The following is a 115,343-nucleotide window of genomic DNA, read 5'->3' as shown; positions in this document are numbered from 1 at the left end:
AAGCTTCACGAGCACTTCTTTCGGTTTTCTCGGTGTAATAGGCTAAAGCGGCTTTATATACTTTACCCGTAATTTCCACTTCAGATAATTTATCAAATTCGGTTGCCGAAATTGGCGATGTAATCGAGAAGTAACGAATCAATTCAAATTCGAAGTTTTTGAAATCATTTCTGCCTTTGTTTTCGCCTACGATTAATTCGCAAGTATCATACATCATATTGGCGATATCCAGTTTCAAACGCTCTCCGTGCAAAGCATGACGACGACGTTTGTAAACCACTTCACGTTGTGCATTCATCACATCATCATATTCTAACAAACGCTTACGAGTACCAAAGTTATTTTCTTCTACTTTTTTCTGAGCGCGTTCAATCGATTTGGTCATCATGGAATGTTGGATGACTTCACCTTCTTTCAATCCCATTCTGTCCATGATTTTCGCTACTCTGTCGGAACCGAATAAACGCATCAAATTATCTTCCAAAGACACATAAAACTGTGAACTTCCCGGATCTCCTTGACGACCGGCACGACCACGCAACTGACGGTCAACACGACGTGAATCGTGACGTTCCGTACCAATGATGGCCAAACCTCCGGCCGCTTTTACTTCCGGTGTCAACTTGATATCCGTTCCACGTCCGGCCATGTTCGTTGCAATAGTTACAACGCCCGGTTTTCCGGCTTCTTCCACAATTTGTGCTTCTTGTTTGTGTAATTTCGCGTTCAATACGTTGTGAGGAACGTTTCTTATTTTCAACATTCGGCTCAATAATTCCGAAATTTCTACCGATGTGGTACCAATCAAAACCGGTCTTCCCGATTGAGATAACTGGGTTACATCTTCGATAACGGCATTGAATTTTTCACGAACCGAACGGTAAATCAAATCTTCTTTATCCTGACGTGCCATTCCTCTGTTGGTTGGAATTTCGACTACGTCTAATTTGTAAATCTGCCATAACTCACCGGCTTCGGTAACGGCTGTTCCCGTCATACCGGCTAATTTGCTGTACATACGGAAATAATTCTGTAAAGTAATCGTTGCAAAGGTTTGCGTAGCGGCTTCAATCGTTACATTTTCTTTGGCTTCAATGGCTTGGTGCAATCCGTCAGAATAACGACGACCATCCATGATACGACCGGTTTGCTCATCAACAATAAGGATTTTATTGTCCATGATCACGTATTCGGTGTCTTTTTCGAACAAAGTGTATGCTTTCAATAATTGTGTCAGCGTGTGAATTCTTTCTGATTTTACGCCAAAATCTTGGAATAACTTTTCTTTAGCTTCTGCTTCTTGGTCTTTTTCTAAGTTTTGTTTTTCGATGTTGGCAATTTCAGTTCCAATATCCGGTAAAACGAAGAAATCATCAGAAGTATCTTTGGATAAGAATTTGATTCCGTTATCGGTCAATTCAACCTGATTGTTTTTTTCTTCGATTACAAAATACATCGCTTCGTCTACTTCCGGCATTCTGCGGTTGTTGTCTTGCATGTATTCGTTTTCAGTTTTTTGCAAAAGGGCTTTCATACCTTCTTCACTCAAAAACTTGATTAAAGCTTTGTTTTTTGGTAACGAACGATACGCTCTTAACAATTGGAAACCACCTTCTTTAGTATTGCCTTCTTTGATTAAACGTTTGGCTTCAGTTAAGAATCCATTGGCCAATTGACGTTGTAAGCTATAAAGGTTTTCGATTTTTGGTTTCAATTCGTTGAACTCATGGCGATCTCCATCAGGAACCGGACCGGAGATAATCAATGGCGTACGAGCATCATCAATCAATACCGAATCGACCTCGTCGACAATCGCATAATTGTGTTTTCTTTGTACCAAATCTTCCGGCGAATGGGCCATGTTATCACGCAAGTAGTCGAAACCAAATTCGTTATTGGTTCCATAAGTAATATCGGCTTCGTAGGCTTTTCTTCTGGCATCTGAGTTTGGCGAGTGATTGTCAATACAATCTACAGTCAATCCGTGGAATTCAAATAGTGGTGCTTTCCAAGTACTGTCACGTTTCGCCAAATAGTCATTCACCGTTACAAGGTGAACGCCGTTTCCGGTCAAAGCGTTTAAGTAAAGTGGCAATGTTGCTACCAATGTTTTTCCTTCACCCGTTTGCATCTCGGCAATTTTACCTTCGTGTAATACGATACCACCAATCAACTGAACGTCGTAGTGCACCATATCCCAAGTAATTTCTTTTCCGGCAGCATTCCATGAGTTAGCCCAAATGGCTTGGTCACCCTCTAAAGTGATATAAGATTTTGCAGCAGAAAGCTCTCTGTCTTTTGGTGTAGCCGAAACGGTAATAGAAGTGTTTTCTTTGAAACGACGAGCGGTTTCTTTGATTACAGCAAAAGCATCGGGAAGGATGTCACTCAATACTTTTTCTGTGATTTCGTAAGCTTCTTTTTCTAAAGCATCAATAGCAATATAGATATCTTCTCTTTGGTCAATGTCTACGGTGTTTTCTGCTAATGTTTTTTTGGCTTCAATCTCGGCGTCTTGCTTGGCGCGGGCTTGTTTTATTTTTTCTTTAAAATCGGCTGTTTTGGCTCTCAATTCATCGTGAGACAAAGCGGCTAAAACAGGTTCTAAAGCTTTGATTTTATTGACATAAGGTTGCGTTGCTTTGACGTCTTTTTGCGATTTGTCGCCTACAAAAGCCTTAATAATGCTATTAATGAAACTCATAATGGGTTTGTATTTTTATGTTTTAGTTTTCCTGATGAAGGAGTGCAAATTTAAACAAAAAAAAAGCCCTCAATGGACTTTTTTCTGTTGTGATTGTATATTTTTTAATATTCATCCTCGTTCCAAAGGTAATCTTCGTCTGTTGGATAATCCGGCCAAATCTCTTCCATAGATTCGTAAATTTCACCTTCGTCTTCTATCGATTGTAAATTCTCTACTACTTCTAGTGGAGCTCCTGTTCGTATAGCATAGTCGATAAGTTCATCTTTGGTAGCTGGCCAAGGCGCATCACTTAAATAGGATGCCAATTCTAATGTCCAATACATCTTCTGTCGATTTTAGTTTATGCAAAAATAAATTTTATACTGAAAAAGTCAAGTTTTTTTTGATTTATTTTTTAGTAAGTTTAAGAACGTCTTGTTTTAGTGGTCAGTGGTCTCCCGAAGCTTCGGGATTAGTGGTCAGTTTTTCATAGATAAACGGCTGAATACTGTTTACGGATTACTGAACACTATTTCCTCGGAATCCACTTCACTTCATCCGCTTGAAGGTCAAAGGACAACTTCCGTGCCAAGACAAAAAGGTAGTCAGAAAGTCGGTTCAAGTACTTGATAACTTGTTCGTCGGTAGGTTCTAATTCATGTAAATGTACTGCTAAGCGTTCGGCTCTACGGCAGACACAGCGCGCAATGTGACAATATGACACTGTAGTATGACCGCCAGGCAAGACAAAGTGTGTCATTTGTGGTAAAGCGGTATCCATACTGTCGATTTCATTTTCTAAAAGCGCAATGTCTTCTTCGGAAATGCGGTTAATATTTAGCCGAGGTTGTCCGTTTTTCAAAACTTCTTTTTCAGGTGGTGTGGCTAAAATGGCGCCAACGGTGAAAAGTCGGTCCTGAACTTCAATCAAAACATTTTTATACAATTGATTGATGTCTTGATCACGAATCAAGCCGATGTGAGAGTTAAGTTCGTCAACAGTGCCGTAACTTTCGATACGGATATGGTGTTTTGGGACGCGGGTTCCGCCAAAAAGAGCGGTGGTTCCGGTGTCGCCGGTTTTGGTATAGACTTTCATCTCATTAGATTTTATTTGTTATTGGTATTCGATGTAACTCGCCATTAAGGCTTGTTTCATTTTTATGAGGTGCTAAGGTACTAAGGCGCTAAGGTACTAAGTTTTTGTATTGTTAACAAGAATACAAAAGGATTACTAGCTAGCCTCTCGTCATTCTGACGAGACAGGAACATGGATTGCTGATAAAGCCCTAAACTTTCGCTCCTGACTTTTACAAATGATCAACATTTAGCGTGTCACTTTCGATGATGCCATCGCGCAAACGGATGATTCTATGAGCATATTTAGCAATGTCTTCTTCGTGGGTTACCAAAATTACGGTGTTGCCGTTTTTGTGGATGTCGTTGAATAGATTCATAATTTCGACTGAGGTTTTACTGTCGAGATTTCCTGTTGGTTCATCGGCCAAAATGATGGAAGGTTTGTTGACCAAAGCTCTGGCAATGGCAACACGCTGGCGTTGTCCACCTGAAAGTTGGTTGGGTTGGTGATCCATTCTGTCCGATAGATTTACTTGTGTCAGCACTTCGGTAGCTCGTATGTTTCTTTCAGATTTAGAAAAACCGGCGTAAATCATAGGTAAGGCTACATTGTCTAATGCCGTAGTTCTTGGTAAAAGATTGAAGGTTTGGAATACGAATCCGATTTCTTTGTTACGGATTTCTGCCAAATCATCGTCGTGCATTTGGCTAACATCTTTTCCGTTTAAGATATAAGTTCCTGAAGTTGGGGTGTCTAAACAGCCTAAAAGGTTCATCAATGTAGATTTTCCGGAACCTGATGGTCCCATTAGCGCTACATATTCGCCTTTGTTGATTTGTAAATCGATGCCTTTTAAAACGTAGATGGTTTCGCTTCCTAATTGGAAATCACGTTTGAGGTTCTTTATGTTGATTAAAGGATTTGCCATTGCTTGCTGAAAATTGAATTTGTCAAATAAGTAGTAAATATAAAGATAATGTTACAAACAGCCGCACAATTTTGAATCAAGGAATTATACAACTATTGTAGATAATTGTGTAATGGATTAGAAGGTTATCCTGACTAATTTTACACTAACATTAAAACTTAAAATGATGAAAAACAGAATAATTAGATATGGAGTATTTTTTACTGCATTAGTAAGCTTTGTCTCTTGTAAAAACAATGACTCAGAAAAAGCTGCAGACGAAAGAATAGCGGCTTTAGAAAGCTATGTAGATTCGCTTGAAAATGTAAAAACAGAGGATGCTGAAGCCAATTGGGAACAAATTGCTGCTGATTATGACAGAAGAACAGCAGAATCAAATGAAGCTATAGCAATCTTAGGAGATGATATTAAGCCTAGAAATCAGGCCAGATTAGATTCTATCAATGCTAGGTATTTTGTAATCAGAACTTCTGTGGAAACTGCAAAAGTTCCGGTTAAAGTTAATCCTAATCAAAGACTTAGAGATACTTTCTTTGGTGCCGGTAAATTGGGAGAAGATATGAATTTTGGTTGGGTAAATAAAGACAACATTTTAGATACTTACCAAACTTTCTTTGATGCTTATAAAAACAATAAAGAAAATTTCACCAGAGAAGATTATGATGAAGTAAAATTGATTTATGAAGCACTAGACAGTAGAAAAAATACAGTAGAAAAAGAAGGCTTGTCTTCAGAAGACAACAATAAAATTGCCTCAATCAAATTCAAATTTGCACCCATGTTCAAAATGAACAGAATAGGAGCAAAGGCAAGAGAAAATGAAGAAGCGAAAGAATAATTTTTTTGAATTGGTTTATTAATTCGGAAAAAGGCAATCAGGGATGATTGCCTTTTTTTTTGTTGTAATTTTTTGAATTGTTTACTTTTCGAAATATTTTCTTATTTTTATAGAATAAATCTACTCGTTTCTTGAAGATGAAATATTCTGTTTTATTGTTGCTTTTGATTTGTTTTAAGATAAATGCTCAGTGTTGGAAAACTGTTTCTACAAGTTCCCTTACCACTTTAGCAATAAAAAATGATGGAACCTTATGGGGATGGGGTTACAATTTTAATGGACAATTGGGGGATGGCACTACAACCAATAGAGCCAGTCCTGTCCAAATTGGAAATTCCTCTGATTGGAAAATGGTTTCAGCCGGACAAGTATTTACTTTAGCCATTAAAGATAATGGAACATTATGGGCTTGGGGTTATAATCTTGAAGGTCAATTAGGTGATGGTACTTTTGTTAATAAAATTGTTCCAACTCAAATTGGAACAGCAACAGATTGGAAACAAATATCTACAGCCTACTGGACAGCTATGGCGATAAAAAATAACGGGACATTATGGGGTTGGGGTCAAAATTACATGTATGGGCAATTGGGAGATGGAACAATGATTAATAGAAATGTTCCCACGCAAATAGGAATTGCTACAGATTGGTTAAAAGTTTCTGTTGGTTCTACACATACAATGGCTGTAAAAAACAATCATACTTTATGGGTATGGGGAAATAATGCTTACGGACAGTTTGGTAATGGAAATAATACAAATTCACTTGTGCCAATTCAAAATGGAACGGCTGCAGATTGGGAAGATGTATCTGTCGGTGATTACCATTCAATAGCATTGAAAACTAATGGAACTGTCTATAGTACAGGATCAAATTATGACGGAAGACTTGGCGACGGAACCACAAACTCCAGAAACACCTTGGTCCAGATAGGAAATGATACTACTTGGCAAAGTATAAGCGCCGGTTCATTCAATACTATCTGCATAAAAAATAATGGGACTTTATGGGGTTGTGGTGATAATTACAATGGCTTACTAGGAGATGGCACTACTGATGATAAGCTAATTTTAACACAAATAGGAACTGAGACTAATTGGAAATTCAGCTCTTCCTGTCAATGGCATACAGTAGCCTTAAAAACAGATGATTCTCTTTCAATATGGGGAGATAATCTAGTTGCGATTCCGGATTCATTTTCTCTTTCTCCCATGGGAATTAACTGTACAAATTTATCCGAAGAAGAGTATAGTATTGCCACTTTTTCAATTTATCCTAATCCAACACAATCCGTTTTGAATATTCAGTTTTCAACAGCTACGGAAATCAAAAAGATTTCAATAGTGGATATAACCGGAAAAAAAGTTTTGGAACAAACCGGAAACTTCACACAGATAAATGTTCAGGATTTGGCACAAGGATTATATATCGTATCAGTCTTAACCAATGGTAAGATAATCAACCATAAGTTTGTCAAAAATTAGACTTAGACTCTAATCACAAAATGCTCCTTTTCCTGCTCGATTCGGAAGAAAACAATTCCCCATTGAAAAGTGTCAATTGTTACCGTAACTTTTGGGTGATTTTTTATTGTTTCCCAAGCTTCTTCCATGGCTGCCGACCAATGAATGTCATCGAAAATCCACACCGTTTCGTTGGTAATTGTTGGTAATAGAAGTTCGAAATAGGTTAAAGTAGCTTGTTTGGAATGGTTGCCGTCGAAGTAAATCAATTGATAATTGATAATTGACGATTGATAATTTTTTAGATGGCTTGAAAATTCAATATTTACACATTCAACATTATTGAACATTGTTCCGAAACTTCGGGATTGCAATTGATATTGGTTAAGGGTGTTTTTACAACCTTCCAAAGTGGTAATTTTGGCATTCGGGTTCCCTAATGATAATGCTGAAGTCGCTAATCCTAATGAAGTGCCAATTTCTAAGATACTTTGCTTCTCCGGTTCGTTATCGCTCGTGTCCGGTTGGAAATACTTTGTAATTCTAAACAATAATTCGGCTCTTTTTGGAGAAATTCCAGCGGTTTTGGCAATCTTTGAAATTTGTCTGGTATTGCTTTTAAAAATTCTGGAACCAACGCCAAAATCAGTTACATCAATTGTATTTGTATTTCCTAAAAGCGATTTTCTGTAGCTTTTTAAGATAGAGTATTCAGCGTATTTTTTTTTATCATAAAAACATTTGGTCACCAAGTCAAACACAAACGGTGAATGCACTCCGTGTTCGTTTTTGGAGTTCCAAAGGAATTTTAAATATGACTTAATTAGCTGTAACATTTATTTTTTGTTACACAGAGATTCACGGAGTTTAAGCAGGGATACACAGATTTTCTCTCTGTGAGACTCATTTTTCTCTGTGAATCTCTGTGAAATAATTTATTCCATTTTGCTCGAAAGTTCAAACCAACGCTCTTCTTTAGCTTCCAGTTTTTTAATAATTACTTCCAATTCGTTGGCTTTTTTCGTGATGTCAGCGTCAGCAACTTTGCCTTCAGCGAATTGGTTTTCGATTTGCTTTTTCTCGTATTCTAAATCTTTGATTTCGCGTTCGATTTTGCTGAATTCCTTTTGCTCGTTGAAATTCAAACCCGAAGTCGTTGGGTTATTTTGTTTCCAATTCGTTTTTTCAGTAGAAACGCTTGATAAATTTTTTGGCTCAGCCGAATCTTCATACGCCCTGAAATCAGAATAATTACCGGGAAAATCTTCAATTTGTCCTTCGCCTCTGAAAATGAACAAATGATCCACGATTTTATCCATAAAATATCTATCGTGAGAAACTACAAGCAAGCATCCGGGATAATCTAAAAGAAAACTTTCTAAGACATTTAGGGTCACGATATCCAAATCATTCGTTGGCTCATCGAGTATCAAAAAGTTCGGATTCTGAATTAAAACCGTACATAAATAAAGTCTCTTCAATTCGCCACCACTTAGTTTTTCTACAAAGTCGTATTGTTTTTTGGCATCAAACAAAAAGCGCTCTAACAATTGTGACGCCGAAATGATTTTTCCTTTCGTCAACGGAATGTATTCGCCGTATTCTTTGATGATGTCAATGACTTTTTGTCCCGGTTTTGGGTTGATACCGCTTTGGGTATAATAGCCAATTTTAATCGTGTCACCAATAATTACTTTACCCGAATCGGGAAGCATAGTTTTGGTCAGTATGTTTAAGAAAGTCGATTTTCCGGTACCGTTTTTACCAATAATTCCAATGCGTTCGCCACGTTGGAAATCATAAGTAAAGTTGTCTAATATGGTTTTCTCCTTGAATTTTTTATTCAGTTTGTACAGCTCGATAATCTTGCTGCCCATACGTTCCATGTTGATTTCGAGTTCAACTACGTTTTCCTTACGACGACTTTCTGCTTTTTCCTTAATTACGTAAAAATCATCTTGGCGTGATTTTGATTTGGTCGTTCTCGCTTTGGGTTGGCGTCGCATCCACGCCAATTCTTTGACGAAAAGGTTTTGCGCTTTGTCAATACTCGAGTTTTCCATGGCGATTCGCTCTTCTTTTTTCTGCAAATAATAAGAGTAATTGCCTTTGTATTGGTATAATTTTCCGTTATCGAGTTCGATGATTTCGTTGCAAACACGTTCCAAAAAGAAACGGTCGTGCGTCACCATGAATAACGTGATGTTTTCTTTGGCAAAATAACTTTCCAACCATTCAATCATTTCTAAATCCAAGTGATTCGTTGGCTCATCCAAAATCAATAAATCCGGACGATTGATTAGAATAATTGCAAGAGACAAACGCTTTTTTTGTCCACCGGAAAGACTTTTTACTTTCAGTTTTAAATCGTCTAACTTTAGTTTGGATAAAATTTGCTTGAATTGCGTTTCAAAATCCCAAGCGTTGTGGCGGTCCATTTCGTCGAAAGCCAATTGGTATTTTTCCTCGTCTTCCGGGTTTTCCAACGCTTTTTCGTATTGTTCAATCACATGCAAAATTTCGTTATCCGAAGCGAAAATACTTTCCTCAATCGTCAATTCGTCTTGCAGATTGTTGTTCTGAGAAAGAAATGCCATTTTGATTCCTTTGCGAATGATAATCTGACCGGTATCCGGCTCGTCATCGCCATTAATCATTTTCATAATCTGGGTTTTCCCCGAACCGTTTTTGGCAATAAAGGCGATTTTTTGGTCTTTGTTGATACCAAAGGAAAGGTTAGCAAACAACGTTCTTTCGCCAAAGGATTTCGATATATTTTCTACTGAAAGGTAATTCACTTTTGAGGTATGAGTTATAAATTAGGAGTTATGTTTTAAATGAAAACTATAACTTTTCGGCAAAAGTAACTCAAATTTCTAACAATCTAAAGGCGTAGCCGTATCTAATAATCTAACAATCTATTATATTTGCCCAATGCAACTATCCGTCATCATCCTTAATTATAATGTGCGCTACTTTTTAGAGCAATGTGTTTTGAGTGTGCAAAAAGCACTTGAAAATATTGACGGTGAAATTATAGTCATCGATAACCATTCTTCGGATGACAGTTGCGCCATGATGAAACAACGTTTTCCACATATAAAACTCATCGAAAACAAAGAAAACTCGGGCTTCCCAAAAGGAAACAACATTGCCGTTAGAGAAGCCAAAGGCGATTATTTGTGTATTTTGAATCCGGACACCGTTGTTGCAGAGGACACCTTTGAAAAGATACTTAATACTCAATACTGGCAACTGAACACTGGTATCATTGGTTGCAAATTAATCGACGGTACCGGAAACTTTTTAGCCGAAAGTAAACGCGGTATTCCAACACCTTGGGTTGCTTTTACCAAGATTTTCGGGTTGTATAAAATGTTTCCGAAATCGACTTTGTTCAATAAATATTACGCCCAACATTTAGCCGAAAACCAAACCGGAAAAGTGGACATTCTTGTGGGTGCTTTTATGATAATGAAGCGCGAATTGTACAACCAATTAGAAGGTTTTGACGAAAATTGCTTTATGTATGCCGACGATATTGATTTATCGTATCGTGCTTTGTTGTTGCAAAAACAGAACTACTATTTTCACGAAACGACAGTCATTCATTACAAAGGGGAAAGTACGGTGAAAGATGCAACTTATATGAAGCATTTCAGAGAGTTTATGAATTTCTTTTACCAAAAGCATTTCAAACGCTCGGTATTTTTCAATCTCATGGCGCGTTTCGGAGCCTTTTATTTTTCGATAGTAAAAGTTTTTAAAGGAAAATCGAAGCCTAAAGTCAAACCCGCTCAATACATTTTAGTTTCTGATAATGAAGCGTTAAAAGAAAAATTAGTCCTAAAATTGCAAAAAAGTGTTGAAAGAATACCATTAGAAAACGGGAAAATAGTAATTTCGCAAACGATTTCGAAGGCAAAAAATACAGAGGTGATTTTGGATACCAACTATTTAGGTTTTAAAAAAGCCATTGTCTTTTTGGAAGAAAACAAAATCAAGTCGCTTACTTTTAAATTGTTACCAGTCGAAAGTAGCTTTATTATCGGAAGTAATAGCAGCGACGATAGAGGAGAAGTGATTATAATTTGAGAATAAAACACAAATCGTTTTGTAGTAAAAAATTATAGAATTAAAGTTAAAACCTAATTTGTTTTATTAATTTTGCAAACGAAACAACAAAATACAACTTTAGATTATCAATATGGCAAAGTTTGAATTGAAATTACCCAAAATGGGAGAAAGCGTTGCAGAAGCAACCATTACCAATTGGTTGAAAAACGTAGGTGAAAAAATCGACGCTGATGAAGCCGTATTGGAAATCGCTACCGATAAAGTAGATAGCGAAGTGCCAAGCGAAGTTTCGGGTATTTTAACCGAAATTTTATTCCAGGTAAATGATGTGGTAAAAGTAGGGCAAACTATTGCTGTCATTGAAACCGAAGGTGGAAGCGTTGCCGTTACGCCGGTTGCTCAAGAAATGGTTTCACCTGTTGCTGAAGTTTCTAAAACTGTTGAAGTCGCTGTAGCCAATGCTGCTCCGGCCGATTTTAAATCGTCTGATAAATTTTTCTCGCCATTGGTGAAAAACATTGCGACAGCGGAAGGAATTTCTGTTGCCGAATTGGAAAACATTGCCGGTTCCGGAAAAGACGGACGCGTAACCAAAGAAGACATCTTAAAATATATAGGCAATAGGCAAAAGCCATTAGCCACTAGTCAAATAGTTCAGCCAACAATCAACAACCAACAACCGACAACTCAAGCCGTTCCGGTTTCTGTAAACGGCGGTGATGAAATTGTGGAAATGGACAGAATGCGCAAGCTGATTTCCGGTTATATGGTCGCTTCCGTGCAAACATCAGCGCACGTACAATCGTTTATCGAAGTGGATGTGACCAATATCGTAAAATGGAGAGACCGCATTAAAAATGCTTTCGAAAAACGTGAAGGAGAAAAGTTAACTTTTACGCCAATTTTCATGGAAGCAGTTGCGAAAGCCTTGAAAGATTTTCCGGGTATGAATATTTCAGTAGACGGTGATTTTATTATCAAAAGAAAAAACATCAATCTTGGTATGGCCGCTGCGTTGCCTAACGGAAACTTGATAGTTCCGGTAATTAAAAATGCTGACCAATTGAACTTGGTAGGCATGGCCAAAGCCGTAAACGATTTAGGAAACCGAGCTAAAGCCGGAAAACTAAAACCGGACGATACACAAGGCGGAACTTATACGGTAACGAATGTGGGAACTTTTGGTTCAGTATTTGGAACACCGATTATCAACCAACCACAAGTGGGAATCTTAGCTTTAGGCGCGATTAGAAAAGTACCAGCCGTTATCGAAACTCCGGAAGGTGATTTTATCGGCATTCGCCAAAAAATGTTTTTGTCGCACAGTTATGACCACAGAGTTGTAGATGGAGCGCTCGGCGGAAGTTTTGTAAAACGAGTAGCTGAATATCTTGAAGCATTTGATGCGAATAGAGAATATTAGAAATTTTAATGTGGTAATACAAAAACCTTTCAAGTGTTTATTTGAAAGGTTTTTTTAGTTAAAACTCAAACTGAATCGGACCACCTTAAATACTTAAATTAAAGTTATTATTAAACCTGTAAATGTGTAAATTTTAATAGAAGTTGTGTAATAATTATAAATGATAGCAATTGTACATTTGTTAGTAAAAAATTAATCTAAAATTATCATGAAAAAACTAACTAGCTGTGTACTTTGTTTATTTACATTTTGTATTTCATTGGCGCAAGAAGTAAAGACTACAATTGTGGTTGATTCTGCTCAAGTAAAAATCGAATCGAGTAAAGCTAACATCAACGAAAAAAAATCTCAACTTAAATCGGACATTCAAGATCAAAAGAAAATCAGTAGAGAACAGAAAAAAATTGATAATAGAGCCACCGACGAGCGAAGAGAATTAGCCAAAGCTCAAAAAAAACTTAAAAAAGAGCAAAAGCAAATTCAAAAAGAAAACAGAGCGATTTCCAAAAATAATGATAAACGAAACGACGCTAAAAAAAGAGAAATTAAGCTAAATCAAAGATTAGTTAATGCCAATAAAGATTTATTTAGACTTCAAGAAAAATTTGAACAGAAAAAAAATGAGGGGAATTTGTCAGCAGTAGAAAATAGCAAGTTTGAAGTAAAAATTACCAAAAAACAACTTGAAGTTAGAAAAATAGAAGAAGATATTTTCAATTTAAAAAAGTATTAATTTAATCGCACTTTTATTATATCAACCTAAATGTTAATCGTAAGAATTTAAATAAAAGATGGATTTACTGATTAATAAATTTGAGGCACAAAAATAGTTCTAAATTCAAATAATTATAAATCAACCCTTTCCTTTTTCGAAAGGGTTTTTTTATGGTCAAATCATAAATCTTTATTAAAATATCGATAAACGGTAACTTCAATATTTTATATTTGTGAGCATAAATTTTTATAATGGAATTAAAACTCAACAGACCTATTTGCTTCTTCGATCTTGAAACTACCGGAATTGACGTGGCTAGAGACAGAATCGTCGAAATTTCAATCTTCAAAGTTTTCCCAAACGGAAACAAAGAAAGCAAAACTTGGTTAGTGAATCCAACCATTCCAATTCCACCGCAATCTACCGCAATTCATGGTATTTCTAATGAGAAAGTAGCCAATGAACCAACGTTCAAAGAATTAGCCAATCAAGTTCACAACATGATTAAAGACTCTGATTTGGCCGGATTTAATTCGGATCGATTCGATATTCCGTTGTTGGCAGAAGAACTTCTGCGTGCCGAAGTTGATTTTGATATGAAAAACCGAGTGTCCGTTGATGTACAAACCATCTTTCACAAAAAAGAAGAAAGAACGTTGAGTGCAGCTTATAAGTTTTATTGCAACGGAAGTCTTGAAAATGCGCACAGTGCCGAAGCAGATACCATGGCAACTTACGAAATTCTAAAAGCACAATTAGATCGTTACGAAGATTTAGAAAACGATATGAAAACCCTTTCTGAATACACAACCCGTAAAAAATCAGTTGACTTTGCTGGTTTTATTGCGCTAAATGCTGAAGGTCAGGAGGTATTTACATTTGGCAAACACAAAGGTGCTTTAGTCGATGAGGTTTTGGATAAAGAACCGGGTTATTTCGGTTGGATACAAAACGCTGAATTTCCATTGTATACCAAAAAAGTATTGACCGGAATCAAATTAAGAAAGTTGAACACAAAATAGTTCTCCGTTGTCAGTTCTCGGTTAAAAGCAACAGAAAACAGACATCAGACAACAGATAACAAAGATGAAAATAATCTGCATCGGAAGAAATTACGCCAACCACATCGAGGAACTCAACAACGAGCGTCCCGATGAACCGGTGATATTTTTAAAACCTGATACGGCAGTTATACCCAATAAATCGCCCTTTGTGATACCGGAATTTAGTAATGAAATTCACCATGAAGTAGAGGTTTTAGTCAAAATCAATAAAGTAGGCAAATACATTGAGGCTAAGTTCGCTCACAAGTACTATGATGAGATTGGTTTAGGAATTGATTTTACTGCGCGAGATGTTCAGAACAAGCTGAAAGAGAAAGGTTTACCTTGGGAAAAAGCAAAAGGATTTGACGGTTCAGCGATGATTGGTGCCTTTTTACCGATAAATAATTTTAATTCGGTGGAAAATATTACTTTTGAGTTGACTAACAACGGAAAAACCGTTCAAAAAGGAAATACCAGCCACATGTTGTGGAAAATCGATGAAATTATTTCTCATATTTCACAGTATTTTACCTTGAAAAAAGGAGATATTATATTTACAGGAACTCCCGAAGGAGTGAGCAAAGTCGCTCCAAACGACGTTCTTGAAGGATTTATAGAAAACAAAAAACTACTAAGATTACACATAAAATAATGGCAATAAACTACAACCTAGCGAAAGTTTACGCACTTTCAGACAACGATCCGGAGTTTGTGATGCAAATCATTGACTTATTCGTTACCGAAGTACCGGAAGATATGAAGTATATCGAAACCGGCATCAAAGAAAAAGACCACAAACAAGCTTATGCTTACGCGCACAAGATAAAACCAACGCTTGATTTATTGGGAATGTCTGTAGCATTTGAAGAAATACTTCAAGTAGAAGCTTGGACTAAAAGAGAAGGAAAACGCAAAGAAATCAACGATACTTTTGCCAGTATTCAAAGTCAAGTGGACAAAGCAATCAAAGAAATTAAAAAAGATTTCGAACTTTAAAAATTAAAAGCGACTCGAGCGATAGTGAACTGGCGAAGCAATGGTTCGGGAATTATCGGCAATGGTAATTCCCGCTTTTCGTTTCAATCTTTTTAAAAGATTTGCCTTCGCTTTGCTTCGGCGAATCCTTTAAAAAGGATTTCCTCCACAATCGGGGCTAATGAGTTATCGGTTTGTATCTTTGTAAACTAAACATGCAACCTCACCTTAGTGCCTCAGAACCTTAGAACCTCAAAAGAATGATCGCATCCATAGTCACCATCGGCGACGAAATACTCATCGGGCAAATTGTCGACACCAATTCAGGTTACATAGCCAAAGCCTTAGATAAAATCGGAGTGCAAACCCATGAAATGCTTTCCATTTCTGATGACAAGCAGCACATCTTAGACACTTTTACAGCTTTGCAAGATAAAGTCGACTTGGTCATCATAACCGGAGGCTTAGGGCCAACCAAAGACGATATCACCAAACTGACTTTCTGTGAGTATTTCGAAGATACTTTTGTTAGAAATCAAGAAGTCGAAGACCATATTGTAGCGTTGTTTGCCAAATTGAATTTTAATCCGACACAAGTCAACAAAGACCAATCGTTATTGCCTTCCAAAGCGCAAGTTTTGAAAAATAATTACGGCACCGCTGCGGGAATGTGGATGCAAAAAGGCAAAACTGTTTTTGTCTCGATGCCCGGCGTTCCTTACGAAATGAAAGGTATTGTTGGCGAAGAATTAATTCCGAAAATAGTAGCCGAATTCAAAAGACCATACATTGTTCACAAAACGATTTTAACTTATGGTCAAGGCGAAAGTTTAGTCGCGGAACGCATTGAAAATTGGGAAAACAACTTGCCTGAATTTATCAAATTGGCTTATTTGCCCAATCCGGGAAGAGTGCGTTTGAGATTAACTGCTCGAGGAGAAAACAAAGCAATTTTAGAAAAAGCTGTTCAAGAAAATGTAAACGCTTTAACCAAAATCATCGGTGATATAATTGTCGGTTTTGATGATGATGAAACAATAGAAGTAATCATCGGTAGAATGCTTGCAGCACAAGGTAAAACCATTGCCACGGCTGAAAGTTGTACTGGTGGAAAAATAGCCCAAATGTTGTCTTCGGTAGCCGGAGCTTCGCATTATTTCCGAGGAAGCGTTGTCAGTTATTCCAAAGAAACCAAAATAAATGTCCTCGGTATTGATGCTGAGCTAATTAATCAACACGATGTTGTCAGTGCAGAAGTCGCTTCGGCGATGGCGTTGAATATTAAAAAAATGATGAAAACCGACTACGCTTTGGCCACAACAGGTAACGCGGGACCAACTTCTGAAGCGGGAAAAGCGGAAGTTGGTGTCGTTTTTATTGCTTTGGCCACACCAAAAGAAGTATTGGTTGCTGAATTTAATTTTGGTCAACCTCGTGAAAAAGTGATAGATAGAACGGCAAATAAAGCGCTGGAAATATTGCAGAAAGAAATTTTAAAAAATCTGCCATAATTTTTTTGTTACTACAATATATTTTGCGTAAGTTTGCACCCTGATTTTGAATAACGATAAAAGAAAAGCATAATGTCAAGAGTTTGTGACCTTACAGGTAAAAGAGCGATGGTAGGAAATAACGTTTCTCACGCTATGAACAAAACTAAGAGAAAATTTTCTGTTAACTTAGTTAAAAAACGTTTCTATCTTGCTGAAGAAGACAGATGGATTACGTTGAGAGTAGCTGCGTCTACAATTAAAACAATCAATAAAAATGGATTGGCTGCTGTTTTGAAAAAAGCAAAAGTTGAAGGATTTATTAAATAATTCTATCCCAATAAAAATAAAGTAAGATGGCAAAGAAAGGTAATAGAATACAAGTTATTTTAGAGTGTACTGAGCACAAAGGAACTGGTTTACCGGGAACTTCTCGTTACATCACAAACAAAAACAAAAAAAATACTCCGGACAGATTAGAGATTAAAAAGTTTAATCCAATCTTAAAGAGAATGACTGTTCACAAAGAGATTAAATAATTAGAGGTTTTAAATATTTAAAATTTCATAATAAACAATATAAGTCATGGCAAAGAAAACCGTTGCAACGTTACAAACATCTTCAAAAAGATTAACCAAAGCTATCAAAATGGTTAAATCTCCTAAAACAGGTGCATATACTTTCCAAGAAAGCATTATGACTCCGGAAGAAGTTGATAGTTTCCTTAACAAGAAATAATCCAACAAACTCAATATATCAAAGCTACTTTCATTCGGAAGTAGCTTTTTTATTTTTATATTTGCTTCGCCTATTCGTCTCATCTTAAAAATGAGACTCGGGTGTCGAACAAATCCGAATTTTCAATACGTTTCCAATGAGTTTTTTCAAAAGAATATTTTCCTCCGAAAAAAAAGAGACTTTAGATAAAGGTCTCGAACAGACCAAAACATCATTTTTTTCTAAATTAACCAAAGCTGTTGCCGGAAAATCCAAGGTTGATGATGAGGTTTTAGATAATTTAGAAGAAGTATTGGTGTCTTCTGATGTTGGTGTGAACACTACATTAAAAATCATCGAAAGAATTGAAGCGCGTGTCGCCCAAGACAAATACATGGGAACCGACGAGCTCAACAAAATCCTGCGTGAAGAAATTGCCGCACTTTTATCTGAAACCAAATCAGGTGAAGAAACTGAGTTTACCATTCCGGCCAATAAAAAACCTTATGTATTAATGGTAGTTGGTGTAAACGGTGTTGGAAAAACGACTACGATTGGAAAATTAGCCCACCAATTCAACAAAGCCGGTTACAAAGTAGTTTTAGGTGCAGCCGATACTTTCCGTGCCGCCGCGATTGACCAATTGCAAATTTGGGCCGATAGAGTAGGCGTTCCATTGGTAAAGCAACAAATGGGAAGTGATCCTGCTTCGGTAGCTTTTGATACGTTACAAAGTGCCGTAACCCAAAATGCCGATATTGTAATCATTGATACTGCCGGTCGTTTGCACAACAAAGTAAACTTGATGGCGGAATTAACAAAAGTAAAACGCGTCATGCAAAAAGTAGTTGAAGATGCGCCTCACGATGTTTTATTAGTATTGGATGGTTCAACCGGACAAAATGCTTTTGAGCAAGCCAAACAGTTTACCGCTGCGACCGAAGTTTCTTGTTTAGCCGTAACCAAATTAGACGGTACAGCCAAAGGTGGCGTTGTAATCGGAATTTCAGATCAGTTTCAAATTCCGGTAAAATATATCGGTGTTGGAGAAGGTATTGAAGATTTGCAAGTTTTTAATAAGTTTGAATTTGTAGATTCTTTTTTTAAATAAGTATAATCCATGAAAAAAATTACCATTTTAGTTTTTTTACTAATCTCATTTATTGGTTATAGCCAAAAAAGTTATTCACCCGGATATTATATAGATCAATCCAATAATAAAAAAGAAGGGTTTATAGATAATTCTAATCCATACAATAACCCAGAAAAAATTTACTTTAAAACTTCACTTGAAGAAAAAACAATCGAAATTTCAATCGATAATATCAAAGAATTTAAAATCAATTCTAACTACAAGTTTGTTAAGTACACTGTAGATTATGATTATGAACAAATACAGAATAGTAATAAAATTAAAATTTTAGGTAAAGAACCAAAATTAGAACAAAAAGTAGTCTTACTTAAGCTTTTGGTTGAAGGAAATGTGTCTTTATACAAAGCAATTATTGGTGATGTTGTTTTTTTCTACGTTAAAAACAAGGATGATGTCAATCCAAAATTATTAGTTCATAGAAAATATAATCAAGATAATTCAATCAAAGAAAATAATGATTATAGGAAGCAGTTATATGATGATTTGAAATCAGATAAACTCGTCTTTAATGATTTTTTAGATATTGATTATGATGAAAAAGAATTGGTTTCCATTTTTTCAAAAGCAAATACCGAAAACAATTCTTTTGTGAATCAAAATATATCCTCTGAAATTGGAAAAAATAAACTACAGTACAAAATAATTGCTGGTACAAGTCTTTATAGAGCCAATTATACTTTTAATGACGATTATAAATTAACGCCTAAGAATGCTAGTTTTAATAATCCTATGGTTGGAGTAGAGTTTTCAAATTCTTTTGGTATAAATTCGTATCGTTCAGAGTTATTTGTTAGATTGTTTTATCAAAAAGTAAAGACTGAAGCTGACTATTTTAGTCAAGTAAGTAACGATTATAATGTACGATATACAATGAAATCAGATTTTAGTTCAATTAACGTAACAGCTGGTTATCGATATGCATTGTATAAAAAAGGGAAAAATAAATTTTATGTAGACGGATCAATTGGATTGTCAAAAGTTCTGGAAGACGATTTTAGCATTGATTATTTAGTTACCTATACAACTCCTAATCCAATCCCTTCCCCAAGTGATAAATATGTTTTTGATCAATTGTCTACAGTTATTTTTTTAAATGCAGGAGTAGGTTATGTTTTTAATAATAGATTTGGCCTGGGTTTAGAATATTCTGCTAATAAAAATTATTTAAAAGAGTATGCTCTGATAAATGGTTCATTCTCAAATATCAATTTAATATTTACTTATACTTTAAATCATTAAATTACTATGAATAAAGTTTTATATTTCTTCAGAGGAACAGCTCCAATAAAATTAATAATCATCAGTATCTTAATTGCTGTATTGAGCTATTTTATTGAAAAATCGCTACCAAGTATTTTCTTAGGATTGAGATTAATTGCTTTTCTTTTGTTTGTCTACGCTTCGATTCGCTTGCTAAACAGAAAATAGATTACTGATATAAATCGTTGATTTTATCCCATAATTCATTATCGAATCCTGATAAGGCAAAAGTTGGATTGTCAGGATTGGCTACATCTCCCATTCGGATAACTACCATTTTTTTACTTGGAATCACATAAATTTTTTGGTCGTTTTTCCCCAAAGCTGCATACATATCGCTTGGTGCATTTGACATCAAGGTGCCGTTAAATTCAAATTGACTGGTTGGCAAATGGTAAGAAGATTTTCCATTCAACCACCACAGATAACCATAGGCCTGATTAATCGGTTGAGAAGTTGTTGTAGCTTGAACAAAATAATTTTCATTTACTATGGTTGTTCCGTTCCATTTTCCTTTGTTTAAGGATAGTAATCCAAAACGAGCCATGTTTCTGCAGGTACTCCAATAAACACTTAGACCATCACCACTGTTAATCCAAGCGCCACCAGTCATTCCGATTCGGTCTCTTAATTTAGTGTTGAAATAATTGGTCCAAGTTTGTCCGCTGGCTTCGGCTACTACGTCTTGTAATTTCACATAGACATTGTGGTAAGCCCAACGTGTTCCGGCATCGGCGACATATTGTAAATTGGCAGGCTCAACATTATCACCTAAAGCATCATTCAATCCTGAATTCATAGACAATAAGTTTTTACAAGTAATCAGATTTTCTTTGGCTAATGGTGCACTTGTCCAACCGGTTCCTAAATAATCAGAGACTTTGTTATTGATGTTGAGTAATCCTTCATCTTGTGCAATTCCGGTTACCGTAGAAGTCAATGTTTTTCCGGCACTTGCCCAATACCAAGGAGAAGTTGCCGTGTGGCCGTTAAAATAGTTTTCCATCACGATTCTACCATTGACTAATATGATAAAGGATTTGGTGTTTTTTTGTTCCAAATAGTCTAATAAAGGTTGAACGGCACTTTGATTCCAGCTTAAATCTGTTATGGATTTCGTTTCCCAAGTATTGCTGCTGTCAGTTGGAGGAAAGTACATTTGTTCAGCAGAATTATCAGAATCAGAACTGCAATTCAACATAAAAAGGGACGCAAAAACGAGTAGGTATATCTTTTTCATAACTTAGAATTTGTCTTTGGACTTTAAAAGTAGTAAATAGTTTAATGTTGATAATATTAATTTTTATTTCACTCACTTTATGAACTTAAAAAATTAAATTTGTGATGGAGTTAAAAACAGTAAATACCATGAAAAGAATTTCCGCCATACTGATCACTTTCTTATTAATCTCATGCCAAGCTGATGTTAAAAAAGAAGATTTGTCAAAGCTCAATGGCTATTGGGAAATCAAACAAGTGACTTTGGCTAACGGCGAAACCAAAGACTATAAAGTCAACGAAACGATTGATTTTTTTGAACTCCAACATCCAGAAGTTTCCGGAGAGTCTGACCATAAAATGGTAGGCTTTCGCCAAAAAGTAATGCCGCAATTTGACGGCACTTTTAAAACCAACGGTATAAAGGAAAATCTTAAAATTTTGGAAATCGAGAATGCCTATTTTGTCGAATACAAAACCGATTACGGCAAATGGAATGAAGAGATTATCACCATTGAAGATTCTACTTTGGTGCTCAAAAACAAGCAGAACCTAATTTACACTTATAAAAAATTCAAACCTTTTTCTTTAAAATAATGACCAAAAGACTCAGCAACGAAAGTTCGATAGGCGACGTTTTAAAAGCGTTTATTGAAACCAACAAACTCCAAAGCGGCATGGACAAAATTGACGTTCAGGAAGCTTGGAAATCGTTAATGGGTAATGGTGTCAACAGTTATACTAAAGAAGTGGTTCTGAAAGGATCTACTTTGTATGTTTCTTTAACTTCAGCGGTCTTGCGGGAAGAGTTGAGTTATGGAAAACAAAAAATAATTACGATGATTAATGAAGAGCTTCGTAAAGAAGTAGTGACGGATATAATTCTTCGCTAAGTATTGGTTTCCAAATCCTTAATGTAATCTTCGTATTCATAGAAAAACACCTCAAATTGGGTCATTGTTTCGCTGAAGAAATCAAAAATCTCAGGCCAATAGCTTCGATTGTTTAGGCTTACACCCAATTTTTCGACCCAAATTCTACTAATCACTTTACCGCTTTCTAAATAAAATTGACGCTCCAAAATCGCTTCCGGAAGGTATTCTTCGAGTAAAATTGTTTTGAGTGATTCTATTTTTTCAAAATAAATTTTACGCTTTTCTTCATCTTTTGGCTCAATATCTAAAAGTACTTGCGCCTTTTTGTTATCTATATAGAATTTGAAAGTAACGTCTTTAATCTTAGTGTCATACAACAACCATTTTCTCGGATAAGCTTCGGCAAATGCGGTCCAGAATTCCTTTTTCATGCGTTGGGCTTCTTCTTTGCTGTACATTTTATTGGTGTAAATTTGGTGTGCGTTGTTTTTTTGAGGTAACTTTATATTTCTAAAATCAGGCATGATGCACTTTGAAGAGTTTTTAAAATATACGCCAAAAATACAAAATGTCGAGCTACCGGCAACGCATGCCCATGCAAAAATGGCTCCAGCCAATCGATTAGATTTAATTAAAGCTATAGATTTCACTAAGGTTACTCCAAAGCAAGCCGCTGTACTGATGCTTTTTTATCCCAAAGCTTCGCAAACTCATTTGGCCCTAATCCTTAGAACCAGTTACAACGGAGTTCATTCGTCACAAATAGCCTTTCCCGGGGGAAAAGTGGAAGATTTTGATGCCGATTTAAAGGAAACAGCACTCAGAGAAACCCATGAGGAAATTGGGGTAAATCCTAATCATGTCAATGTGATTCGCGCTTTTACCGAAGTGTATATTCCACCGAGTAATTTTATGGTTTATCCTTATTTGGGTTATAGCGAAAGCGAATTGGAGTTCAATCTGCAAGAGGATGAAGTCGCCGGATTAGTCGAATTTCCGTTCGCCGATTTTATGAATGATAAAATTATTGTGAATACCACAATGAAAACATCTTATGCCGGTAGTATTGAAGTGCCTGGATTTCAGGTAAGAGAGCATTTCGTTTGGGGCGCCACCGCTATGATGTTGAGCGAATTGAAAGAAACCCTTAAATTGGTTTTATAAATTTTAGTTTTTGTAAATTTGCGTCCCTAAAAGTCACAAATAAAAAATCAATTATGGGATTATTTAAAAGAAATCCTTTTGGTCATATACTCTTTATCAAAAAATGGCTAATCCGAATCTTTGGTGTATTAACGCATCGTCGTTATCGAGGTTTTAACGAACTTCATATTGAAGGTTCGGAAATCATTAAAGGTTTACCCGATAAAAATGTACTCTTTATATCGAATCACCAAACGTATTTTGCCGATGTAGTAGCCATGTTTCACGTGTTCAATGCCAGTTTATCAGGACGTGTAGATAATATTAAAAACGTTGGTTATTTATGGCAACCCAAGATGAATATCTATTATGTTGCCGCCAGTGAAACGATGAAAGCAGGTTTGTTACCAAGGATTTTGGCTTACGTCGGAGCAATAACGGTAGAACGCACCTGGCGCTCGGGCGGAAAAGATGTAACAGAAAAACGTGAAATTAATCCGAATGATACGGAGAACATCCGAATAGCTTTAGAAGATGGTTGGGTAATTACCTTTCCGCAAGGAACAACAAAGTCCTTTAAACCGGTTAGAAAAGGAACCGCTCATATTATAAAACAACATAAACCTATAGTTGTGCCTATAGTTATTGACGGTTTCCGTCGTGCGTTTGACAAAAAAGGTTTGCGTGTCAAAAAGAAAAATATTTTACAATCATTTATCATCAAAGAACCTTTGGTTATTGATTATGAGAACGAAACCATAGAGCAAATTGTAGAAAAAGTTGAGTATGCCATAGAGCAACACGCTTCTTTCTTAAAAGTGATTCCTGCCGAGGAAATTGAAGAACAAGAACGCTTAAATAAACTGCGCAAATGGCAAGTAGATAAAGCGGACACCAGCCAAATAAGCTAACAAAACAAATCCAATCTTTAAAAAGGAATTTTTTTAAAGTAGCCCTAATTTTTTTGCAATATCAACCATTTCTTTATCGGAACCCGAATTGAGCATCAGTTGTTTCTTGATGTTGGCTTTTCTTTTTTCAATGGCACTTAATGAAAGCGGTACAAAATTCGGAAGCTGTATGGTTTTTATTCCATCCGCTAAGTATTGCAAAATTTTGCTGTCGTTATCGTCCCAGTTAATGTTTTTTTGAATCATCACTCTCTGAGATTCTTTTATTGAACTACTATAATAAGTCTCATTTTTTTCAATACTTTGGAATATTAGAGGGAAACTTTTGTAGTCGATGTCGCTTTTGGCAATAAAACCTTGTGGATTGACACTTTTATAAATTTGGTTTACCCACAATGGTTCTTTGTGCATCGAGATAATGATAATTCTACATTCGGGAAAGAAGTCTTTAATCATCAGGGCCAAATCACTTCCTGAGAATATTTTTTTTTCTTCATAAGAAGGAAGATTGATGTCTATAAAGGCAAAGTCTATAAGTGCTTCATTGTTTTTTCTTCCCTTAATGATATCATAAGCTTCTTTGCAATCAAAAGCAAGTAAGAAATCAGCATGCCTATTGGATTCAATATTAGATAGTAGCGTTTTATAACTGTCCACATTAATGGGATGGTCATCTACAATTAGAATATTTCTTTTTGTGGTTAGGTTTTCAATCATGGTTTTGATCCAGAAGTTTATGAGAAATCAAATTTAATTAATATGTAGCGAAGAATTACGGTTTTGCCGTAAAATAGGCTTTCTCATGTAGGCTAAATTGCAAAAAAAAAATGCAGTTTTCCTTTATTCTGGTAGACGATTCTAACGACTTTGAAACGACTTTAGAGCAAATCAAACAATTTGACGATTTTTTATGTGTGGCGGTTTGCCAAACTAAAAAAGAAGGAATTGATAAAATATTGGAACTGAAACCCAATGTTGTTTTTTTATCTATCAATGATGGTAATAAAAGTCAGGGTTCAATTTCCTTTTCCTTGTTAAGTGAACTGCACGAATACCTTGAAGAATTGCCGACTATAATTGTTTTAAGTGACGTTAAAGAAGCGGCTTATGAGGCTTACCAAAGAGGCGTAACCGGTTTTTTACTGAAGCCGATAGAGCCCAACGAATTACGTAGGTGTTTGTTTCGATTTCAAAAAACGCATAAGGCTTTATTTGCCGATAAAATTTCAATAAAATCCAATGGCGATTATAACTTTATTAAGTTTCATGATATTATTTATTTAAAAGCAGATAGCAATACCACTGATTTTTATTTGAAGTCCGGCAAAGTAGTTACTGCTTTTAAGACTTTAAAACATTTTGAAAAATTATTGCCTTTCTTTTTCTTCAGAATTCACCACGGTTATGTCATTAATATAGATTATGTTAATCGAATTAATTTAGGCAAAAACAGTTGCTATCTTGACAATAACGAGATTATTCTTCCATTTTCCCGAACTTATAAGGAAAATATTGACACAATAATTCACAGGATATCTTAAATAAAATTGTGAGTTACAGTCAAAAACCAACCAGTTACTTTCCGCGCTTGTTGACTTACTAAACAGGCTTTGCAATTTATTTTTAAGCCAATTCAACTGCTTACATTTGGTCGTTCTTAATACCAAAACGATAGCGCTATGTAAATTGTTTTAACCAAGGGAATTAAGGTTAAAATAACACTGCAAAGAATTTCCCTTCTTTTCAGAAACCCAACAAATTGTTGAGCTCACAAAGCTTGACCTCTCAATTATTTAAAATTTAAAACCACTAATTTTTATGAAAACAAAATTTTTCCCAAAACTACTTTTGATAATGCTTTTCAGCTTATCACTTTATTCTTGTACAACAGATGAAATGCCGGCTACTGAGAATACAACTGTAACAGCAGATAATGGTATGGACGGAGGACCAGTTATTCCACCGGGACCAAGACCTTAATTTTTATAAGAGACTATGAAATATAGTCTCTTTTTTTTTGCTTATTTTTGTAAAAAAAGCAATGCGCCCCAACTCTGCTATTTTATTTATCCTACTCAGTTTTTTACTATTCGGCTGTCAGCCTAAGAAGACCGAGAATATTGACTCACTTGTGTTTAGTGATTCAGATTACAAAAAACTTTCCAAAGATCATAAACTCCAATTTTTGGATTCTATAAGTTTACTTGAAAAATCTTCTACCGGAGATTCCATTTATATGGATCTTCTGTTCAACATTTCCACAGAATATTATTATTTGAACAAATATGATTTGTCACTTAAGATAACTGAAAAAGCACTCCAGTTGGCAAAGCAAAGAAAGGATACTATTGCCATTGCAAGGGCTTATTTTTACAAAGGCGATTGTTATGAGTACAACCAAAGAGACAGCGCCTACTATTTTTACCATCAAGCGGAAAAACTTTATAGTTTTAAAGGTGATAAGGAAAAAGAAGGACAAACCTTGTTCAAGAAAGGTTACCTTTTGTTTTATGAGGGCAATTATTTGGAGAGTGAAATACAGGTTTCAAATGCCTTGAAGCTTTTACAGAACAGTAAAAACAATCAGTTATTGTATTCTTGTTATGTGGTTATGGGGTATAATTTTGAAAAACTGGAGGAATATAATAACGCTTTAAAGTATTTTCATTTATCGAAAACAGTATTAGATGAGTTAAAGAAATCGAATGTTGACTTTGAAAAAACCAATAATTATACTGTCAATTACTCTATCAATATAGCCAATATTTATGATAAAAAAGGCGAGTACCAAAAGTCGATTAAGGAATTAAGTTCCGTTGTTAGTCCTGATTTGAAAGCCAAATGGCCCAAAGATTATGCTTCTGTTATTGGTAATTTAGGATATTCCAAGATGAAATTTGGCATTTTGAATGGAGTAGAAAAGGCCTTTAGAGAAAGTTTGCAACTCTCAAAGCAAAATAATCATCAGAACAACATTATGTATCAGTTGATCAATTTAGGCGAATATTATTCAATAACTAAAGATACAGCTTCTTCTATTCATTATTTGAAAGAAGCCAATGCGTTGGCAGTTAAACTTAAAGCAGTTGGTGAAATTAAATCGACCTTAAAATTATTAAGCGAAATAGATGTTCGCAACAACCGCCTATACAATCAAAAATACATCTCGATTACAGATAGTCTGACTAAAGCTCAACGTATCAATCGTAACAGATATGCACGTATTGAATATGAAACGGCAGTAGTTGAGAATGAAAACAGGGATTTGATTGCCGAAAATTTATATGTAGTAACAGGTTCTATTGCTATAGTGTTGCTTTTGGTTCTCCTTATCATATACCGATACTTGCAGCATCAAAAAAAGGAAATTGCGAATAAAAGACAACAGCAAAAAGCGGAGGAAGAAATTTTCGAACTATTAAAAGAGTATCAAATCAAATTGGCACAAGCCAAAGAGCTCGAGCAAAACCGAATTTCCAAAGAGCTGCATGACAGTGTAATGAATAAGCTTTATGGTGTGCGATTACAATTAGGTATGCTAAACGAAGGTGATACACAAGAAGTAAAACAAAAGCGATCGGGTTATATTGATTTTCTTCAGGAAATAGAAAGAGAAATCAGAAGCATTTCCCATGATTTGCACAATGAGACCTTTGAAACTCTTTTTGATTATAAAAATTTATTGCTTGATATCATTGCGCAACACAATCAAATTAGTAATACTCATTTTTCTTTTGAATGTGAAGATGAGTTTCGATGGGATGCTATTGACAGTTTGGTTAAAATTGCTATCTATCGAATTATTCAAGAAGCATTGAGAAATGTCATTAAATATGCGAAGGCTAAAAACTGTCGCGTCAGCTTATCTGATGGTGATAATAAGTTGAGATTATGGATTGAAGATGATGGAAAAGGATTTGATATCGCCCTTTTGGAAAATGGTGGAATCGGTTTAAAGAACATGCAAGAACGCGCAACTCAGCTCAATGCCTCTTTCAAGGTAATGAGTGAGATTGGAAAAGGCACTACAATAGAAGTTGTTTTTGCACTCAAATAATGAAATTAAAAAACAATTCAAAAATAATTATACAAGTTTAATATATAATTCTACAACGGCTTACTAAAGTATTACACCTAATTTCGTCTCTAACATTATAAATAAATTAAAATGAAAAATCGAAGTGTATTACTCGCCCTAGTATTAGGCATCGGATTATTTGTCACCTCTTGTAGCGATGACAATGAAGGAGAAACTCTAGCGCCATTATCCGGAAAATGGAATCTTAGCAAAGTAGGAACAATAATAGGTGGACAAGAAACATTAGTTGACGCACCACAAAACGAAGCGGGTTGCAATAAAGATTATCTTGATTTAAACGCAGATAACACGCTTACCGAAGGTGATTATGACTCTACTATAGATCCATGTACGTTATCGACTACTTCTGGCATTTACTCAAGATCGCACAATAATTTAACCACAGTGGTTAACGGAGTAACCCAAGTGCAAGATATTGAAAATTTAACCCTTACGGAGTTAAAGTTAAAAGATGCCAATGGTGCCATCGAAGTGTATACAAAAGGTTAATCCTTAGTTAGTATATAAAATTAAATCCCGTCGGAATGGCGGGATTTTTTTATGGGTTGTTGTTTTAAAAGTAAATGATTCTTTTTCGCTACTGGCAATAAGTAAATAGAATGTCAGTCTGAGCCTGTCGAAGACATTTGACATAGGATTCTAAAAGTTGATGCAAATTGATTGTCACAAAACCAACTGAAAACTCATTTTAACTTTATTTTACCAAGCTCGCAGTTTATTATCTTTATTTTTGCGATATGGACACGAAACAGTTCTTAGCGTTGCGTAAGTTGTGGTTGCTGCTGTTGCTTTTGAGCAATATTGCTGTCGCCAATACGTCTATGGTTATTGAACCGTGTCAGGAATCGAAAACAGTAACACTTTTTGAAGCAGAAACTTCTCTTCACAAAGAAGGATTGCAACCTCAAATACCATCATTTAGGATAATCTCTGAACATCATGCTAAGCCTATTAGTTTTGGTTATCCAGAGTTGTTTTATGATGCAGATTGTCATTTTGTTACTAAAAGTGTTGGATCAATCCAAATTTTTCTTCAGGATGTGAATCGCTGCGAAAGCGTTTCTCGTTTTTTATTTCCCTATCATTTTTTTTGGTAAAGTAATCTCCTTCGACTTACAGATTTAAACACAATCGCATTCTTATTGGATAGCGATATTTACTTTATTAAAAAAAAAAATTAAACATGGATATCTCAATAATTATAATTGATCTGATCTTTATTTTGATCATATCAATACCGCTCTATCTGGTATTGAATTCCAGTAAAATAGATCAAAAACAAATCGACTCCCTTTTTGCCCAATACAGTCAGAACAACCGCTACCGCTTTCAGTTGGTAGCTTCACATCAACGCAAAGCCTTGGCGATGGATGCTCAAAATAGAGGATTGCTCTTTATGGATTTTAACCTAAAAGAACCTTATGTTGCTTTTCAAGATTTGGCACAAGTTGAAAGTTGTGCTGTTGCCACCGCTAATCCGTTAGGAAAATCAAATCTTTTGAAAAAAGTAGAATGGATTTTCTTTTCAAAATGCGGAACAACGCCAGACAATGGTGTTATTTTTCACGATGCCGATAAGGAATATATTGTTCCGGTTTATGCCTATGAAGAACTAAAATTGGCTGAAGAATGGCAAGGTGTTATCAATAAGCATTTGTAATTAAAAAAGTCCTGAGAAATCAGGGCTTTTTTTGTTTTTAGAAGAAAGAGGGATAAGTTCTTTAATTTTCTTATCCCTTTTCTCTTATTACTTATAGTTAAAATCTATTTCACCGCTTCTACTTTAAAACCTGCTTTTCTCAACAAAACAATTACGCCTTCTTTTCCGCCTAAGTGAGCAGCGCCAACTCCAAAGAAAGTTGATTTGCTCTTAGCAATTTTATCAATTCGGCTTATCCAGTTTTGGTTTCTGTTGTTTAACATCACATCTGAATATTTAGAAGTCATTACATTTTCAGACTTTGCAGTAAATTCTAGCATGGCTTCAATGTTTTCAGTTTTGTAAAGTGCTAACATCTCGTTTAATTCGGCAGTATCTCTTTTTAAATTGCTTTTGGCAGTCTTGACCAATTCGTTCATTTGATCCTGGTAAGAAATCGCATCAAATACATTCATTTGTTCGGCGATGGTTTCTAATCCAATAACTTCTTCATTTTGATCTTTGCCAATTTTCATTAGTTCCACTTCTACTGATTGGGTTTCGCAAGCCAACATTTTCGGGTACAACATCGCCGAAATCATAAACGGCTTGAAAGTATTAAGCATTTCAGCTGAATAACCTAATTGGGTTTTTAGAAAGTCATCCACAATTTTAAAATCTTCTGCAGAAGCCAATGATTTCATCGTCACGCCATCTTTCATCATCATTTTGGAGATCATTTCGGCTTGCATATTGGCGTCGTCCATATCTAATTCTAAACACAGTTGTTCGGTGTTGTCTAAGGCTTTTTTTACTTTATCCGATAAAGCTGCATCGCATGTAATATGAATGGTTCCAAATAAATAAGAAGGCTTGGTTAGTCCATTACCGGAGATTTTCCACAACAAAGAATTTTCATTATTTTGAGCATTAGTGATTCCTGTCAATAACGCCAATAGAAGTAAGGCAATTTTTTTCATATTATAAGTCTATTTTTTTGAGTTCTCTATAATTGCCTTGTAATCTTCGCAACAAAATACCATACAATAAGCGATAGAAAAGCCAAAACAAACCGACAATCGCAACACAAGTGATCACTATGATACAAATGGTTTTTGATAACGTTAAATAATTGTCTTCGTGTGCAATTTTATCTTTCAAAGCACTCATTTGGGGATTGAAAACAAAAGCCATGATAAAACCTAAAATGGTACTGATGAATATCATAACCAAGTTATACCAAACATAATATTGTACAGTTCTCCGGGTTTTTAAAATGTCTTGCATTAATTTCTTGGTCGAGGTAATCGTAGAGATTTTTGCATAGTTTCGGTAAAAAGCATAGATGAAATAAATTACTACCGCATAATTAACATAGGTCAATATTTTCAAATAGATTGAAAAACTTTCTGCGTGTAAACTCTTAATGGCTTCATCGGTATTGAATAAAATGCTCAAGGCAGCCCACAAAGCAAACTCGAGTACGCTAATCACCAATATCCATTTTACAATAGATGATGATTTCCTATGCAACATTTTGTAAATTTCAGTTTCTGAGACCTGTTCAAAAGAATGGGTGTCTTTTTTCCAGGCTTTTTTTAATAAATCCAACTCATCCATAATCCTTAGGGATTTAATATTTTTTTTAGTTTTCCTTTTATTCTGTTCATTTTTACACGAGCATTGACTTCGCTAATCCCCAATGTTTCCGATATTTCGGTGTAATCTTTATCTTCGAGATACAAAAACACTAAAGCTTTTTCAATATCATTCAACTGTTGCACCGCTTGGTACATCAATTTGATTTGCTCTTCTTCTTCTAAGTTGTAGTCTTCCTGGCTTAAGAAATGTTTTTGTCCTTCGTAAGTGACTGTTGAAACGGTTCGTGTACTTTTTCTGTAGAGTGTAATTGCAGTATTCAATGCTACGCGATAAGCCCAAGTGGAGAATTTAGATTCACCTCTAAATTTCGGAAAGGCTTTCCATAACTGAATGGTAATTTCTTGGAACAAATCGTTGTGCGCATCATCGCCATTAGTGTACAACCGACATATCTTGTGGATAATGTTCTGGTTTTCCTTCAGCTGTTTTACAAATGATTGTTCTAAGTTGTCACTCATAGTCCGTTAGTAGTGTTAGCGGTTATTTTGTTACACTTAGTAAAACTACATTTTTTTATTATACAAATTCAAGTTTCTAATTTCCCTATCTTTGCAAAAGAAAAAATTACAAGCAGTCAAAATGAAAATAGGCCATTATAATACACTTACCATTGCACGTGAAACCAAAGTAGGACTTTTTTTAACCAATGGCACAGCCGATGTGTTGTTACCGGTGAAATATGTTCCTAAAGAATATACTATTGGGGATGAAATCATAGTGTTTGTTTACCTTGACCATGAAGAACGACCGGTGGCCACAACTTTGGAACCCTATATTTTGATGGATGAATTTGGGGTGTTACGCGTAAATTATACCAACCAATTTGGCGCTTTCCTCGATTGGGGTTTAGAAAAAGATTTGTTTGTTCCGTTCAAAGAACAAGCACGCCCAATGGAAAAAGGAAAAAGGTATTTGGTATTTGCCTTTATTGATGAAAAGACCAATAGAATAATGGCTTCGAGCAAGACCAATCAGTTTTTGAATAATGAAAATTTAACGGTTGCGGTTGGCGATGAAGTCGATTTAATTATTTCTCACATTACTGAGTTGGGAATCAATGTTATTATCAATGATATCCACAAAGGTTTGTTGTACAAAGACCAAGTTTATGAAGACCTTAGATTAGGTGATAGATTGACAGGTTACATTAAAAATATTCGTCCTGATAACAAAATTGACGTTACTTTAAATAAATTCGGGTACAGTAATGTGGAACCGAATGCCGAAAAAATCCTATTCGAATTAAGAGCGAGTCGAGGCTTTTTAAGATTAACCGATAACAGTCATCCCGAAGACATTAAAACCGTGTTGAAGATGAGCAAAAAAACGTTTAAGAAAGCCATTGGCGCACTTTACAAAGAAAAACGCATCGAGATTAAAGAAGACGGAATTTATTTGGTGAACGAAATAAAAATCTAAATTTTATTCTTTGATTTCGAGTTCAGCCGGCATCGGAATTTCCTCAACATTTTTTTTAAAGAATAGATTGCTGGCCATATTTAAAGTAGCATATGGTCTGTTGGAATATTTATTCCCCAAACAGATAATTGTCACAGTATCCTTTTTCACCGGAACAAACGAAGTATTATTGCCATGCCACCAACCGTTGTGGTAAACTAATTTTTCTTTATTGGCCAAATAACGCATGCGCATTCCCAAACCATAGTCTTTAATAGCATTTGGCACGTTAGCAGCACTGTAACCATAATAAGCTTCTTGCAGTAATTCAGGCTTGATAAAATCGGGTGAATAAGTGGCTAAATCAAATTTTACCAAATCTCTTGGTGTAGAATAAACGTTTTTGTCACCATACAAATTGTCATATTGGTCCCAAGGGAAAATAGTACTCGCTCTGTATGATTTAGAAACAGTATCTCTGTCGGTTTCATAATTGAATACAAAGGTGTTTTTCATGCCAAGTGGTTTAAAAATAAGTGTTTGCATAGCATCTCGATAGTTTTGACCGGTAGCTCTCTCGATGATTAGGGCCAAAATCACATAGTTGGTATTGCAATAATCAAACCGCGCATTATGGGCAAAAATGGGTTTGAATTTTTGCTTCACCATCAAATCTAAAATATCTTTATTGGTCAGTACCTTTTTTTTGTTCCAAGCTTTTTTCATGATGCTCGGGAAGTTGGAATAGTGAGGCAAACCGCTACGGTGATTCAACAACGTTCGGATAGTTACATTCTTATAAGGGAATTTCGGAATCCAATCGGTTACTTTTTGGTCGAGCATTAAATTGTTTTCTTGTACCAATTTTAAGATGGCTGTAGCAGTCAGTACTTTGCTTACGGATGCCAAATGAATTGCAGTATTAGCATCAATTTTCTTTCCGGTTTTAGCATTAGAAAAACCTGTGTAATCTTCATAAATGATGCGACCGTTTTTGGCCACTAAAAAACTGCCGCTATAGTAAGGGGAATTGATAAACTTATTGTAAAACGAATCTATTTTTATTTTTTTTTCACTGAGGTACTCTTCCGATACAATGCCAAATTTAACATTAAACGGAACGGTAATCAAAGTACTATCTTTATTGTCCTTAGAAACCGTGAAATAATTATTTATTTGGGTTATTGGACTGGAAAAGTATAATAGTGTGCTTATAAAAAAAGAAATCAGGGTCATCTTCATAATTGCAATAATACCAATATTTAATCGAAATTAAAACCCTAAAAGTCTAAATCGCTGTTAATCTTTCCAACTTTTGTTAACAAAAAACCGCCTCGGGCTGGAGGCGGTTTAAAGGAATTAAAGTTTAACTTTTATGGGTAACATGAATAAGGTTCTCACTGGTTTTCCGTCTTTTATTCCCGGAGACCATTTTACTTTCGAGGCTTTTAAAAGTCGAATGGCTTCTTTTTCCAGCTTATAGTCGGTACTTCTCACGGCTTTGATATCGGTTAGCGAACCGTCTTTTTCTATCACAAATGACATAATAACACTTAAAGTTACTTCTCCATCTTCTTCAATTTCAGGACGGTTAAAGTTATTGACTACATATTCGTAGAATCTTTTCATTCCGCCCGGATACAAAGGAAGTTTGTCTAATTCATTGGTGGTATTGATGCCGTTGCCTTTACTTTCGCCGTCACCATCAGTACTGGTTCCGGTAGATGTGCCGCCGGTAGTTGTAGATATTACGGTTCCTTTTGTATCACCACCATTCGGATTTGGATCGTCGTTATTTTTGCTTAGATCAACATTTTTGGTAATATCATCTGGATTGTCATTCGATTTCACAATGATTGGATCAACTAAATCTTTCGATTCTATCTTTTGTGTTGGCTCGTCTTCAATAAGTGGTGCTACAACGTCTTTTTTAGGTTCCTCGTTTTTCTTAGGCGGATAAGTAAAATTGTCTACTCGTATTACTATATCTTCATCGATTGGTGATGGAGTTGGGATATCTCCGAATGAAGTTAGGAATAAACCTAAGCCAATTGCGCCGCAAAAAAAGGTGATGCCACTTAAAAAAGCTATTAATGAAGTTTTGGAATTTTCTTGGCGTAATTGGTAAGCGCCATAGGCTTTGTTTTTGCCTTCAAAAACCAGATCGATCCAGTTTTTTTCATAAATACTAACGTTTGACATAATTATATGGTTTTAGAGTTAAGTATTTATACTACATAAGCAAGATGTTTAATGTTATAACGCAGGAAATATCAAAATAGTATAAATAATGTTAAATATTTATTTATATAGAGATTGTATTTCCCTAAAAGGTTGGGAAGACTTAAAAAAATAAATTAAAAAAGTGGACTATCTTTTGCTTTCGATGATTTCTGCCAATAGTTTTTTGGCGCGAAGCAATTTGATTTTAACGTTACTTAACGGTTCGTTCAGCTGTTCGGCAATTTCCTGATAACTCATTTCCTGAAAATAACGAAGTTGAATTACTTCTTGGTAATGTGGTTTCAATTCTTTGATGAATTGGAGTAGGCGAGACAGGTTTTGTTCGGTAATCAATTCGTCTTCTGCTGAAGGAGAACTGTCGGCAACATTGTAAGCTTGTTGGTCTTCTTCATCCGTGATTTCCACAAAAACAGTCGATCTCTTTTTACGAAGCATATCAATGTGCACGTTTTTGGCAATGGCAATCAACCAAGTGTTGAATTGAAATTCGGGATTGTAAGTCGAAATTTTGTCAAAAGCTTTAGAGAAAGTTTCTATGGTAATGTCTTCCGAATCGGTTTCGTTTTCCGTACGTTTCAACATAAAGCCATACACTTCGTTCCAATAATGGTCGAGCAAAAAGGTAAACGCTACTTGGTCACCTTTCTTAGCTTTCTCTATGTATTTGTTTATTTCCAATGAACCGGTTTTGAGAAAGTATTGGTGATAAACACATTCAATTGCGTGAAAATTAGAACAATTTCAATAATGGGGAACCAATACATCACATCCTTTTCTTTTAATTTACCGGCGGCAAATCCCATTGCCAACCAAGCAAATAAATATCGGAAACCAATAATACTAACCACAGCAATCCATTGAAATTGGAAGGCCAACAATACTATTGGTAACAACAGAAAGAGCAATTGCGAAGCGTAAAAAATACTCAATTGGTTTCGGTCAAACATTTTATAGTGTTTTGCTGTCGATACGTGACGACGTTTTTGGGTAAACCATTCTTTAAAAGAAGTTTTCGGTTCTGAATAAGTGAAACTGTCTGGTAGGTAACAAACCGCTGTGTTTTCTGCTGTTGCGGCTTGATTGATAAACAAATCATCATCACCCGAACGCAATTTCATATGATCCATAAAACCACGCACTTTGAAAAACTCTTCTCGTTTGTAAGCCATATTACGACCAACGCCCATGTAAGGTTTCCCTATTTTAGCCCAAGCAAAATATTGTGTTGCCGTTAGTAAAGTTTCAAAACGAATGATTTTATTTAAAAAGGAATTGGCTATTTTTTCATACGCACCATAACCCAAAACGATATTCTTTTGAGCCGTGAATTGCGAACTCATACTCGTAATCCAGTCTTTCGATGTTGGATAACAATCAGCATCAGTGAATAATAAGTATTCGTATTTTGCCGCTTTGATACCAAGGGTTAAAGCGAATTTTTTGTTGCCCCAAAACGCTTCGTTGTTTTCTACTTTGACCAATTTTACGTTGTCATATTGTTTTTCAAACTCTTCAAAAATCTCCAAGGTGTTGTCGCTGGAAGCATCGTCAATCAAAACGATTTCGAAAGTGTGGTAGTTTTGTTCGGCTAAAAGCGGGACAAACTTTTTTACGTTTTCTTCTTCGTTTTTGGCGCAAACAATAATCGAAATTGGAACTCTTTTCGGTGTAGCAGTCTGTGGCTTAGCAAAAGAAAATTTGCCAAATATTACAATATAATACAAGAACTGAATAACAACTACGGCGATGAATAGACAGAATAGAGTTAGTAACATAGGCTTTTTTTGACTTTAAAAAGGGTTGCAAATGTAGTTATTCTAACCGCAATAATCAAAGGAATTTTAACAAATTCCTAGCGATTCTTTTTCATTTCCTTGGCAATATCAATGGCTTGATTGTCATTGGTTTTTTCTAATTCGGTGATGATGTTTTGGTAGTTCTTATCGTCACGATTTTGCGATAATTTCTTTTGGGCTTCTATCGCTGTAATTTCAATTTCGAAAGCGACAATGCCTTGAGCTTCGCGCATCGTTTTTTCGGATAAATTTTCGACACGAACCGGGTTTTCGGATTTAGCTTCATATTTATCAACTAACTTTTTTAGAAAATCTACGGCTTGTTCGTCGTTGTAAACCGTTACTTTTCCGTAAATATGTATGGCGAGATAATTCCATGTGGGTACATTTTCATGGTCATACCATGAAGAAGAAATATAAGTATGTGCACCCGAAAAAATAGCCAACACTTCATTATTGGTTTTAAAACTTTCCGCTTGCGGATTGAGTTTAGAGATGTGTCCGACTAAAATCTGTTTTCCTTCAAAATTGGTTTCTAAAATCAACGGCGTATGCGTTGCCCACAATTTGCCATCGGTTTGATTAACCAAAATTGCAAATCCATTTTGATGAAGGAAGTTTTGAATGTCTTCTTGATTTTCGTTTTTATAAAGTTCAGGAATGTACATAATTACTTTTTATTTTGAATTTGGTATAAAACACCTTCGTGTAAATCAAAGTTGAATTTGCCAACGAATGTCATGCCTGTTTTTTCTAAAACTTTGACCGAAGCTACATTCAGTTCCATTGCTCTTCCGACTATTTTAGTGAGTTGCAAATGATGGAAACCATAATCGATACAAGCTTTTGCGGTTTCGGTAGCGTAACCTTGGTTCCAATATTTTCTAAAGAAGCGAAAACCCAAATCGACTTCGTCTAAATCCGGTGAATATTTCAAGCCACACCAACCTATGAATTCATTATTTGATTTGACAATTACAGCCCAACGACCGTATCCGTAAAGTTCATATTGACTGTAATTTTCCAAGAATGATTTGGCTTCAGTCACATTGGTGAAAGCCTTATCACCGGTGTATTTGATAACTTCTTGATCGGTATTCAAATCATAGAAATGTTGAGCATCAATAACAGTTAATTCTCGGAGGTAACAACGATTGGTTTCCAGAATAGTTTTCATTTTAAATCACATTCACTTCAGCTTCAATTGCAATGCCGAATTCTTTTAAAATAGTGGCTTGAATGTCTTTGGAAACAGCCAAAATTTCTTGACCGGTTGCGTTGCCATAATTCACTAAAACCAATGCTTGATTCTTATGAATTCCGGCATCACCAAAACGTTTTCCTTTAAACCCTGCGCGTTCAATCAACCAACCGGCCGGTACTTTGACTTCGGTTTCAGAAACCACATAATGAGGCATATCGGGATGTAAAGCATGTGCTTTTTCATAATCCACTTTTGAAATAATTGGGTTTTTGAAAAAACTACCGCTGTTGCCTAGTTCTTTTGGATCCGGCAATTTGCTTTGGCGAATGGCAATTACGGCATTGGAAACATCTTTCAATGTTGGTACAACAACGTTTTGCTTTTCTAATTCCTTAGTAATATCGCCGTAGGAGGTATTTATTTTATGATTGCGTTTCGTTAATTTGAAAACGACAGAAGTAATGACGAATTGGTCTTTGGCTTCGTGTTTGAATACGCTTTCTCGGTAGCCAAAATGACATTCTTCTTTGTTGAAAGTTTTGAGGCTTTGCGTAGCAATATTAACGGCTTCACACGATACAAAAGTATCTTTGATTTCGGTACCGTAAGCGCCAATGTTTTGCACCGGAGTTGTTCCAACATTCCCTGGAATTAAAGACATATTCTCCAATCCGCCAAAGTTTTGGTCGATGGTCCAAAGTACAAATTCATGCCAATTTTCACCCGCCATACTTTCTACCCAAACGAAATCATCGTCTTCTTTGAGGATTCTTTTTCCTTTTAAATCGATATGAATCACTAAGGCTTGAATGTCTTGGGTTAACAACATATTGCTTCCGCCGCCGAGAATGAATTTCTTTTGGTTTTGGTTTTCATTTAGAACGGTTTTTAATTCAGCTACCGTGTGGACTGCAATGAATTGTTGGGCTTTGGCTTCAATGCCAAAAGTATTGTATTTTTTTAGGGAGAAATTGGTCTGGATTGGCATCATTTAAATCGACTTAATGGTTTACAAAAGTAAACAATCCATCATTTTAAACGAATTTCTTTTGGTAGTTTTTTTGCCAAACATGGAACATGAAAAGTGGCATTATATAAGGAATAATTTTGGTGTTTCCTTTTTGAATTTCACTGACAATTTTACTACCGTTGATGTTTTCCAAAAAAGGCATATCAAACATCTCGCTTTTGGCAAAACTGTTCAGTTCTTCTTTAAAAATAGGATATTCAGTCAAGTATTTTCCCCATGGCGCGCTCAAACCAATCTTTCTGAAATCGATGATTTCTTTAGGAAGTTTATCTTTCATCGTAGTTTTGAGAATGAACTTTCCTTTTTTACCGGTGAACATCCATTTGCTGTCAAGTGTTCCTAAACCGGCGACTAATCTTGGGTCTAAAAACGGTTCGCGACATTCAATCGAACTTCCCATAGTGCAACGGTCGTTTCGGTCTAATAACGAACACAAATAAGTGTGTTGGTCAAAATACAAGGCTTGACGTTGTAAGTCTTTTGGATACAACTCTTGCGCTTCTTGTAAAATCTGATGGCGATAGGCATTTTCGGGTTTGTTCTTATTGCCATAAAACAAATTAATATCTTCAGGATAGACATTAGAACCATTGAAAATCACTAAATCCGCATCGCTGTTGATCTTGGAATAACGGAACAATTTGTCGTAGCGCGGTTTTTTATTAAAGGTTTCAAACTTCGAAATTTGTGAAATGACTTTTAGCAAAGAAGGATTTTTCAAGGCTTTGTAACGTACATAACCACCCATCAATTCGTCGGCACCTTCACCGGAAAGCAGCACTTTTACTTTTGGCTTTGCCAATTTAGCGATGGCCAATAAATGCGGTTCGTTGAGGTGCATTATCGGTTCGTCTTGGAAATAAGTGGTTTCAAATAAATTTTGGTACAAATTGTCATTCTCCAATTGGGTATGATTCAAAATATATTGGTACTCTTCCGTGATTTTTTTGGCCAAATGAAATTCATTGTGTTCGGCTTCCGAAAAACTGATATTGAAAGCCTCAATATTCTTAAAATTTTGATGGTATAAAGCCGATAGAATCGAGCAGGAGTCTAATCCGCCACTGAGTAGAACACCAACAGGAACATCACTCACCATGCGCAGTTTTACCGAATCAAAGAAAGTTTCTTCAAACCATTTTTTCGGATGGATAATTGGGCTGTGGTTTTGGATTTGTTCTTTTAAATTCCACCATCTGTTAGTCGTGCTTTTGCCGTTTTCCTCAATAACCATATAATGTCCTGGGAGCAACTTTTTCACATGATTATACAAAGTGTTTTCACCGGCAACAAAACGATTGAAAACATATTCTTCCATACCGTTTTCCGAAATTTCTAAAGGAACACCGGCGGTAAAAAGCGCTTTTTGTTCTGAGGCAAAAAATAAAGTGTTTTGGTGAATGGCGTAATACAAAGGTTTTACACCCATTCGATCTCTGCAAAGCGATAGTTTTTTTTCTAAAGTGTCCCAAATAGCGAAGGCAAACATCCCGTTCAAGCGATGTAGCATTTCCATACCATATAATTCAAAGAGCCTAAGTAGGACTTCTGTGTCAGAGCCTGATTTTAAAGTGATTCCTTTGCTTTTTAATTCGGGATAAAAAGATTGGTAATTGTAAATTTCGCCATTAAAGACGATGATGTATCTTCCGTTTTCAGATATAAATGGTTGATGTCCGGCTGTTGAAGTATCAATAATGGAAAGCCTTCTATGACCTAAGCCTATATTGTTGTTGAGATAAATGCCTTTGTCATCCGGACCACGATGTTCCAGGACATCACGCATTTTAACCAATTGATTTTCGTCAACCGGTTTATAGTTTAAATGTAGAATTCCGTTTATGCCGCACATATAACTAAATAGTGGCGGATTTAGTTGTAATCAAATCGTGGTATTTCAAGGCAATTTTTTTCATGTTTTTTTCGTAGTTGGCATTCTCTTCAACAAACGCTCTGTTGGCTAAAATAGCTAGTTTAGTTAAATCTGTATGGAGAAAAGCCCACTCTAATTCTTCCGCTAATTTAACAGCATTTTCGGAAGGTACAAGTATTCCGTTAATTTTTTGTTCTATCCAATGACGATTGCCGGGTAAATCACTTACAATTGGGAAACAACCACAGGCCATAGCTTCAAATAGAGAAGCCGAAACACCTTCTGTGGTTGGCATACTGATGTAGAAATTGGATTTTTGTAAATAGGTTGGAATATCATTATTGTCAATTCTGCCCATAAAGTCAACTTCCTTTTCTATATTCAATTCTTTGGCTAAAGATTGTAGTTTTTTCAATTCGATACCATCACCAATGATTACAAGATTAAAAGGAATGTTTTTTTGCTTCAGCAATGCAAAAGCTTTTAAAATCAAATCATGTTGGTATTCCGGATTTAGCGAACGCGTTATAATGGCGTTGATTTTTTGGTTGTCATGCGCCTCATTGAACTGAAAAAAATTGAGATTAATGCCTTTGGGTAAAATCATCACTTTCGACATGTCGACACCACTTTCAATCATATGATTGGCCATTACAGTTCCCCAAGCATGAATTAAATCGGCTTTGTTATAAGCATATTTTTGAATGATTTTTTTGAACGGATAGGATAGGGAATTCACCGGCCATAAATCGGTTATGCCTTGTTGGGCAATGGCTATGGGTTTAATGCCACACAAAGCTGCCAGGTATCCATAACTAGTGGTTCGCTCCGCAATGACCATATCAGCATTGAATTTTTTGACGATGCTTTTTATGGTGAAAAATGCTTTGGTCAACTCAAGTATTCGAATCAATCTGTAAATTCCGTAGCTTTTGGTTTGCAATTCCCAAGTGACAATTTCGAAGTCGCCAAAATCTCGGAGTCCATTCATCCAAGTAACAGCATCGGCGCGATAAGTTTCACCCAAAAACAGTATTCTTTTTTTTGTCATTGATTTAGTCTTCAGTCTCTAAAGCTCTACGTAAAAAGTCGTTCATTGGTTTTAAAGCGATTAATTTTTGCGCTACTATTTTGCTGAAATCTTTGTCAGTAAAAAGAGCATCATCAATTTTAGTTGAAGCCGTATAACTTTTCAGTTTTAAAAATTCAATGGCTGGATGATTTGGGTCGAAATCTTTGGGTGCTTTTTTTAAGGTATTGTTATCGTCGCGTGTCAGTGTTGCAAATGTTGATTTGAAAGTTTTATCATTGACAATAGCTTCTAAATCTTCATTAAAAAAAGCGATTTCTTTGCGTATTTTTTTTAATTCATTGGGTTCCGGACACCAAACACCACCGGCGATAAAGGAATTTCCTTTTTCGAAATGTACATAGTAGCCAGGACTGTTTTTTTGGAATTTATTTTGGGTAAACCATACGCCCATGTTGGTTTTATAAGGCGATTTGTCTTTAGAAAAACGAATGTCGCGATTGATGCGAAACGTACAATTTTTGACTTCCAACGGTTCTAAAGTTTTGTCCAATGGTTTCATTTCTGCCAAAAGCAAAGCAATGTAATTATGATAGTCTTTTTTATAGTTTTCATACCTTTTTTTATTGGCATGCATCCAATCGGTATTGTTGTTTGCGATTAAATCTTCCAGAAACAGGAGGGTATCTTTGGTTATCATATTACAAGTGTTTTCTAAGTTCTTCTTCGGAGATATAGCCTGCATTTCTCCATACTTCTTTTCCGTTCTCGTATATAATAACGGTAGGTAAACCATCAATTTTCATTTCCTCGGTTAAGGTTTTATTCTCATCGGCATCTACTCGTACAATTTTAATTTGGTCTTTCAGTTCGTCTTGTAATTTCAATACATAAGGTTTCATTTTTTGGCAAGGACCACACCATACCGCAGTGAAATTGATCAGGACTTTTTTGTCGGATGTGATCAGTTTTTGATAATCGTCCGAAGTCATTCCGGCTTTGGCACTGGTAGAGCTTTGCGAAGACTTAGGCAGGTCGTTAGCGGTCCATTTCATGATGCCGCCTTCTAAATTGTAAATCTCTTTGAAACCCATTTCAGCTAATTTATCTGCTGCTTGTGCGCTTCTTCCGCCTACTTTGCAATACACGAAAATTGGTTTGGTTTTGTCAAATCCAGCCGCTTTCGAGACGAAATCATTATTGTTTATATTGACATTGGTCGCATTTTCAAGGTGTTCAACGCTATATTCTTGCGGCGTTCTAACATCAAGTAATTGAGGTTTTTCAGTAGTTTTTAGCTTTTCAGCGTAAGCTTTAGGCGCTAATGTTTGAATATTTTTACTTGGTTGTCCTTGACAGCTTATGAATAGGAAACTCAATAATAATAGAGAAAATAATTTGGTTTTCATGTCTTGCAATTTTTTAGCTAAATTACAAAATAGTGTAACATTATAAGTTAAATATTTTGTAACTCTGATGGGTTGTTTTTACTATGTTTTCCGTTCGTTCCGGATGTGTATCCGAGATAAATAATTGCCCGAATTCTTCGTTGTTGACCATTTCTATAATCTTACTAACGCGAAATTCATCCAGTTTGTCAAAAATATCATCAAAAAGCAGGATTGGTTTTTCGCCGCTTTGTTTTTTGACAAAATCGAATTGGGCCAACTTCAAAGCGATAAGAAAAGATTTTTGTTGGCCTTGAGAACCAAACTTTTTAATCGGATAATGGTCAATTTCGAATGACAAATCGTCTTTGTGAACACCAACAGAAGTGTATTGTAAAGCTCGATCTTTGCTGAGATTTTCTTCTAATAAAGTCAAAGTGTCTTTTTCGAATAAATCACTTTGGTAAACCAATTGCACGGATTCGGCAGAGTTGGTAATGTCTTGGTGGTATTGGTTAAATATCGGAATAAATTCTTCCAGAAACTTTTGTCTTTTGTCGAAAATAGTTTTCCCCAAATTATCCAACTGCTCATTATAGATGCTTAAAGTGTCTTTTTCAAACACATGGTTTAAGGCGAAATACTTCAACAAAGCATTGCGTTGGCTGATGATTTTTTGGTATTGAATGAGTTTTTGTAAGTAAGTGTTATCCAATTGCGAAATCACGCTGTCCATAAATTTACGTCGCGTTTCGCTACCTTCGATGATTAAATCTCTATCGGCTGGAGAAATGATGACCAACGGAATAAAACCAATATGGTCGGAAAATTTTTCGTAGACTTTGCTGTTGCGTTTGAGGATTTTTTTTTGGCCTTTTTTCAAACTGCAGAGAATTTGCTCGGAACGGTCATTTTTTTCGAACTCGCCATCGACTACAAAAAACTCTTCGCCATGTTTGATATTTTGCACCGCTAACGGATTGAAATAACTTTTACCATTGGCCAAATGATAAATAGCGTCGAGTATGTTGGTTTTTCCAATACCGTTTTTACCCACGAAACAATTGATTTTGAGGTCAAATTCGAAGGAAGCGTCTGAAAAATTCTTGTAATTGAGTATTGATATTCGTTTTAAAAACAATTTGGATTTGTTTGAAATTAGTGTTTAAGCTCCTTATATATATCAGGAAAAGGTTAATTAATTATTCTTATTCCCAAGCCTTAAAGTTAAAGAGGTGCAAATTATTCAAAAATAACGAGAAAAATAGCTTTTAAATTTTTTCTTTAAGTGATATTTTGTCTTTGAAAAGAAAGAACCTTTGATAAAAAAAAATAATTTCATCAGTATTAAATATTAAATCAATTTTTTTTGTGTCGGTTTGAATAAAAATTTTATTTTTGCGCACACTAAATTAAAAATAGATGGCAACTTTTAACAAAAGAGGATATAGATCACCAAAAGAAAAAGAAGAGAAATTAGACAATAATTTTATTGAAGATGTGAATGTTGATGTCAAAGACAGTACAACCGCAAAAGCATTTGATACTTTAGATGAATCAGCTTCGAGAGCAGAAGATTTTATTGCAAAAAATCAAAAAGTTATTTTAGGTTTTCTTGTTGCTGTAGTATTGGCGGTTGTTGGTTATTTTGCTTATGAAAAATTTATTGCTGAGCCAAACCAACAAGATGCTGCGGATCAGTTATTCGTTGCGCAACAAAACTTCCAAAAAGCAGTTGACGGTGATGTAAAAGCGGATTCATTGTTCAATTTAGTATTAAACGGTTCTGAAGGTAAATTTGGAGTCTTAAAAATCGCTGAAGAATATTCAGGAACTGCTGCCGGTAATTTGGCTAACTATTATGCCGGTATTGCTTACCTGAACACAGGTAAATATGCAGAAGCGGTAACAAGTTTAGAAAAATTCTCTACAAAAGATGTTACTTTGAGTGCTTTGTCTAAAGGCGCTATTGGTGATGCTTATGCACAACAAAACAAACAAAAGGAAGCTCTAGAGTTTTATGTAAAAGCGGCAGACGTTAACAGCACTAATGATTTTACAAGACCTAGATTTCTATTAAAAGCAGGAAAGACAGCTTTAGCTTTAGGAAATAAAGCAGAAGCATTAAAATATTTCACCGAAATCAAAGAGAACTTCGATATGTCGCCGGAAGGACAACAAATTGATGCTTTGATTGGATTAGCAAATTAATATAGTGATCAGTATTCAGTGTTTAGTTGGCAGTTAATATTGCTGAACACTAATAGCTGATGACTGAACAATCCTAAATATGGCTACGGCAAACAAAAACTTATCCAATTACGATAAAAACACAATCCCAAACGCGAAAGACTTTCGGTTTGGGATTGTTGTTTCAGAATGGAACGATCATATTACAAATGGTCTGTATAACGGAGCTGAAGCAGCTTTGTTAGACTGTGGTGCGTTACCCGAAAATATTTTCCGTTGGAATGTTCCCGGAAGTTTCGAATTGGTTTACGGAGCGCAACGCATGATTGTTACTCAAGAAGTAGATGTGGTGATTACGATTGGTTGTGTGATTAAGGGCGAAACGATGCATTTCGAATTTGTCTGCGAAGGCGTAACCCAAGGCATCAAAGATTTGAACGTGCAAACGGATGTTCCGGTTATCTTTTGTTTATTAACCGATAACAACGAACAGCAATCTATCGATCGAAGCGGCGGTATTCATGGTAACAAAGGAACTGAAGCAGCAATCGCGGCAATTAAAATGGCTGATTTGAGAAGAAAAACAATTTGATTTTATTCCTTTTGAATATATAATATGAACCTATTCCTTTGTGAATAGGTTTTTTATTTTTAGGGAAGTATTAACTATAAATCCCAATACTTTTTCCTTAAATTTGCTTGCTTCGGTTACCCAAATACTGAAGCCATAATAAAACACTGAATACTTAAAAAAGAATGTCAAGTATAATTCAATTACTTCCTGATCACGTTGCCAATCAAATTGCTGCCGGCGAAGTGGTGCAAAGACCGGCTTCGGTAGTGAAAGAGCTATTGGAGAATGCTGTTGATGCGAAAGCCACCGATATCAAACTTATCATTAAAGATGCCGGAAAATCATTGGTTCAAGTTATTGATAATGGTTTAGGAATGAGCGTAACCGATTCGCGTTTGTGTTTTGAACGGCATGCGACTTCTAAAATCCGTCAAGCGGAAGATTTATTTTCTTTGCATACTAAAGGTTTTCGCGGTGAAGCTTTGGCTTCTATTGCGGCGATTGCGCATGTGGAAATGAAAACCAAACAAGAGCAAGAAGAATTAGGTATTCACATAATTATTGAAGGCAGCAAATTTGTTTCTCAAGAACCGGCAGTTTTGCCTAAAGGTACTTCGTTTGCGGTCAAAAATTTATTTTTTAATATTCCGGCACGCCGTAATTTTTTAAAATCGGAAACCGTTGAACAACGCCATATTGTTGATGAATTCCAACGCGTCGCGATGGCGCATCCGAATATTCATTTTACAATGTACCACAACGGCAGTGAAATGTTTAACTTGCCGATATCGAATTTCAGACAACGCATCGTCAATATTTTTTCGGGTAAAACCAATGAGAAATTAGTTCCGGTAAAAGAAGACACCGAGATTGTAAACCTGCAAGGATTTATAGGAAAGCCCGAATTCTCTAAAAAAAATAGAGGAGAGCAATTCTTTTTTGTCAACAATCGATTTATCAAAAGCGGTTATTTGCACCATGCTGTCATGGCGGCGTATGAAGGTTTGCTGAAAGATGGCGCACAACCAAGTTATTTTTTATACTTAGATGTTCCGCCGCATACGATTGATATCAATATTCATCCGACCAAAACCGAAATTAAGTTTGACGATGAACATGCGTTGTATGCTATTTTGCGCTCGGCCATCAAACACAGTTTAGGGCAATTTAATGTCGCTCCGGTATTGGATTTCGACCGCGACCCCAATTTAGACACACCTTATCAATACCAAAATAAAGAAGCCGAATATCCTACGATTCAAGTTGATAGGAGTTATAATCCATTTTCAGAAGACAAACAACCAAGTAAATCTTTTGCTTCTTCTTCAAATTATAAAAAGCCCGAAGCGCAGCCGAGTTGGGAAAGTTTATACGTTGGTTTAAAGCAAGCCGGACAAGAGATTGCCGAAATGACTTTTGAAAATGAGGCTGTAACTTCCTCTTTATTTGAAGAAAATGAGATAGAACAAGAGGTCAAACGCACGTATCAAATTCATAAAAAATACATTGTCAGCCCAATCAAATCGGGTATGGTAATTATAAATCAGAAGCGTGCTCACGAACGTGTTTTATACGAAGAATTCTTAACCAGTATGACCGTGAAACAAGCTTCTAGTCAGCAATTGTTATTTCCATTGCAGTTGTTTTATTCTTCAGACGAAGTAGCATTGTTGGCCGAACTAAAAACATCACTCGAAAATACCGGTTTTGTTTTTGAAGCTATTGAAGATGACAATGTACTCATTTCAGGTTTGCCTGTCAATGTGACTGAAAGCGAAATTTCTATCGTTTTGGAAGAGTTATTGAGTGATTTACAAGACGGTATTCCGGACAATAGTTTTTCTCAAAATGACACGATTGCCAAGTCGATGGCAAGAAGTTTGGCCATTAAAACCGGAACGTATTTAACCGAAAAAGAACAAGAAAATTTGGTGCACAATCTTTTTGCTTGCAAAGAACCGAATGTGTCACCGTTTCAAAAACCAACTTTCATCACGATGAGTGTGGAAGATTTAGATAAAAAATTCAGCTTATGATGCGAATGACCGATACTGTAAAGCAGTTACTGATTATTAATGTTATATTTTACATTGGCTCCAATTATGTGGGCGATGTAGCTTACCAATTGTTTTCTTTGTATTATCCTGAAAGTCCAAGTTTTAGATATTGGCAGCCATTGACCAGTATGTTTATGCATGCGAAGATGCCTAACTTTATGCATATTCTGTTCAATATGTTTGCCTTGTATTCTTTTGGAAGTGCCTTGGAACATTTTTGGGGTTCAAAAAAGTTCTTGTTCTTTTATATTTCCTGTGGAATAGGTGCTTCATTATTATACATGGGAATGAATTATTATACTTTTCACCATGGTGTAAATTTATTAGTTGAAAACGGTCAAAACCAAGCTGATATTTTAAAGATTTTAGCGGAAGGAAAATATGATACCAATTGGGAAAATATAATTCCGTTAAGTGATTTTAACAGCATGATGTCAAGTTATTTGGTTCCGGCTGTTGGTGCTTCCGGAGCGATTTATGGGTTATTAACCGCTTTTGCTTTTATGTTTCCCAATGCTGAATTGGCACTGATGTTTGTTCCAATTCCTATCAAGGCCAAATATTTTGTGCCGGGATTATTGGCAGTTGATTTATTTTTAGGATTTAAAGGCAGTTCTATTTTTGGCAGTGGCGGAACGGGAATTGCTCACTTTGCGCATTTAGGCGGTGCTTTAACCGGATTTCTCATGATGTGGTATTGGAAGAAAAGTTCATTTAATAAAAATCGTTGGAATTAAATTATGAGCATCATTGAAGACATAAAATTGCAGTACAAAATAGGTGGCATTGCCAATAAAATGGTTTATTGGAATGTGGGTGTTTTTTTGTTGTCTATTCCGTTGTTTTACCAATTTAAGACCGGTGTTTTTGCTTATCCGGATTGGTTAGCGGTTTCTTCGGAGCCTTTGGCTATTGTATACAAGCCATGGACTTTAGTGACTTATGCTTTTTTTCATGACGGATTTTTGCATTTGTTTTTCAATATGATGGTTTTGCATTTTTCCAGCCGATTATTTCTAACCTTTTTTACACAAAAACAATATCTTGGCTTGTATCTTTTAGGCTCAGTTTTTGCCGGATTGGTTTATGTTTTAAGTTTTTATTTGCTTGGTCATTCTTCATTGATGGTTGGCGCTTCGGCAGCAATCATGGCTTTATTGGTAGCTACAACGACCTATCAGCCACTAATGGAATTAAGATTGTTGTTGATTGGTAATGTCAAACTTTGGCACATTACAGGCGTATTGCTGTTATTGGATTTACTCCAAATTCAAATGAATAATACCGGTGGACATATAGCGCATTTGAGCGGAGCATTTTTTGGTTATATTTACATCAAGTTATTGCAAAACGGAACCGATTTAATCCGGATGGTGAGTGTAGTAATTGATTTTTTTACTCATTTGTTTAGCCCAAAGAAATCCACACCATTCAAAAAAGTGCACGTAAACCCCAAAAAACCTACAGTTAAAAAAGAGAGTAAAATTGTTGCCAAAGACAAAACCCAGCAACAAATTGATGAGATTTTAGATAAGATCAGTCAATCGGGTTATGACAGCCTAACCAGTGAAGAAAAAGAATTCCTTTTCAAAGCAGGGAAATAATTGTAAATGAAGAAATTATCGTGGTTTAACAAAGTGATTTTCGGATTCAATATAGTCGTCACTGTATTGACCTTTATTGCCTATGTATTGCCTTTTTTGGCGCCTAAGTTGTTTCCACTACTTTCGGTTTTGACCTTGATTTTACCGTTGTTTCTGATCTTAAACGCCTTGTTTTTTATTTATTGGTTACTTCAGTTAAAAAGGCAAGTGATGCTTTCAGGATTGGTTTTATTACTAGGTATTACTTTTATCAATAAGTTCTATAAGTTTTCTTCCAATGACTTACCCGAAGAAGAAAAAGATTTTACGGTTATGAGTTACAATGTACGCTTGTTTAACTTGTTTGATTGGCTTCCGAATGATCATATCGGTGACACCATTTTGTCTTTTATCAACGAGCAAAACCCTGATATTCTTTGCATACAAGAATATTCAGAAAATGCCAAAGTGGATTTAAGAATTTACAAATACAAAGCCGTTTTTATGGAAGGAAAGCAAATCAAAACCGGGCAAGCTATTTTTTCCAAATTTCCTATTTTTAACAAAGGCGATTTTAAAATACCGGAAGCCGGAAATAACATCATTTATGCTGATATTAAAAAGGGAAAAGATACGATTCGCGTGTATAATATCCATTTGCAATCGATAAAAATATCTCCGGATGTGAATGAAATTCAGGAGCATGTTGAGGCGATTGACCAAAACAAATCGCAACAAGTTTTTGGTAGAATTAGAGAGGCGTTTAAAAAACAAGAACAGCAAGCAGCCATTTTAGTCAACCACAAAAAAGAATGTAAATATCCTGTAATCATCTGTGGCGATATGAACAATAGTGCGTTTTCTTATATCTACCGAAATATAAAAGGTGATTTGAATGATTGTTTTGAAGAAGCCGGAAATGGCTTTGGACAGACGTATAAATTCAAATATTATCCGGCACGAATAGACTACATTTTTGCCAATAAAAAGATGAAAGTAAAGAGTTTTAAAAGTTTCTCCAAATTTGAGAATTCCGATCACTTTCCGGTGATGAGCAGACTTTCTTTTGTGAAGTAATTACAGTTGTTGCTTCTTCAAATAATCCAAAGCATATCGGCCTTCATTGAACAATAAATCCAAGATGCTTAAGTTGTTCAAATAACCATGTTTTTCTCCGAAAACTTGAGTAAAAGGTTCAAATTGAGAATTATCCTTTTTCCCATTGACCAAATGTCGTAAATCAACTTTATCGGTTACTTCGTGGAAATATTCGGTGGTTTCGTTGTAGTCAAATTCGAGTCCGAGACATTTGGACACAATCGACATTGTCTCAAGATTTAAGTCCATTAAGAACTCGTGCTTTTTTTCAAATATCGGACGAATGTCATCTTCAAAATACTCAAAGAATGGAGAACTTCGATAAGCCGCATCGAGCGATTTAAAATGCTGTTTTTGCCAATCAAAAGCGGTTTCCAACTTGATGTCTTTGGTCTTTTGATGCGCTTCTTTAGAATGTTTTATAGGAATATTGAGCAACTGAATACCATTCGGACTGTAAATGTACATTCGGTTGCGGTTAGTTTGTTTTTGAAAATTGTCATCCATTTCAAAAGTAACCAAATCACATTGAGCCATCGCAACAAAATGACTGATGGAAGGAAAATAGTTCGGATGGATGAGGATGTTGTTCATTTTTTTGTTGTAAGTTCTATGTTGTAAGTTGTATGTTTTTTAAACTTATAACCTACAACTTACAACCTATAATAATTAAGCTTTTGCGTTTTTTCTTCTTTTCCAAAAATAATCACCTAAAACATACAAAACGACTAAGCCTAAGAAGTATTTTAAGTAAGATTGAGGCTGGCCTTCGCCACTTACGGTGGTGAACATTCTGTCCCAACGAATTTTGTTTAAACCGCTACCATTGGTATCCCAACTCATCCAAATAAATACCGGTTTTCCAACGACATGGTCTTCAGGTACAAATCCCCAATAACGGCTATCTTCAGAGTTGTTTCGGTTGTCTCCCATCATCCAATAGTAATTTTGAGCGAAAGTGTAAGTGGTTACTTTTTGATCATCAATGTAAATATCGTCACCCACTATTTTTAAATCATGTTTTTCATAAACCGTGATTAATCTCTTGTATTGCGATAGATTTTCTTTGGTTAAAGTAATCGTTTTTCCGGCTTCAGGAATATAAATTGGTCCCATATTATCGGAATTCCAATTCGGGTTTCGGCTAAAAATATTTGCTTCGACATTCTTATTAATAACCTTGGTTACTGATTTGATTCCACTGATTTGCTTCAAAGCAGCTGCTCCTTCATTCGTTAATGCTTTGATGAAAATAGTATCTCTTGTGGTTTGGTTTATAAATCCGGCGCCATCAGTAGCGCCAACTTCTTTTAAAATATAATCAAAATCGATAGGCACATTGGCATCATACGTCATGTAATAGGCATGTTGCGGCTTCGCTCTTTCGGGTAAAATCAATTCTTTTCCGTTGATATGTACCACACCATTTTTAATTTCAAGATTGTCACCAGGAGTTCCTTGACAACGTTTTACATAGTTTGATTTTTTGTCAATCGGCTTTATGATACTTCTTCCTGAAGTGTCAAAAAATTTGTAAACGGTATCTGCCGGCCAGTTGAAAACAACAATGTCATTTTTCTCGATTTTTTCAAAACCGGGAAATCTGAAGTAAGGCAATTGTGGCCAACTCAAATAAGATTTTGTTTTGATGATGGGCAATGTATCGTGAACCATTGGTGCGCCTATAGTGGTCATTGGTGTTCTGGCACCGTAATGAAACTTGCTTACAAATAGAAAATCTCCAATTAACAATGATTTTTCCAAGGAAGAGGTTGGAATCGTAAATGGTTGCATTACATAAGTATGCACTAAAGTCGCTACTACAACCGCAAAAAGAATGGAACTTATGGTATCTCCGGTTTTGGTTGAAGCGACTAAACTTCTGTCGGCGATATAGGTAACGTCTTGTGTGTAATTGATATAATAAATATAAAGTCCAAAAGTGAAAATCCCTAACCAAGTGTCAGCGGTTGATTTTCGGCCAAAGCTTCTTAAAGTTTCTACCCAAACCACCGGAAACATAATCAAATTGATGATTGGAACGAATAGGAGTAGTGTCCATAAAGTTGGGCGACCAATGATTTTCATCAAAACAATCGCATTGTAAACCGGCACAAAAGCTTCCCATTTTTTTCTTCCTGCTTTTTCGTATAATTTCCAAGTACCTAAACCATGGATCACTTGAACAATCAAGAAAAACACTAACCATTGATATGTTGACATAATGTTGGGTTTAAAAGTTTATTCGCTATAAGTTTATCAAACTGAGCTTTTGTTACAATTTTACTATTTTAAATCGAGTACGTCTTTCATAGAAAACACGCCGTTTTTTCCAACAATCCATTCGGCTGCCAAAACAGCACCTAATGCAAAGCCTTCGCGATTGTGTGCTACGTGTTTGATTTCGATAAAGTCAACGTCAGAACTGTAGTAAACACTGTGTGTTCCTGGTACATTTTCAATTCTTTTGGCATCGATATGAATCTGATTTTCGGTTGCTGTTTCTTCGGTCCAAGAAGTGTAGTTTGAATTTTCGATTACGCCTTTGGCTAAGGAAATAGCTGTTCCGCTTGGAGAATCCAGTTTTTGAGTGTGGTGAATTTCTTCCATCGACACTTTGTAAACCGAAGAAAATCTTGCCATCATTTTGGCCAAATAATCATTCAGTTCAAAGAATAAATTGACACCTAAGCTAAAATTAGAACCATATAAAAATGCACCATTTTTTTCTTGGCATAATTCCACTACTTCGTCATATTGTTCTAACCAACCCGTTGTGCCGCAAACCACCGGAATTCCTTGATTGATAGCGGTAGAAATATTTTCAACAGCTACCATCGGTACACTGAAATCGATAGCAACATCGGCTTTTTCAATGCCTTCATACGTATTGGATTCGTCCTTTTTCAGAACAATTTCGTGTCCTCTTTCTAAAGCGATTCTTTCAATCACTTTACCCATTTTTCCGTATCCCAGAAGTGCAATTTTCATTAGAATTTATAATTTAATGTTAGACCAACATTGGGTTTAGCCGTAAAATCATTTTGGTAAACATCAGGAGCGACCGAAAGTTTGTCGTTGACATTAAATTGGATTAAGTGGGCATCGACATTGGCATCAACAATATTTAAAATATAAAACCCAATGGTTACCATCAGCGACAAGTCTCTGTTTCGTTGGTAAAAGCGTTGCGCTTGTACCAAACGCGAATCGTCTAAATAAGAATATTGGTCACCGGTAAATCCGGCTAATCTTCTTTTATAAGCGTCACGATAACTGTGGTATTTTTTGTTGTTGTCAAGGTAGAAATACATACTCGTTCCGATAGCACCGTAAACGATGGGTATTTTCCAGTATTTTTTATTGTAAGCTTGACCTAAGCCCGGTAAAATAGCAGAATAAAAAGCAGCTTTAGCAGGAGTAAGCGGATCAATTTCTTTCATTTTAGTAGTATCGGTTACTACTAAACCATTGATCACTTCTTGTGAAAAAAGGCTTTGATTTCCAAACAGAAAGAAAAGAACAATTATGTACTGTAGCTTATTCACTAACCTTTGATTAATTTGATAATGCGGTTAAAATCTTCTTCAGAGTGAAAAGGAATAGTGATTTTTCCTTTACCGTTTCCGGCTATTTTTACGTCGATTTTGGTGCCAAAGAAATTGGTGAAAGCCTTTTTTTGGTCTTCTGCGATGGCAAAACTTTCTCCTTTTTTGGCTTTAGCCGAAGTTGGTTTTAAACTGTCTTGGTAGTTTTTTACCAAAGCTTCCGTTTCACGAACCGATAGATTTTGGCTGACAATTTTTTGGTAAATATCGGATTGTATGTCTTGGTTTTCGATATTGATAATCGCACGTCCATGTCCCATGCTGATAAAGCCATCTCGAATTCCTGTTTGGATAATCGGGTCTAACTTTAATAATCTTAGGTAGTTAGCGATAGTTGAACGTTTTTTACCAACGCGCTCGCTCATTTGTTCTTGTGTCAATTGGATTTCATCAATTAATCTTTGGTACGAAAGGGCAATCTCAATTGGGTCTAAATCATGACGCTGGATATTTTCCACCAAAGCCATAATCAACGACTCATTGTCATTGGCGATTCGGATGTAAGCAGGAACGGTGGTTAATCCGACCAATTTAGAAGCGCGCAAACGGCGTTCTCCTGAAATCAATTGGTATTTATTGAAATCTAATTTACGAACGGTTATTGGTTGGATAAGCCCTAATTCCTTAATAGAAGACGCTAATTCCTGTAAAGATTCCTCGTTGAAATTAGTTCTCGGCTGAAACGGATTAATCTCAATCGATTCAATATCCAATTCGATAATGTTTCCAACCACTTTATCAGCATTTTTATCATTTACCGATTTGATATCATTTTCAGGATCTTTTAATAGGGCAGATAATCCTCTTCCCAAGGCTTGTTTCTTTATCGCTTTTGCCATGGCTTAATTGCTGTTTTTCTTGATAATTTCTTGTGCCAAACTTAAGTAGTTTGTCGCACCTCTGCTCGTGGCATCAAAGTTAATGATGCTTTCTCCAAAACTTGGCGCTTCACTCAATTTTACATTGCGTTGAATAATGGTTTTGAATACCATATCGTTGAAATGTTTTTGAACTTCTTCCACGACTTGGTTTGACAAACGCAAACGCGAATCATACATAGTCAGTAAAAGGCCTTCAATATCTAAATTAGGATTGTGTATTTTTTGTACGCTTTTGATAGTATTCAGCAATTTTCCTAAGCCTTCCAAAGCAAAGTATTCACACTGAATCGGAATTACGACACTATCGGCCGCGGTTAAGGCATTTAAAGTCAATAATCCTAATGATGGCGCGCAATCAATCAAGATGTAATCGTATTGGTCTTTTATGCTTTCCAAAGCTTGTTTCAGCATATATTCACGGTTTTCTTTGTCAACCAATTCGATTTCGATGGCCACCAAGTCAATGTGCGCCGGAATAACCCAAACGTTAGGTGCTGAGCAAGAAATTGTTGCTTCTGCCGGAGTGTTACTGTGTTCTAAAATTTGGTAAGTACCAATTTCAATACTTTCAACATCAATACCCAAACCTGAACTCGCATTCGCTTGAGGATCAGCATCAATTAATAACACTTTTTTTTCTAATACGCCCAATGATGCAGCAAGATTAACAGAAGTTGTTGTTTTCCCGACACCACCTTTTTGGTTGGCAATTGCAATGATTTTACCCATTTATATATGATAGATTTTGAGCCGTAAAAATACGATTAATTATGGGTTTGTCAAGGCTTATTTGTTAACATTTCGGTAAAGTTTTGAGACTAGTGTTCAGTGTTCAGTTATTAGTATTCAGTTGTCTGATTAAACGAGTTTTACTGATTTATAAGCTTTTTGATACTTATTTTACTGAACACTAATTACTGAACACTGAACACTTTTATTTGTTTCCTTTATTTTTAATCATAGCTTCCAGCATATCCCACATTTCCTGAGGAATTTTTTCTAGGATATTGAATTGTCCTGCGCCTTGCAGCCATTCGCCACCATCGATAGTCACTACTTCTCCATTGATGTAAGCGGAGAAATCGGAAACCAGATAAGCCGCGAGATTGGCTAGTTCTTGATGGTCACCAACTCTTTTTAACGGCACTTTTTTGGCCATATCAAACTTTTCGGCTAAATCGCCCGGTAACAATCTGTCCCAAGCACCTTTGGTTGGAAATGGCCCGGGAGCAATCGCGTTCATTCGGATTCCATATTTTGCCCATTCTACTGCCAAACTGCGAGTCATGGCTAAAACACCGGCTTTGGCAGTAGCACTTGGTACTACATAACCTGAACCTGTCCAAGCGTAAGTGGTGACAATATTTAAGACATTGCAGTTGGTTTGTTTGGCGTTAATCCAATGTTTTCCAAAAGCCAGCGTACAGTTTTTAGAACCTTTTAAAACGATATCGATAATCGTATCAAAAGCATTGGCCGATAATCTTTCCGTTGGTGAGATGAAGTTTCCAGCTGCATTGTTCAATAAAATATCGACTTTACCGAAGTTTTTTAAGACTTCAGCCAGCATTGCTTCAACTTGATCATAATGGCGCACATCACATTGTAGTGGCAAACAGTTGGAGCCGGTTTCCGCTTCTAATTCGGTTGCAGTGTTTTTTAATTTTTCGATATCTCTGGAAGTGATGGCGACTTTGGCTCCTAATTCCAAGAAGTATTTGGTCATGGCTTTACCTAAGCCACTTCCGCCACCGGTTACTACAATTACTTTGTCTGCCAAGGCATTATCGCGAAGCATTTTTGCTGAAAAATCCATAAAGTTTTATTTTTTTAACTACGTTCAGTTCGCCCTACGGGCTCGAGTGTAAATATATAAACTTAGACTTCAGAAACAAAATAAACCGGATTGAAGTGATTAATTCCAATCCGGTTTACACAATTTGCATGTTAACTTAGACGTTTTATTTTTTGATGAATTTTTTAGTGATACTGCCTGTTTTTGAATTGACTTGTAAAAAGTACATCCCAGAGTTTAATTGGCTTACATCCATTGTATAGACATAGCCAGAGTTTTCTGTAGTGGTATTTTGCTTAACCACTTTGCCTTGTATATTTACAATTTTATAGTCAATTAAATCACTTTGCAAATGACCCGGAATGATGTTTAATTCATTGTCTGCCAAAGTCGGATACAAGCTAAATTCATTTGTAATTGAATTGTCATCCAACCCTAAAGCTGCAAAATTAGTTACCACATTGTCTACCAATAATCGACTGCCAAATGTTGGCGTAGAACCTGATTTTGCCATTGAAAATGTGATATTCATTGAACTTTTTACCGCATTTGAAGTAAAATTAATCGGCATGTAGATATAGGCAAATTGGCTATTGGTTCCCATAATATCTACTTCAGCTTGACCAATTAATTCTCCATCGACATCAAAAACTTCTATTTTGGCTTCAGCCACGTCATCGCCTTTAGGTAAAAATTTGTAATAGAAGCCAATCATGTAAACTTGAGCACCTTGATCAATCGGAATGCCGGCATTCCAACCCGGAAAATCCTGAGTTGCATCGCTGAAAATAGTCGCGCTTCCGGGAATTACTTCGTTTTGCGTTGCGTTATAAGCATTCGATATTTCCATCGAAAATTGTCCGTTAAGCGCATCCGTTGAAGCATAAACCATTGAAGGAACGTTTGTGTTGAATAGAATTTGATCAGAAGTTGATTCCCCATTTGGGATGTTAATCGTAACCGGTTGCGTAAAATTCATTCCCCAATTGCTGGGTAAAAGATTTGGCTTTACGTTTTCAAAATTCCCATTGACCACTTGAGCATTCATAGCAGATGTGAGTAATAAAGCGAAACTTAAAAAAAGATAATTCTGTTTCATGTGATATGGTTTTAATTCACAGAAATTTTTTCATAGCAATTTCTTAAAATCAAAAGTACAGATAAGATTTCAAATTCGCTCAAAATTTAGGTAGACAATAGGTAAACATCATTAAAACATTTTCATGGTTTTGAAGGTGTTAATTATTTTATAATCAATTTTTTATTGGATGATTTATTGGCTGAAGTTAGTTTGAGAATATAAATACCGCTTCCAAGATTCCCAAGATTTAAAGTGGTAACTTCATTCTCTATACTACCTGAAAATACTTTTTTGCCGCTGATATCAAATACAGTTAAATGGGTATTTTGATCAAACTCTTTTGTTGAAATTGTAACTAAACCATTCGACGGATTAGGGTAAAGTTCAAAATTGAACTCTTCAAAAGATTCATTGTTCAATTGACAAGTCAGCGGATTTTCATATTTGGCGATAAACAAACCGGCGTTATTGGGTATTCCGTTGTTATTGGAATTCAAAAGAAATTCACTGGAAGTTGAAGGATCAAAATCGAGTTGACCTCTGAAACTTCCGGTAATGACCAAATCATTATTTTGGTCTAATGCAATAGGCAAATAGCCATTAAAATCCACAAAAACCACATTGCCGAATTTGCCAATATCCATTGACCATAAATGTTCGCCTGAAGAAGAATAAGAAGCAACAAAAGCATCGATGGTATTGTTTAAAGTGCTTAATACTTTTTCTTCAGCAGCTGGATTGAAATCACAATTGCCTTGAAATTCACCCGAGACATAAATATTGTCGCAATGGTCTACAATGACATTGGCAGAAAATGAAGACGGAAAGAATGTAGTTTGCGTTGTTGTTGGTGTACCGAATTGTTTGGTCCAAAGTAAATCGCCGTTAGTATTGTATTTGGCCAAATAAGAACTGTAAAACCCGTTCGTGTCCAATGAAGTTGCAGTGGGTAAAAACGTTGCATTTCCTTTGTAAGAACCAGTCATAATAATGTTGTTATTGCTGTCTTTTTTGATAAAAGTCATAAAAGCGTCGGTGGTATTTGTACCGTTGATATGTCTGTTCCAAATAAGTTCTCCACTGCTGTTAAATTTTGCCAGAAAACCTGAACTAATAGCACCAAATGAAACGGATTGTGAGGTGATAAAAGTACTGGACGTTGGGCTCGGATTCAAATCGACGGTTCCTAAAAAGATGCCACTCAGAAAAATGTTATTAGCGTCATCAACTTCCAATCCGCTAAGCAATACAACTCCATTGCATCTGAATTGTTTTACCCATTCAAAATTACCTGCATCAGAAAGTGATAAAAGAAAACCATCATTATTAAAGGCGGTCAATTCTTGTGTTTGTGACACTGAAGGATTAAAATCCATTGTGCCGGCAAAAAGTCCGGAAACAATAATGGAATTATTTAATTTTTTCAAAGCAAAGGTGGAAACAAAATTTTCTTCCACATCATCGAAATATTTCGTCCAAATTTCAATCCCATCGCTGTTCCATTTCGAGACAAAAAAACCTCTTGTACTGGTAAAACCGGTTATGTAAAGATTGTTGTTTTCGTCAACAATCATTGCCGAACCGCGTTCTTCGTTCATATTAGCAAAAGTGGGTTCAATGAGGTTTTTGGCCCAAAGAAATTCTCCGGCAGAATTGTATTTGGCCACATAAACATCGGCTTCGCCATCGGTAACGTTGACCGTTCCGCCTTGGTAAACCAACGGGAAACTACCGGTTGTACTGGTATCAAAATCCACAGTTCCGTGGTACAAACCGGTAATGTAAATGTTTCCGTTGCTGTCGGTAACCGTAGAACGCGACCAAACACCATGCTCATGTTGGGTTTCCATTGATTTGGCAAACTGCAATGTTGGGGTTTGCCCTAAACTTTTCTCGGGGTTAATTAAGGCTGTCAGCAGTGACAAAGAGATAATACTTTTGGTAAAAAAATGTTTCATAGCTTTTTAATTTTTGATTTAGTCAAAATTATAAAGCTTGTTTTTCTCTGTTTAATTTTTCGGGTTTACAAAAGGTAAACAGTGGTGTAAATTGTTGAATTTAAATGGTTTTATACGCTGAGAATGAAATCGGTTAGGTTTTCCTCAGTCGTTAATTGGAGTTTTTTTCTCAAACGGTGACGCGCTGTTTTTACGCTGTCGGGAGAAATATTGAGAATGGAAGCCATTTCTTTGATGGAAAGATTCAGTTTGATTAAGGCACAAATTTTTAAATCATTCGAACTGATATCCGGATATTTTTGTTTTAAACGTGTGTAGAAGTTTTTATTCACACTTTCAAAATAGTTGTCAAAGTCGCGCCAGTTGTTGTCTTGAATAGTGTATTTACTAACTAGTTTCTTGAGTTCATTTTCCGAATTCGGTGTTTTTTTGTTGATGATGTTTTTGATTTCATCCAAAATCTCATTCTTCTCAATCATTTGGATAGTTACGGCGCTTAGCTGACTTTCTTTGTGTTCGATGTCGTTTTGGAATTGTTGCTCTTTTAAGCTTTTTTGCTCTTCCATCAAGGAAACCAATTCTTCTTTGGTTTTGAGTAATTGTTTGTCACGTTTGTTGATTCTTTTGAGGAAGAAATACAAAATCGTAAAAATTAAAATTAACAATACCAATAAAGTAATCAAAAGATAGTTGGTCAATTTTGAAACTTCTTGCTCTTTGGAAATCAATTCGAGCTTTCTGTTTTTTTCCGAAACTTCAAACTGTACTTCGAGACTTTTTACAATTTGTTCTCTTTCGAAAGAATAAAAGCTGTCTTTAATTTGAATCACTTCTTCTTGCAATTGACTCACTTTTTGAAAATCGTTTTGCTTCTTTTTTAATTCAATTAAACCTTCTATGGTTTTGATTTCGAATAGTTTGTCTGTCAACGGAATGGCGATGATTCTGGCTTTACCAAAATAATTTTCGGCTACGATAAAGTTGTTTTCAAAGTTTAAATGCCATTTCCCAAGCGCAATCAGTGCGTAAACTTGAGCTTGTTTGTTCTCAGTCTTTTCCGCTAATTCGAGTGCTTTTTTGAAGTAATTTAAACTGCTTTCCTTTTGATTTTTTTGCTTGGCTAATTCTCCGAATTTCAAATAAGTCGTCGGTAAATAGGCGACATTATTCAACTTTTCGAATTCGGCTAAAGCCAATTTAAAATATTTCTCGGAAGTTTCAGCATCGTTTTCTAATTCAAACAAACCGCCCAAACTGTTATATGCTAAGCCTAAAGTTCCGGTGCTGTCTTTTTTATCTTGGAGTTCGGAAACGACTTCCATACTCAGTCGTTTGGCATCTTCATACTTTTTTTGGCGACTATAAATTGTGCTGATGAGTTGCAGACATTTGTATCGACCTATTTTCGCGTCTTCGCCATTGGTCTTCTCTAATTTTTTGTATTGGTCTAAGGATTGTGTGGCAAATTGAAGTCCTTTTTCCAAACTGGAACCATAGGAGCAAATGCCCAAATAGAATAGTGCATCGGCTTTGTCTTTGGTGTTTTTTTCTTTTGTGGCTTTTTCATTGGCTTCCCAAAAATGTTTGAAGGCTTCGGTTTCGTTGTCTTTGACGAGTTCAGCCCAACCTTTTTGCAGCAACTTGTTCGGAGCCGTTTGGGTATAACCAACACCAACAAAGCCAATTGTGAGCAAAAACAAAAAAGATTTCCATAAATTCATATCCCAAAAATAGATTTTTTTGAGTTTACTTATTTAAAATGAGGTTGACATATAGTAAACAACTATAATTTTATCAAACGTTCAGCTGCTTTTTCAAGGGTTTCATCATCTTTGGCAAAGCAAAATCGTATGCATTGATGGTCATTGCCATTAGCATAAAAAGTAGAGATAGGAATTGTGGCCACGCCAAATTCGGTGACCAATCTTTTAGTGAAATTTAAATCATTTTCATCTGAAATATTGGCATAGGAAGCCACTTGAAAGTAAGTCCCTTCGCAAGGCAACAATTCGAGTTTGGTTTCTTTAATCAAGTTTCTGAATAAATCTCTCTTCTGTTGGTAAAACTGTCCCAGAGCTTTCACGTCAACCAAATCGATATAGTCGTTTAGTACATGTTGGGCAATGCTGCTCACACTGAAAACCAAAAACTGATGCACTTTTTTAATCTCTTTCATAATGTTTTCCGGTGCAATGACGTACCCGATTTTCCAACCGGTGATGTGAAATGACTTCCCGAATGACGAAACAGAAATACTCCGATGCCACAATTTTGGTCGATGGTGTACCGAAATATGGGGTTCCTCAAAAGTGATGTATTCATAAACTTCGTCTGAAAGCACTAAGAGATTAGGGTAAGCTTCAACTAATTTTTCCAATTGAACAAAATCATTTTCTGTCCACATTTTTCCCGTTGGATTGTGCGGATTGTTGATGATGATGAGTTTGTTTTTTTCATTAGCTGCAGCCGAAATCAATTCCCAATTAGGAGTAAAGTCAATGTTGAGCGAAACCCTTATTGGTTTGGCATTGCTTAATAAAATCGGCGCTTCGTAGCAGTCATAACTCGGGTCGAGAATAATCACTTCTTCATTGGCTTTGACTAATGCTTGAATTGTTGCAAAAATGCCTTCTGTTGCGCCGGCTGTGATTAGTATTTCTTCTTTGGCAGACACCGTTCTACCATACGATTGTTGGGTGAGCACTGCTATTTTATCCAAAAGCGAAGGCAAACCACTCATGGACGTATACTGATGAATATTTTCTTTGGCAAGTTTAGAAAGAATAGCGATTAGTCGTTCATCAATGGGAAAATTAGGAAAGCCTTGAGACAGATTAATAGCTTGGTGTTCTGTTGCCATCTGTGACATTACAGTGAAAATACTCGTGCCGATATGAGGAAGTTTGGACATGAATTTGTTTTTGGTAAAGATAAAAAAAGCACTCCGATTGAAGTGCTTTTTTGTTATTTCAAACCTAAATGTTTATTCTTCCGATTTGTTTTTTAATTGCATCAACAAGGTGTATGCGCCTTTGACAGCAATGTTTTTGGTATTTAAGACTTCACTGTTGAGAATTTCGGTGAAACTATTTTCACTGTTTCCCACTTTTACAGCTATCATTTCAAATTTATGATTATCCAATTGAACAAAAGCATACTCTTTTCCTTCAAAAGTCACTATAGCTTTTTCGGGTAAAGTAAGCACCGCTTCTCGTTTTAGTTCAATTACAGCATTCATATACATTCCCGGCAAAAGGGTTTTGTCGTATTGCTGAAAATGACAATGAACTTCTGCACTATGTTCAATAGATGAAATGTCTTTACTGATTAAAATAATTTCGCAATTGTATTTTTTATCCGGCTGACTGTTAGAATAAGCGACCAATTTTTGTCCAATATAAAGTCCGTTAATGTCTTTTTCAAATACTTTTAAGTTTAAATGAATGTCATCAGGATTAATGAGTTCGAATAGTATATCCGAAGCATTAACATACTTACCAATATTTACATTGACTTTTGAGACAAATCCATTTATTGGAGAATAGATATTGACACTTTTAGAAATAGTTTTTTCAGAAAGTGATTTTGGGTTAATGTGAATTAATTTTAGTTTCTCGGCTAAGGCGTTGACTGTGATTCTGAGGTTTTTGTATTCTGCATCAGCCATTTGAAACACTTTATCACTACTGGCTTTATCTCGGTTTAAATCTCTTTGGCGTTCGTATTCTTTTTCGGCAAAAAATAGTTTAGATTGTGCCGTTAAATATTCTTGTTGCAACTGAATGTATTGCTGATCTTCCATCACGGCAATAACTTCATTTTTTTTGACGTACATACCCGGAAGTAATTTGGTATTTTTCAGATAACCTCCCAAAGGCATGCTCACAGAAACCAGATTCTGTGGTGGCACATCAATGACACCATTCACATTAATTGTGGCCGAAATGGTTCTTTTTTGCATTGGTTCGCTAACTATCCCCGCATTTTTAAGTTGTGAATCTGTTAGCGTAACTATTTTTTCGGAAACCTCTTTACCAGTGGTTTCGCTTTCATCTTTTTTGGAGTTGCAACTCATACCCAGTATGGCTAAAACTACTATAATGATTTTTGTTTTCATGTTTAATTTTTTGAAGTAAGATAATTCAATTCAATAATACTTTCATTGTACGTGTTGACTGACTCAATGTAGCTGTTGTTGACCATCAGCGCTTGATTGACCAATAAAACCCAATCCAGATAATTAATATCGCCACCAAGAAATTGTCGGTTTGCGGTTTCGGTAATTAATAAAGCATTTGGCAACCCTATTTTCTCGAAATAGTCTAATTTTTCAATATTCTTTTCGAGCTGTAATTGGGTGTTTTGTAGTTGCAGTTTTAAGGAGTTTTTCTCTCTTAGGTATTCTTCTTCCACTATTTGTTCCTGAACTTTGGCTGCTCTGACTTTGGCATTTTGTGAACCGCCTAAAAGCGGAATGCCTAGGCCGATTTGTGCCGAATGGAATCGGGTGGAATTATCATACAAAACATTATCTGCACCGTTACCGGTTATCGACATATTGTTGTAACCCAAAGTAAGTATCGGAAACTTTCGAGCTTTTTCTAATTGTGTTTGAGCAACTGCTGTTTCTTTTTGTTGTTCCAAAGTTTGCAACATAGGATGTTGGTCTATTGTAGATTCCGACAAACCGTTGAGGTGCTCTATTTTAAACGAACTAGCCTTCGGGGTTACCTTGTTTTCAGAGTTTAACAGCAATTGGAATTTACTTTGCAGTAATTCTTTGTCTTGTTGCAATTGAAGTAATTGCATTTTTAATTGACCTAATTGAGTTTCGGCTGTAGTTTTTTCCAAGATATTGCTTTCCCCTTTTTGCAAACGTATAGCCGATTTTCTGAGAAATTCCGTTAGTAAAGTATCACTTTTTTGTAGCAGCTTTTCTTTTTCTGTCAAAGATAAAATAGCATAAAAGTTTTGGGTTATTTCTTTTTTTAAGGCTGCTTCTTTTAGCAAAACCAGGGCGGAAGCCTTTTTCCATTCGGAAGTCAAAACCTTTTTCTGTCTGTTGTAGACCATCGGAAAATCAAATGATTGTGAAATACCAAACCGAGTATCATTATAACTGCTGTTAATTTGACCAAACTCTGAATTGACATTGGTTGTGGGTAAATTAGTCGCTGAACGGATTAATTTCTGTTGGTAATCTGATTTTAAACGTTCAATTTTTACTGATTGATTGTTTTCTAAAGCTGTTTTGAGAGCTTCTTCGAGCGTTATTTGGGTTTGGGCTTTTGCAGGCAGAATACAGAAAGACAAAAGTAGCAGTAAAAGCGTTGTTTTATTAAATATTTTCATTTTAAATCCTTTTTCAAAAGTTACATAAAGTATTGGTAATACAAATAAGGTCAGTAATGTGGCAATCATCAATCCGCCAATCACTACAGTAGCTAATGGTCTTTGTACTTCAGCTCCTGAACCACTGCTGATAGCCATAGGGAGAAATCCTAAAGAAGCGACAAAAGCAGTCATTAGTACAGGACGCAAACGCACTTTGGTTCCCATTAATACAATACGATTTAAGTCATCCATACCTTCTGATTTGAGTCGATTGAACTCTGATATAAGTACGATACCATTCAAAACGGCCACGCCAAAGAGTGCAATAAATCCTATTCCGGCACTAATGCTAAAAGGCATGCCTCTTAAGGCCAAAAAGAAAATGCCTCCAATAGCAGAAAGCGGAATAGCAGAATAAATTAATAAACCGTGTTTTACAGATTTGAAAGCAAAAAACAATAAGATAAATATCAACAGCAATGAAATAGGTACCGCAATCATTAATCGGTCTTTAGCCTGATTTAAATTTTCAAATGCGCCACCATAGGTTGTGTAATATCCCGCAGGAAGTTGGATTTCATTTTCCACTTTGCCTTTTAATTCGTTGACAATACTTTCTACATCTCGACCGTTGACATTAAAACCAACAACAATGCGTCTTTTCGCATCTTCGCGTTGTATTTGGTTAGGTCCGTTTTTAATAGAAACATTTGCCAATTGCGAAAGTGGAATTTGAGTTCCTTGAGGTGTTGGAATCAAAAGATTTCTGACGTCTTCTAAGTTTTTACGTTTCTCACTATCCAAGCGCACTACCAATTCAAATCGCTTTTCGCCTTCAAAAACCAATCCGGTACTTTGTCCTGCAAAAGCAGTATTTACAATGCGATTGATGTCAGCGATATTAAGATGGTATTGTGCAATTACGGTACGATTGTAGTCGATAATCACTTGAGGCATACCGGTTACGGGTTCAACAAAAAGGTCTTCGGCACCATCTACCGTATTTACAATCTTACCTAATTTTTCGGCATAAAGGGCTAAGGTATCTAAATTTTCACCAAAAATTTTACAAACAACATCTTGTCTTGCTCCGGTCATTAATTCATTGAAACGCATTTGTACCGGATACTGAAATCCTGCAGTAATACCGGGAACATCTTCTAGTGCTTTGCCCATTTTTTCTGCTAATTCATCAAAAGTTTCGGCAGAAGTCCATTCCGATTTGTCTTTCAGAATAACCATCATATCACTGGCTTCCATCGGCATGGGATCGGTTGGCACTTCACCGCTTCCGATTTTAGTTACTACTTTTTCGACTTCGGGAAATCGTGTTTTTAGTATATGAGCGGCTTTTTGGGTACTTTCGATAGTGGTATTTAAGTTGCTTCCGGTTAAAACTCTGGTGTCAACTGCGAAATCTCCTTCTTCTAAAGCCGGTATAAATTCACCTCCTAAAGAACTTAATACAAACAACGCAATAACAAATAAGGCGATTACAGTTCCAATAATTACTTTTTGGAAATTTAAAGCAACTTGTAACCAATGTTGGTATTTGCGTTCCAATTTAAACATCATACGGTCAGAAAAATTGGGTTGGTGATTGATTTTTTTGCTCAAAAACAAAGCACTCATCATTGGAATGTAAGTCAAAGAAAGTAAAAAAGCACCCAACAAAGCAAAGGCAACGGTTTGTGCCATTGGTTTAAACATTTTTCCTTCGATGCCTTCCAAAGTGAAAATAGGTAAGTAGACAATCAGAATGATGATTTGGCCAAAAACAGCACTGTTCATCATCTTTCCGGCAGAGTTTTCAACCTCTTTGTCCATTTTGTTTTGTGTTAAACGGGCAACGTTACTAAACTTTTTACTGTGAGTGAGTTGGTGCATTACAGCTTCAACAATGATGACTGCGCCGTCTACTATCAGTCCGAAATCGAGCGCACCTAAACTCATTAAATTACCACTTACCCCAAAAGTATTCATTAGTATTATAGCAAATAACATGGCTAAAGGAATGACAGAAGCTACAATTAATCCGGCTCTCAAATTCCCTAAGAAAAGCACCAAAACAAAAATGACAATAAGCGCACCTTCCATTAGGTTTTTTTCTACAGTTCCAATGGCGTTATTGACCATTTTGGTTCGGTCTAGAAAAGGTTCAATGGTTACGCCTTCGGGTAGTGTTTTCTTGATTTGCTCAATGCGTTCTTTTACATTTTTAATAACCTCACTACTGTTAGCGCCTTTGAGCATCATAACAATAGCGCCGGCAACTTCGCCTTCATCGTTGTAACACATGGCACCATATCTAGTGGCATATCCGATGTTGATTTTGGCAATATCTCTCAGAAACAAAGGTGTTCCACTAGGTGTTGCTTTTACAGCTATATTTTCGATGTCTTCAACATTTCCTATCAAACCTTCACTGCGAATGAATAGAGTAGTAGCGCCTTTTTCAATATAAGCACCACCGGTGTTTTGGTTGTTTTTTTCTAAAGCGGCGAAGATATCGTCAACCGTCAATCCATAAGCATGAAGTTTATTGGACTCAATGGCAACTTCAAATTGTTTCAATTTTCCACCAAAACTGCTTACTTCAGCGACTCCTTTTACGCCTAATAGTTGTCTGCGAACAATCCAATCTTGTATGGTTCTTAGTTCGGTTTCATCGTATTGCTCTTCATATCCTTTTTCAGGGCGAACCATGTACTGATAAATTTCTCCTAGACCTGTTGAAACAGGCCCTAATTCCGGAGTTCCTATACCTGCGGGAATTTGTGTTTGCACTTGTTGCAATCGTTCGGCGACTTGTTGACGTGCCCAGTAAATATCGGTTTCATCATCAAAAACGATGGTTACTAATGACAATCCGAAACGTGAAAAACTCCGAATTTCTTTTAAACCGGAAATATTACTGTTGGCTTGTTCTACTGGAAATGTTACTAAGCGTTCGATATCGGTAGCGCCAAAAGAAGGCGCAATGGTGATGACTTGTACTTGATTATTGGTAATATCAGGAACAGCATCTATTGGTAATTTAGTGGTTTCATAAATACCATATAGCAATAATGCTATGGTAAATAAACCAATGACGAGCTTATTCCTCACGGAAAAAGCAATGATTTTATTTAACATGATTTTTAAATAACTTAATTAATATTTATACAATACTTTGTAATCCTCGAAAGGAGTATAAAAAATATTAAGCTATTTTGGGTGGTTGCCATATGGAACCATAATTAGAAGAATAAAAGCGACTCAAATAAAAATTATTATCGGCTTTATTTTTTCTTGGAGATTTGATTCTGTTAAATTCGTAGTTGTTGTCCGGTATAATAATTACAAATGCCAAACCATTATTACAATCAGCACTTTTATAAGGTAACTTCATATCTTGATCTCGATCGGTATCATTAACATCGCCATGCGCATAGTGCATGCATAGGAACGACCATAGTGTGATAGATTTATTTTCCTCTTGATGTTGGTAAAAGTGCCCAACCAAAGCCGGTAGTTTCAACAACTCAAAACATTCAGTCGAAGAAAACATATAAAGAGATAAGAAAGCAATAGCAAATAACTTACGCATCCGGAGAACTACTTTTTTTGCAGTTATGAAACAAATGTACTAAAGTTTTAATAATACAGGAAAGTTTAAATGTTGCTAATCTGTATTTTATATTTATTCTTAATTAAGGTTTAAAAAAATAAAGCACTTCGATTGAAGTGCTTTATAACTTATGTGACTATTGTTATTATTTTTCGGCTTCTTCATTTTTATTTTTATCAGAAGCAGACATGTCTCGGATACAAACATATTTACCATCTCTTTTCTCAAAAACAGCTAAATAATTTCCGGTGTAAAGCGCTGTGCTTGTAGAATCAGAGACTCTATAATGACCTACTTCTACCACTTGAATTCCGTCAGAAGAAGGGAAAATTTCATTTACTACAAAGGCAATTTGATATCCTTTTGGGAAATTCTCAAGGTCATCTTTAATTGATTTTTCAATAGCATTTTTACCAACTAAAGGTGGTTTGTTTTGAGAAAAACTAGTAGCGTCTTCTGCATAATATTCTTCGGCTTTGACTGTTCTATCGTTGAACATTTCTGCCATTTTGTTTTCAATGGCCTGAATCTCATTTTTAATTTGTTCTTTATCTAGAGCTACGGCTTCTTCTTTTTTGGGTTGACAGGCAAAAAAAAGGATAGATACCATACTGAGAAAGATACCTTTTAACATCTTGTTTTTCATAAATGGGTGGTTTTGGTTATTAATTTAAATTAAAGAACAAGGTTGGGGAATTATAAAAGTAATGAATAATTTGTTGAAAATCAGAAGCGATTGGTTTTTTTTGTGAAAATATCAATTTTATACCTGAAAAAATAATGAATAGCTATTCCAACCTTTTTACAACAATCAGACTCTTTATCATTATAAACCTTTCTGCAAGGAAACTAAATTGAAATCTTATGAAAAACCTAATCCTAATTCTGTTGGTTTGTATTACCTCTTTAATGCAAGCTCAAAATCCGCAGTTAACTATAAAAGGCAAAGACTCTTCTTTAGTAAGAATGAGTCAGATGAAAGTCTCCGTAAAAGTGGTGGGTAATATTGCCTATACTACTTCTGAAATGCATTTTTTCAACGGAACCAATCGTCAGATGGAAGCCGAGTTACTATTTCCGTTGCCGGAAGGCGTTTCGGTTTCTCGCTATGCTATTGATATCAACGGAAAAATGCGCGAGGCAGTTCCGGTAAATAAAAACAAAGGCAAACAGGTTTTTGAAGCCATTGAGCATAGAAGAGTAGATCCCGGATTGTTGGAAAAAGTAGAAGGCAATAATTTTAGAACACGGATTTATCCTTTAATGCCCGGAAAATCTAGGATTGTAATTATTGGTTACGAACAAGAGTTAAGTAGTTTGGATGCTACACATTTGGGTTACCAGATGGTCAGCAGTTATCCTCGTGCATTGGATACTTTTGAACTCAATATTGCTATTCTTGGTGCTACTGCTGCACCTGAGGTTTCCATTCAGGAAGGTGTAATAGCTTTGGAACAGCTGAATCAGAACTATCAAGCATCGATTAAAAGAAACCAATACATACCCAAAGACAAACTTTTAATCTCTATTCCGGTTCGTTCCGACATTCCGGGCGTGGTAGTGCAATCGGACAATAATCAGCATTATTTCTTCGCCAATACTATTATTGATGGGGCTAAAAGACATAAGAAGAATCCAAGCAATATCGGTCTGGTTTGGGACAATTCGTTAAGTTGTCGCAAACGAGATTTAAACAAAGAATTAGACTTGTTAGATGCCTACATCAGAGGATTGAACAATGTGGAGATTACCCTTTACTTTTCGGGTTATAATTTTGAAAAGAAAGCAGTTTTTGATATAAAAAACGGAGAATGGGAAACCTTGAAAACGGTTTTGAAAGCCACCAAATACGATGGAGGTACCCGTTATTCTAAAATCAAACTACCGACACATGATGAGTATTTGTTTTTCACAGATGGCCTGTCTTCTTTGAGTGCCAATACTTTGGCTGTGACTCAAAAACCAATCTACACCATAACCTCTTTGGCTTCTTCAGATTATGCTTTTTTAAATTATAATGCTGTAAAAACCGGTGGTGCTTTTGTCAATTTAAACGAATTAAAAGTAGAAGAGGCATTGAATAAATTGGTTTTTCAAAATATGAAATTCTTAGGGGTAAAAGACAATTATATGGTGATTGAAATGTATCCGATGATAGGAACTCCGGTCTCGGGAAGTTTTAGTGTGGCCGGAATATCTTTAAAAGACAAGCAGGAAGTGACCTTACTTTTTGGCTATGGTGATACACCGACTTTAGAAAAAACAATACTAACTGATTCCGAAAAGCAAGCTCCAAATGAGGTAAGTATTGAAAAGCTTTGGGCACAAAAAAAGATAGCCAATTTGGGTTTGCAATACAAACAAAATGCAGAAGAGATAGAAATTTTAGGTAAAAAATACGGCATTATAACCGAGAACACTTCACTGATAGTTTTGGAAAATTTACACGATTATATTCAGTATGATATCGTGCCACCGGCAGAGTTGCGTCCCGAGTTTGACCGACTGTTAAAACAACAAATTGCCAATGCTCAGGCCAAAAAATACAGCAATTGGGAAAATGTGGCTAACTATTATGAAATGCTTTTAGCTTGGTGGAATAAGGATATAAAATTCAGTCCGCCAAAGCCCATTTCAACAACCAAAAACACGGCGACACAAAACGGAAATATCAGCGGTGTCATATCAGATTCGAGTGGTCCATTGCCGGGTGCGAGTATTATCGTAAAAGGTACCAATAGAAATGCCCAAACCGACTTTGACGGAAAGTTCAGTATCAATGCCAATCGAGGTGAAACTCTGGTGGTTTCGTTTGTTGGCTATGAAAATTCAGAAGTTAGAATTGGTAATAGTGCAACTTATAATGTAAGGATGAGAGATAATGTAAGATTAGAAGAAGTAGTTGTGGAAGGTTATCGCAATTCAGAGAGTAGAGCAGATAAAGACGAAGAAGCAGAAGACATGGTTAAGGAAAAGCGAAGTGTTGTTGTAGCTTCAACTACAGTAGTTACCTCTAAATCTATTGAGAACAGACCTAATGCTAATGTTATTCAATCCTTACAAGGCCAAGTTCCTGGTTTGAATATTACCACCGGTAACCATTCTCCGGATACTAATAACCAAGGTTTTTTAAATGATAAAAAGATCAAAGTGACGCAATGGAGTCCGGACAGAATCTATTTGAAAGCTCTAGCTGTCGCACCGGCTGACAAGAAGTATGGTTTGTATCTGGATTTGCGCGAAGGTCAGGAAACCAATCCGAGTTTTTATTTTGATGTGGCCAATTATTTTTATGACAACGGAAACAAACCGATGGCCTTATTAGTATTGAGTAATATTGCTGATTTGGGTTTGGAAAACCACCAGTTGTATAAATCGTTAACCTATATTTTGCGACAATGGGAAGCTTATGAAGATGCCTTATATACAGCCAATCAAGTAGTCAAATGGAGAACACATGAACCACAAGCCCATCGTGATTTGGCGTTGACTTTAGAAGATAACAAACAGTATCAAGCCGCTTTTGATGAATTAATCAAAGGGTTGGAAGTGAGTTATTACGGAGAAATGCGTGGCCAATATGAAGGAGTTGAAGATATAATTCTAATGGATATCAACCGAATGGTTTCGGAGCACAAAGGAATTGATATTGGTAAATTGGATAAAAAATATGTGACCAAAATGCCGGTAGGCATCAGAATCATTTTGAATTGGAACCAAATGGACACTGACATCGATTTGCATGTAATTGAACCAACCGGTGAGGAATGTTTTTACGGTCATCGCGATACCCAAGCCGGAGCAAGATTTTCTAAAGATTTTACACAAGGTTATGGTCCGGAACAATATTTATTGAGAAATACCGTTAAAGGTAAATACACTATTAAGACCAATTATTTTGGTGAAACCGCTTTAACCGAAAACGGTCCGGCAACAGTAATGGTGGAAATATATGTAACTAAGAATGGTACTACCGAAAGAACGTTACAAACCATTCAGCTTGGTAAAGTAAAGCAAAATGAAAATTTAGCAGAGCTGAATATACAATAATAGTTAAGTAATTGTGGTTAATTGATGGAAACAGTCTCGAGGTTTTTCGGGGCTGTTTTTGTTTTTTAAACAATTGATGTTTTTAATTTTATTGAAGATAGTCAAAGTGCTTTAAATTATTTTATCGTTGCAGTGTAAAATGTCCTTTCAATACTCGTCCATCTTCCCGATGCACCACAAACCAATAGTCATCGGAAAATAATTGTTTCCCATTGAGGGTTCCGTCCCAACCGACACTTCCGGAAGGAAATCCGGTGATAAGTTTTCCGTAGCGGTCATAAATATAGACCTGAAAATGGGGTTCATTTTCCGAATGCTTGATGTACCATGTTTCGTGAATCCCATCGCCATTGGGCGTGAAATAATGAGGATAATTAAGCAACCAGACTTCCTGAGTTACCACCCTACAACCATTGGTGTCACGAACATATACGGTATAAAGTCCGGGTGTCAATTGCGTAAAACTATTATCAATTTGGTAGTTAGTACCATCTATAGAATATTCAAAGTTACCCGATTGGGTTGTAATCACAGTAATACTATTTTCATTAGCGGTCCAGTCATGCAACTCAATGCGGTCAATCTCAGGAACGTTCACTATCGTTACCGTAATGTCCTTTGAAACTACACAGGTTTGCGGCACATTGTTACAAGCACCATAAGTGTTCGTTGCTGTAACAGTGACATTGGTAGTGCCCAACTCACTGATGGTAATAGAATCAGTGTTTAACCCGTTAGACCAAGCATAGGTGGTGGTGGGAAGATTGCCCACACCGGCATTCAGAACAACAGGTTGGCCGTCACAGAGAGAATATACTGAGCTTAAAGGAATAGCAGGGTTTTGACCACTAATGAGGTCAAAAGAGCCTGTTTGGTAACAATTGGGAAACTGATTAAAAATCAATCTCACATAAATGGTTTGAGGATTGGTCGTAGGGTTGAAAGCAGTGATATTGGTGATAGGGCTGGTATTGTTATTGGCATTGGTTTGGCTTGTAAAATACGTAATTGTGTAATTGGCTGGAGATTGGATGCCCAAAATTGTAGCGGCTTGCGATGACAAATTAAAAGTTTCATTGCCTGTGATTACAGTAGAACAGCTAACCAAATTACAAGTGGGATAGACAATAACGAGGGATTCCAAATCTGAAACATCAAAGGTTCGTATAATGGTGTTACCACAATTGTCTTCGATTTGAAATTTATAAATGGCAGGGTCTAAATTTAAAAAAACGTTTGACGATCCATTATCAAGAAAAAATGGAAAACCATCCTTTTCTACAATAGTGAAATGCAATGGAGGTTCGCCGCTTGTAAAAAGAATTACATCAAGGTTTCCATTGGTAGAGCAGGGTACCCGATACACATCATTAATAGCCAGAACCCTATCAAAAGTCAATTCAGGAGATAAGATTTCTACGCAATCTTTGATTGAATTAGGGACCAAATTGTTATTTATGTCGCTACCATTATTAAAGGAAGTAAAATGGTGAACTATTCTGAACCTACCATTAAAAACCAAGTTTAGATTGGTAGAATTGTTTTCCAACTCAATCCCTGTAGTGGAATCAGGGATAGCGCCAGGGCTATAGGGCACTTCGGTTTCGGGATGTCCCCAGGTTCCGGTTACGGGGTCAAGTAATTTTTGCAGCCAAAAGGTTTCATCAACAGTTAAATTGCTCATAAAGTCAAGAGGAACGTCAAAAGCTCCACAACCTACAATTATCGAAAAGTTGCTAACGGTTACCGTATAACCATCAATGGATATAGGAGTGTTGTTGGTAAAACCGCAATCGTCTACTGTTCTGAAGGTATAATTTCCGGCAGGCAGATTGTTTAAATAAAGTTTCCCTGAAGCTACTATATTATTGGTCACATCATAAGGCAAAGGAAACGGAAAGTTAATAGGCGCATTGGTAATTATTGCTGAAGTCAAATTGCCGTTTCCACTACTAAGTTCAATAGAACTACTGCCACGGCCACAACCATGTAATATATTAGTCGATATTCCCCGATTAATATAGACCGGAACCGTGACTAAAAGCGGATCATGAACATAGCCGCATTCGTCTGTGACTACTACAGTATAATCTCCAACCGGCACCGGACTAACCACTAAAACACCTCCGGCATTTATAAAAGCACTTACATTATGCGGTAGCGGAGAAGAATAAGTTGTTGGCGCAACCGTAATGACAGCGTCGACAATTTTCCGACCCGTAACAAATGCTATGATTTGTCCATTGGTCGATTGACAACCATTGTTGTTCCCAACTATATTAGCCAACGGAGGGTCGTTGGTAACTTCAAATTCTATGGTTTCAGTTTTGCCGCAAGCATCGGTAACGGTGACAGTATAATTGCCAAACGGCACCGATTGAGTGTCGCTCCCAAAGGTGACGCTCGGCAGGTTATAGGGTCCGGGATAAGCACTGTTGAAATCAGTAGGAATAAACCCCGGAGGGAAAGCATCAAAATTAAGCGTATAGGAACCACTAAAATTGGCAACATTCAATACAAAGAAATACTTGCATTCCAAATCCTCGACGGTTGCATCCATCGTAATGATATTACTTATCTCAAAATTGTTACTGTAGGTTATGCCGCAGGCATCGGTAATAATCATTTCATACGTATAGTCATCATTGATGAAGGTGGGAAAGGTATGCGAAAGCACCGCGGATGTTGGGTTGCCGGAGTTTAGTACCTCTGTATGGGTTGTAGTGCCTCCCGGTAGGTAGATTATATACGTTATATTAAGTGGGTAAGCAATAACATTACCTCCGGCCGGCGTTAAGGTATTGGAAACAATGACGGAAGTACAGGAAGGAGGTACAGTATCAGAATAAACCGGACCACCAACGCTGAGATTATTGGGGCTGACCGTAACAATAAAGGTTTGAACCAAGGCATTCCCACAATTGTCAATTACTCTTATTCTGTAAGTGCCGGGCGGAACTCCCGAAAATGTATTGGATGTTTGAACCGGAAAAGTAACCGGACCAAAAAAGATTTCATAGGTGGTCGCTGAACCGGAACTGACAGTAACCGTAACATTACTATTGTTAGAACACGCCTGATTGAGTACCTGAACCGAATAATTCAAAGGCGTAACCGTACTGTTGATGGTTACATCGATTTCCTGAGTGGTGGTCGTGCCGCCTACAGTTTCTCTTGCAATGATGCGGTAAGTACCGGCGGTGAGACCACTAACGACATTAGTGGTTACCGAGGCATAAGGTGTAGTAAGATTGGGCAATTTATAAACGACATATACGATGGAGCCGGTTGGGTCAGGATTGGAAACAGTAAAGGTTAGGGTTCCGTTTCCGGCACAAGTTTCATTGGTGGAGGCCACAGAAAAGGTAAAGCTAAAGCCGGTTATGGGGCAAAGCAAAAGCAGTACAAGGGTTAGTCTGTAAAACCATTTTTTCATAGCATCGTTAGCGTAATTAATCTAGGATAATATTTTTTTCCTGACAAATTAAGATTTAAAAGTATGAAATTTAGATGAATATGAGAAAGTTAAAACGTATTTTAACCTCTTAATTGACATGGGTTTTGGTTTTTAAGAACAAAATTCCATGCTTTTTTTGGAATGGAATGGTTTTCTAAGTTGTATGTTATTTAGTTTAAATTACATTGTTGCTTTATAATCACAACATTCCACTCGCCATTTTCCTCTTTGATCAGCATTTCTACCTGAATCTCTTTTTCATAAACAGAAAAAATCAATTTCTGAATGTTCGCTACTTTGTAATTTGTCAGTTTTCTTTGGTTCTGATTGAGAAACGGATGCTTGTTGAGCTCTATTTCTTGCAACGCTTTGAACGCATTGGGATTATCGTTTTTAGCTAAAGTAAGGGTAAACTCCACACATTTTTTACGGATAGTATTGATGGTTTTCATCTCTATTCGAGTAGGATTTACTTCAATGAGGCTATCGGTTCGTGTCATGGCTTTGGTTTTTTCATCAACATTGTATACTTCCAAGATTTCCTTAGGAATCATCACGCTGAGTGCACCTTTAGGGATGGCAATAGTAGTTTCATAACTGACTACTTCGTCTATATAATCTGAAGCATTTTCACTGGCATATTTCCTGAAGAAGCCTAAGAAATTTTGCATTTCTTTTTTTTGGTCTTTGGTTTTGATATAAATGTCATATAAAACACTCGAGCAGTATTTGTTGGTTTGTTGGTAAACCTGAGTCACGATACTTTTCAGGAGTGATTTATCGTTTTTTTCATCGACTACTATTTTAACTTTAGCCTCTTTTTTTAAATCATCGGTCAACCTTTGGATAGCGGTTTTTTTCTTGTCGTTCCAATCTGAGATGTATCGGTTGAGAAATTCAGCCAAAACCTGTTCTTCCGAAAGATTAAAAATCATCAAGCCCAGTTCATATTTTTGTTTAAAGTTCTTTGGGTCATATGCATTGGGGTCAAAGCTTCTGAAATAGGCCAATATTCTGAATTTCTGTTCCATTTGAATATTGACCGGCACAGAAAAATCGGGTTTGTCTTTGTTAACCATAAGTTCAAAACCGGAATTGCCGAGCTTAAAGCTGTTTTGTCTTTTAAAAATTAAACCCATGCTCTGAAAAGAAGCATCACCTCTTGGATTGGCAGAATGTTGTAAATCTTTATAAAATACGGCTTGGGTTAGGCTTTTTATCCAAATGTCATAGTAATTAAAATGACTCGGCATTTGCTTATCAAAAGGTTCCGAAAAAAGATTTTTTAAGGATGGATAGTATCTGTTGGTGTTTTGCGCCGATAGGGTAAAGGCGAATAATAAACTTGTTGTTAGTAGTATTCTTTTCATGTGTTTTTATCGAAGGGAAAACCATTTTGTCAAACCACTTTTTAGGGTATTTGATTTGGGGCAACATTAATTTCCCGCCAATTTAAGATTTTATAGCACAATGTCGAACAAAATAAAAAAGAAAAGCTGTCAGTAACGACAGCCTTTCGGTAAATGCATCAATGTAATACTGATGGCTTATTCTCCGTAAACAATTTCAATGATATCACTAGCCAAACCGATTTCGACATCATCAATAACCCCGAAGGCTCGGTATTCCCAATGCTCAGGTTTATTGGGTTCGCTTAAAACCGGTTGGTATTCAAAAGGACTTTTAGTGGCTCGGGACAAAAAGGTGAAGGTAGAGGTGCCTTTTTGACGCCTATAAATATTGATACCGTCAGTATTGGTTTTCTTAAACCTGATGAGTACTTTACCTCCCGACAATTCGCCTCTAATTACCGGTTTAAAAGTGGTAGGGTCAAATACTGAATCGGCTCCTATGATTCCTAAATCTTGTCCGATAGTGGTGTTATAACCGGAAGCCATTTTGTGGCGGGCAATTTCAAAGCGCAGTTCGCCTCCTTGAGTGTTGATGGTCGTGTCTCGGGTTTCCAAGGCAGCTTTGTACAAATTTTTCTGAGTGTTCGCCGCATTGATGGCATCAATAATAGATTGACAAAGGGCAATCTCGGCAGTTACTTCAGCAGGGGTAAGCCCTAAGGCAGTTGCATGGATAGCAATTTTTTCTTGGTAATTCGTGGCCCAAATCGCTAATACAGATTTGGATCTCGGGAAAAATGGATTTTTCATGTTTTTAAAAGTTTAATTAGTAATTACATTTATTACTCACTGACACCAACTCCTTCTTACAGGTAAGGGTTTTTTCGTCCTCAAGATTGCGTGTCAAGTACTAGTGTTTCATGTAATTCCTTTAGGGTTAAACTTTTATAACGCACTGTTTGATATACAGATAACGCAAAAAAAGCACAAATAGTATGCGTGCCTATTAAAAAAATAAGCCATTCCTTATAAAATAAGCCTTCCGGTGGAAAAATTTGTGCTGATTTTTTCCGGAGCAATGGTTTTTTTAGTCAGGATTGCACTGTTTTTAGTTAGGATTGTGCTGTTTTTGGTAAGGATTGTACTGATTTTGGTAAGGATTGTACTGTTTTTGGTTGGGAATGTTGTGTTTTTAGTTGGGATTGTGGTGATTTTGTTTAGGATTGTGGTGTTTTTGTTTAGGATTGCACTGATTTTGTTTAGGATTGCACTGATTTTGGTAAGGATTGTACTGTTTTTGGTAAGGATTGTGTTGTTTTTGTTTAGGAATGTGGTGTTTTGAGTAAGGATTGTGGTGTTTTTGGTTGGGATTGTGGTGTTTTTGTTTAGGATTGCACTGTTTTTGGTTGGGATTGTACTGTTTTTAGTTAGGATTGTGGTGATTTTGTTTAGGATTGTGCTGTTTTTAGTTGGGGCGGAAGGGTTTTGTATGAAAAAAATCCCGCTAGGGATTAAATAGCGGTAGAAAAGAATTTTATATTTAGAATAAATCCCTTTAGGGATGATATATTTTACATGGTTTTTTAAAAAAAATACCTTTCATCATTTATTTAATCCCTAACGGGATTTTTATCTCTGATTGATTTTTTTTCTACCGATATTTAATCCCTAGCGGGATTATTGCTTGACAGGTTTTTTTAAACCTGTCTAGTCTAGTCTTCCAACAAAACTTCCAAAATACTAATAGCAACCTCACTAATTTTCGTTCCTAGGCCAAAAAACGCAACAGCTCGCAAAGATGTCAATAGGATTAAATACTATCACGCAAACAACGTCCTCTCGGTTCATCACCTTCATGGAGCACCATTTCAGAATGTAAGAACTGTGCAGCGGCTTCAGATGCAGCCACTTTGATAGCACTACGCGCTAACATTTCTGATTCAAATCCGGTCAAGATACTTTTTCGCACACCAGCTTTTTTCCATTGAGATGAAGGCCTGCATCCCTTTGCTATTGCCCGGGCCAGCGCAAGTGCATCGAGTAGTGCCTGGTTTGCCCCTTGTCCTTTAAACGGGCTCATAGGGTGAGCGGCATCTCCAATCAGGGTGAAGGCGCCACTTTCATCCAACAATGCGGAATCGAGTAATTCCCGGTCATACACCGGATAGGCGGATAGGTGCGTTTCCGGGGTGCTAGCCATAATTTGAGGAATAGGATTGTGCCATTGGGTCCTACGGCAGGCTTCCTGCTTGAGTGCGGGAATGCCTTGAGCACAAAGCGCTTTCGCTTCATTTTCAGGCATTGGGTAGCTCAACTGCCACATTACGGAATCTGACGCATAAGGCATCATATATATACGCTCATGGCCATTGGCCGTTTGGAATACTGTAGCCGAATCGAGCAAAGAAGTGTCATGACCTTCAAGTGCCGCTAAAGGACAAATCCCTAATATCACAATACAGCCAAGATAGCGCAAAGGGGTAACGTCCTCACCAATCAACAGATTGCGCACCGTACTGCGAATGCCATCGGCACCCACCACGAGGTCTGCCTTGGTCGTTTTTATTTGGCCGTTCACTTGAAAGCTCAGGTGAACACCTTCGCCGTCAACTTCCTTAAAACCGGTTAGCTGATGGCCCCATTGTATTATCTCATGTCCGTCGAGTTGTTTCAGCAGCGCAGCACGCAACGATTGCCTTGCGATATGTATATTTCTGCGTTTTAGGGGTTTTTGGGAATCGGAGCCCAACCATTTCCTCATGCCCCATTCCCCAATTACTTTTCCTTCGGTGGTGTGAACCAAATGTCTTGTCGAAACCACGCCTTCTTCCAATGAAGAAATACCCAATCCGGCAATGGCTTTACTGGCTTGTTGTAAAGTTAGTCCATAGCCCTGGGCTCGGGCATCAAAGCTGTTATCACGTTCATAAAGGGTAAAAGGGATGCCGCGGTGCAAACAGGCCACGGCCAGCGCAACGCCACCTATACCACCGCCAATAATGGCCACGTGTGGGTAGTTTTCGGTATCGGCAATAGGAGGGAAGTCAGTCGCTATCAGTCCGGAGCCGGAACAATTAGAGCAGGTGTCGAGATGGGGTTTAGGGAGCGCAGGAGCTGTTCCTTCGCCTGTTTTTTCGAACTGATCTAATGCTGCCTGAAATTCGAGCCGCACTTTCTTTCGAAGCCTACGACTTTTTTTGCCAAGTCCTTGACATTCTTCGCAGATGGTCCAGCTGGTTTTTTGATTTTCTTCCTTTTTCACTGTTACTCTTCTAACAGTACCTCAAGAATATTTATCGCAGCCTCACTAATCTTAGTTCCCGGTCCAAAAACCGCCACGGCTCCGGCATCAAACAAGAATTGATAATCTTGCGCCGGTATGACACCGCCAACAATGACCATAATGTCTTCGCGACCGTATTTTTTGAGTTCTTCGATTACTTGTGGAACGAGGGTTTTATGTCCGGCTGCCAAAGACGAAACACCTAAGATGTGCACGTCGTTTTCTACCGCTTGTTTCGCTGCCTCTTCCGGGGTTTGGAATAAGGGACCAATGTCTACGTCAAAACCTACATCGGCATAACCGGTGGCTACAACTTTGGCTCCACGGTCGTGACCGTCTTGTCCCATTTTGGCAATCATAATACGCGGACGACGACCTTCTTTCTTCGCGAAAGCGTCGGCTAATTGTTTGGCTTTTTCAAAGCTCTCGTCATTTTTAATTTCTTTACTGTACACGCCGCTAAAACTTCTGATTTGTGCTTTATAGCGTCCGAAAATTGCTTCCAAGGCATCACTGATTTCTCCTAGTGTGGCTCGGTTTCGGGCTGCTTCTACGGCTAAAGATAACAAATTATTGTCATTCCCATGTACATGGGAACCTGTTGAATTGTTCTGCCAGGTTTTAGCACAGTCGGTTAATTTAGCCAAACATACTTTGACTTTATCATTGTCGCGTGTGGCTTTGATGTGTTGTAATTGCTCGATTTGTTGTTTGCGCACCATTTGGTTATCGACATCCAAAATGTGTAATGGATCTTCTTTGTCCAAACGGTATTTGTTGACACCCACAATAATATCTTGTGAACTGTCGATACGGGCTTGCTTGCGCGCAGCAGCTTCTTCGATACGCAACTTCGGAATTCCGGCTTCGATGGCTTTGGTCATGCCGCCTAGTTCTTCCACTTCTTCGATTAATGCCCAAGCGTTAGAGGCGATTTCAGCGGTTAAACTTTCAACGTAATAACTGCCTGCCCAAGGGTCAACCGTTTTACAAATTTTAGTTTCTTCTTGTAAAAATATCTGCGTGTTTCTGGCAATTCTGGCCGAGAAATCGGTGGGTAACGCAATCGCTTCATCTAAGGCATTCGTGTGCAAAGATTGTGTTCCGCCAAAGGCAGCAGCAGCAGCTTCAACAGCAGTTCGCGCCACATTGTTAAACGGATCTTGTTCGGTTAAACTCCAACCCGAGGTTTGGCAATGCGTTCTGAGTGCCAATGATTTTTCGTCTTGCGGATTGAATTGTTTTAGGAGTTTTGCCCACAACATTCTTCCCGCACGCATTTTGGCAATTTCCATAAAGTGATTCATACCGATGGCCCAAAAGAACGATAGGCGTGGAGCGAACTCATCGATTTTCATTCCGGTAGCCAAACCAGTGCGGATGTATTCTAGGCCATCGGCTAAAGTGTACGCCAACTCAATATCGGCAGTAGCTCCGGCTTCCTGCATGTGGTAACCCGAAATAGAAATCGAGTTGAATTTTGGCATTTTTTTACTCGTATATTCGAAAATATCGGCAATAATTTTCATCGAAGGCGTTGGCGGATAGATATAAGTATTGCGCACCATAAACTCCTTCAGAATATCATTTTGTATCGTTCCTGAAAGCAGTTCCGGTGCCACGCCTTGTTCTTCGGCAGCGACAATGTAAAACGCCATGATGGGCAAAACCGCTCCGTTCATGGTCATCGAAACCGACATTTCACCTAAAGGAATTTGGTCAAACAACACTTTCATATCTTCTACAGAATCGATTGCCACTCCGGCTTTTCCAACATCACCAACCACACGTTCGTGGTCGGAATCATAACCTCGATGAGTAGCCAAATCGAAAGCAACGGATAGTCCTTTTTGTCCGGCCGCTAAGTTTCTGCGATAGAACGCATTACTTTCTTCGGCAGTAGAAAATCCGGCATATTGGCGAATCGTCCATGGGCGACGCACGTACATGGTAGCATATGGTCCGCGAAGATTTGGCGCAAAGCCTGCTCCGAAACCCAGGTGCTCTAAATCGACGATGTCTTCTTTAGTATAGGTTGGTTTGACTTCGATGTTTTCGGCGGTGAGGAAGTTGTCGGTTGTCGGTTGTCGGTTGACCGTTTCCGAGTCGCTTTTTAAGGTGATATGTTGGATGTTTTTTCTCATGTTGTAAGGTGCTAAGGTTCTGAGGGACTAAGGCGCTGAGGTTTTATTCTTGTGCCAGTCGTTCCTGCTCCAGTTTCTCGGCTAATCTTTTTTCAATAATCGGAGTGATTAAAGTTTTGCGCGGATTTTGTTTTACGAAGGGATACAATTCCAAGTCGTGTTTCATTTTGTCGTTTTTGTTAGGGTATTTGTTGGTGCCCAATAAAACTTCTTTGCCGCTGTCAAACAATTCCTGTTCTTTAGCTGCGCTTTCACTGATTTTCTTTTGGATATTGCTTTCGATTAATTGGGTAATCAAACCGCCATTGGCTTCGATGTACTTGAATAACAACAAGGCTTTTTCAGCTAATTGTTCGGTCAAAGATTCGATATAATAAGCACCATCGGCAGCGTTGTTCACTTTGTCGAAGTAGCTTTCGTGTTTTAAAACTAATAGTTGGTTACGCGCAATTCGGTCGCCAAATTCATTGTCTTTATGGTACAATGCATCGTAAGGCAAATTGGCAATACTGTTGGCACCGCCCAAAATCGCCGACATGCATTCGGTTGTCGTACGCAGCATATTGACGTTGTAATCGTATAAAGTTTTGTTGCGTTTGGTTGGTGTCACGATAATATGGCAATCGAAATCATGGTTGTATTCCTTTGCTAACGTATTGAATAATAATCGCAGCGCACGTAATTTGGCGATTTCAAAAAAGTAATTGGTGCCAACGGCTACTTCAATGGTTATAGGCTGATTCAGATTTTGAATTCTGTTAAAATATTCATTAATGTGTGCCAAAGTGTACGCCAATTGTTGTACCATATTAGCACCGGCATTTTGGTAAATTCCGCTACTGATATTTAAGAAAGGAGTAGTTGCTTTAGAAGCAATGGTATTCAATTTATCAAAATCTTTGTCTAAGTTTTCGAACCAATTGCCGTCTCTAACCAATTGCCCGATAGGATCTATTTGGAGGAATATACTGGCGTTGTTTTTTGTTTTGAAATCATCGACTTTATTTACGAAATCGATTGAAAGGAAAGGCAAATAAAAAAAATATTGGGTTTTGCCCAAAGGAAGATTCTCCATTAATTCTTCCACTGCAATCGAATCGTTCTCAATCGTAAAACGAATACTTTCGGCACCGCGATTTAAAGTGTCTAAAGCGCGTTCGTTTGACTTTTTGACATCGTGAACGAAAATATTTTGAAGAATCGAAAAGGCATTTTCGTTTGCAGTAATTTCAAATTTGGTTTCCGATTCATCGTTATGATAGAAAGGTTTCACTTTGATTCCTTCGGGACTTTCCCAAACTAAAGTTTCGTTATAATCGGCACCTTTGAGTTCGTATTGAATTTGTTGTTTCCATTGTTTGGAAGACACCGTTTCGAATCCATTGAATAAATTGTCAGCCATGGTTAGCAGTTATAAAGATTTTGACTTGGATTGTTCTTCTTTCAGAGAATCTTCCTCAAATTCGATGATGTAAACGTCTTCGCTGTCGCGTTTCATATAGTATTTTTCGCGGGCGTATTTTTCAATCTGGTCAGGATTTTTGAGGAGTTTGATGTTCTCTTGGTCTTTTCTGATTTCGTCCTGATAGTATTTTTTGTTGTCTTCTAATTCGTCGAGTTGTTTGTTCAACACTCGTTGTTCCATATAGGAAGTATTGTCTATAAAAAGCATCCACACGATAAAAAAACACAACACTATAACATATCGGTTTCCCAAAATTTTCAGGATAGGATAGTTATCGGTTAGGTTTTTAAAGAAGCTCATGTATGGTTTTTTTAGGTAATTCTTTGGTTGATTACGGCACGAACCACATCAATGGCAACCGTATTGTATTTATCGTTTGGAATGATGATATCGGCAAACACTTTGGTTGGTTCTATGAATTGTTGGTGCATTGGTTTTAAAGTCGTTTGGTAACGATTTAATACTTCTTCCATATCACGTCCGCGTTCGGCGATGTCTCTTTTTAGTCTTCGGATTAAACGTTCATCAGAATCGGCGTGCACAAATACTTTGACGTCAAATAAATCACGAAGTTCAGGATTGGTTAAGATTAAAATTCCTTCAACAATCATTACTTTTCTAGGATGTGTAACAATACTGTCATCGGTTCTGTTGTGCGTGATGAAGGAATACACCGGTTGCTCAATGGTTTTGCCTGCTTTTAGATCTTTTAAGTGTTGTACCAAAAGGTCAAAATCGATGGCGCGAGGATGATCAAAATTGATTAAGGCTCTTTCTTCAAAACTTAGGTTATTGTTTACCTTGTAATAAGAGTCTTGAGAAATGACCCCGACTTCCGTTTCGGGTAATTCATTCATGATTTGGTGAACTACGGTTGTTTTTCCACTTCCTGTTCCTCCGGCAATTCCGATAATCAGCATATGTTGTTGTGTTATTTTTACTGAGAACAAAAATAGAAATTATATCGGAAGAGAATTTGATTTTTTAGAGAAAAGAGAAAAGAAAATAGAGAAAGGGAAAAAGGAGTAGGAGACTTTAAGAAATTGAGTAGTTTTAGCAGGATTACCTATTCTGAGATAGAGCTCTATTACAAGTAAATCCTTTTGAATGTTCCATTCAAATTATTTTTCATTTTAATAATACCTTCAACGAGTTGAGGTATTCTCTGTGCAGGATTGGATATCCTGAGATAGGACTCTATTACAAGTAAATCTTTAAGCAGTTTTGACAAACTGCTGGTCTTTTTTATTTTAAATGAATTTTCAGGTAAACCTGAATTCATTTGAAATAAAAAATCCCTTCTGTTTTGCAACAGAAAGGATTTACTGGTCGGGGTGGCAGGATTCGAACCTGCGGCCTCCTGCTCCCAAAGCAGGCGCGATAACCGGGCTACGCTACACCCCGAAAGCGAGTGCAAATATAATGCTATTATTTATTTTTCAAAGCATAATATAAAATTATTTTTTGATAGCTTTTTATGATTTGAGGAGATTTAATTTTTCATTTTATTGAGTTACCTTTGCAAACGAAATAAAACATAAATCATGTCAGATACTATAGAAAAAATTAAATGCCTTATAATTGGTTCAGGTCCTGCGGGCTATACCGCCGCTATTTATGCCGCCAGAGCTAATATGAATCCGGTGCTTTACCAAGGAACACAACCTGGTGGACAATTAACCACCACCAATGAAGTAGAAAATTTTCCGGGTTATCCTGATGGGGTAACCGGTCCGGAAATGATGGTACAATTGCAAGAACAAGCCAAACGTTTCGGAACTGACGTTCGTGACGGTTGGGCCACCAAAGTTGATTTTTCGGGACCAATTCACAAAGTGTGGATTAACGATACCATTGAACTACACGCTGAAACGGTAATTATTTCTACCGGAGCTTCGGCTAAATATTTAGGATTGCCTTCTGAACAACATTATTTACAAACCGGTGGCGGTGTTTCTGCTTGTGCGGTTTGTGACGGGTTCTTTTACAGAAACCAAGAGGTAGTGATTGTTGGAGCCGGAGATTCGGCTTGTGAGGAAGCGCATTATTTATCAAAACTTTGTAAAAAAGTAACCATGTTGGTTAGAAGTGAGAAATTCAGAGCTTCAAAAATCATGGAAGAAAGAGTACGCAAAACAGAAAATATTACGATATTAATGAACCACGATACCGTTGAGGTGATTGGTGACGGCCAAGTGGTAAATGAAGTAAAAGCATTAAACAAAACAACAGGTGAAGAAATTACGATTCCGGCAACCGGTTTCTTTGTAGCCATTGGTCACAAACCCAATACAGACATTTTTGCCGATTACATTACGTTGGACGAAACCGGTTATATCATTAATGTTCCTGGAACTTCTAAAACCAATGTTGCTGGTGTTTTTGTAGCCGGTGATGCTGCCGATCATGTGTATCGTCAAGCGATTACTGCTGCTGGAACAGGTTGTATGGCAGCTTTAGATGCTGAAAGATATTTGGCAGCTTTAGACTAAATTTTCAAAAAAGTCTTTTAAGACCGACTAATTGTTACTCTTTTTTGTCTACAATTAGTCGGTCTTTTCTATTGGCAATTTCCCAAGCAATAGCAAAAGCATATTGGGTGCGTTTGGTTAGTGCATCAAACTCTATTTTACTGACTTCATCTGAGGCTTTGTGGTAATCGGCATGTGTACCGTTAAAAAGGAATACTGATGGAATTCCGTTTTTGGCAAAATTGTAATGATCAGAACGATAATAAAAACGGTTGGGGTCTTTTTTATCGTTGTATTTATAGTCTAAGTCAAGTTTGGTATATTCTTTATTCACGCTTTCGCAAATGTTGTACAGGTCAGTCGATAAATAATCGGAACCAATTACATAAATATAATTGTTACTGTCTTTGTGCAAATCATCGCGGCGACCAATCATATCAATATTAACATCGGCAACCGTATTGATCAAAGGGAATAAAGGATTCTCAGCATAATAGCGCGAACCGTGTAAACCATGTTCTTCACCGGTTACATGCAAGATTAAAATGGAGCGCTTTGGACCATGACCTTCATTTTTGGCTTTTTGAAAAGCAACGGCCATTTCCATTAAAGCAACAGTTCCCGAACCGTCATCATCGGCACCATTGTAAACTTCTCCGTTTTTAACGCCAACGTGGTCGTAATGGGCCGAAACTACCACAATTTCTTCCGGCTTTTCGGAACCTTCTATGAAAGCCCAAATATTCTCCGAATCGGGTAAGTTTTCATTTCGTTTCGCATTCAAAAAGGCAGCGGGAACGGTTTGGTAATAATCTTTAGCGCCTTTTGGAAAAGATACGCCGTGTTTCTTGTAAAAATCAATCATGAATTTTCCGGCCTTTTTTTGTCCGGCACTACCGGTTTCACGACCTTCGGTTTCGTCGGAAGCGATGTAAGTTAAATTAGTGCGTAAACTTTCGGTTGAAATAGTATTAATATAAGTTCCGAGACCCAAATTAATTTTAGTTTCCGAAGCTTTTTTTACAGTTTCTTTTTGAACGTTGCAACCTATAAAGAAGGCAACAATCAATAGTGATGAGAGCATTATTTTTTTTGTCATAATTAATGAATGTTAATAAACGAATAGAAAAAAAGCCCAACTAATATAAAGGTTAGGATAATCATATTGATAAAGAACATCAAGATACCTTTGATAATTGTTTTTATCCTACTTTGCTCGTAAAAACGATGGTGCGCCGGAAAAAAATAATAAAGCATATAAACAACGATGATGGCGTCAATGATGTAAATGAAACCGTTAGCAATCGAATTATCTCCCATCAATCCAATAAAGAAATTAAATAATTCGAGAATTAAGGAAGCCAATAACAAAAAGGAAAAATAATGTAAAGTGAAAATACCATGGTCAAAATAATACCATCTTTTTTTATCTTGAAATAGCCAAAGTACGAAGGCAAATAAAGGCATATAAATGAATAATGCTTTTGGAATATTGTGGATAAATGATTCGGTTACTTTGTCATAAACTTCTTTTTGTGTTCTCCCTTTTTTGACCATCAAGATTTTTTTATTCACCCAATATTCAAAACCATTCAGTTTTTCGTCGGCTTTGCCAAATTTTTGAATGGAATCTAAATGCTCCACAGATCGGTAACCGAAATTCATATAATCACTACCGTCAGTTGGCGCTTTTTTGTCATCAATAGTTTTTTGGAGTGTATCGGCAACTTTTTTATCGATATAGCCATTTTTTTCCATATCGGCTATCCATTTCTTTTTTTCAAGGTTGTCTTTCGCTTTGTTAATCGAATCTGCTTCAGTAACGATTATTTGCTCCATCGGCTTGGCTTGATTCTCATTGACCTTAACAGTTTCATCGCTCGGACTATCTGGAATAACAGAAAAAAGAAAGAAAGTCACAAAACTGATAAAAATGTACAGCCGAATAGGCGCAAGATATGACATTCGCTTACCTGAAAGGTATTCTTTGGTTAACGACGAAGGCTTAAACATTAGGTTCCTGATGGTTTTCCAAAAGGAGTTTTCGTAATGGGTTAGGTCTTCAAAAAAATGCACAAACAGTTGTACAAAAGTTTTACGGGTATCGGTGTTTTCCTGACCACAATTGGGACAAAATTTATTTTCAACAACGTAACGGCAATTCAAGCACGTTTTGTCTTTTCTGAGTTCACTTTTGGACATCGCTTTGTAATAAAAATCAATACGTAAATCTATAAAATTATTTCTATTTTTGAGAAACAAAATATACAACCATGCAATCAAAAGCGCTAACTGTGGAGGAATACATTAATGAGTTGCCTTCAGACCGAAAAGAAGTGATTCAAAAACTCCGAAAAACAATTATAGAAAATCTTCCCAAAGGCTTTGAAGAAATGATGGGTTATGGGATGATGGGTTACTCAGTTCCACATTCTATTTACCCGAATGGCTATCATTGTAATCCAAAAGATCCGTTGCCATTTATGGGTATGGCTTCGCAAAAAAACTTTGTGGCTTTTTACCATATGGGTATTTATGCGGATAAAAATTTGTACGATTGGTTTGTGGCGGAATACACTCAGCGTTGTAAATACAAACTCGATATGGGAAAAAGTTGTGTGCGTTTCAAAAAGTTTGATGACATTCCGTATGATTTAATAGCCGAATTAACCCAGAAAATTTCTGTCGAGGATTGGATTAAAACCTACGAATCTGCGTTTAAAAAATAATCAATGATAGTTATTGAAAACAATTCGGATTCTAATTTTACTGATGTCAGAGCGATTGCCAATGAAGTTTGGCCCAAAACATATGGTTCAATTTTAAGCCAAGCCCAACTTGATTATATGATGAATATGATGTACAGTATTGAAGCTTTGCAATGGCAGGCGAATGAAAAACAACATCATTTTATTGTAGCCAAAGAGAATAACATTTCAGTTGGATTTGCTTCTTATGAGTTTGATTACAATAGAACAAAAAAGACTAAGATTCACAAAATTTATGTTTTGTCAACCCAACAAGGGAAAGGCACAGGTAAAGTTTTATTGGATTATATTGCTGATGAAGCTAAGAGTCAAAATAACACCGCGGTATTTTTAAATGTCAACAAATACAATTCGGCGCAACATTTTTATAAGAAGTTGGGCTTTGACATTATTGAAGAAGAAGTAATCGATATTGGTAGCGGTTATGTAATGGATGATTTTGTGATGGAAAAAGAAATATAAAAAAAAATCTCCTGATGATTCAGGAGATTTTTTTTATTTAAGAGTAACATCTAAAGTTACGGCTACTTTTTTGGTGAGTTTTTTACTGACAACACTCGGAATTTCAATACCGTAATCATCAGTGTTTACAGAGAAATTAGAATCTATTTCTACACCGGCATCGGTTTTTTTAATTTTGGCGGTGACAACAATGTCTTTTGATTTACCGTGTAGTTCGAGTTTTCCTTTGATGGTATATTCTTTGGCGGTTGCGGTAAGTTTGCTCAAATCAAAGTTATCTATTTTTCCTTTAAAAGTTGATTTTGGGAATTTATCGCTTTCCACATAGTTTTCGTTGAAATGTTCTTCCATCAAAGCTACTTTAAAGCGAAATCCTTTCATCAAAGCCAAGCTGGCAATTTCTCCCGTTTCCGTATTTAAAATACAAGTAACGGCCTCGTTTTTAGCTTTTACTTCTTCAAATGCAGGTACTGAAGCTTCAAAAGTAATTTTTCCGGTTTTGGTTACCAGTTTAGTTTGGGCAAAATTTTGTGCCGTAACTAACAACAATCCATAAAACAATATTTTTTTCATAATCATAATTTATTCGATTAAACCTTGATTGGCCCATGCTTGAACCTGGTCGATTACTGGTTGTGGTAAACGGGTTCCACCGTTAGGCATCATTCCCGGTTCGCCTTGCGCTCTTGATATTCGGTTTAACAATCCTCGGTTAAGAACCGCTTGTTTAACATTCTCGTATGTTGTTAAAGACATTGGTGCTCCGTTTACCGGTGTTGCGGCATGACACATGATACAGTTGTTGTCAATTATACTTTTTACGGTATTAGTATAAGTCACTTCATCAAGTTCGTCTATGTCTGATAAATCAGCCGATGAATCGTTAGTGCAACTACTGACAAGAACTGTGCCGAGGAATAAAAAGGAAATTAAGATGGTGTTCTTTTTCATGATTTTAATTTTTTTGAATAAATTTAATAAATAAAATGACTTAAGTTTACCTATTGATACTATAAATTAACGTTATTATGAAGAAAAAGGTTTTTATTTTAGGACTTATTTTAATTGTGGTTGGATTTGGGGTTTATAAATACATTTATCAAGACCATAGAGATATTGCAACAGAAGAAGCCAATTATTCGGCTACAGTGAAAGAAGTTTTTAATGCTTTTACCACCAATGATAGTTTGGCTAATACCAAATATTTAGACAAGACTTTAGCCTTAAGAGGAAAGATATCAAATATCGATTTTGATAATAAAATTATTACGGTTGATGAAAAGTTATCAGCCCGATTTACCACAACGCTTCCAGAAAATATTAAACTTCAGGATTCAATCAATTTAAAAGGAAGATTGGTAGGTTTTGATGATTTACTGGAAGAGATTCAAATGGACCAATGTACCATAGTAAAATAGGATTCACCAAAGTTTAAAAAAAATTGTTGTATTTAATAAATAGAAATTTAGTTATGAAAAAAGTACTGTTATTGTTATTGCTTCCTTTGGGAATGTTTGCCCAAGATGATTTGTTGAGTGAAATAGACACCGCTGCTGCCGGAAAAAGCAAAGTAGAATCAGCTTTCAAAGCATTGAAAATTGTCAATTTAGAATCTACTAAATTGGCTGCTAAAGGCGATTTGTATTTTATAGTGGCACACCGATTCGGTTCGGTTAAAGACGGTTTTGAAGGTTTCTACGGATTAGATCAAGCGGTAACCCAATTGAAATTTGTTTACGGCCTAAATGATTGGTTAACGATTAGTGGTGCCAGAAGTGAAATTGCGTATGATTTTTCAAGTAAGTTCTTACTCAAATCCCAAGAGACGAATGGTTTTCCGGTGGCTATTGCCGGTTTTACCAGTTTGGCGATTAACAACACTTTAAAGGAAAGTCTTTATCCGGAAATGAAATTTGACAATCGATTGGTTTATGTGACCCAACTTTTGGTGTCCAGAAAGTTTAGTAATAGTTTGTCTTTACAATTATCTCCAACTTATTTCCATGAAAATTTTGTGATTGATAACAATCAAGATAACAGTCAGTATGCCATCGGAATGGGCGGAAGGTATAAGTTTGCGAAGCGTTGGTCTGTCAATGTTGATTATGCAGCGCATTTAAACCGTTCGAGCACTTCGCAGTTTCGTGACCCGCTTTCTATCGGTGTTGATTTAGAAACCGGTGGGCATGTTTTTCAAATGCATTTCAGCAGTTCACAAGGTATGCATGAATCAGGTTTCTTAGGAAATTCAACCGGAGATTGGGGCAAAGGTGATGTGTTCTTCGGATTCAATTTGTTGAGAGTGTTTTAAATGCTTAAAAAGGTATAAATAAAAAGTCCTCTTGTTGTTGAACAAGAGGACTTTTTTTATGGATTAAAGAAAGAGTTGTTTTATTCTTTAACGAATTTTTGAGAATAATCTTTTCCTTGTGTGTCTCTTAGCATTAAGATGTAAGTTCCGGTAGCTAAATGGTCAACAACAATGCTTTGATTTTGAACAGCACTTTCTTGTACCATTCTTCCATTTAAATCATAAATCTGTGCCAATTTAAACTCTACAGGGTTAGCAGTGTTAATTGAAATATTAATGATGCTTTTAACCGGGTTTGGATAAACGGTAAATACAGAAGTTTCAAAAGCATTGGTTGCAAGAGTTGCACCTTCTACCACTAATAATGCTTGGTTTGGAGCGACATTGTTGAAAGTATCTACAATACCTGATGGCCATCTTACGATTACTTGGTTGATTGTACTAGCAGTACCTAAGCCGAAATGAGCGTTTAAAGTACTCATGTATCTGAATCCTTCTCCGCTGCGAACGTCTCTGATTTGTTTTCCCCATGGGCCATAAATTTCAACACGAGCACCAATTCCGTTGCGGTTACTTTGTATTCCTTGGAAGTTTACTTTTAACCAATTATTGCCGTTTGGCACTGCGTAACGAATTGTAGTTCCATTTTGGAAATCAATGAAACCATCGTTATTTAAATCCCCAACAGCTCCAACACTGATTCCGTTATAGTTAACCGGAGCAAAAACATTGTTTCCTTGGTTGAACATGATTTTACCACCACCACCAAGAACATCAACACGACCGTCATTGTCAAAATCATAAGCGATGTTATCTATGTTGGTTGAGGTATTTGTATCCCATCCTGAACCAGCAGTGATATTGGTAAAAGCTCCTATAACGCCACCGTTTGATTCAAGGTTATTTCTGAAAAATCTGTGTGTTCCTGCACTTGCAGTAATAATTACATCCATATCACCATCATTGTCAAAATCGGCTATTGCAGAGGACCACGTTTGGATTGGCGTAACATTAATTTGTGCCAAAGCTGAAACATCAGTAAAAACACCATTGCCATCATTTCTGTGCATTTCACATGGAGGACCTGAGCATTTTGAAATGAACATATCTGAATCACCATCATTATCAAAATCAGTCCATAAAGAAGCATAATTTCCACCGCTAGGCGTAATTCCTAACATATATGCACCACTTGTGCCTGATTGGTAATATTGCATGTTAGCACTACCGTCGTTAATATAGTAAACGTTTGGCGCCACATCGTGACAAGAAAAAGCATCTAAATTTCCGTCATTATTGATGTCAACAAAATTGGTTCTTTGACAGAAAATATAATCAGATGGATTGATGTTAGTGTAAGCAGTTCCGGTATTGTTAGATCTCCAAAAAGTCAAACCACCGCCACTTCCAAGAAGTAAATCATTGTATCCGTCTTTGTTATAATCGCCGGCAGCCATACTCCAATAAGGCATATCACTTGTTCCTGTTATTGGAAAGTCAGTGGTAGTAAAAGTGCCTCCATTCCCTTGAAAATGTACTCTCATGTTATTGTCACTAACTCCTACAAGATCATCTTTGTAATCACCATTCATGTCAACAATACAATTATTGAAACCGCTGTTCAATGACGCAAGATTTTGAGTAGTATAATTTACCGGAACTATGATTGGCACCTCAGTGATTGTAAAGTTAAAACCATTGTTACTCCAACGGTTATCCCATACTATATAGTATGTTGAACCTGCTGCTACATCAAATGTTTTAGTGGATAAGTTAGAATTAGTATTGCCAAAATTACAAGTAATAACACCTGAATTATCATCACTAGTCAGACAAGTTAATCCCGAGGTACAATTTCCTGTATAAACACTAAAGAAAGTATCTTTACAGATATTTTCAGCTAAATCAGAAGAAACAGTAACACTTGCATTCACGGTTGGTGTGTAAGAATACCACTTAGATAAAGCCGCAGAAGAACATGATGTGTTGATGTTGATTTGGTCAATTGCACTAACCGTCGTTGGACCAGCACTAACTGCTACAGCCGAATTGCAAGGGTTGTATCCGGCAGGGATTTCAGATACTTGAAAGTTAAATCCCGTTGAAGCATATCGGTTATCCCATACAATATAGTAGGTAGTTCCTGCGATAGCATTGAATGTTATTTTCGAGAGATAAGAATTGTTGTTTCCCGAATTACAGGTGATTACACCGTCGTCGTCGTCAGCGTCTACACAAGTCATAACTGTACAGTTTCCGCTGTAGATTCTTAATCTGGTATCTTTACAGATGTTTTCGATCAAATCTGATGTTACGGTTACGGTGTAGTTCTGTGTCGGTGTATAAGAATACCATTCAGCTGCTGTTGTATTAGCATTTGAAAACGAACATGCTACAGTTGGTAACTGTGTTCCGTTTATTGTACTGATAATATGTGTTCCGGCAGTAATTGGCAGTGCCGTGGCACAATTGTCTTGTGCGAAAGACAAATTACCGACAAAAAGCAAGATAAAAAATAGGGTAATTTTTTTCATTATTAAAGGTTGGTTTAAATTGTTTGTTTTTATTTTTACGGACAACTTTGTAAAGAGTTTATCCATTCTTCTATTAGTAAAATACCTTCATCATGAATTAAAGTTCGTCCATGAAGTGGCATTCTGAATGCTTCATTGGTAGTATTCACCCGGTGAAATAACATTGATTGATCTATTTTCCCTGGTGTAACTAAATTGCTAAGATCCGGATTGAAATCCTGCATATCTTCTGTAGGAACACAAACACCCATATTGGTTAGTCCGTTAGTGCCACCGGTTTCTCCAAACGCTAAGCGTAAAGGTCTGTAATCACAATGCCCTTGCTCTTTGTGACAATGAGCACAATTGATATCAAAATAAGAACGAACTCTTGATGCCAAAGGTTTTGAAGTATCGTTATAATTAATCGTTGTATTTTCTGGTGTTGGTAAAGTAAAATTGTTTTCTAAATAACCTTGCTCAATCCATTTGGTCAATTGATTTTGTGAAGTACCTCCGTAATTAAAGTTGAAATTTAAATTCTGGGGTTTAATTCCAATAGGAATGTATCGGGTTACTTCGCTACCGTTAACTTCTTCTTTGAATTTATGACATACGATACATTGTACTTCTGATGGAATTCTGTAATTAACATCTTTAGTGATGTTATTGTCGTCCTTGAAAGTAATTTGTTTGTAACTTCCTGCCAAATCTAAAGTGGCTTCAGTTTGTTCGTCATTCCAAACATAATCAGCAAAAATCCATCCGGTATCTTTTCGAATCATGATTCGGGTTTCAATGATCATTTCTGTATTTCCGGGTTGTACTTTGTCGTAATAAAAAGTTTTGATCAAAACAGAGCCTACAGGCATGTTTAGAATTTTGCCATCACCTTCAAAAGTGGCTTTGGCACCAGGCGGCATCCATACAAATCGCTTTTTATGAGCATAATCGCTAAAAAGAACGCTTGCAGGCTCATAAGGAATAACATTTAATGAAGGGATTTGGTCTTTCAAGTCGCCTTCAAAAAAATGGTAATCTGATAGCTTAGGATAAGGAACTTGAGTCAAATCAACCACAACAGGAGATACCGGAGTATATTCATCATCGTTGTCTGAACAAGAATAAAAAATCGTAACGGCTATTAGTAAAACGGAAGCTAGTAGGTAATATTTTTTCATAAGTTTTTTAAAATGCAACCCAAAAATAATAAAAAAAATATAATATCCTATCAATTACATAATTAGTATTAGGTTTTTTTAAAATTTTATAAGAATACCTTAAGTTTTGCGCTAAAACCCTGCTAATTTTACATGATAATTCTTTAGTTTTTCTATAGCAGTATCCGACTTATAATCGAAAACTTCTTCATGTAAATTTTTATCTTTTTTTAGGGCAATATGTTTAATGCAATTACAAAACCTTCTGATTTCTTCATCGTTGGATAAAATCAATCCCGGAACAGGTGTATTATTGCCATTTTCATCTTTGGCGACCATGGTAAAGTAACTCGAATTACAGTGTTTTATTGCACCTGATTCGATGTTTTCTGCTTCAACTCGGATACCAACAATCATGGAGCTTTTGCCAACATAATTAACGCTGGCTTTCATGGTTACCAATTCGCCGACTTCAATCGGATTCAAAAAATCAACCGTGTCGACCGAAGCCGTCACGCAATAATGACCGGAGAATTTAGAAGCACAGGCAAAAGCAATTTGATCTAGCAAAGACAAGATATAACCACCGTGAATTTTACCACTAAAATTGGTGTGTGAAGGCAACATCAATTCAGCTATCGTAATCTTGGAAGTGTCTACACTTTTATAATTCTCATTCATCTTTTTCAGCTCTGGTTAGGATATTTTCGGGTAAAGCTTTCTTGGCTTTGGCACCCATTTTTTTCAATTTTTCAACGCTGGTCACTAAGTTTCCTTTTCCTTCAACTAGCTTATTCATCGCACCTTGATACTCGACTTTGGCTTCGTCCATTTTCTTTCCGATTTTCACCAAATCGCCCACAAAACCTTCAAACTTGTCATACAAAGCTCCGGCTTGTCTTGCAATTTCCAAAGCATTTTCTTGTTGCTTTTGGTTGGTCCACATGCTGTCAATTGTGCGTAAGGTTGCCAATAGCGTAGAAGGCGTAACAATCACAATATTCTTCTCAAAAGCTTTGTTGTACAGTGAAGTATCTTCATTCAATGCCAAGGCAAACGCAGATTCAATCGGAATAAAAAGCAATACAAAGTCCGGACTTTCCATTTGGTACAAATCCTGATAATTCTTCTCACTCAATTGGTCGACATGGCGTTTCAATGCCATAACATGTTCTTTTAAATATTGAGCTTTTACAGTATCGTCTTCTTCATTGATATAACGTTCATAAGCGGTCAAAGTTACTTTTGAATCGACGACCATTTTCTTGCCATCAGGCAAATTAATCACGACGTCAGGGAAAACGCGATTGCCTTCTTCGGTAGTAAAACTTTGCTGTACTTCATATTCACGACCTTTTTCCAAGCCCGATTTTTCTAGTACTCTTTCTAAAATCAATTCGCCCCAATTGCCTTGCATTTTACTGTCGCCTTTCAAGGCTTTGGTTAGGTTCAAAGTTTCTTTGCTCATCTGCTCGTTCATTTCGCGCAAGCCTAATATTTGTTGGCGTAACGCAGCATGATAGTCGATACTTTCTTTGTGCGTGTCTTCCACTTTCTTTTCAAAAAGCTGGATTTTATCTTGTAAAGGCGTTAAAATATTTTTGAGGTTTTCTTTGTTTTGCTCGGTAAATTTCGTGGTTTTTTCCTCTAAAATTTTGTTGGCCAAATTTTCAAATTCTTTGGTAAATTTTTCCTGTAGTTTTTCAACCTCGTCTTTTTGCTCTTTGTTGCGTTCCCAAAGATTCTCAAAATCGGTTTCTTTTTTGGACAATTGAATCGCCAACGCCTCTTTTTCGGTGCGAATGTTTTCGCGCTCCTGAACCGTTTGGTTGACTTGATTTTTCAGTTGCTCAATTTGTTGAAATAAACCATTGATTTTTTCTTCCAACGAAGCTTTATCCGATTGTGATTTGGCGGCGAAAAGTGTTTTGCCCAAGAAAATTCCAATGGCTAAGGCGATGATAAAAGCAAGGATGATAAATAGAGATTCTGACATTATAAAGAATATGTTTTTTGGTAAAAATAAGGATAAAATCGAAATGGTGGAATTGAAAAATGTATTTTTGTTCCAAATAAAACCAATGCACCAACACTTCCTAATCCACAAGCCACACGGTTATTTGAGCCAATTCATTTATGAGAAAAAGCGACACAAAAAGTTGCTCGGCGAACTCTATAATTTCCCCGAAGGCACCATGGCCATCGGGCGTTTGGATGAAGATTCGGAAGGTTTGCTTTTATTGACTACAGATGGAATGATGAGTGAAATCGTGAGAAGCCAAACCATCGAAAAAGAATATTATGCCCAAGTTGATGGCATCATTACGCAAGAAGCGGTTGAACAATTAAAAAATGGAGTAGAAATCGGTTTTAAAGGCATTCGTTATACGACTAAAAATTGCGAAGCCAAACTCCTAAACAAGTTACCCGATTCCATAGGCGACGGCAGGAGAATTCGAGAGGAACGTCATGGACCAACCAGTTGGGTTTCGATAACGCTAACCGAAGGCAAATTCCGTCAAGTTCGAAAAATGACTGCTGCCGTTGGATTTCCGACTTTAAGATTGGTGAGAATTCGCGTCGGGAATATATCTTTGCAACTCAAAGCCGGAGAAGTTTTAGAAGTCGATAAATTCAACCTCTAACAATCTAAGAAGTCTAATAATCTAACAATCTGAAAATGCTTAACATCGTTTTAGTCGAACCCGAAATCCCAAACAACACCGGAAATATTGGTCGTTTATGTGTTGGAACTGAAAACCGCTTGCATTTAATTAAGCCTTATGGTTTTGAGATTACCGATAAAAACTTAAAGCGTTCCGGTTTGGATTATTGGGTACATTTAGAAGTCAAAGAATATCCAAATGTAAACGAATGGATAGCACAAATTCCTGATAAATCAAGAGTTTTTTTGATGAGTTCTCATGCTACAAAATCGATCTACGAAGCCGAATTTCAGGAGGAAGATTGGTTGGTTTTTGGGAAAGAAAGTGTTGGTTTGAGTCAAGAAGTTTTAGCGCAATTCGAAAATCATTTGACCATTCCGATGTCGAATTTAATCCGCAGTTATAACATTGCCAATTCGGTGGCTTTTGTGGTTGGCGAAGCTAAAAGGCAATTATCAATTGATAATGGATAATTTACAATTAATAATGTTTTTGTGTTCATCGAAGTAATTGTCAATTAATAATAAACTTTCCTTTTTCACCGTCAAATGTGATAGAATCGTCTTTGAAAAGGGTATTGAAAATGCCTTTTGTAATCAAATTGCAAGGTTGGTCTTGAACCAAGTTTTCTTCCGTCATGACGATCATTTCATCACTTAATTGAATCGCTAAATCAATATCGTGTGTTGAAAATAAAATGCATTTACCGGTTTGCAGAGACAACTTTTTCAACAGTTTGAAAACCGAAACTTTGTGCAATAAATCCAAATGCGTCGTTGGTTCATCCAAAATAATCAGCGGCGTGTCTTGTGCCAATGCTCGTGCGATAAGTACAATTTGCAATTGACCGTCACTGATTTCATGGTGTTTTTTGGTTACCAAATGTTTGATGTGTGTCAATTCAATAGCTTGGTTGATTTTTTCATAATCTTCAGCTGAAAGATTTCCTAACCAATTCGTATAAGGTTGTCTTCCCAAAGCGATTAATTCGAAAACAGTCAGGTTGCTTGGCGGTAATTTCTCGGTCAGTACCAAACTTAAATTTTGTGCCAATTCCAAAGCCTGAAAATCAGTAATGTTTTTTTCGCGCAAGAGCACAGCACCTTTTAAAGGCTTTTGAATGCCGGTTAACGTTCGCAATAAAGTAGATTTTCCAATGCCATTAGCACCAACGAGTGAAATCAATTGTCCTTCAACCAAATTCAAATTTAAATTTTCGGCAATGACATGATTTTCTCTTTTGGCAGGATATCCAATGCTTAAACTGGTCGTTGATAATATGGTTTTATAGGAACTCATTTAGGTCATGCTTTTTTTTCTGACGATTAACCAAATAACCACCGGCGCACCAATAATTGAAGTAATGGCATTGATAGGTAAAGTAAAATCAAAGCCCGGCATTTGAGAAATCATATCACAAAATAACATAATAATAGCACCAATTAATATTGTGCTCCAAAATAAGGTTTTGTGATTACTGGTTTGAAAGATTAGTTTAGCCAAATGGGGAACGGCCAAGCCAACAAAAGCAATCGGACCGGCAAAAGCGGTAATACTTCCGGCTAAAATACTGGTGGCAAAAATGATGGTGTATCTGGATTTTTTTAGGTTTAAACCCATGCTTTTGGCGTAATTTTCTCCAAGCAATAAAGCGTCTAAAGCTTTTAAAGTCAGTAAACTCAATAGTAAACCCATGAATACCGATAGGCCTAATACGGTAATATTCTGCCAAGACAAATTGCCTATACTTCCCATCGACCAAAAAGTGTATTTCTGCAATTGTTCAGCCGTGCTGAAATAACTAAATACACTCACAATCGCACCGGTAAAACTGCTGAACATGAGTCCGACAATCAATATCGACATCGTATCGCGCAAGCGTTGGGAAACGATTAAAATCATTAGTAAAACCAATAAACTACCCAAACAGGAAGCCAAAATGATGCCGTATGACGATAATAAGAATTGTGAAAAAACGGCAGGCAAAAGTCCAGCGCCGAGAATTACAAAAGCAACGCCCAAACTGGAACCCGAACTTAAACCTAAAACATAAGGTCCGGCCAATGGATTTCTGAATAATGTTTGCATTAACAAACCACTAATCGAAAGTCCGATACCAACTAATGTTGCCGTAATTGCTTTGGGCAATCTAAAATTCATAATGATGTATTCCCAAGTTTCCTTTTCGGCTTGACCACCAAACAAGCTTCTGAAAACTTCTTTCACCGGAATTGCCACTTGACCAAAAGAAATGTTCAATAACAATGTCAATAACAATGTCAAGGATAAAAAGGTGAAGAGAAGGCTATTTTTTTTATTCGTTTTCAAATTGGTTTTAATCTGTATATCCGGGTTCTATTTTAACTTCTCAAAAAAGAAAGGTTGGTAACTTGGCAACAAGTCAGGATGTAAAATTTTGACAATGTCTTTCAACACAATATCGGGTCGGTTGGGTGCCAATTCATAATACAAAATCCCGCCTGTTTTTCCTTTTTTGCCACTGAACGAATATACATTTTTATTTTTGAATGCGGCAAACTGCGCGTAGTGTGGATTAACATCCGTCATTTCTTTTAAAGTAGCAAATTGTCCAGAAGTAATCCAAATATCAGCGTTTTGAGCTTTTTCAAAAACGGTTTCAAAGGATAAAGACAAACTTCCGGTTCCGCTGGTTTCTTGCCATAAATAATGGCCTTTGGCTTCTTTGAGTAACAAACTTCCCCAGCTAGTACCTTTGGGTAAATACCAACGGTCTTCAAACATGTCACCGGCTAAAATAGTTGGAGTAGTGGTAGCCATTTTTGCCATCTCGATAGTCTTTAGATAATCTTCTTCAATTATGGTAAAGAGTTTATTGGCTTCTTTTTGTTTACCGTATAACGCACCGAAAAATTTAATCCATTCGGCTTTGCCTAAGGGTGTTTCTTCATTCCAATCGCCATTGAGCATGACTTTCAAACCACTTTTTTGTAAGTTATCTAAAGTCGGATTGTTGTTGTCAATACCGTAACCGATAATCACATCGGGTTGTAAATTGAGAATGACTTCGGTATTTAAATCGTGGTTATTACCGAGTTCTTTGACCTTTCCGGCATCAATTCGCGCTCTCACTTTTTCGGAAGAGATATAATCTAAATGCGGAAAACCAATTAAGCTATTTTCTTCATTCAACATTTCCAATGATGGAATATGCGTGGTGGAAGTCACTACGATGTTTTTAATCGGAACCGAAATGGTAATGTTTTGTTGCAAACTGTCCGGAACAATTCCGTTTTTTTCTTTAAGAATGTATTTATAGGTTTTAGTAGCTTTTGGCCAAGGGTTTTGAACCGTTACTACGGAATAGCCATCATAAGTTTGAATGGAAAAACCTTTGGCATATTGGACGGTATTTTCAGGAGAAATAGTCGATACTGATTTCGAATCGTTTTTGCATTGCAGAAATAAAACAGAAATAAATATGAGCAGTATGGCTTTATAAAAGGTTTTCATCAAATTGTTTTTGCAAAAGTATAAGATTGTTGCTTACAATTACATCTCATGTAACATTTGATACAAAACCAAATAATGATATATTGTATTTTTATCTCAAAAATTAAGTCATGAGAGACAATTCTAATTCTTTTATGTACCTCGTTGGCGGTATTATTCTACTTCACTTTTTGGTCGGATTTATTTGGTTGATTATCAAGTTTTCTAAGAAAAAAGAGAAATAATTTTTACAACTTCTTGTTCAAGTTTCTTTTATTCTTATACCTTTGCACCCGAATTAAGGTTGCGATTTCTGTTTTTCAAAATCGCATTAAAAGGGAATTTAGTGAAGAATTACGAATTGATAATTACGAATTAGGAATTAATCTAAATCTAATTATCTAAAAATCTAACATTCTAAATCTAAAGCTGTTCCCGCAACTGTAAGCTATCAAGCTTGTTGTTCTCTACAACACCATTGTTCCGATATAGGGATGAGAAGGTCAACAACAAGACGCAAGCCAGGAGACCTGCCTATTTCATCGAGTAACAAACTTTCGGGACAAAAGGTTTGGGTATGGGTAAATTCTATGCTTTTCTCCCAAGATTATCAAATTATTGTTGAATTAAAAAATGAAAAAAACAGTTAGAGCAGTAGCTATTTTGGCTTTGCTAAACACTTGTGCTTATGCGCAAGAACAGGATTCTACCAATGTGAATCGATTGAAAGAAGTGGTCATTTCTGACACCAAATTTGCGCAGCGCCAAGAAAAATCAGGAAAAATTATAGAAGTGATTTCGGCTAAGGATTTAGAGAAAAAGTCTGGGCAAAGTTTGGCCACGGTTTTATCCCAAGTAACCGGCGTTGAAATCAACGGAAACCAATCGGCAAATGGGAAAAACTTAGGGTACTACATTCGCGGTGGTAAAAACAGACAAGTTTTAATCTTGATAGACGGAATTCCGGTGACAGATGCTTCGGGTATTAGTTTGGAGTATGATTTGCGTTTGCTTCCAGTAGAACAAGTGGAAAGAATTGAGGTCATGAAAGGTGCGGCGAGTACACTTTATGGAACCGGTGCCGCAACCGGAGTGATTAATATCACTTTGAAAAAATCGACTAAAAAAGTGATTGAAGGCAATGCTTACCTTAATATTGGTTCCAATAATACTTCTGATAATGAAAAGTATAACGGACAAGATTTCAACCAAGGGATTTCGGTAAACGGAAACTACAAAAGAGTCAATTACTTCGCCGGATTCAACAGTACCGAAACCGGAAATATGTCTCAAATTGTTTCGCCAAGCGAATCGGTGAAATATGAAGATGATCGATTTTCAAGACAAAATGTGATTGCTAAGTTTGGTTATAAAGCGACTGATAAATTGATTTTAGATTTCTTTGGAAACTATGACAAGTTAAAAAATGGCTTTGACTTAACTTTTGACAATACCGGTTTTAATGATACTAATGTGAATACCACTACTTCAGAGCAAGTTCGTTTTGGTTTTTCTCCGAAATTCAAATACAACAAAGGTGAGTTTGTGCTCAACTCTGGTTTTACCAGAATTGCTCGTGATTATAATGAATTGAATACTTTTTCAGGCACAACTGATTATTCTTTGTACGAGTCGAGAAGTGTGGTTGTTGATGGTTTTAACAAATACAATGTCAGCAAAGATTTAACCGTAATTCTGGGTGTGAATTATCAATTTAATGATATGTTGGGGCAAACTCCGTTTTCAACTATTGATGAGAAAGCGACAAAATTCAACATTCTTGACGGTTACACGACTTTGGTGTATGGTTTTGATTTTGGTTTGAACATAAATGCCGGAGCGAGATTGAACAATCACAGTGCGTATGGTAATAATTTTGTGTACAATTTTAATCCGTCTTATAATTTCAAAACAAGCTTTCCTTTGAAATTAGTGGCTTCATATAGCACGGCTTATATTACGCCAAGTTTGTACCAATTGTATTCAGAATATGGCAATGCCGAGTTAACGCCGGAAAAAAATGCAACACTTGAAGCAGGTTTTGAAACGCAATTGTTTGATAAAAAAGTGAAATTGGATGCGGTGGCTTTTTATCGTGATCAAACCAATTCGTTTGATTTCTTTTTTGACAACAATACGTTCGAAGCTTATTATGTGAATATTGATGGGAAAAACAAAGCCAAAGGAGTTGAAACCGAAGTAACTTTTGATTTGACTTCTAAATTAAGGTTTAATGCCAATTATACTTTTACGCAAGTGGACAAAGCATTAGATCGATTGATTCCAAAACACAAAGCCAATGCAGGTCTTGATTTTCAACCAACGCCAAGAACTTTATTCAATATAAATTACCAATATTTTGATGCTAGAAACGACGCGTTTTTTGATGGCAATACTTTTGGTACTACCATTGTGAAATTGGATTCATACCAATTGGTAAATGCTTTAGCAAAATATGAATTAATCAAGAGCCGATTGACTGTTTTTGGTTCGGTTACTAATATTTTAAACGAAGAATTCGTGGAAAATATCGGTTACTCCACTCGAGGAAGAAATTTCAAGTTGGGGTTGAACATTGTTTTGTAGTAGTGTTATACACTTTATATAATTGTGGTGAAAAGGCTAACTGTGAGGTTAGCCTTTTTTGTTTTTATTGCTTTGAAGTGGAAAGATTTTGTGAGGTGAAAAAGTTATTCTTTAATCAATTTAGTATGCATTGTTCCGGTTTCGGTATCTATTTTTAGTATGTAATTACCGTTTTTCAAGCCACTTAAATCTATTTTGTTTTCAATAACGGCATTAGAACTTACTATTCTTCCGGCAACATCATATACTGTAATTTTCATTACATTTTCTGTTGTATTGAAATGTAATATATCTTTAACCGGGTTGGGATAAAACCTTATACTTGGAAGTTCGTTTTGATTAATTTCTAATGGGTTTTGAATTGTAGTTGTATAATTGTTGGTTACTATGGGAAAATTATAATCAAAATAAATATTGACTGAATTGCTAAAAGAATTTCCAACAACTAAATTTGGTTTTGTTTTAATTTTAAAAGCCACATAGCCATCGTTAGTAGCATCATCAAAAGGCAGATTGATGTTTTCAAAGATAAATTCTACTCTATTGGTGTTTGATATTCTGGTCTCAAATGAATGGCTTCCACTTATTGGAGTCAGTGAATTGACATCAAATCTGTTGGTGTCTATAATATCTTTTACCACTATATTTTGAGCTTCTGCTGTTCCGGTATTTTCAAAACGAATAAGATAATGAACATATTTCCCTACCATATCGGGCGGTATTGTTGAGCCTTCTAAACACGTCTTGTCATTCGGGTCAAAAGAATTACGGACCAGTTGTTTGAGATAGAAATAATTATCTGGGGTAAACTCATCATCACTCAAAGGAGTAATTTCGGCATTTAAATTTAATTGATCGTCGGCATTTACGGGTGGTATTTGAAAAGGAGAATTCAATTGCATTGAAAAAAGTATTTCTCTGGTTTCAAACGGTTGTAAATTGCTGTAATTCCAAATGATTTCAGTAGCATTTGCGCTAAAAACCGTTGGATTAGAAGAGACTAAATTCTGAACTATTCCATTGGTATTGTAATTAAATTTTATAGTTCCATCGACAGTTACATTTCCATTGTTTTTGTAAACCAATTTGTAATTTCCAATAAAACCAGGAACGGCAAAATTTAAAGGGATTAAAATAACCTCTACATCTTTATGGATTCCATTGGGTGTAATACAAAAGTTTCTTATAGCAGGCGATGCTTGAGTTGGAAATGTAACCGTAGCAGTTGTTGGACTTACATTAAAATAGTTTGGGTTATATCCAATCGGAGTTAGCGTAAAGGTGCCTGTGCCGACCGGAATAGAATAATTTCCGGTGCTGTTGGGTATTAATGTACTGGTTATGCTTCCAAGTGAGAAGTTAATCTTAAAATTTGGGTACACCGGATCTGAAACAGTACAGCCATTATTGTTGACATCAAATCGATTATTTCCTTGTATCGTATAATAAGTACCTCCTGGAACAAAAGTACAATACGTATTAATTTCAAAATTGGGAGAATACAGACTAACGTTAGAGGTTACGCTATTTATTTCAAAATCATCGCAGCAAACATATCGGATGTTGGTGTTGCCATTTAAACCTACATTTTCTGTTCTTCCATTTTTTATAAGTATGGCTTCTAATGGAGTGTTATTGATTAAACTTAGGTTTAGCAAAGCAGTACACTGATTTGCATCTACAAAAGTTAATTGATTGTAACTGGCATAAATATATTGTAGGTAACTGCAGCCTGTTAATGAAATTGATGTCAAGGCATTATAACTACATTGTACACTTTGCAAATTTTGCAATCCATCTAAATTTAAACTGGTTATTTGATTGTTGTTACAGTGCAAAGCATTCAAATTTGTTAATCCCTGAACATCGATGGCCGTTAATTGATTATATGTACAGGCCAGAGAAGTCATATTGGTTAATCCGGATACATTTATAGAAGTTAAATTATTGTTGTTGCACCCAATACTTTGCAATTGTGTGAACGAACTAAAATCGGCATTGGTTAGAAAGTTATAATTAAAGTTAATCGCTTCTAGGTTGGGACAATTTGTTATAGAAAAACCGGTAAGGTTACAATAGTTTGCCGTCAACGATTCTAGATTTACCAAACCATTTAAGGTTAAAAAACCGATGCCGTTTGAAGTACAATTAAAAGTGACTAAGTTAGTAAAGCTATTGATGCCTTCTATTGAAGCAATATTATAAGGTTCTAAATAAATATAGCTTACTTGTAAAGCTTCGCTCACTTGAATTTCACCATCATTATTTGAATCAATTTTGAAATAATTCCCCAATAAATTTTTAGCTATTTGATTGTTATAATTAGCAGATATGAGCATAGCTTTAAAATTTGCATTCGGTATCGACACTATTTGAGCATTACCCAAGAGGCTAATTAAGAGTAAAAGAAGGAGAATTTTTAATTTCATGTGGTTAGGTTTTTGATCTTCTACGCGGGTTTATTATTTCCTTTCCACATACATTTCGCTTCTCAAAGGATTAATTGCTTTGGCATCAGTAAAGTCGCGTTCTATGAAGTTTGGTACTTCCGGTAAACGTTTGCCACTAGCAATGATTTGATTGATAGCTGCATTTAATAATGGCTCGTCTACGTTGCCTAAAATCCCTAAGTTTCCTAAGTTTTCCGGTAGTAAAGTCGTTGGGATAATTCCGGCAGTATAATCGCCAGAACCATTTTTATCCACGATTTTCAATACTATAGGCTGCATGGCATATTTATGTCTTGGGTTTACATCTTGTTTGGCAAAAGTAGGTGAATCATATAAAGTCACTGAACCTACATTTTTTCCGGTAGTAGTGTCACCAATTTGTACCACATTAATGTAAGGTTTCAAACAATTAATCACCAATTCACTTGCCGAGGCCGAAGAATTAGAGGTTAAAATGTAAACTTTATTCAGATTTAAGCTATTCAATCCACCTACGAATTTGTTAATCAAACTTCCCGGATTGTTGCTTTCAAAATAGGCTTGTGCTTTGGCATTCCATTGTTGTTTGGCAAATGGTTGTCCGGTAAATTGTCCTGTAATCATACTCGCCAATTTGGTAGCTGTACTTACAGAACCGCCTGAATTGTAGCGCAAATCTAATACCAAATCAGTTACATTTTGTGCTTGAAAATTGCCAAACGCCGCATTCAATTGGTTTTCATAACTGGAATAAAAACCGTTGTACATCAAATATCCGATGTTGTGTGCGTCTTGATTGATTACGGTACTTAATAAAATAGGATTCTCAGCCAATGGCGTTTTGGTCAAAGTAACGGATTGGCCATTAGGCGTAATAGTAACAAAATCATTACTGTCTATACTATAACTGGCCAAGTTAATCGTGTAGGTTTCATTACTACTAAATAAGAGTGTTCGATAATTATCATCGGTCAATGGAATTCCATTAACTGCATAAAAAACATCACCACGCTGAATGTCTTTAGTAGCAGCATCAGAATTCGGAATAATATATCTAACCCAACCAAATACATTAGTAGTGCCATTGATGTGCTTTAAACCATAATCCATTCCATTGTTCAAAGTGTTTCCTGAAAGAACACCTTCTAAAACATCGTAATCACTGTAAATTACACTAAATCTATCAATGGAATTGTTAACACGTAAAGCACTAAATAAGCCTTCCGGAGTTTCAAAATCTGCTAAAAAATCATTTAAATCAGTTTGATTGGCAAATCGGTCATCCGCTAAATCAGGGACGTCTTCTTGCCACAGATAGTATAAGTTCATGCCTTTCCAAACAAAGTCTTTTACAGCAAGTTCACTAGGAACAGCATTGTCATCCATATCTTCACATCCCGAGGGAAGCACAAAAAGGAATAACAAAAAAATGGTTTTCAATAAGTTTTTCATAGCAGCTTTTTATTTAATAAACGTAAATTTACTAAGTTTAGATTAATAATTGTAATTTGTTTGTAACAAATAAAATTATGAGTCGTCTTGACCCTATAACCATTAACCAAGGATAGTTCCAATGAACCAAAATGAGTTTATGCTACTCGTGAATCCGTTTAAGGATAAAGTCTTTCGAATGGCGAAGCGATTGCTCGTTAGTACGGAAGAAGCAGAAGATGCCACTCAGGAAGTTTTGGTGAAATTATGGAACAAAAATGAAAGTCTGGATGAATACAAAAGTGTTGAAGCTGTCGCAATGACAATGACCAAAAACTATTGTTTGGATCAATTAAAGTCGAAACGCGCCAGCAATATGAAGATTGTGCACAACAATTTCACCGACAGAGAAGCCGGTTTACAACAAAAAGTAGAAGATCGTGACACTTGGAATTGGGTAGAAAAAATAATGAATAACTTGCCAGAACAACAAAAATTGATTGTTCAAATGCGTGACATTGAAGAAATGGAGTTTGAAGAAATTGGCAAGATATTAGAAATGAATGAGTCGGCTATTCGCACGGCTTTGTCAAGAGCAAGAAAAGCGATAAGAGAAAACATGATAAAAACACATCATTATGGCATTGGATAACATAGAAAAATTATTAGAAAAATACTTCGAAGCAGAAACCACTATAGCCGAAGAAAAAGAGTTGAAAAACTATTTTGCTTCTTCAGATGTTGCGCAGCATTTGGAACAATTCAAACCTATATTCGGTTATGCTATACAAGCAAAACAAGAGCAGTTTATCGCAACGATTCCGTTAAACACTAAGAAACGCAAAAGCGTAGTTTGGTTATCAATTGCAGCGTCTGTAGCGGTTTTGTTGAGTGTGGGTTTATTTACCTTTAATCATTATAACCAACCTGTATCAGAAGATTTAGGAACGTATGATGATCCTGAAGTTGCTTTTAGAGAAACCCAAAAAGCCTTGGCTTTGATTTCTAAAAGTGTAAATAAAGGCATCGAGAGTATGGAATATTTAAATGAATACGAACAATCAAAAAACAAAGTTTTTAAATAAAAAAAAATCAAGAAATCATGAGAAATTTAATTTTAACATTAGTAGTAATATTATCAACGAGTACCATTTTTGCTCAAACTGTTTTTGATAAATTTGACAATCAAGACGATATTACGACAGTAATTGTCAACAAAAAGATGTTTACTTTATTAAGCAAAATGAAAGTAGAAGATAAGGAAACCCAACAGTATGTCAATTTGATTAAAAAATTAGACAACTTAAAAGTATTTGTAACTACCAACGACAAGAAAGCAGATGAGATGAAATTGGTATCTGATAAATATGTTAAAACATCTGCTTTAGAAGAATTAATGCGGATCAACGAGAAAGGGAAAAGCGTAAAAATTTATGTAAAATCCGGTGCGACAGACTCACAAGTGAAAGAGTTGTTAATGTTTGTAGAAGGCAGTGGCAAAGAAGAAACTGTTTTGATGTCATTAACAGGCGATTTTGATCTGAACGAACTTTCGGTTTTGACAGAAAAAATGAAATTACCGGGCGGCGATGATTTAAAAAAAGCTTCTAAAGGATCAAAAGGCCCGAAAGGCGCAAAATAATAAGATATGAAACTTATTTATTTCATCGCAATGTTAGCTTCAATGTTGTTGCTGAGTTGCAATAGTGAACCAAGTCTTCAAAAGTATTTTGTAGAGAAGTCAGAGGACAAAGATTTTGTTGCCCTTGATGTATCCCCAAATATTATTAATGTTGACAAAGCTAAATTAACTTCTGACCAAAAAACAGCTTTGGAATCATTTGATAAGATGAATATTTTAGCTTTCAAATTAGATGATAAGAACAAAGCGCAATACGAAGCTGAAAGTAAAAAGCTAACACAAATATTAAAAGGCAAAGAGTATCAGGAGCTAATGAAAGTGGGTTCAGGTAAAGATGGTGCTTCAATCAGTTTTGTGGGAGACGAGGATAATATAGATGAGTTTATTTTATTTGGTAAAAAGAAAGACAATGGTTTTGCCGTTGTGAGGATTTTGGGCAATGACATGAATCCGAATAATATTATGAATATGATTTCCATCTTGCAATCTGCCAATATTGACATGGACCAATTAAAGCCTTTAGAAGCTTTGATGAAAAAATAAAAATGATTTTACTGAGGTTAATAGTTAAAAACGAAAAGTCCCGATTTACTCGGGACTTTTTTATTTTTTAAAGTATTTAAACGGAACAATGAGCATTCCAAAACATTCCCCATGTTCTTTGCCAATATGTTTGTGGTGCATTTTGTGCGCCCTTCTAACAGCTTTTGCATAGCGATTGTTGGCATTTCGGAACAATTTAAACCTTTGGTGAATAAAAATGTCATGAACGGTAAAATAAGCTAATCCGTAAGCAAAAATTCCTAGTCCGATTGCTAAACCAATTTCGAGTATGTTGTTTTGCCAAAGTAAAAAGAAGCCAATGCTAACAACGGCATAAAAAATAAAGAAAGCATCATTGCGCTCGAACCAAGAATCGTGGTCTTTTTTGTGGTGATCAGCATGTAAATTCCAGAGAAAACCATGCATAATGTATTTGTGACTAAACCAAGCCATAAATTCCATGAAGCAAAATGTAGCAAAAAAAACTATAATGTGTAGGAGCATAATTTTATAATAAGTTTAAACGATAATTGACATAACATCGAGCTAAAAGTCCAAATTTTTCATAATCAGGTACTCGGATTCTAGTGTTTTTGATTTCCATCGAAGGTGTTTTTTTCAACTTAGAAAGCAATTTTTTATAATACACATAAGCCGTATATACGCCAAATTTAGCCTCTAAAGGTAATTTCAAAATCCCTTCAAATCCCGCTTGAAAATCGGCTTCTATTTCTTTGATGATTTCATTTTTGGAATGTTCATCTAACTTTGATAAATCAGTATTTGGGAAGTAAGTTCGATTCAAATCTTCATAATCAGCTTTCAAATCTCGCAAAAAATTCACTTTCTGAAAAGCAGAACCCAATCGCATAGCCGAATGTTCTAATTCAGTAAACTTTTTATTATCGCCATTGACAAACACTTTCAGACACATCAAACCAACCACATCGGCTGAACCATAAATGTATTCATTGTATTCATCATAGGATTTATATTCGGTTTTATGTAAATCCAATTTCATACTTTTCATAAAAGCCGCAATCATGGTTTGGGGAATATTGTATTTATGAACTGTATGCTGAAAGGAATTCAACACCGGATTCAAACTGATTTTGTTCTCTAAAGCATTCGCCAAATCCTTTTCAAACATATCAAAAAGTTGTTCTTTATTGTAATCGTGGAAAGTATCTACAATTTCATCGGCAAAGCGAACAAACCCATAAATATTATAAATATCCTGACGAATGCTCGGCGCTAACATCTTTACGGCTGCCGAAAAAGACGTGCTGTATGATTTAGTCACGTTTCTACTGCAATCGAAAGATATGGTGTCAAAAATTGATTTCATGTTTATAGATTTTTTTGAATGAGTTCGGCAACAAGTTTTCCTGAAATTAATGATGGTGGAACACCAGGTCCGGGAACGGTTAATTGTCCGGTAAAATAGAGATTTTTCACCTTTTTACTTTTCAATTTGGGTCTTAAAAAAGCAGTTTGCAGTAAGGTGTTGGCAAGTCCATACGCATTCCCTTTATACGAATTGTAATCTTTTATAAAATCATTTACGCAAAACGATTCTTTAAAGATAACATTGTTTTTTACAGTTTGTTGTGTCAGTTTTTCGAAACGCGTAATTATTTTTTCAAAATACAAATTTCTCAATTCGGGAGTGTCTTTTAGTCCGGGTGCAATAGGAATTAAGAAAATCCCGGCTTCGTTACCTTCGGGAGCTGTATTGTCATCTGTTTTCGAAGGGAAACTAGCATAAAATAAAGGTTCTTTCGGCCATTGTGGTGTGTCATAAATAGCTGCTGCATGTACATCAAAATCTACATCAAAAAATAAGGAATGATGTTCTACATTTTCAATCTTTTTGTCAAAACCAACGTAGAATAAAAGTGATGACGGTGCGAAAGTTCGTTTTTCCCAATATTTTTCAGAATACGCTCTGTATTTTTCATCTAATAAAGTCTCCGTATGATGGTAATCGGCACCGCTCAAAATGACATCTCCTTTTACCGTTTTTCCATTAACTTTTATAGCGGTAGCAGAGCCGTTTTCGACTATAATTTTTTCAATATTGGCATTGGTATGAATTACCACGCCTAATTCTTTAGCTAATTCTTCCATAGCTAAAATCACGCTGTACATTCCGTTTTTTGGATGCCAAGTGCCCAAACCAAAATCGGCAAAGTTCATAAAACTATAAAACGATGGCGTATCAGAGGGCTTAGCTCCAAGGAAAAGTACGGGAAATTCGAGAATTTGGATTAGTTTGGTATTGTTAAATCGGCGACGAATGTCTTTAGAGATGTTGCCAAAAAATTGATTGACTTTTTTTGCTGTTTCCAAAGTAACTAATTCCATAGGGGAAACGCCAGGGCGATAAACCAAATCTTTGATGGCTATATTATAATTACTCTGCGCTTCTTTCATAAAGGAAGCTAATTTTTGACCGCTGCCTTTTTCAATTGCTTCAAAAGTGGTGATGATTTCCGGAAGATTATCAGCGATGGTTACAAATTCTTTAACACCAAAATACACTTGATAAGCTGGAGAAAGTTTAATTAACTCGTAATAATCGGAAGGTTTTTTGCCAAAGTCGGCAAAGAATCTTTCGAAAACATCGGGCATCCAATACCACGTTGGTCCAATATCGAAAGTGAATCCGTCTTTTTTTAATTGTCTTGCTCTTCCGCCAATCGTTGCGTTTTTTTCGTACACTGTTATAACATGTCCTTGTTGAGCAAGATAACATGCAGCTGCAAGTGAGGAAAATCCGGAACCGATTATTTTAATTTCTTTTTTCATATTTGTTTAACAAAAGTATGCAAAAGTTAAACAAAATAAAAGTTTTGTTTATATATTTTCAACTAATTCTTTAATCGAACTAAATGTAGTGGTTTTTTCTGTAATTAATTTGATATCAATATTTTCAATCATTCGGCCAATTAGCCACAAATTGGAAGATTCGTCCAAAACTTCTTGCTTTAAGGTTTTGATATAATTATTGATTTCAGATTTATTAGGTTCTACAGTCATGTAACACAAGTAGGTGATATTGTCAAAGTGTTTTTTCATATCTTTTAAACTGTCAATCGGAACGCTTTCCCCCAAATAGACAGTTTTGTAACCTAAATTTAAAATTTCATAGTTCAAATACATTAACCCCAATTCGTGGATTTCATTCATGGGTAGATATAATACAAAAACTCTGTCGGGTTGTGTGGGTTCGAGGGTTTGAACTTTTTCTGTATTGGTTAATATTTTTTGTTTGATGAGGTATGAGATAAAATGTTCGTGAGCTGGTGTGATGGTATCCGTTTGCCAAAGCAGGCCTATTTCCTGAATTAATGGTATAAAAACTTCATAGAAAATTTCTCTGAATGACTTTTCTGAAAGTAATTTGTTGTAAGTAGTAAAGAAAAGTGCCTGATCAAAATTCATCATTGACATTTTAAAAGAACTAATTGCATGATGTTTAGCACTTTTTTCAGAAATGATTTCATTAACTAATTGCGGGATTCTTTCTGTTGAAAGTTTTGATATTTTAGAAATTTTGTAACCGTAATTGTGTAATAACGTTATGTTTAAGAGCTTTTGTAGGTTGCTTAAATCGTAGAGACGTATATTGGTTTCGGTGCGCATAGGCTCAAGTATGCTATATCTTTTTTCCCAAATTCTAATTGTGTGAGCTTTAATTCCTGAAAGATTTTCCAAATCTTTGATACTAAAAACACTTTTAACGTTGTTCATCTTTTGTTTGAATTAGTTAAACAAAATTAATAAAATAACTTTACCAATGTCTTTTTTGGAAATAAACTTTATAAAAAAAGAGCAAATCCAATAGAATTTGCTCTTTTAAATGTGACCACGATCAGATTCGAACTGACACGTCTTGCGACACCACCCCCTCAAGATGGCGAGTCTACCAATTTCTCCACGTGGCCTAAAACAAAAAAAAGTCAAACAATAGCTGTTCGACTTTTTGTGACCCGACTGGGGCTC

Annotated in this window: 109 protein-coding genes, 2 tRNA genes and 1 riboswitch (1 of these 112 running past the window's edge); of the genes, 45 read left to right on the top strand and 66 right to left on the bottom strand. The window is 36.3% G+C overall.

Going from position 1 to position 115,343, the window contains the following annotated elements; translation table 11 throughout:
* The 4 genes from secA to B3C16_RS10550 form a co-directional block, all read right to left on the bottom strand.
* Positions 1-2,704, bottom strand: partial view of a preprotein translocase subunit SecA gene (secA, locus tag B3C16_RS10565; protein ID WP_291131466.1) — the 5' portion only. Its footprint begins 644 nt before the window's first position; only the first 2,704 of its 3,348 coding nucleotides appear in the window; the start codon lies at positions 2,702-2,704; its stop codon lies beyond the left edge, outside the window.
* A 104-nt stretch (positions 2,705-2,808) separates the two neighbouring features.
* A complete protein-coding gene (locus B3C16_RS10560) occupies positions 2,809-3,030 on the bottom strand; it encodes a DUF2795 domain-containing protein (protein WP_002986941.1) in 222 nt (73 codons plus the stop codon).
* Between the two features lie 185 nt (positions 3,031-3,215).
* Positions 3,216-3,785: a cob(I)yrinic acid a,c-diamide adenosyltransferase gene (locus B3C16_RS10555; RefSeq protein WP_121313168.1), complete on the bottom strand. Its 570-nt coding sequence runs from the start codon at positions 3,783-3,785 to the stop codon at positions 3,216-3,218.
* 211 nt (positions 3,786-3,996) lie between these two features.
* Positions 3,997-4,695 (bottom strand): ABC transporter ATP-binding protein, encoded by a 699-nt coding sequence (locus B3C16_RS10550; protein WP_121313169.1) that lies wholly within the window; start codon positions 4,693-4,695, stop codon positions 3,997-3,999.
* A gap of 166 nt (positions 4,696-4,861) precedes the next feature.
* Between B3C16_RS10550 and B3C16_RS10545 the strand changes: the two genes are divergently transcribed.
* Together B3C16_RS10545 and B3C16_RS10540 are read left to right on the top strand one after the other, a co-directional pair.
* Positions 4,862-5,533, top strand: a complete 672-nt coding sequence (locus B3C16_RS10545) for a hypothetical protein (RefSeq protein ID WP_291131461.1) — start codon at positions 4,862-4,864, stop codon at positions 5,531-5,533.
* Positions 5,534-5,670: 137 nt separating this feature from the next.
* Complete coding sequence (locus tag B3C16_RS10540; protein WP_291131568.1) at positions 5,671-7,017, top strand: T9SS type A sorting domain-containing protein; 1,347 nt, start codon at positions 5,671-5,673, stop codon at positions 7,015-7,017.
* Between the two features lie 2 nt (positions 7,018-7,019).
* Here B3C16_RS10540 and B3C16_RS10535 read toward each other — a convergent pair whose 3' ends face one another.
* Entirely contained in the window at positions 7,020-7,832 is an 813-nt protein-coding gene (locus B3C16_RS10535) for a class I SAM-dependent methyltransferase (protein WP_291131460.1), read from the bottom strand.
* A gap of 99 nt (positions 7,833-7,931) precedes the next feature.
* Positions 7,932-9,794, bottom strand: a complete 1,863-nt coding sequence (locus B3C16_RS10530) for an ABC-F family ATP-binding cassette domain-containing protein (protein WP_121313172.1) — start codon at positions 9,792-9,794, stop codon at positions 7,932-7,934.
* Positions 9,795-9,930: 136 nt separating this feature from the next.
* Between B3C16_RS10530 and B3C16_RS10525 the strand changes: the two genes are divergently transcribed.
* From B3C16_RS10525 to B3C16_RS10465, 13 genes are all read left to right on the top strand, one after another.
* Complete coding sequence (locus tag B3C16_RS10525; RefSeq protein WP_291131457.1) at positions 9,931-11,091, top strand: glycosyltransferase family 2 protein; 1,161 nt, start codon at positions 9,931-9,933, stop codon at positions 11,089-11,091.
* A gap of 112 nt (positions 11,092-11,203) precedes the next feature.
* A complete protein-coding gene (locus B3C16_RS10520) occupies positions 11,204-12,496 on the top strand; it encodes a dihydrolipoamide acetyltransferase family protein (protein ID WP_291131455.1) in 1,293 nt (430 codons plus the stop codon).
* A gap of 208 nt (positions 12,497-12,704) precedes the next feature.
* Positions 12,705-13,229, top strand: a complete 525-nt coding sequence (locus B3C16_RS10515) for a hypothetical protein (protein ID WP_291131453.1) — start codon at positions 12,705-12,707, stop codon at positions 13,227-13,229.
* Positions 13,230-13,462: 233 nt separating this feature from the next.
* Positions 13,463-14,233, top strand: a complete 771-nt coding sequence (locus tag B3C16_RS10510) for a 3'-5' exonuclease (RefSeq protein ID WP_291131451.1) — start codon at positions 13,463-13,465, stop codon at positions 14,231-14,233.
* Between the two features lie 64 nt (positions 14,234-14,297).
* Positions 14,298-14,909 carry a fumarylacetoacetate hydrolase family protein gene (locus B3C16_RS10505; RefSeq protein ID WP_121313177.1) on the top strand — a complete coding sequence of 204 codons (612 nt, stop codon included), beginning with the start codon at positions 14,298-14,300 and terminating at the stop codon, positions 14,907-14,909.
* Positions 14,909-15,253 carry an Hpt domain-containing protein gene (locus tag B3C16_RS10500; RefSeq protein WP_121313178.1) on the top strand — a complete coding sequence of 115 codons (345 nt, stop codon included), beginning with the start codon at positions 14,909-14,911 and terminating at the stop codon, positions 15,251-15,253. Before B3C16_RS10505 ends, B3C16_RS10500 begins: the two co-directional genes overlap by 1 nt.
* 239 nt (positions 15,254-15,492) lie before the next feature.
* Positions 15,493-16,743, top strand: a complete 1,251-nt coding sequence (locus tag B3C16_RS10495; protein WP_291131448.1) for a CinA family nicotinamide mononucleotide deamidase-related protein — start codon at positions 15,493-15,495, stop codon at positions 16,741-16,743.
* Positions 16,744-16,815: 72 nt separating this feature from the next.
* Positions 16,816-17,052 (top strand): 50S ribosomal protein L28, encoded by a 237-nt coding sequence (rpmB, locus tag B3C16_RS10490; protein ID WP_121313180.1) that lies wholly within the window; start codon positions 16,816-16,818, stop codon positions 17,050-17,052.
* A gap of 26 nt (positions 17,053-17,078) precedes the next feature.
* Positions 17,079-17,261: a 50S ribosomal protein L33 gene (gene rpmG / locus B3C16_RS10485; RefSeq protein ID WP_035126304.1), complete on the top strand. Its 183-nt coding sequence runs from the start codon at positions 17,079-17,081 to the stop codon at positions 17,259-17,261.
* 46 nt (positions 17,262-17,307) lie between these two features.
* A complete protein-coding gene (locus tag B3C16_RS10480; RefSeq protein WP_121313181.1) occupies positions 17,308-17,460 on the top strand; it encodes a DUF4295 domain-containing protein in 153 nt (50 codons plus the stop codon).
* A 136-nt stretch (positions 17,461-17,596) separates the two neighbouring features.
* The gene (gene ftsY / locus B3C16_RS10475; RefSeq protein WP_121313182.1) at positions 17,597-18,550 is read left to right on the top strand and encodes a signal recognition particle-docking protein FtsY; all 954 of its coding nucleotides are present in this window, start codon (positions 17,597-17,599) and stop codon (positions 18,548-18,550) included.
* Between the two features lie 9 nt (positions 18,551-18,559).
* The gene (locus tag B3C16_RS10470) at positions 18,560-19,831 is read left to right on the top strand and encodes a hypothetical protein (RefSeq protein WP_121313183.1); all 1,272 of its coding nucleotides are present in this window, start codon (positions 18,560-18,562) and stop codon (positions 19,829-19,831) included.
* 6 nt (positions 19,832-19,837) lie between these two features.
* On the top strand, positions 19,838-20,020 hold the full coding sequence (locus B3C16_RS10465) for a hypothetical protein (protein WP_121313184.1): 183 nt from the start codon (positions 19,838-19,840) through the stop codon (positions 20,018-20,020).
* 1 nt (position 20,021) lies between these two features.
* On the opposite strand, the gene B3C16_RS10460 is transcribed toward B3C16_RS10465, so the two are convergent.
* Positions 20,022-21,092 carry a serine hydrolase domain-containing protein gene (locus B3C16_RS10460; protein ID WP_291131443.1) on the bottom strand — a complete coding sequence of 357 codons (1,071 nt, stop codon included), beginning with the start codon at positions 21,090-21,092 and terminating at the stop codon, positions 20,022-20,024.
* Between the two features lie 128 nt (positions 21,093-21,220).
* Here B3C16_RS10460 and B3C16_RS10455 point away from each other — a divergent pair, with 128 nt between their 5' ends.
* Together B3C16_RS10455 and B3C16_RS10450 are read left to right on the top strand one after the other, a co-directional pair.
* Positions 21,221-21,667: a hypothetical protein gene (locus B3C16_RS10455; RefSeq protein WP_291131442.1), complete on the top strand. Its 447-nt coding sequence runs from the start codon at positions 21,221-21,223 to the stop codon at positions 21,665-21,667.
* A complete protein-coding gene (locus B3C16_RS10450; protein ID WP_121313187.1) occupies positions 21,667-21,963 on the top strand; it encodes a DUF721 domain-containing protein in 297 nt (98 codons plus the stop codon). The genes B3C16_RS10455 and B3C16_RS10450 overlap by 1 nt, the downstream gene beginning before the upstream one ends.
* On the opposite strand, the gene B3C16_RS10445 is transcribed toward B3C16_RS10450, so the two are convergent.
* Positions 21,960-22,403: a DUF4268 domain-containing protein gene (locus tag B3C16_RS10445; RefSeq protein WP_291131566.1), complete on the bottom strand. Its 444-nt coding sequence runs from the start codon at positions 22,401-22,403 to the stop codon at positions 21,960-21,962. The genes B3C16_RS10450 and B3C16_RS10445 overlap by 4 nt on opposite strands.
* A gap of 64 nt (positions 22,404-22,467) precedes the next feature.
* Between B3C16_RS10445 and B3C16_RS10440 the strand changes: the two genes are divergently transcribed.
* Both B3C16_RS10440 and B3C16_RS10435 read left to right on the top strand, forming a co-directional pair.
* Positions 22,468-23,109: a CoA pyrophosphatase gene (locus B3C16_RS10440; RefSeq protein WP_349680458.1), complete on the top strand. Its 642-nt coding sequence runs from the start codon at positions 22,468-22,470 to the stop codon at positions 23,107-23,109.
* A 53-nt stretch (positions 23,110-23,162) separates the two neighbouring features.
* Positions 23,163-23,999 (top strand): lysophospholipid acyltransferase family protein, encoded by an 837-nt coding sequence (locus B3C16_RS10435; RefSeq protein ID WP_121313188.1) that lies wholly within the window; start codon positions 23,163-23,165, stop codon positions 23,997-23,999.
* A 33-nt stretch (positions 24,000-24,032) separates the two neighbouring features.
* Here the strand turns inward: B3C16_RS10435 and B3C16_RS10430 are convergent, their stop codons facing one another.
* Complete coding sequence (locus B3C16_RS10430) at positions 24,033-24,716, bottom strand: response regulator (protein ID WP_121313189.1); 684 nt, start codon at positions 24,714-24,716, stop codon at positions 24,033-24,035.
* A 110-nt stretch (positions 24,717-24,826) separates the two neighbouring features.
* Between B3C16_RS10430 and B3C16_RS10425 the strand changes: the two genes are divergently transcribed.
* From B3C16_RS10425 to B3C16_RS10400, 6 genes are all read left to right on the top strand, one after another.
* Positions 24,827-25,540, top strand: a complete 714-nt coding sequence (locus tag B3C16_RS10425; protein ID WP_291131438.1) for a LytR/AlgR family response regulator transcription factor — start codon at positions 24,827-24,829, stop codon at positions 25,538-25,540.
* Between the two features lie 277 nt (positions 25,541-25,817).
* Positions 25,818-25,979 (top strand): hypothetical protein, encoded by a 162-nt coding sequence (locus B3C16_RS10420; RefSeq protein WP_158592559.1) that lies wholly within the window; start codon positions 25,818-25,820, stop codon positions 25,977-25,979.
* A 205-nt stretch (positions 25,980-26,184) separates the two neighbouring features.
* A complete protein-coding gene (locus tag B3C16_RS10415) occupies positions 26,185-28,056 on the top strand; it encodes a tetratricopeptide repeat-containing sensor histidine kinase (RefSeq protein ID WP_291131436.1) in 1,872 nt (623 codons plus the stop codon).
* 111 nt (positions 28,057-28,167) lie between these two features.
* On the top strand, positions 28,168-28,587 hold the full coding sequence (locus B3C16_RS10410) for a lipocalin family protein (RefSeq protein WP_121313192.1): 420 nt from the start codon (positions 28,168-28,170) through the stop codon (positions 28,585-28,587).
* 248 nt (positions 28,588-28,835) lie between these two features.
* Entirely contained in the window at positions 28,836-29,195 is a 360-nt protein-coding gene (locus B3C16_RS10405) for a hypothetical protein (protein ID WP_291131433.1), read from the top strand.
* Positions 29,196-29,281: 86 nt separating this feature from the next.
* Positions 29,282-29,758, top strand: a complete 477-nt coding sequence (locus B3C16_RS10400; RefSeq protein ID WP_291131431.1) for a hypothetical protein — start codon at positions 29,282-29,284, stop codon at positions 29,756-29,758.
* Positions 29,759-29,862: 104 nt separating this feature from the next.
* On the opposite strand, the gene B3C16_RS10395 is transcribed toward B3C16_RS10400, so the two are convergent.
* From B3C16_RS10395 to B3C16_RS10385, 3 genes are read right to left on the bottom strand one after another with little or no spacing between them, the layout of a single operon-like run.
* Positions 29,863-30,717: a TraB/GumN family protein gene (locus B3C16_RS10395; protein ID WP_121313195.1), complete on the bottom strand. Its 855-nt coding sequence runs from the start codon at positions 30,715-30,717 to the stop codon at positions 29,863-29,865.
* 1 nt (position 30,718) lies between these two features.
* Positions 30,719-31,357: a hypothetical protein gene (locus B3C16_RS10390; protein WP_121313196.1), complete on the bottom strand. Its 639-nt coding sequence runs from the start codon at positions 31,355-31,357 to the stop codon at positions 30,719-30,721.
* Between the two features lie 5 nt (positions 31,358-31,362).
* On the bottom strand, positions 31,363-31,857 hold the full coding sequence (locus tag B3C16_RS10385; protein ID WP_121313197.1) for an RNA polymerase sigma factor: 495 nt from the start codon (positions 31,855-31,857) through the stop codon (positions 31,363-31,365).
* Positions 31,858-31,978: 121 nt separating this feature from the next.
* On the opposite strand from B3C16_RS10385, the gene B3C16_RS10380 reads away from it, so the two are divergent.
* Positions 31,979-32,818: a CvfB family protein gene (locus B3C16_RS10380; protein WP_121313198.1), complete on the top strand. Its 840-nt coding sequence runs from the start codon at positions 31,979-31,981 to the stop codon at positions 32,816-32,818.
* A gap of 3 nt (positions 32,819-32,821) precedes the next feature.
* On the opposite strand, the gene B3C16_RS10375 is transcribed toward B3C16_RS10380, so the two are convergent.
* The 12 genes from B3C16_RS10375 to recF form a co-directional block, all read right to left on the bottom strand.
* Positions 32,822-34,039, bottom strand: coding sequence for a serine hydrolase domain-containing protein (locus B3C16_RS10375; protein WP_291131427.1), 1,218 nt, complete (start codon positions 34,037-34,039; stop codon positions 32,822-32,824).
* Positions 34,040-34,156: 117 nt separating this feature from the next.
* Entirely contained in the window at positions 34,157-34,999 is an 843-nt protein-coding gene (locus tag B3C16_RS10370) for an energy transducer TonB (RefSeq protein ID WP_121313200.1), read from the bottom strand.
* Between the two features lie 168 nt (positions 35,000-35,167).
* Entirely contained in the window at positions 35,168-35,719 is a 552-nt protein-coding gene (locus tag B3C16_RS10365; RefSeq protein WP_121313201.1) for an RNA polymerase sigma factor, read from the bottom strand.
* A complete protein-coding gene (locus B3C16_RS10360) occupies positions 35,710-36,816 on the bottom strand; it encodes a glycosyltransferase (RefSeq protein WP_121313202.1) in 1,107 nt (368 codons plus the stop codon). Before B3C16_RS10360 ends, B3C16_RS10365 begins: the two co-directional genes overlap by 10 nt.
* A gap of 77 nt (positions 36,817-36,893) precedes the next feature.
* Entirely contained in the window at positions 36,894-37,505 is a 612-nt protein-coding gene (locus B3C16_RS10355; protein ID WP_291131424.1) for an FMN-binding negative transcriptional regulator, read from the bottom strand.
* 2 nt (positions 37,506-37,507) lie between these two features.
* Positions 37,508-38,014, bottom strand: a complete 507-nt coding sequence (locus B3C16_RS10350) for a GNAT family N-acetyltransferase (protein ID WP_121313205.1) — start codon at positions 38,012-38,014, stop codon at positions 37,508-37,510.
* Between the two features lies 1 nt (position 38,015).
* Positions 38,016-39,029, bottom strand: a complete 1,014-nt coding sequence (murB, locus tag B3C16_RS10345; RefSeq protein WP_121315017.1) for a UDP-N-acetylmuramate dehydrogenase — start codon at positions 39,027-39,029, stop codon at positions 38,016-38,018.
* A gap of 46 nt (positions 39,030-39,075) precedes the next feature.
* Positions 39,076-40,923: an asparagine synthase (glutamine-hydrolyzing) gene (gene asnB, locus B3C16_RS10340; protein ID WP_291131421.1), complete on the bottom strand. Its 1,848-nt coding sequence runs from the start codon at positions 40,921-40,923 to the stop codon at positions 39,076-39,078.
* Positions 40,924-40,927: 4 nt separating this feature from the next.
* Positions 40,928-41,995: a glycosyltransferase gene (locus tag B3C16_RS10335; protein WP_291131419.1), complete on the bottom strand. Its 1,068-nt coding sequence runs from the start codon at positions 41,993-41,995 to the stop codon at positions 40,928-40,930.
* A gap of 4 nt (positions 41,996-41,999) precedes the next feature.
* Entirely contained in the window at positions 42,000-42,674 is a 675-nt protein-coding gene (locus B3C16_RS10330) for a DUF2461 domain-containing protein (RefSeq protein WP_291131417.1), read from the bottom strand.
* A gap of 1 nt (position 42,675) precedes the next feature.
* Positions 42,676-43,383, bottom strand: a complete 708-nt coding sequence (locus tag B3C16_RS10325) for a thioredoxin domain-containing protein (protein ID WP_291131415.1) — start codon at positions 43,381-43,383, stop codon at positions 42,676-42,678.
* A 40-nt stretch (positions 43,384-43,423) separates the two neighbouring features.
* Entirely contained in the window at positions 43,424-44,503 is a 1,080-nt protein-coding gene (gene recF, locus B3C16_RS10320; protein ID WP_291131413.1) for a DNA replication/repair protein RecF, read from the bottom strand.
* Positions 44,504-44,784: 281 nt separating this feature from the next.
* On the opposite strand from recF, the gene B3C16_RS10315 reads away from it, so the two are divergent.
* From B3C16_RS10315 to B3C16_RS10290, 6 genes are all read left to right on the top strand, one after another.
* Positions 44,785-45,573 carry a tetratricopeptide repeat protein gene (locus B3C16_RS10315; RefSeq protein WP_121313214.1) on the top strand — a complete coding sequence of 263 codons (789 nt, stop codon included), beginning with the start codon at positions 44,785-44,787 and terminating at the stop codon, positions 45,571-45,573.
* Between the two features lie 79 nt (positions 45,574-45,652).
* Positions 45,653-46,144 (top strand): 6,7-dimethyl-8-ribityllumazine synthase, encoded by a 492-nt coding sequence (ribH, locus tag B3C16_RS10310; protein WP_291131411.1) that lies wholly within the window; start codon positions 45,653-45,655, stop codon positions 46,142-46,144.
* A 164-nt stretch (positions 46,145-46,308) separates the two neighbouring features.
* Positions 46,309-48,162 carry a DNA mismatch repair endonuclease MutL gene (gene mutL / locus B3C16_RS10305; RefSeq protein WP_291131409.1) on the top strand — a complete coding sequence of 618 codons (1,854 nt, stop codon included), beginning with the start codon at positions 46,309-46,311 and terminating at the stop codon, positions 48,160-48,162.
* Positions 48,159-48,920 carry a rhomboid family intramembrane serine protease gene (locus tag B3C16_RS10300; protein ID WP_291131408.1) on the top strand — a complete coding sequence of 254 codons (762 nt, stop codon included), beginning with the start codon at positions 48,159-48,161 and terminating at the stop codon, positions 48,918-48,920. Before mutL ends, B3C16_RS10300 begins: the two co-directional genes overlap by 4 nt.
* Before the next feature lie 3 nt (positions 48,921-48,923).
* Entirely contained in the window at positions 48,924-49,787 is an 864-nt protein-coding gene (locus tag B3C16_RS10295; protein ID WP_291131406.1) for a rhomboid family intramembrane serine protease, read from the top strand.
* Positions 49,788-49,793: 6 nt separating this feature from the next.
* Positions 49,794-50,843 (top strand): endonuclease/exonuclease/phosphatase family protein, encoded by a 1,050-nt coding sequence (locus B3C16_RS10290; RefSeq protein ID WP_291131404.1) that lies wholly within the window; start codon positions 49,794-49,796, stop codon positions 50,841-50,843.
* Here B3C16_RS10290 and B3C16_RS10285 read toward each other — a convergent pair whose 3' ends face one another.
* From B3C16_RS10285 to B3C16_RS10215, 15 genes are all read right to left on the bottom strand, one after another.
* Positions 50,844-51,458, bottom strand: coding sequence for a WbqC family protein (locus B3C16_RS10285; protein ID WP_291131402.1), 615 nt, complete (start codon positions 51,456-51,458; stop codon positions 50,844-50,846).
* A gap of 75 nt (positions 51,459-51,533) precedes the next feature.
* Entirely contained in the window at positions 51,534-53,087 is a 1,554-nt protein-coding gene (gene lepB / locus B3C16_RS10280) for a signal peptidase I (protein WP_291131400.1), read from the bottom strand.
* A 63-nt stretch (positions 53,088-53,150) separates the two neighbouring features.
* Positions 53,151-53,855, bottom strand: a complete 705-nt coding sequence (dapB, locus tag B3C16_RS10275) for a 4-hydroxy-tetrahydrodipicolinate reductase (RefSeq protein WP_291131398.1) — start codon at positions 53,853-53,855, stop codon at positions 53,151-53,153.
* Positions 53,855-54,412, bottom strand: coding sequence for a DUF5683 domain-containing protein (locus tag B3C16_RS10270; RefSeq protein WP_121313231.1), 558 nt, complete (start codon positions 54,410-54,412; stop codon positions 53,855-53,857). Before B3C16_RS10270 ends, dapB begins: the two co-directional genes overlap by 1 nt.
* Positions 54,412-55,311, bottom strand: coding sequence for a ParB/RepB/Spo0J family partition protein (locus tag B3C16_RS10265; protein ID WP_291131395.1), 900 nt, complete (start codon positions 55,309-55,311; stop codon positions 54,412-54,414). The genes B3C16_RS10270 and B3C16_RS10265 overlap by 1 nt, the downstream gene beginning before the upstream one ends.
* A 3-nt stretch (positions 55,312-55,314) precedes the next feature.
* Entirely contained in the window at positions 55,315-56,082 is a 768-nt protein-coding gene (locus tag B3C16_RS10260; protein ID WP_121313235.1) for a ParA family protein, read from the bottom strand.
* Between the two features lie 205 nt (positions 56,083-56,287).
* Positions 56,288-57,169, bottom strand: coding sequence for an SDR family oxidoreductase (locus tag B3C16_RS10255; protein ID WP_291131391.1), 882 nt, complete (start codon positions 57,167-57,169; stop codon positions 56,288-56,290).
* A 145-nt stretch (positions 57,170-57,314) separates the two neighbouring features.
* Positions 57,315-58,247: a T9SS type A sorting domain-containing protein gene (locus B3C16_RS10250; RefSeq protein ID WP_291131389.1), complete on the bottom strand. Its 933-nt coding sequence runs from the start codon at positions 58,245-58,247 to the stop codon at positions 57,315-57,317.
* Positions 58,248-58,390: 143 nt separating this feature from the next.
* Complete coding sequence (locus tag B3C16_RS10245) at positions 58,391-60,187, bottom strand: T9SS type A sorting domain-containing protein (RefSeq protein WP_291131387.1); 1,797 nt, start codon at positions 60,185-60,187, stop codon at positions 58,391-58,393.
* Positions 60,188-60,297: 110 nt separating this feature from the next.
* Positions 60,298-61,908 (bottom strand): transcriptional regulator, encoded by a 1,611-nt coding sequence (locus tag B3C16_RS10240; protein WP_291131385.1) that lies wholly within the window; start codon positions 61,906-61,908, stop codon positions 60,298-60,300.
* A gap of 62 nt (positions 61,909-61,970) precedes the next feature.
* Positions 61,971-63,098, bottom strand: coding sequence for a methionine aminotransferase (locus B3C16_RS10235; protein ID WP_291131383.1), 1,128 nt, complete (start codon positions 63,096-63,098; stop codon positions 61,971-61,973).
* Positions 63,099-63,170: 72 nt separating this feature from the next.
* Positions 63,171-64,304 carry an efflux RND transporter periplasmic adaptor subunit gene (locus tag B3C16_RS10230; RefSeq protein ID WP_291131381.1) on the bottom strand — a complete coding sequence of 378 codons (1,134 nt, stop codon included), beginning with the start codon at positions 64,302-64,304 and terminating at the stop codon, positions 63,171-63,173.
* Positions 64,305-64,306: 2 nt separating this feature from the next.
* A complete protein-coding gene (locus B3C16_RS10225; protein ID WP_291131379.1) occupies positions 64,307-68,656 on the bottom strand; it encodes a CusA/CzcA family heavy metal efflux RND transporter in 4,350 nt (1,449 codons plus the stop codon).
* A 67-nt stretch (positions 68,657-68,723) separates the two neighbouring features.
* Positions 68,724-69,110, bottom strand: a complete 387-nt coding sequence (locus B3C16_RS10220; protein ID WP_147406833.1) for a hypothetical protein — start codon at positions 69,108-69,110, stop codon at positions 68,724-68,726.
* Between the two features lie 166 nt (positions 69,111-69,276).
* Entirely contained in the window at positions 69,277-69,777 is a 501-nt protein-coding gene (locus B3C16_RS10215) for a YybH family protein (RefSeq protein WP_121313253.1), read from the bottom strand.
* A gap of 218 nt (positions 69,778-69,995) precedes the next feature.
* On the opposite strand from B3C16_RS10215, the gene B3C16_RS10210 reads away from it, so the two are divergent.
* Complete coding sequence (locus B3C16_RS10210) at positions 69,996-73,181, top strand: VIT domain-containing protein (protein ID WP_291131376.1); 3,186 nt, start codon at positions 69,996-69,998, stop codon at positions 73,179-73,181.
* A gap of 121 nt (positions 73,182-73,302) precedes the next feature.
* Here the strand turns inward: B3C16_RS10210 and B3C16_RS10205 are convergent, their stop codons facing one another.
* The 9 genes from B3C16_RS10205 to B3C16_RS10165 all read right to left on the bottom strand — a co-directional run bounded on the left by B3C16_RS10205 (position 73,303) and on the right by B3C16_RS10165 (position 86,286).
* The gene (locus B3C16_RS10205) at positions 73,303-76,617 is read right to left on the bottom strand and encodes a T9SS type B sorting domain-containing protein (RefSeq protein WP_291131374.1); all 3,315 of its coding nucleotides are present in this window, start codon (positions 76,615-76,617) and stop codon (positions 73,303-73,305) included.
* Positions 76,618-76,808: 191 nt separating this feature from the next.
* Positions 76,809-78,008, bottom strand: coding sequence for a hypothetical protein (locus B3C16_RS10200; RefSeq protein ID WP_291131372.1), 1,200 nt, complete (start codon positions 78,006-78,008; stop codon positions 76,809-76,811).
* A gap of 177 nt (positions 78,009-78,185) precedes the next feature.
* Positions 78,186-78,800 (bottom strand): hypothetical protein, encoded by a 615-nt coding sequence (locus tag B3C16_RS10195; protein WP_291131370.1) that lies wholly within the window; start codon positions 78,798-78,800, stop codon positions 78,186-78,188.
* 1,000 nt (positions 78,801-79,800) lie between these two features.
* The gene (locus B3C16_RS10190; protein ID WP_291131368.1) at positions 79,801-81,252 is read right to left on the bottom strand and encodes an FAD-dependent oxidoreductase; all 1,452 of its coding nucleotides are present in this window, start codon (positions 81,250-81,252) and stop codon (positions 79,801-79,803) included.
* A gap of 2 nt (positions 81,253-81,254) precedes the next feature.
* The gene (gene scpA / locus B3C16_RS10185; protein ID WP_291131366.1) at positions 81,255-83,417 is read right to left on the bottom strand and encodes a methylmalonyl-CoA mutase; all 2,163 of its coding nucleotides are present in this window, start codon (positions 83,415-83,417) and stop codon (positions 81,255-81,257) included.
* A 43-nt stretch (positions 83,418-83,460) separates the two neighbouring features.
* On the bottom strand, positions 83,461-84,819 hold the full coding sequence (locus B3C16_RS10180) for a methylmalonyl-CoA mutase subunit beta (protein WP_291131364.1): 1,359 nt from the start codon (positions 84,817-84,819) through the stop codon (positions 83,461-83,463).
* Between the two features lie 9 nt (positions 84,820-84,828).
* On the bottom strand, positions 84,829-85,182 hold the full coding sequence (locus B3C16_RS10175; RefSeq protein ID WP_121313269.1) for an FtsB family cell division protein: 354 nt from the start codon (positions 85,180-85,182) through the stop codon (positions 84,829-84,831).
* An 11-nt stretch (positions 85,183-85,193) separates the two neighbouring features.
* On the bottom strand, positions 85,194-85,802 hold the full coding sequence (gene udk / locus B3C16_RS10170) for a uridine kinase (RefSeq protein WP_121313271.1): 609 nt from the start codon (positions 85,800-85,802) through the stop codon (positions 85,194-85,196).
* Positions 85,803-86,208: 406 nt separating this feature from the next.
* Positions 86,209-86,286: transfer RNA gene (locus B3C16_RS10165), tRNA-Pro, on the bottom strand.
* Between the two features lie 140 nt (positions 86,287-86,426).
* Here B3C16_RS10165 and trxB point away from each other — a divergent pair.
* The gene (trxB, locus tag B3C16_RS10160; RefSeq protein WP_291131361.1) at positions 86,427-87,374 is read left to right on the top strand and encodes a thioredoxin-disulfide reductase; all 948 of its coding nucleotides are present in this window, start codon (positions 86,427-86,429) and stop codon (positions 87,372-87,374) included.
* A gap of 34 nt (positions 87,375-87,408) precedes the next feature.
* On the opposite strand, the gene B3C16_RS10155 is transcribed toward trxB, so the two are convergent.
* Positions 87,409-88,452 (bottom strand): M28 family peptidase, encoded by a 1,044-nt coding sequence (locus B3C16_RS10155; protein WP_291131359.1) that lies wholly within the window; start codon positions 88,450-88,452, stop codon positions 87,409-87,411.
* A 2-nt stretch (positions 88,453-88,454) separates the two neighbouring features.
* On the bottom strand, positions 88,455-89,555 hold the full coding sequence (locus B3C16_RS10150) for a DUF3667 domain-containing protein (protein WP_291131357.1): 1,101 nt from the start codon (positions 89,553-89,555) through the stop codon (positions 88,455-88,457).
* Positions 89,556-89,626: 71 nt separating this feature from the next.
* On the opposite strand from B3C16_RS10150, the gene B3C16_RS10145 reads away from it, so the two are divergent.
* Positions 89,627-90,082, top strand: coding sequence for a DUF1801 domain-containing protein (locus B3C16_RS10145; protein WP_121313277.1), 456 nt, complete (start codon positions 89,627-89,629; stop codon positions 90,080-90,082).
* Positions 90,083-90,085: 3 nt separating this feature from the next.
* A complete protein-coding gene (locus tag B3C16_RS10140) occupies positions 90,086-90,583 on the top strand; it encodes a GNAT family N-acetyltransferase (RefSeq protein ID WP_291131355.1) in 498 nt (165 codons plus the stop codon).
* A gap of 33 nt (positions 90,584-90,616) precedes the next feature.
* On the opposite strand, the gene B3C16_RS10135 is transcribed toward B3C16_RS10140, so the two are convergent.
* Both B3C16_RS10135 and B3C16_RS10130 read right to left on the bottom strand, forming a co-directional pair.
* Positions 90,617-91,156, bottom strand: coding sequence for a YceI family protein (locus tag B3C16_RS10135; RefSeq protein ID WP_121313281.1), 540 nt, complete (start codon positions 91,154-91,156; stop codon positions 90,617-90,619).
* Between the two features lie 9 nt (positions 91,157-91,165).
* On the bottom strand, positions 91,166-91,534 hold the full coding sequence (locus tag B3C16_RS10130; protein ID WP_291131352.1) for a hypothetical protein: 369 nt from the start codon (positions 91,532-91,534) through the stop codon (positions 91,166-91,168).
* 77 nt (positions 91,535-91,611) lie between these two features.
* On the opposite strand from B3C16_RS10130, the gene B3C16_RS10125 reads away from it, so the two are divergent.
* Together B3C16_RS10125 and B3C16_RS10120 are read left to right on the top strand one after the other, a co-directional pair.
* On the top strand, positions 91,612-92,001 hold the full coding sequence (locus B3C16_RS10125; RefSeq protein WP_291131350.1) for an OB-fold protein: 390 nt from the start codon (positions 91,612-91,614) through the stop codon (positions 91,999-92,001).
* 53 nt (positions 92,002-92,054) lie between these two features.
* Positions 92,055-92,894, top strand: coding sequence for a DUF5777 family beta-barrel protein (locus tag B3C16_RS10120; protein ID WP_291131348.1), 840 nt, complete (start codon positions 92,055-92,057; stop codon positions 92,892-92,894).
* A gap of 80 nt (positions 92,895-92,974) precedes the next feature.
* Here the strand turns inward: B3C16_RS10120 and B3C16_RS10115 are convergent, their stop codons facing one another.
* The 4 genes from B3C16_RS10115 to rmuC all read right to left on the bottom strand — a co-directional run bounded on the left by B3C16_RS10115 (position 92,975) and on the right by rmuC (position 98,563).
* Positions 92,975-95,428 (bottom strand): FG-GAP-like repeat-containing protein, encoded by a 2,454-nt coding sequence (locus tag B3C16_RS10115; protein WP_291131346.1) that lies wholly within the window; start codon positions 95,426-95,428, stop codon positions 92,975-92,977.
* A 35-nt stretch (positions 95,429-95,463) separates the two neighbouring features.
* Positions 95,464-96,588, bottom strand: a complete 1,125-nt coding sequence (locus B3C16_RS10110; RefSeq protein WP_121313291.1) for a hypothetical protein — start codon at positions 96,586-96,588, stop codon at positions 95,464-95,466.
* Positions 96,589-96,699: 111 nt separating this feature from the next.
* On the bottom strand, positions 96,700-97,248 hold the full coding sequence (locus B3C16_RS10105) for an acyl-CoA thioesterase (RefSeq protein ID WP_291131344.1): 549 nt from the start codon (positions 97,246-97,248) through the stop codon (positions 96,700-96,702).
* Positions 97,241-98,563, bottom strand: a complete 1,323-nt coding sequence (gene rmuC, locus B3C16_RS10100; RefSeq protein WP_291131342.1) for a DNA recombination protein RmuC — start codon at positions 98,561-98,563, stop codon at positions 97,241-97,243. The genes B3C16_RS10105 and rmuC overlap by 8 nt, the downstream gene beginning before the upstream one ends.
* Positions 98,564-98,648: 85 nt before the next feature.
* Between rmuC and B3C16_RS10095 the strand changes: the two genes are divergently transcribed.
* Positions 98,649-99,212: a pseudouridine synthase gene (locus tag B3C16_RS10095; protein WP_291131562.1), complete on the top strand. Its 564-nt coding sequence runs from the start codon at positions 98,649-98,651 to the stop codon at positions 99,210-99,212.
* Between the two features lie 35 nt (positions 99,213-99,247).
* Positions 99,248-99,706 carry a tRNA (cytidine(34)-2'-O)-methyltransferase gene (locus B3C16_RS10090; protein WP_291131340.1) on the top strand — a complete coding sequence of 153 codons (459 nt, stop codon included), beginning with the start codon at positions 99,248-99,250 and terminating at the stop codon, positions 99,704-99,706.
* Positions 99,707-99,746: 40 nt separating this feature from the next.
* Here B3C16_RS10090 and B3C16_RS10085 read toward each other — a convergent pair whose 3' ends face one another.
* From B3C16_RS10085 to B3C16_RS10075, 3 genes are read right to left on the bottom strand one after another with little or no spacing between them, the layout of a single operon-like run.
* The gene (locus B3C16_RS10085; protein WP_291131338.1) at positions 99,747-100,532 is read right to left on the bottom strand and encodes an ABC transporter ATP-binding protein; all 786 of its coding nucleotides are present in this window, start codon (positions 100,530-100,532) and stop codon (positions 99,747-99,749) included.
* Entirely contained in the window at positions 100,533-101,561 is a 1,029-nt protein-coding gene (locus tag B3C16_RS10080; protein ID WP_121313301.1) for an iron ABC transporter permease, read from the bottom strand.
* A gap of 27 nt (positions 101,562-101,588) precedes the next feature.
* Complete coding sequence (locus tag B3C16_RS10075; RefSeq protein WP_291131336.1) at positions 101,589-102,725, bottom strand: ABC transporter substrate-binding protein; 1,137 nt, start codon at positions 102,723-102,725, stop codon at positions 101,589-101,591.
* Between the two features lie 263 nt (positions 102,726-102,988).
* Positions 102,989-103,256: riboswitch (cobalamin riboswitch) on the top strand.
* An 81-nt stretch (positions 103,257-103,337) separates the two neighbouring features.
* On the opposite strand from B3C16_RS10075, the gene B3C16_RS10070 reads away from it, so the two are divergent.
* Entirely contained in the window at positions 103,338-105,290 is a 1,953-nt protein-coding gene (locus B3C16_RS10070) for a TonB-dependent receptor plug domain-containing protein (protein WP_291131333.1), read from the top strand.
* A gap of 104 nt (positions 105,291-105,394) precedes the next feature.
* Here the strand turns inward: B3C16_RS10070 and B3C16_RS10065 are convergent, their stop codons facing one another.
* Positions 105,395-107,629: a DUF7619 domain-containing protein gene (locus B3C16_RS10065; RefSeq protein WP_291131331.1), complete on the bottom strand. Its 2,235-nt coding sequence runs from the start codon at positions 107,627-107,629 to the stop codon at positions 105,395-105,397.
* A 123-nt stretch (positions 107,630-107,752) separates the two neighbouring features.
* Positions 107,753-109,171 carry a S41 family peptidase gene (locus B3C16_RS10060; protein WP_291131329.1) on the bottom strand — a complete coding sequence of 473 codons (1,419 nt, stop codon included), beginning with the start codon at positions 109,169-109,171 and terminating at the stop codon, positions 107,753-107,755.
* 121 nt (positions 109,172-109,292) lie between these two features.
* Here B3C16_RS10060 and B3C16_RS10055 point away from each other — a divergent pair, with 121 nt between their 5' ends.
* The 4 genes from B3C16_RS10055 to B3C16_RS10040 are packed head-to-tail and all read left to right on the top strand — an operon-like array spanning position 109,293 to position 111,335.
* Positions 109,293-109,802, top strand: a complete 510-nt coding sequence (locus tag B3C16_RS10055; protein WP_291131327.1) for an RNA polymerase sigma factor — start codon at positions 109,293-109,295, stop codon at positions 109,800-109,802.
* Entirely contained in the window at positions 109,789-110,235 is a 447-nt protein-coding gene (locus B3C16_RS10050) for a hypothetical protein (RefSeq protein ID WP_121313314.1), read from the top strand. The genes B3C16_RS10055 and B3C16_RS10050 overlap by 14 nt, the downstream gene beginning before the upstream one ends.
* A 17-nt stretch (positions 110,236-110,252) precedes the next feature.
* The gene (locus B3C16_RS10045) at positions 110,253-110,792 is read left to right on the top strand and encodes a DUF4252 domain-containing protein (RefSeq protein WP_121313316.1); all 540 of its coding nucleotides are present in this window, start codon (positions 110,253-110,255) and stop codon (positions 110,790-110,792) included.
* Between the two features lie 6 nt (positions 110,793-110,798).
* Complete coding sequence (locus tag B3C16_RS10040) at positions 110,799-111,335, top strand: DUF4252 domain-containing protein (RefSeq protein WP_121313318.1); 537 nt, start codon at positions 110,799-110,801, stop codon at positions 111,333-111,335.
* Between the two features lie 60 nt (positions 111,336-111,395).
* On the opposite strand, the gene B3C16_RS10035 is transcribed toward B3C16_RS10040, so the two are convergent.
* The 5 genes from B3C16_RS10035 to B3C16_RS10015 form a co-directional block, all read right to left on the bottom strand.
* Positions 111,396-111,839, bottom strand: coding sequence for a sterol desaturase family protein (locus tag B3C16_RS10035; RefSeq protein WP_291131324.1), 444 nt, complete (start codon positions 111,837-111,839; stop codon positions 111,396-111,398).
* A 4-nt stretch (positions 111,840-111,843) separates the two neighbouring features.
* Entirely contained in the window at positions 111,844-112,683 is an 840-nt protein-coding gene (locus B3C16_RS10030; protein WP_121313322.1) for a phytoene/squalene synthase family protein, read from the bottom strand.
* Between the two features lie 2 nt (positions 112,684-112,685).
* Positions 112,686-114,146 (bottom strand): phytoene desaturase family protein, encoded by a 1,461-nt coding sequence (locus B3C16_RS10025; RefSeq protein ID WP_291131322.1) that lies wholly within the window; start codon positions 114,144-114,146, stop codon positions 112,686-112,688.
* 48 nt (positions 114,147-114,194) lie between these two features.
* The gene (locus B3C16_RS10020) at positions 114,195-115,091 is read right to left on the bottom strand and encodes a MerR family transcriptional regulator (protein ID WP_121313326.1); all 897 of its coding nucleotides are present in this window, start codon (positions 115,089-115,091) and stop codon (positions 114,195-114,197) included.
* A 112-nt stretch (positions 115,092-115,203) separates the two neighbouring features.
* Positions 115,204-115,285 (bottom strand) — tRNA-Leu (locus B3C16_RS10015).
* Positions 115,286-115,343: the final 58 nt, after the last annotated feature.

It is taken from the genome of Flavobacterium sp. UBA7682, from assembly GCF_002482945.1.
Lineage (GTDB): Bacteria > Bacteroidota > Bacteroidia > Flavobacteriales > Flavobacteriaceae > Flavobacterium.
This window is presented reverse-complemented; position numbering and strand designations above follow the sequence as displayed.

Coding starts and splice junctions, on each gene's coding strand:
- B3C16_RS10560 (WP_002986941.1), bottom strand. CDS start 3,030: ATGTATTGGACATTAGAATTGGCATCCTATTTAAGTGATGCGCCTTGG.
- B3C16_RS10555 (WP_121313168.1), bottom strand. CDS start 3,785: ATGAAAGTCTATACCAAAACCGGCGACACCGGAACCACCGCTCTTTTT.
- B3C16_RS10550 (WP_121313169.1), bottom strand. CDS start 4,695: ATGGCAAATCCTTTAATCAACATAAAGAACCTCAAACGTGATTTCCAA.
- B3C16_RS10545 (WP_291131461.1), top strand. CDS start 4,862: ATGAAAAACAGAATAATTAGATATGGAGTATTTTTTACTGCATTAGTA.
- B3C16_RS10540 (WP_291131568.1), top strand. CDS start 5,671: ATGAAATATTCTGTTTTATTGTTGCTTTTGATTTGTTTTAAGATAAAT.
- B3C16_RS10535 (WP_291131460.1), bottom strand. CDS start 7,832: ATGTTACAGCTAATTAAGTCATATTTAAAATTCCTTTGGAACTCCAAA.
- B3C16_RS10525 (WP_291131457.1), top strand. CDS start 9,931: ATGCAACTATCCGTCATCATCCTTAATTATAATGTGCGCTACTTTTTA.
- B3C16_RS10520 (WP_291131455.1), top strand. CDS start 11,204: ATGGCAAAGTTTGAATTGAAATTACCCAAAATGGGAGAAAGCGTTGCA.
- B3C16_RS10515 (WP_291131453.1), top strand. CDS start 12,705: ATGAAAAAACTAACTAGCTGTGTACTTTGTTTATTTACATTTTGTATT.
- B3C16_RS10510 (WP_291131451.1), top strand. CDS start 13,463: ATGGAATTAAAACTCAACAGACCTATTTGCTTCTTCGATCTTGAAACT.
- B3C16_RS10505 (WP_121313177.1), top strand. CDS start 14,298: ATGAAAATAATCTGCATCGGAAGAAATTACGCCAACCACATCGAGGAA.
- B3C16_RS10500 (WP_121313178.1), top strand. CDS start 14,909: ATGGCAATAAACTACAACCTAGCGAAAGTTTACGCACTTTCAGACAAC.
- B3C16_RS10495 (WP_291131448.1), top strand. CDS start 15,493: ATGATCGCATCCATAGTCACCATCGGCGACGAAATACTCATCGGGCAA.
- rpmB (WP_121313180.1), top strand. CDS start 16,816: ATGTCAAGAGTTTGTGACCTTACAGGTAAAAGAGCGATGGTAGGAAAT.
- rpmG (WP_035126304.1), top strand. CDS start 17,079: ATGGCAAAGAAAGGTAATAGAATACAAGTTATTTTAGAGTGTACTGAG.
- B3C16_RS10480 (WP_121313181.1), top strand. CDS start 17,308: ATGGCAAAGAAAACCGTTGCAACGTTACAAACATCTTCAAAAAGATTA.
- ftsY (WP_121313182.1), top strand. CDS start 17,597: ATGAGTTTTTTCAAAAGAATATTTTCCTCCGAAAAAAAAGAGACTTTA.
- B3C16_RS10470 (WP_121313183.1), top strand. CDS start 18,560: ATGAAAAAAATTACCATTTTAGTTTTTTTACTAATCTCATTTATTGGT.
- B3C16_RS10465 (WP_121313184.1), top strand. CDS start 19,838: ATGAATAAAGTTTTATATTTCTTCAGAGGAACAGCTCCAATAAAATTA.
- B3C16_RS10460 (WP_291131443.1), bottom strand. CDS start 21,092: ATGAAAAAGATATACCTACTCGTTTTTGCGTCCCTTTTTATGTTGAAT.
- B3C16_RS10455 (WP_291131442.1), top strand. CDS start 21,221: ATGAAAAGAATTTCCGCCATACTGATCACTTTCTTATTAATCTCATGC.
- B3C16_RS10450 (WP_121313187.1), top strand. CDS start 21,667: ATGACCAAAAGACTCAGCAACGAAAGTTCGATAGGCGACGTTTTAAAA.
- B3C16_RS10445 (WP_291131566.1), bottom strand. CDS start 22,403: ATGTACAGCAAAGAAGAAGCCCAACGCATGAAAAAGGAATTCTGGACC.
- B3C16_RS10440 (WP_349680458.1), top strand. CDS start 22,468: ATGATGCACTTTGAAGAGTTTTTAAAATATACGCCAAAAATACAAAAT.
- B3C16_RS10435 (WP_121313188.1), top strand. CDS start 23,163: ATGGGATTATTTAAAAGAAATCCTTTTGGTCATATACTCTTTATCAAA.
- B3C16_RS10430 (WP_121313189.1), bottom strand. CDS start 24,716: ATGATTGAAAACCTAACCACAAAAAGAAATATTCTAATTGTAGATGAC.
- B3C16_RS10425 (WP_291131438.1), top strand. CDS start 24,827: ATGCAGTTTTCCTTTATTCTGGTAGACGATTCTAACGACTTTGAAACG.
- B3C16_RS10420 (WP_158592559.1), top strand. CDS start 25,818: ATGAAAACAAAATTTTTCCCAAAACTACTTTTGATAATGCTTTTCAGC.
- B3C16_RS10410 (WP_121313192.1), top strand. CDS start 28,168: ATGAAAAATCGAAGTGTATTACTCGCCCTAGTATTAGGCATCGGATTA.
- B3C16_RS10405 (WP_291131433.1), top strand. CDS start 28,836: ATGGACACGAAACAGTTCTTAGCGTTGCGTAAGTTGTGGTTGCTGCTG.
- B3C16_RS10400 (WP_291131431.1), top strand. CDS start 29,282: ATGGATATCTCAATAATTATAATTGATCTGATCTTTATTTTGATCATA.
- B3C16_RS10395 (WP_121313195.1), bottom strand. CDS start 30,717: ATGAAAAAAATTGCCTTACTTCTATTGGCGTTATTGACAGGAATCACT.
- B3C16_RS10390 (WP_121313196.1), bottom strand. CDS start 31,357: ATGGATGAGTTGGATTTATTAAAAAAAGCCTGGAAAAAAGACACCCAT.
- B3C16_RS10385 (WP_121313197.1), bottom strand. CDS start 31,857: ATGAGTGACAACTTAGAACAATCATTTGTAAAACAGCTGAAGGAAAAC.
- B3C16_RS10380 (WP_121313198.1), top strand. CDS start 31,979: ATGAAAATAGGCCATTATAATACACTTACCATTGCACGTGAAACCAAA.
- B3C16_RS10375 (WP_291131427.1), bottom strand. CDS start 34,039: ATGAAGATGACCCTGATTTCTTTTTTTATAAGCACACTATTATACTTT.
- B3C16_RS10370 (WP_121313200.1), bottom strand. CDS start 34,999: ATGTCAAACGTTAGTATTTATGAAAAAAACTGGATCGATCTGGTTTTT.
- B3C16_RS10360 (WP_121313202.1), bottom strand. CDS start 36,816: ATGTTACTAACTCTATTCTGTCTATTCATCGCCGTAGTTGTTATTCAG.
- B3C16_RS10355 (WP_291131424.1), bottom strand. CDS start 37,505: ATGTACATTCCTGAACTTTATAAAAACGAAAATCAAGAAGACATTCAA.
- B3C16_RS10350 (WP_121313205.1), bottom strand. CDS start 38,014: ATGAAAACTATTCTGGAAACCAATCGTTGTTACCTCCGAGAATTAACT.
- murB (WP_121315017.1), bottom strand. CDS start 39,029: ATGCCAATCCAGACCAATTTCTCCCTAAAAAAATACAATACTTTTGGC.
- asnB (WP_291131421.1), bottom strand. CDS start 40,923: ATGTGCGGCATAAACGGAATTCTACATTTAAACTATAAACCGGTTGAC.
- B3C16_RS10335 (WP_291131419.1), bottom strand. CDS start 41,995: ATGACAAAAAAAAGAATACTGTTTTTGGGTGAAACTTATCGCGCCGAT.
- B3C16_RS10330 (WP_291131417.1), bottom strand. CDS start 42,674: ATGATAACCAAAGATACCCTCCTGTTTCTGGAAGATTTAATCGCAAAC.
- B3C16_RS10325 (WP_291131415.1), bottom strand. CDS start 43,383: ATGAAAACCAAATTATTTTCTCTATTATTATTGAGTTTCCTATTCATA.
- B3C16_RS10315 (WP_121313214.1), top strand. CDS start 44,785: ATGGCAACTTTTAACAAAAGAGGATATAGATCACCAAAAGAAAAAGAA.
- ribH (WP_291131411.1), top strand. CDS start 45,653: ATGGCTACGGCAAACAAAAACTTATCCAATTACGATAAAAACACAATC.
- mutL (WP_291131409.1), top strand. CDS start 46,309: ATGTCAAGTATAATTCAATTACTTCCTGATCACGTTGCCAATCAAATT.
- B3C16_RS10300 (WP_291131408.1), top strand. CDS start 48,159: ATGATGCGAATGACCGATACTGTAAAGCAGTTACTGATTATTAATGTT.
- B3C16_RS10295 (WP_291131406.1), top strand. CDS start 48,924: ATGAGCATCATTGAAGACATAAAATTGCAGTACAAAATAGGTGGCATT.
- B3C16_RS10290 (WP_291131404.1), top strand. CDS start 49,794: ATGAAGAAATTATCGTGGTTTAACAAAGTGATTTTCGGATTCAATATA.
- B3C16_RS10285 (WP_291131402.1), bottom strand. CDS start 51,458: ATGAACAACATCCTCATCCATCCGAACTATTTTCCTTCCATCAGTCAT.
- lepB (WP_291131400.1), bottom strand. CDS start 53,087: ATGTCAACATATCAATGGTTAGTGTTTTTCTTGATTGTTCAAGTGATC.
- dapB (WP_291131398.1), bottom strand. CDS start 53,855: ATGAAAATTGCACTTCTGGGATACGGAAAAATGGGTAAAGTGATTGAA.
- B3C16_RS10265 (WP_291131395.1), bottom strand. CDS start 55,311: ATGGCAAAAGCGATAAAGAAACAAGCCTTGGGAAGAGGATTATCTGCC.
- B3C16_RS10260 (WP_121313235.1), bottom strand. CDS start 56,082: ATGGGTAAAATCATTGCAATTGCCAACCAAAAAGGTGGTGTCGGGAAA.
- B3C16_RS10255 (WP_291131391.1), bottom strand. CDS start 57,169: ATGGATTTTTCAGCAAAAATGCTTCGCGATAATGCCTTGGCAGACAAA.
- B3C16_RS10250 (WP_291131389.1), bottom strand. CDS start 58,247: ATGAAACAGAATTATCTTTTTTTAAGTTTCGCTTTATTACTCACATCT.
- B3C16_RS10245 (WP_291131387.1), bottom strand. CDS start 60,187: ATGAAACATTTTTTTACCAAAAGTATTATCTCTTTGTCACTGCTGACA.
- B3C16_RS10240 (WP_291131385.1), bottom strand. CDS start 61,908: ATGAATTTATGGAAATCTTTTTTGTTTTTGCTCACAATTGGCTTTGTT.
- B3C16_RS10235 (WP_291131383.1), bottom strand. CDS start 63,098: ATGTCCAAACTTCCTCATATCGGCACGAGTATTTTCACTGTAATGTCA.
- B3C16_RS10230 (WP_291131381.1), bottom strand. CDS start 64,304: ATGAAAACAAAAATCATTATAGTAGTTTTAGCCATACTGGGTATGAGT.
- B3C16_RS10225 (WP_291131379.1), bottom strand. CDS start 68,656: ATGTTAAATAAAATCATTGCTTTTTCCGTGAGGAATAAGCTCGTCATT.
- B3C16_RS10220 (WP_147406833.1), bottom strand. CDS start 69,110: ATGCGTAAGTTATTTGCTATTGCTTTCTTATCTCTTTATATGTTTTCT.
- B3C16_RS10215 (WP_121313253.1), bottom strand. CDS start 69,777: ATGAAAAACAAGATGTTAAAAGGTATCTTTCTCAGTATGGTATCTATC.
- B3C16_RS10210 (WP_291131376.1), top strand. CDS start 69,996: ATGAAAAACCTAATCCTAATTCTGTTGGTTTGTATTACCTCTTTAATG.
- B3C16_RS10205 (WP_291131374.1), bottom strand. CDS start 76,617: ATGAAAAAATGGTTTTACAGACTAACCCTTGTACTGCTTTTGCTTTGC.
- B3C16_RS10200 (WP_291131372.1), bottom strand. CDS start 78,008: ATGAAAAGAATACTACTAACAACAAGTTTATTATTCGCCTTTACCCTA.
- B3C16_RS10195 (WP_291131370.1), bottom strand. CDS start 78,800: ATGAAAAATCCATTTTTCCCGAGATCCAAATCTGTATTAGCGATTTGG.
- scpA (WP_291131366.1), bottom strand. CDS start 83,417: ATGAGAAAAAACATCCAACATATCACCTTAAAAAGCGACTCGGAAACG.
- B3C16_RS10180 (WP_291131364.1), bottom strand. CDS start 84,819: ATGGCTGACAATTTATTCAATGGATTCGAAACGGTGTCTTCCAAACAA.
- B3C16_RS10175 (WP_121313269.1), bottom strand. CDS start 85,182: ATGAGCTTCTTTAAAAACCTAACCGATAACTATCCTATCCTGAAAATT.
- udk (WP_121313271.1), bottom strand. CDS start 85,802: ATGCTGATTATCGGAATTGCCGGAGGAACAGGAAGTGGAAAAACAACC.
- trxB (WP_291131361.1), top strand. CDS start 86,427: ATGTCAGATACTATAGAAAAAATTAAATGCCTTATAATTGGTTCAGGT.
- B3C16_RS10155 (WP_291131359.1), bottom strand. CDS start 88,452: ATGACAAAAAAAATAATGCTCTCATCACTATTGATTGTTGCCTTCTTT.
- B3C16_RS10150 (WP_291131357.1), bottom strand. CDS start 89,555: ATGTCCAAAAGTGAACTCAGAAAAGACAAAACGTGCTTGAATTGCCGT.
- B3C16_RS10145 (WP_121313277.1), top strand. CDS start 89,627: ATGCAATCAAAAGCGCTAACTGTGGAGGAATACATTAATGAGTTGCCT.
- B3C16_RS10140 (WP_291131355.1), top strand. CDS start 90,086: ATGATAGTTATTGAAAACAATTCGGATTCTAATTTTACTGATGTCAGA.
- B3C16_RS10135 (WP_121313281.1), bottom strand. CDS start 91,156: ATGAAAAAAATATTGTTTTATGGATTGTTGTTAGTTACGGCACAAAAT.
- B3C16_RS10130 (WP_291131352.1), bottom strand. CDS start 91,534: ATGAAAAAGAACACCATCTTAATTTCCTTTTTATTCCTCGGCACAGTT.
- B3C16_RS10125 (WP_291131350.1), top strand. CDS start 91,612: ATGAAGAAAAAGGTTTTTATTTTAGGACTTATTTTAATTGTGGTTGGA.
- B3C16_RS10120 (WP_291131348.1), top strand. CDS start 92,055: ATGAAAAAAGTACTGTTATTGTTATTGCTTCCTTTGGGAATGTTTGCC.
- B3C16_RS10115 (WP_291131346.1), bottom strand. CDS start 95,428: ATGAAAAAAATTACCCTATTTTTTATCTTGCTTTTTGTCGGTAATTTG.
- B3C16_RS10110 (WP_121313291.1), bottom strand. CDS start 96,588: ATGAAAAAATATTACCTACTAGCTTCCGTTTTACTAATAGCCGTTACG.
- B3C16_RS10105 (WP_291131344.1), bottom strand. CDS start 97,248: ATGAATGAGAATTATAAAAGTGTAGACACTTCCAAGATTACGATAGCT.
- rmuC (WP_291131342.1), bottom strand. CDS start 98,563: ATGTCAGAATCTCTATTTATCATCCTTGCTTTTATCATCGCCTTAGCC.
- B3C16_RS10095 (WP_291131562.1), top strand. CDS start 98,649: ATGCACCAACACTTCCTAATCCACAAGCCACACGGTTATTTGAGCCAA.
- B3C16_RS10090 (WP_291131340.1), top strand. CDS start 99,248: ATGCTTAACATCGTTTTAGTCGAACCCGAAATCCCAAACAACACCGGA.
- B3C16_RS10085 (WP_291131338.1), bottom strand. CDS start 100,532: ATGAGTTCCTATAAAACCATATTATCAACGACCAGTTTAAGCATTGGA.
- B3C16_RS10075 (WP_291131336.1), bottom strand. CDS start 102,725: ATGAAAACCTTTTATAAAGCCATACTGCTCATATTTATTTCTGTTTTA.
- B3C16_RS10070 (WP_291131333.1), top strand. CDS start 103,338: ATGAAAAAAACAGTTAGAGCAGTAGCTATTTTGGCTTTGCTAAACACT.
- B3C16_RS10065 (WP_291131331.1), bottom strand. CDS start 107,629: ATGCTCATATCTGCTAATTATAACAATCAAATAGCTAAAAATTTATTG.
- B3C16_RS10060 (WP_291131329.1), bottom strand. CDS start 109,171: ATGAAAAACTTATTGAAAACCATTTTTTTGTTATTCCTTTTTGTGCTT.
- B3C16_RS10055 (WP_291131327.1), top strand. CDS start 109,293: ATGAACCAAAATGAGTTTATGCTACTCGTGAATCCGTTTAAGGATAAA.
- B3C16_RS10050 (WP_121313314.1), top strand. CDS start 109,789: ATGGCATTGGATAACATAGAAAAATTATTAGAAAAATACTTCGAAGCA.
- B3C16_RS10045 (WP_121313316.1), top strand. CDS start 110,253: ATGAGAAATTTAATTTTAACATTAGTAGTAATATTATCAACGAGTACC.
- B3C16_RS10040 (WP_121313318.1), top strand. CDS start 110,799: ATGAAACTTATTTATTTCATCGCAATGTTAGCTTCAATGTTGTTGCTG.
- B3C16_RS10035 (WP_291131324.1), bottom strand. CDS start 111,839: ATGCTCCTACACATTATAGTTTTTTTTGCTACATTTTGCTTCATGGAA.
- B3C16_RS10030 (WP_121313322.1), bottom strand. CDS start 112,683: ATGAAATCAATTTTTGACACCATATCTTTCGATTGCAGTAGAAACGTG.
- B3C16_RS10025 (WP_291131322.1), bottom strand. CDS start 114,146: ATGAAAAAAGAAATTAAAATAATCGGTTCCGGATTTTCCTCACTTGCA.
- B3C16_RS10020 (WP_121313326.1), bottom strand. CDS start 115,091: ATGAACAACGTTAAAAGTGTTTTTAGTATCAAAGATTTGGAAAATCTT.